Origin of the sequence: Shewanella mangrovi (assembly GCF_000753795.1) — a bacterium.
Lineage (GTDB): Bacteria > Pseudomonadota > Gammaproteobacteria > Enterobacterales > Shewanellaceae > Shewanella > Shewanella mangrovi.
Window position 1 is genome coordinate 230,686 of record NZ_JPEO01000003.1, and the last position, 115,343, is coordinate 346,028.

General features: G+C 48.6%; 107 protein-coding genes, 1 other RNA gene, 2 pseudogenes and 1 riboswitch (2 of these 111 only partly in view). Of the genes and pseudogenes, 27 read left to right on the forward strand and 83 right to left on the reverse strand.

The features are described 5' to 3' along the window. Nucleotides 1-147 carry the start of a thiolase family protein gene (locus tag HR45_RS06165; protein WP_037440844.1) on the reverse strand. 1,041 nt of this gene lie to the left of the window's left edge, so 147 of the gene's 1,188 nt are visible here — the first part of the coding sequence; its start codon is at nucleotides 145-147; its stop codon lies beyond the left edge, outside the window. A 193-nt stretch (nucleotides 148-340) separates the two neighbouring features. Continuing rightward, nucleotides 341-1,282, reverse strand: coding sequence for a homoserine O-acetyltransferase MetA (gene metA / locus HR45_RS06170; protein ID WP_037440845.1), 942 nt, complete (start codon nucleotides 1,280-1,282; stop codon nucleotides 341-343). Between the two features lie 216 nt (nucleotides 1,283-1,498). On the opposite strand from metA, the gene HR45_RS06175 reads away from it, so the two are divergent. After that, the gene (locus HR45_RS06175) at nucleotides 1,499-2,245 is read left to right on the forward strand and encodes an SDR family NAD(P)-dependent oxidoreductase (protein WP_037440846.1); all 747 of its coding nucleotides are present in this window, start codon (nucleotides 1,499-1,501) and stop codon (nucleotides 2,243-2,245) included. Between the two features lie 47 nt (nucleotides 2,246-2,292). Here HR45_RS06175 and ompW read toward each other — a convergent pair whose 3' ends face one another. The 6 genes from ompW to purL all read right to left on the reverse strand — a co-directional run bounded on the left by ompW (nucleotide 2,293) and on the right by purL (nucleotide 11,902). Further along, a complete protein-coding gene (gene ompW / locus HR45_RS06180; protein ID WP_037440847.1) occupies nucleotides 2,293-2,967 on the reverse strand; it encodes an outer membrane protein OmpW in 675 nt (224 codons plus the stop codon). 317 nt (nucleotides 2,968-3,284) lie between these two features. Continuing rightward, nucleotides 3,285-3,884: a nucleotidyltransferase family protein gene (locus tag HR45_RS06185; protein ID WP_162180645.1), complete on the reverse strand. Its 600-nt coding sequence runs from the start codon at nucleotides 3,882-3,884 to the stop codon at nucleotides 3,285-3,287. A gap of 109 nt (nucleotides 3,885-3,993) precedes the next feature. Then, nucleotides 3,994-4,104: a cytochrome bd-I oxidase subunit CydX gene (gene cydX, locus HR45_RS19170; protein WP_037440850.1), complete on the reverse strand. Its 111-nt coding sequence runs from the start codon at nucleotides 4,102-4,104 to the stop codon at nucleotides 3,994-3,996. A 13-nt stretch (nucleotides 4,105-4,117) separates the two neighbouring features. Beyond that, nucleotides 4,118-5,275 carry a cytochrome d ubiquinol oxidase subunit II gene (gene cydB, locus HR45_RS06195; protein ID WP_037440852.1) on the reverse strand — a complete coding sequence of 386 codons (1,158 nt, stop codon included), beginning with the start codon at nucleotides 5,273-5,275 and terminating at the stop codon, nucleotides 4,118-4,120. Between the two features lie 16 nt (nucleotides 5,276-5,291). Continuing rightward, nucleotides 5,292-6,863: a cytochrome ubiquinol oxidase subunit I gene (locus tag HR45_RS06200; RefSeq protein WP_037440854.1), complete on the reverse strand. Its 1,572-nt coding sequence runs from the start codon at nucleotides 6,861-6,863 to the stop codon at nucleotides 5,292-5,294. Nucleotides 6,864-8,020: 1,157 nt separating this feature from the next. Next, nucleotides 8,021-11,902, reverse strand: coding sequence for a phosphoribosylformylglycinamidine synthase (purL, locus tag HR45_RS06205; protein ID WP_037440857.1), 3,882 nt, complete (start codon nucleotides 11,900-11,902; stop codon nucleotides 8,021-8,023). 289 nt (nucleotides 11,903-12,191) lie between these two features. On the opposite strand from purL, the gene mltF reads away from it, so the two are divergent. Beyond that, nucleotides 12,192-13,628, forward strand: coding sequence for a membrane-bound lytic murein transglycosylase MltF (gene mltF, locus HR45_RS06210; protein WP_037440858.1), 1,437 nt, complete (start codon nucleotides 12,192-12,194; stop codon nucleotides 13,626-13,628). Between the two features lie 208 nt (nucleotides 13,629-13,836). Here the strand turns inward: mltF and tadA are convergent, their stop codons facing one another. From tadA to guaB, 4 genes are all read right to left on the reverse strand, one after another. Further along, a complete protein-coding gene (gene tadA / locus HR45_RS06215) occupies nucleotides 13,837-14,397 on the reverse strand; it encodes a tRNA adenosine(34) deaminase TadA (protein ID WP_052074551.1) in 561 nt (186 codons plus the stop codon). 144 nt (nucleotides 14,398-14,541) lie between these two features. Beyond that, complete coding sequence (locus tag HR45_RS06220; RefSeq protein WP_037440865.1) at nucleotides 14,542-15,105, reverse strand: DUF1415 domain-containing protein; 564 nt, start codon at nucleotides 15,103-15,105, stop codon at nucleotides 14,542-14,544. Nucleotides 15,106-15,360: 255 nt separating this feature from the next. Continuing rightward, entirely contained in the window at nucleotides 15,361-16,938 is a 1,578-nt protein-coding gene (guaA, locus tag HR45_RS06225) for a glutamine-hydrolyzing GMP synthase (RefSeq protein ID WP_037440867.1), read from the reverse strand. A gap of 92 nt (nucleotides 16,939-17,030) precedes the next feature. Continuing rightward, the gene (guaB, locus tag HR45_RS06230; protein WP_037440870.1) at nucleotides 17,031-18,497 is read right to left on the reverse strand and encodes an IMP dehydrogenase; all 1,467 of its coding nucleotides are present in this window, start codon (nucleotides 18,495-18,497) and stop codon (nucleotides 17,031-17,033) included. Nucleotides 18,498-18,628: 131 nt separating this feature from the next. On the opposite strand from guaB, the gene xseA reads away from it, so the two are divergent. Next, a complete protein-coding gene (gene xseA, locus HR45_RS06235; RefSeq protein WP_037440872.1) occupies nucleotides 18,629-19,969 on the forward strand; it encodes an exodeoxyribonuclease VII large subunit in 1,341 nt (446 codons plus the stop codon). A gap of 43 nt (nucleotides 19,970-20,012) precedes the next feature. Here the strand turns inward: xseA and der are convergent, their stop codons facing one another. From der to rlmN, 8 genes are all read right to left on the reverse strand, one after another. Next, the gene (der, locus tag HR45_RS06240; RefSeq protein WP_037440874.1) at nucleotides 20,013-21,482 is read right to left on the reverse strand and encodes a ribosome biogenesis GTPase Der; all 1,470 of its coding nucleotides are present in this window, start codon (nucleotides 21,480-21,482) and stop codon (nucleotides 20,013-20,015) included. Between the two features lie 79 nt (nucleotides 21,483-21,561). After that, on the reverse strand, nucleotides 21,562-22,746 hold the full coding sequence (bamB, locus tag HR45_RS06245; RefSeq protein ID WP_037440876.1) for an outer membrane protein assembly factor BamB: 1,185 nt from the start codon (nucleotides 22,744-22,746) through the stop codon (nucleotides 21,562-21,564). A 10-nt stretch (nucleotides 22,747-22,756) separates the two neighbouring features. Beyond that, the gene (locus tag HR45_RS06250) at nucleotides 22,757-23,377 is read right to left on the reverse strand and encodes a YfgM family protein (RefSeq protein ID WP_037440877.1); all 621 of its coding nucleotides are present in this window, start codon (nucleotides 23,375-23,377) and stop codon (nucleotides 22,757-22,759) included. A gap of 18 nt (nucleotides 23,378-23,395) precedes the next feature. After that, nucleotides 23,396-24,676, reverse strand: a complete 1,281-nt coding sequence (hisS, locus tag HR45_RS06255; RefSeq protein WP_037440882.1) for a histidine--tRNA ligase — start codon at nucleotides 24,674-24,676, stop codon at nucleotides 23,396-23,398. Between the two features lie 115 nt (nucleotides 24,677-24,791). After that, entirely contained in the window at nucleotides 24,792-25,904 is a 1,113-nt protein-coding gene (ispG, locus tag HR45_RS06260) for a flavodoxin-dependent (E)-4-hydroxy-3-methylbut-2-enyl-diphosphate synthase (RefSeq protein WP_037440885.1), read from the reverse strand. Between the two features lie 55 nt (nucleotides 25,905-25,959). Then, on the reverse strand, nucleotides 25,960-26,910 hold the full coding sequence (locus HR45_RS06265) for a RodZ domain-containing protein (RefSeq protein WP_037440887.1): 951 nt from the start codon (nucleotides 26,908-26,910) through the stop codon (nucleotides 25,960-25,962). After that, complete coding sequence (pilW, locus tag HR45_RS06270) at nucleotides 26,910-27,695, reverse strand: type IV pilus biogenesis/stability protein PilW (protein ID WP_037440889.1); 786 nt, start codon at nucleotides 27,693-27,695, stop codon at nucleotides 26,910-26,912. Before pilW ends, HR45_RS06265 begins: the two co-directional genes overlap by 1 nt. Before the next feature lie 31 nt (nucleotides 27,696-27,726). Further along, nucleotides 27,727-28,848 (reverse strand): dual-specificity RNA methyltransferase RlmN, encoded by a 1,122-nt coding sequence (gene rlmN, locus HR45_RS06275; RefSeq protein ID WP_037440891.1) that lies wholly within the window; start codon nucleotides 28,846-28,848, stop codon nucleotides 27,727-27,729. A gap of 220 nt (nucleotides 28,849-29,068) precedes the next feature. Between rlmN and HR45_RS06280 the strand changes: the two genes are divergently transcribed. Together HR45_RS06280 and HR45_RS06285 are read left to right on the forward strand one after the other, a co-directional pair. Then, nucleotides 29,069-30,142, forward strand: coding sequence for a CNNM domain-containing protein (locus HR45_RS06280; RefSeq protein WP_037440893.1), 1,074 nt, complete (start codon nucleotides 29,069-29,071; stop codon nucleotides 30,140-30,142). A gap of 83 nt (nucleotides 30,143-30,225) precedes the next feature. Continuing rightward, nucleotides 30,226-31,959, forward strand: coding sequence for a bifunctional metallophosphatase/5'-nucleotidase (locus tag HR45_RS06285; protein WP_037440894.1), 1,734 nt, complete (start codon nucleotides 30,226-30,228; stop codon nucleotides 31,957-31,959). A gap of 93 nt (nucleotides 31,960-32,052) precedes the next feature. On the opposite strand, the gene HR45_RS06290 is transcribed toward HR45_RS06285, so the two are convergent. The 3 genes from HR45_RS06290 to HR45_RS06300 all read right to left on the reverse strand — a co-directional run bounded on the left by HR45_RS06290 (nucleotide 32,053) and on the right by HR45_RS06300 (nucleotide 34,266). Continuing rightward, a complete protein-coding gene (locus tag HR45_RS06290) occupies nucleotides 32,053-32,718 on the reverse strand; it encodes a transglycosylase domain-containing protein (RefSeq protein ID WP_037440896.1) in 666 nt (221 codons plus the stop codon). Continuing rightward, nucleotides 32,697-33,191 carry a hypothetical protein gene (locus tag HR45_RS06295; protein ID WP_037440898.1) on the reverse strand — a complete coding sequence of 165 codons (495 nt, stop codon included), beginning with the start codon at nucleotides 33,189-33,191 and terminating at the stop codon, nucleotides 32,697-32,699. The genes HR45_RS06290 and HR45_RS06295 overlap by 22 nt, the downstream gene beginning before the upstream one ends. Before the next feature lie 175 nt (nucleotides 33,192-33,366). Beyond that, a complete protein-coding gene (locus tag HR45_RS06300; RefSeq protein WP_037441414.1) occupies nucleotides 33,367-34,266 on the reverse strand; it encodes a LysR substrate-binding domain-containing protein in 900 nt (299 codons plus the stop codon). 147 nt (nucleotides 34,267-34,413) lie between these two features. Between HR45_RS06300 and HR45_RS06305 the strand changes: the two genes are divergently transcribed. Both HR45_RS06305 and HR45_RS06310 read left to right on the forward strand, forming a co-directional pair. After that, entirely contained in the window at nucleotides 34,414-34,854 is a 441-nt protein-coding gene (locus tag HR45_RS06305) for a DoxX family protein (protein WP_037440901.1), read from the forward strand. An 11-nt stretch (nucleotides 34,855-34,865) separates the two neighbouring features. Then, nucleotides 34,866-35,555 (forward strand): pirin family protein, encoded by a 690-nt coding sequence (locus HR45_RS06310; RefSeq protein ID WP_037440903.1) that lies wholly within the window; start codon nucleotides 34,866-34,868, stop codon nucleotides 35,553-35,555. A 56-nt stretch (nucleotides 35,556-35,611) separates the two neighbouring features. On the opposite strand, the gene HR45_RS06315 is transcribed toward HR45_RS06310, so the two are convergent. From HR45_RS06315 to HR45_RS06325, 3 genes are all read right to left on the reverse strand, one after another. Continuing rightward, nucleotides 35,612-36,112 carry a GNAT family N-acetyltransferase gene (locus tag HR45_RS06315; protein WP_037440905.1) on the reverse strand — a complete coding sequence of 167 codons (501 nt, stop codon included), beginning with the start codon at nucleotides 36,110-36,112 and terminating at the stop codon, nucleotides 35,612-35,614. A gap of 220 nt (nucleotides 36,113-36,332) precedes the next feature. After that, entirely contained in the window at nucleotides 36,333-36,632 is a 300-nt protein-coding gene (locus HR45_RS06320) for a hypothetical protein (protein ID WP_037440907.1), read from the reverse strand. 72 nt (nucleotides 36,633-36,704) lie between these two features. Further along, nucleotides 36,705-36,929 (reverse strand): DUF3820 family protein, encoded by a 225-nt coding sequence (locus HR45_RS06325; protein ID WP_037440909.1) that lies wholly within the window; start codon nucleotides 36,927-36,929, stop codon nucleotides 36,705-36,707. A gap of 487 nt (nucleotides 36,930-37,416) precedes the next feature. Between HR45_RS06325 and HR45_RS06330 the strand changes: the two genes are divergently transcribed. From HR45_RS06330 to HR45_RS06340, 3 genes are all read left to right on the forward strand, one after another. After that, the gene (locus tag HR45_RS06330) at nucleotides 37,417-38,160 is read left to right on the forward strand and encodes an AAA family ATPase (protein ID WP_037440911.1); all 744 of its coding nucleotides are present in this window, start codon (nucleotides 37,417-37,419) and stop codon (nucleotides 38,158-38,160) included. Beyond that, nucleotides 38,120-38,500, forward strand: coding sequence for a hypothetical protein (locus tag HR45_RS06335; protein ID WP_037440913.1), 381 nt, complete (start codon nucleotides 38,120-38,122; stop codon nucleotides 38,498-38,500). Before HR45_RS06330 ends, HR45_RS06335 begins: the two co-directional genes overlap by 41 nt. A 189-nt stretch (nucleotides 38,501-38,689) precedes the next feature. Further along, nucleotides 38,690-39,208: a nuclear transport factor 2 family protein gene (locus HR45_RS06340; RefSeq protein WP_081933404.1), complete on the forward strand. Its 519-nt coding sequence runs from the start codon at nucleotides 38,690-38,692 to the stop codon at nucleotides 39,206-39,208. On the opposite strand, the gene HR45_RS06345 is transcribed toward HR45_RS06340, so the two are convergent. The 5 genes from HR45_RS06345 to HR45_RS06365 all read right to left on the reverse strand — a co-directional run bounded on the left by HR45_RS06345 (nucleotide 39,188) and on the right by HR45_RS06365 (nucleotide 48,240). Beyond that, nucleotides 39,188-40,657, reverse strand: coding sequence for an HDOD domain-containing protein (locus HR45_RS06345; RefSeq protein ID WP_037440915.1), 1,470 nt, complete (start codon nucleotides 40,655-40,657; stop codon nucleotides 39,188-39,190). The genes HR45_RS06340 and HR45_RS06345 overlap by 21 nt on opposite strands. A 151-nt stretch (nucleotides 40,658-40,808) precedes the next feature. After that, the gene (aceA, locus tag HR45_RS06350; protein WP_037440916.1) at nucleotides 40,809-42,131 is read right to left on the reverse strand and encodes an isocitrate lyase; all 1,323 of its coding nucleotides are present in this window, start codon (nucleotides 42,129-42,131) and stop codon (nucleotides 40,809-40,811) included. Between the two features lie 76 nt (nucleotides 42,132-42,207). Then, a complete protein-coding gene (gene aceB, locus HR45_RS06355) occupies nucleotides 42,208-43,833 on the reverse strand; it encodes a malate synthase A (RefSeq protein ID WP_037440917.1) in 1,626 nt (541 codons plus the stop codon). Nucleotides 43,834-44,472: 639 nt separating this feature from the next. Next, nucleotides 44,473-46,248 carry a monovalent cation:proton antiporter-2 (CPA2) family protein gene (locus HR45_RS06360; RefSeq protein WP_037440919.1) on the reverse strand — a complete coding sequence of 592 codons (1,776 nt, stop codon included), beginning with the start codon at nucleotides 46,246-46,248 and terminating at the stop codon, nucleotides 44,473-44,475. A 204-nt stretch (nucleotides 46,249-46,452) separates the two neighbouring features. Further along, nucleotides 46,453-48,240, reverse strand: coding sequence for a tetratricopeptide repeat-containing diguanylate cyclase (locus HR45_RS06365; protein ID WP_037440922.1), 1,788 nt, complete (start codon nucleotides 48,238-48,240; stop codon nucleotides 46,453-46,455). A 562-nt stretch (nucleotides 48,241-48,802) separates the two neighbouring features. Here HR45_RS06365 and HR45_RS06370 point away from each other — a divergent pair. Then, a complete protein-coding gene (locus tag HR45_RS06370) occupies nucleotides 48,803-49,321 on the forward strand; it encodes an outer membrane protein assembly factor BamE (RefSeq protein WP_052074552.1) in 519 nt (172 codons plus the stop codon). Nucleotides 49,322-49,380: 59 nt separating this feature from the next. Here HR45_RS06370 and HR45_RS06375 read toward each other — a convergent pair whose 3' ends face one another. Together HR45_RS06375 and HR45_RS06380 are read right to left on the reverse strand one after the other, a co-directional pair. After that, the gene (locus HR45_RS06375; RefSeq protein WP_037441420.1) at nucleotides 49,381-49,698 is read right to left on the reverse strand and encodes an RnfH family protein; all 318 of its coding nucleotides are present in this window, start codon (nucleotides 49,696-49,698) and stop codon (nucleotides 49,381-49,383) included. 7 nt (nucleotides 49,699-49,705) lie between these two features. Next, entirely contained in the window at nucleotides 49,706-50,140 is a 435-nt protein-coding gene (locus HR45_RS06380) for an SRPBCC family protein (protein ID WP_037440933.1), read from the reverse strand. A gap of 195 nt (nucleotides 50,141-50,335) precedes the next feature. Here HR45_RS06380 and smpB point away from each other — a divergent pair, with 195 nt between their 5' ends. Then, the gene (smpB, locus tag HR45_RS06385) at nucleotides 50,336-50,824 is read left to right on the forward strand and encodes an SsrA-binding protein SmpB (RefSeq protein WP_037440936.1); all 489 of its coding nucleotides are present in this window, start codon (nucleotides 50,336-50,338) and stop codon (nucleotides 50,822-50,824) included. 97 nt (nucleotides 50,825-50,921) lie between these two features. Beyond that, nucleotides 50,922-51,276, forward strand: a transfer-messenger RNA (tmRNA) gene (gene ssrA, locus HR45_RS19175). A 128-nt stretch (nucleotides 51,277-51,404) separates the two neighbouring features. Here ssrA and HR45_RS06390 read toward each other — a convergent pair. The 3 genes from HR45_RS06390 to HR45_RS06400 form a co-directional block, all read right to left on the reverse strand. Then, entirely contained in the window at nucleotides 51,405-52,529 is a 1,125-nt protein-coding gene (locus HR45_RS06390; RefSeq protein WP_037440939.1) for an HNH endonuclease, read from the reverse strand. A 13-nt stretch (nucleotides 52,530-52,542) separates the two neighbouring features. Then, a complete protein-coding gene (locus HR45_RS06395) occupies nucleotides 52,543-53,166 on the reverse strand; it encodes a class I SAM-dependent methyltransferase (protein WP_037441422.1) in 624 nt (207 codons plus the stop codon). A 75-nt stretch (nucleotides 53,167-53,241) separates the two neighbouring features. After that, complete coding sequence (locus HR45_RS06400; RefSeq protein ID WP_037440943.1) at nucleotides 53,242-54,366, reverse strand: DUF4124 domain-containing protein; 1,125 nt, start codon at nucleotides 54,364-54,366, stop codon at nucleotides 53,242-53,244. A gap of 449 nt (nucleotides 54,367-54,815) precedes the next feature. On the opposite strand from HR45_RS06400, the gene HR45_RS06405 reads away from it, so the two are divergent. The 5 genes from HR45_RS06405 to HR45_RS06425 are packed head-to-tail and all read left to right on the forward strand — an operon-like array spanning nucleotide 54,816 to nucleotide 60,454. Continuing rightward, nucleotides 54,816-57,059, forward strand: a complete 2,244-nt coding sequence (locus HR45_RS06405) for an FUSC family protein (RefSeq protein WP_037440945.1) — start codon at nucleotides 54,816-54,818, stop codon at nucleotides 57,057-57,059. A gap of 20 nt (nucleotides 57,060-57,079) precedes the next feature. Beyond that, complete coding sequence (locus HR45_RS19000; protein ID WP_052074555.1) at nucleotides 57,080-57,727, forward strand: TetR/AcrR family transcriptional regulator; 648 nt, start codon at nucleotides 57,080-57,082, stop codon at nucleotides 57,725-57,727. A 29-nt stretch (nucleotides 57,728-57,756) separates the two neighbouring features. After that, a complete protein-coding gene (locus tag HR45_RS06415; RefSeq protein WP_052074556.1) occupies nucleotides 57,757-59,355 on the forward strand; it encodes an efflux transporter outer membrane subunit in 1,599 nt (532 codons plus the stop codon). 2 nt (nucleotides 59,356-59,357) lie between these two features. Further along, entirely contained in the window at nucleotides 59,358-59,558 is a 201-nt protein-coding gene (locus tag HR45_RS06420; protein ID WP_037440948.1) for a DUF1656 domain-containing protein, read from the forward strand. 8 nt (nucleotides 59,559-59,566) lie between these two features. Further along, nucleotides 59,567-60,454 carry an efflux RND transporter periplasmic adaptor subunit gene (locus tag HR45_RS06425; RefSeq protein WP_052074557.1) on the forward strand — a complete coding sequence of 296 codons (888 nt, stop codon included), beginning with the start codon at nucleotides 59,567-59,569 and terminating at the stop codon, nucleotides 60,452-60,454. A gap of 106 nt (nucleotides 60,455-60,560) precedes the next feature. Here the strand turns inward: HR45_RS06425 and HR45_RS19790 are convergent. From HR45_RS19790 to flgB, 40 genes and pseudogenes are all read right to left on the reverse strand, one after another. Then, nucleotides 60,561-60,710 (reverse strand): annotated as a pseudogene (locus tag HR45_RS19790) (DapH/DapD/GlmU-related protein); the annotation flags it as partial. Nucleotides 60,711-60,785: 75 nt separating this feature from the next. Beyond that, a pseudogene (locus HR45_RS19795) lies at nucleotides 60,786-61,115 on the reverse strand (LbetaH domain-containing protein); the annotation flags it as partial. A 67-nt stretch (nucleotides 61,116-61,182) separates the two neighbouring features. Beyond that, entirely contained in the window at nucleotides 61,183-61,653 is a 471-nt protein-coding gene (locus HR45_RS06435) for a cyclophilin-like fold protein (protein WP_206537884.1), read from the reverse strand. Between the two features lie 124 nt (nucleotides 61,654-61,777). Then, a complete protein-coding gene (locus HR45_RS06440; RefSeq protein WP_037440955.1) occupies nucleotides 61,778-62,200 on the reverse strand; it encodes a flagellar FliJ family protein in 423 nt (140 codons plus the stop codon). Beyond that, nucleotides 62,184-63,515 carry a FliI/YscN family ATPase gene (locus tag HR45_RS06445; protein WP_037440958.1) on the reverse strand — a complete coding sequence of 444 codons (1,332 nt, stop codon included), beginning with the start codon at nucleotides 63,513-63,515 and terminating at the stop codon, nucleotides 62,184-62,186. Before HR45_RS06445 ends, HR45_RS06440 begins: the two co-directional genes overlap by 17 nt. After that, complete coding sequence (locus HR45_RS06450; RefSeq protein WP_037440961.1) at nucleotides 63,505-64,134, reverse strand: FliH/SctL family protein; 630 nt, start codon at nucleotides 64,132-64,134, stop codon at nucleotides 63,505-63,507. The genes HR45_RS06445 and HR45_RS06450 overlap by 11 nt, the downstream gene beginning before the upstream one ends. Nucleotides 64,135-64,136: 2 nt before the next feature. Next, nucleotides 64,137-65,159: a FliG C-terminal domain-containing protein gene (locus tag HR45_RS06455; protein WP_241461067.1), complete on the reverse strand. Its 1,023-nt coding sequence runs from the start codon at nucleotides 65,157-65,159 to the stop codon at nucleotides 64,137-64,139. Next, the gene (fliF, locus tag HR45_RS06460) at nucleotides 65,140-66,933 is read right to left on the reverse strand and encodes a flagellar basal-body MS-ring/collar protein FliF (protein WP_052074558.1); all 1,794 of its coding nucleotides are present in this window, start codon (nucleotides 66,931-66,933) and stop codon (nucleotides 65,140-65,142) included. The genes HR45_RS06455 and fliF overlap by 20 nt, the downstream gene beginning before the upstream one ends. Before the next feature lie 9 nt (nucleotides 66,934-66,942). Further along, the gene (fliE, locus tag HR45_RS06465; protein ID WP_037440963.1) at nucleotides 66,943-67,254 is read right to left on the reverse strand and encodes a flagellar hook-basal body complex protein FliE; all 312 of its coding nucleotides are present in this window, start codon (nucleotides 67,252-67,254) and stop codon (nucleotides 66,943-66,945) included. 13 nt (nucleotides 67,255-67,267) lie between these two features. Next, nucleotides 67,268-68,575, reverse strand: a complete 1,308-nt coding sequence (locus HR45_RS06470) for a sigma-54-dependent transcriptional regulator (protein WP_037440966.1) — start codon at nucleotides 68,573-68,575, stop codon at nucleotides 67,268-67,270. Next, complete coding sequence (locus HR45_RS19005) at nucleotides 68,572-69,450, reverse strand: OmpA family protein (protein WP_052074559.1); 879 nt, start codon at nucleotides 69,448-69,450, stop codon at nucleotides 68,572-68,574. Before HR45_RS19005 ends, HR45_RS06470 begins: the two co-directional genes overlap by 4 nt. Before the next feature lie 106 nt (nucleotides 69,451-69,556). Next, nucleotides 69,557-69,646, reverse strand: a riboswitch (cyclic di-GMP riboswitch). Nucleotides 69,647-69,790: 144 nt separating this feature from the next. After that, the gene (locus HR45_RS06480; RefSeq protein ID WP_037440970.1) at nucleotides 69,791-71,860 is read right to left on the reverse strand and encodes a flagellar biosynthesis protein FlhA; all 2,070 of its coding nucleotides are present in this window, start codon (nucleotides 71,858-71,860) and stop codon (nucleotides 69,791-69,793) included. Between the two features lie 17 nt (nucleotides 71,861-71,877). Beyond that, nucleotides 71,878-73,008 carry a flagellar biosynthesis protein FlhB gene (gene flhB / locus HR45_RS06485; RefSeq protein ID WP_037440973.1) on the reverse strand — a complete coding sequence of 377 codons (1,131 nt, stop codon included), beginning with the start codon at nucleotides 73,006-73,008 and terminating at the stop codon, nucleotides 71,878-71,880. Beyond that, the gene (fliR, locus tag HR45_RS06490) at nucleotides 73,009-73,791 is read right to left on the reverse strand and encodes a flagellar biosynthetic protein FliR (RefSeq protein WP_037440975.1); all 783 of its coding nucleotides are present in this window, start codon (nucleotides 73,789-73,791) and stop codon (nucleotides 73,009-73,011) included. Beyond that, complete coding sequence (locus HR45_RS06495) at nucleotides 73,788-74,057, reverse strand: flagellar biosynthetic protein FliQ (protein WP_037440977.1); 270 nt, start codon at nucleotides 74,055-74,057, stop codon at nucleotides 73,788-73,790. Before HR45_RS06495 ends, fliR begins: the two co-directional genes overlap by 4 nt. Continuing rightward, nucleotides 74,054-74,773: a flagellar type III secretion system pore protein FliP gene (fliP, locus tag HR45_RS06500; RefSeq protein ID WP_037441429.1), complete on the reverse strand. Its 720-nt coding sequence runs from the start codon at nucleotides 74,771-74,773 to the stop codon at nucleotides 74,054-74,056. The genes HR45_RS06495 and fliP overlap by 4 nt, the downstream gene beginning before the upstream one ends. Nucleotides 74,774-74,792: 19 nt before the next feature. Next, a complete protein-coding gene (locus HR45_RS06505; RefSeq protein WP_037440982.1) occupies nucleotides 74,793-75,143 on the reverse strand; it encodes a FliM/FliN family flagellar motor switch protein in 351 nt (116 codons plus the stop codon). A gap of 12 nt (nucleotides 75,144-75,155) precedes the next feature. Further along, nucleotides 75,156-76,022 (reverse strand): FliM/FliN family flagellar motor switch protein, encoded by an 867-nt coding sequence (locus HR45_RS06510; protein WP_037440985.1) that lies wholly within the window; start codon nucleotides 76,020-76,022, stop codon nucleotides 75,156-75,158. Then, nucleotides 76,019-76,444, reverse strand: a complete 426-nt coding sequence (locus tag HR45_RS06515) for a hypothetical protein (protein WP_037440987.1) — start codon at nucleotides 76,442-76,444, stop codon at nucleotides 76,019-76,021. The genes HR45_RS06510 and HR45_RS06515 overlap by 4 nt, the downstream gene beginning before the upstream one ends. Further along, complete coding sequence (locus HR45_RS06520) at nucleotides 76,441-77,445, reverse strand: flagellar motor protein MotB (protein WP_037440989.1); 1,005 nt, start codon at nucleotides 77,443-77,445, stop codon at nucleotides 76,441-76,443. The genes HR45_RS06515 and HR45_RS06520 overlap by 4 nt, the downstream gene beginning before the upstream one ends. Next, nucleotides 77,445-78,302, reverse strand: a complete 858-nt coding sequence (gene motA, locus HR45_RS06525; RefSeq protein ID WP_037440991.1) for a flagellar motor stator protein MotA — start codon at nucleotides 78,300-78,302, stop codon at nucleotides 77,445-77,447. The genes HR45_RS06520 and motA overlap by 1 nt, the downstream gene beginning before the upstream one ends. Before the next feature lie 14 nt (nucleotides 78,303-78,316). Further along, nucleotides 78,317-79,030 carry an RNA polymerase sigma factor FliA gene (gene fliA / locus HR45_RS06530; protein ID WP_037440992.1) on the reverse strand — a complete coding sequence of 238 codons (714 nt, stop codon included), beginning with the start codon at nucleotides 79,028-79,030 and terminating at the stop codon, nucleotides 78,317-78,319. A 12-nt stretch (nucleotides 79,031-79,042) separates the two neighbouring features. Next, nucleotides 79,043-79,492 (reverse strand): flagellar basal body-associated FliL family protein, encoded by a 450-nt coding sequence (locus tag HR45_RS06535; protein ID WP_037440993.1) that lies wholly within the window; start codon nucleotides 79,490-79,492, stop codon nucleotides 79,043-79,045. 22 nt (nucleotides 79,493-79,514) lie between these two features. Continuing rightward, nucleotides 79,515-80,957 carry a flagellar hook-length control protein FliK gene (locus tag HR45_RS06540; protein WP_081933405.1) on the reverse strand — a complete coding sequence of 481 codons (1,443 nt, stop codon included), beginning with the start codon at nucleotides 80,955-80,957 and terminating at the stop codon, nucleotides 79,515-79,517. Beyond that, a complete protein-coding gene (locus HR45_RS06545) occupies nucleotides 80,951-81,277 on the reverse strand; it encodes a hypothetical protein (protein WP_037440995.1) in 327 nt (108 codons plus the stop codon). The genes HR45_RS06540 and HR45_RS06545 overlap by 7 nt, the downstream gene beginning before the upstream one ends. A 274-nt stretch (nucleotides 81,278-81,551) precedes the next feature. After that, nucleotides 81,552-81,935, reverse strand: coding sequence for a flagellar export chaperone FliS (fliS, locus tag HR45_RS06550; protein WP_037440996.1), 384 nt, complete (start codon nucleotides 81,933-81,935; stop codon nucleotides 81,552-81,554). A gap of 27 nt (nucleotides 81,936-81,962) precedes the next feature. Next, nucleotides 81,963-83,270, reverse strand: coding sequence for a flagellar filament capping protein FliD (gene fliD / locus HR45_RS06555; protein ID WP_037441000.1), 1,308 nt, complete (start codon nucleotides 83,268-83,270; stop codon nucleotides 81,963-81,965). Nucleotides 83,271-83,404: 134 nt separating this feature from the next. After that, nucleotides 83,405-84,247, reverse strand: coding sequence for a flagellin N-terminal helical domain-containing protein (locus HR45_RS06560; RefSeq protein WP_037441003.1), 843 nt, complete (start codon nucleotides 84,245-84,247; stop codon nucleotides 83,405-83,407). A gap of 343 nt (nucleotides 84,248-84,590) precedes the next feature. Continuing rightward, the gene (locus HR45_RS06565) at nucleotides 84,591-85,619 is read right to left on the reverse strand and encodes a hypothetical protein (RefSeq protein ID WP_037441006.1); all 1,029 of its coding nucleotides are present in this window, start codon (nucleotides 85,617-85,619) and stop codon (nucleotides 84,591-84,593) included. A 29-nt stretch (nucleotides 85,620-85,648) separates the two neighbouring features. Continuing rightward, nucleotides 85,649-86,548, reverse strand: a complete 900-nt coding sequence (gene flgL, locus HR45_RS06570) for a flagellar hook-associated protein FlgL (RefSeq protein WP_037441009.1) — start codon at nucleotides 86,546-86,548, stop codon at nucleotides 85,649-85,651. A 9-nt stretch (nucleotides 86,549-86,557) separates the two neighbouring features. Further along, the gene (flgK, locus tag HR45_RS06575) at nucleotides 86,558-87,892 is read right to left on the reverse strand and encodes a flagellar hook-associated protein FlgK (RefSeq protein ID WP_241461068.1); all 1,335 of its coding nucleotides are present in this window, start codon (nucleotides 87,890-87,892) and stop codon (nucleotides 86,558-86,560) included. A 2-nt stretch (nucleotides 87,893-87,894) separates the two neighbouring features. After that, nucleotides 87,895-88,329, reverse strand: a complete 435-nt coding sequence (locus HR45_RS06580; protein ID WP_052074560.1) for a rod-binding protein — start codon at nucleotides 88,327-88,329, stop codon at nucleotides 87,895-87,897. A gap of 12 nt (nucleotides 88,330-88,341) precedes the next feature. Beyond that, a complete protein-coding gene (locus HR45_RS06585) occupies nucleotides 88,342-89,451 on the reverse strand; it encodes a flagellar basal body P-ring protein FlgI (protein WP_052074561.1) in 1,110 nt (369 codons plus the stop codon). A 9-nt stretch (nucleotides 89,452-89,460) separates the two neighbouring features. Beyond that, nucleotides 89,461-90,135 (reverse strand): flagellar basal body L-ring protein FlgH, encoded by a 675-nt coding sequence (locus tag HR45_RS06590; RefSeq protein WP_037441012.1) that lies wholly within the window; start codon nucleotides 90,133-90,135, stop codon nucleotides 89,461-89,463. 5 nt (nucleotides 90,136-90,140) lie between these two features. Further along, complete coding sequence (flgG, locus tag HR45_RS06595) at nucleotides 90,141-90,929, reverse strand: flagellar basal-body rod protein FlgG (protein WP_037441015.1); 789 nt, start codon at nucleotides 90,927-90,929, stop codon at nucleotides 90,141-90,143. A 19-nt stretch (nucleotides 90,930-90,948) separates the two neighbouring features. Beyond that, complete coding sequence (locus HR45_RS06600) at nucleotides 90,949-91,680, reverse strand: flagellar basal body rod protein FlgF (RefSeq protein ID WP_037441018.1); 732 nt, start codon at nucleotides 91,678-91,680, stop codon at nucleotides 90,949-90,951. Nucleotides 91,681-91,693: 13 nt separating this feature from the next. Further along, nucleotides 91,694-93,049 carry a flagellar hook protein FlgE gene (locus tag HR45_RS06605; protein ID WP_037441021.1) on the reverse strand — a complete coding sequence of 452 codons (1,356 nt, stop codon included), beginning with the start codon at nucleotides 93,047-93,049 and terminating at the stop codon, nucleotides 91,694-91,696. Between the two features lie 20 nt (nucleotides 93,050-93,069). Beyond that, nucleotides 93,070-93,729, reverse strand: coding sequence for a flagellar hook assembly protein FlgD (locus tag HR45_RS06610; RefSeq protein WP_037441025.1), 660 nt, complete (start codon nucleotides 93,727-93,729; stop codon nucleotides 93,070-93,072). A gap of 10 nt (nucleotides 93,730-93,739) precedes the next feature. Further along, the gene (gene flgC, locus HR45_RS06615) at nucleotides 93,740-94,171 is read right to left on the reverse strand and encodes a flagellar basal body rod protein FlgC (RefSeq protein ID WP_037441028.1); all 432 of its coding nucleotides are present in this window, start codon (nucleotides 94,169-94,171) and stop codon (nucleotides 93,740-93,742) included. Nucleotides 94,172-94,173: 2 nt separating this feature from the next. Beyond that, on the reverse strand, nucleotides 94,174-94,497 hold the full coding sequence (flgB, locus tag HR45_RS06620) for a flagellar basal body rod protein FlgB (RefSeq protein ID WP_052074584.1): 324 nt from the start codon (nucleotides 94,495-94,497) through the stop codon (nucleotides 94,174-94,176). Nucleotides 94,498-94,629: 132 nt separating this feature from the next. On the opposite strand from flgB, the gene flgA reads away from it, so the two are divergent. The 3 genes from flgA (at nucleotide 94,630) to flgN (ending at nucleotide 96,169) form a co-directional block, all read left to right on the forward strand. After that, nucleotides 94,630-95,388 (forward strand): flagellar basal body P-ring formation chaperone FlgA, encoded by a 759-nt coding sequence (gene flgA / locus HR45_RS19010; protein ID WP_052074562.1) that lies wholly within the window; start codon nucleotides 94,630-94,632, stop codon nucleotides 95,386-95,388. Between the two features lie 65 nt (nucleotides 95,389-95,453). Further along, complete coding sequence (locus HR45_RS06630; protein WP_052074563.1) at nucleotides 95,454-95,735, forward strand: flagellar biosynthesis anti-sigma factor FlgM; 282 nt, start codon at nucleotides 95,454-95,456, stop codon at nucleotides 95,733-95,735. Continuing rightward, nucleotides 95,732-96,169, forward strand: a complete 438-nt coding sequence (flgN, locus tag HR45_RS06635; protein WP_037441034.1) for a flagellar export chaperone FlgN — start codon at nucleotides 95,732-95,734, stop codon at nucleotides 96,167-96,169. The genes HR45_RS06630 and flgN overlap by 4 nt, the downstream gene beginning before the upstream one ends. A 13-nt stretch (nucleotides 96,170-96,182) precedes the next feature. Here flgN and HR45_RS06640 read toward each other — a convergent pair whose 3' ends face one another. After that, nucleotides 96,183-99,131, reverse strand: a complete 2,949-nt coding sequence (locus HR45_RS06640; protein WP_156104024.1) for a ligand-binding sensor domain-containing diguanylate cyclase — start codon at nucleotides 99,129-99,131, stop codon at nucleotides 96,183-96,185. A 489-nt stretch (nucleotides 99,132-99,620) separates the two neighbouring features. Here HR45_RS06640 and HR45_RS19015 point away from each other — a divergent pair, with 489 nt between their 5' ends. The 3 genes from HR45_RS19015 to gss all read left to right on the forward strand — a co-directional run bounded on the left by HR45_RS19015 (nucleotide 99,621) and on the right by gss (nucleotide 104,067). Further along, nucleotides 99,621-101,222: a sensor domain-containing diguanylate cyclase gene (locus tag HR45_RS19015; protein WP_052074564.1), complete on the forward strand. Its 1,602-nt coding sequence runs from the start codon at nucleotides 99,621-99,623 to the stop codon at nucleotides 101,220-101,222. Nucleotides 101,223-101,464: 242 nt separating this feature from the next. After that, nucleotides 101,465-102,043 (forward strand): YceI family protein, encoded by a 579-nt coding sequence (locus HR45_RS06650; RefSeq protein WP_037441041.1) that lies wholly within the window; start codon nucleotides 101,465-101,467, stop codon nucleotides 102,041-102,043. A gap of 146 nt (nucleotides 102,044-102,189) precedes the next feature. Continuing rightward, nucleotides 102,190-104,067, forward strand: a complete 1,878-nt coding sequence (gene gss, locus HR45_RS06655; RefSeq protein WP_037441044.1) for a bifunctional glutathionylspermidine amidase/synthase — start codon at nucleotides 102,190-102,192, stop codon at nucleotides 104,065-104,067. 64 nt (nucleotides 104,068-104,131) lie between these two features. On the opposite strand, the gene HR45_RS06660 is transcribed toward gss, so the two are convergent. Together HR45_RS06660 and HR45_RS06665 are read right to left on the reverse strand one after the other, a co-directional pair. Then, the gene (locus HR45_RS06660) at nucleotides 104,132-104,641 is read right to left on the reverse strand and encodes a TIGR00645 family protein (protein WP_052074565.1); all 510 of its coding nucleotides are present in this window, start codon (nucleotides 104,639-104,641) and stop codon (nucleotides 104,132-104,134) included. Between the two features lie 310 nt (nucleotides 104,642-104,951). Continuing rightward, nucleotides 104,952-105,800, reverse strand: a complete 849-nt coding sequence (locus HR45_RS06665; RefSeq protein WP_037441050.1) for an SDR family oxidoreductase — start codon at nucleotides 105,798-105,800, stop codon at nucleotides 104,952-104,954. 117 nt (nucleotides 105,801-105,917) lie between these two features. On the opposite strand from HR45_RS06665, the gene HR45_RS06670 reads away from it, so the two are divergent. The 3 genes from HR45_RS06670 to HR45_RS06680 all read left to right on the forward strand — a co-directional run bounded on the left by HR45_RS06670 (nucleotide 105,918) and on the right by HR45_RS06680 (nucleotide 109,774). After that, nucleotides 105,918-106,346: a winged helix-turn-helix transcriptional regulator gene (locus HR45_RS06670; RefSeq protein ID WP_037441053.1), complete on the forward strand. Its 429-nt coding sequence runs from the start codon at nucleotides 105,918-105,920 to the stop codon at nucleotides 106,344-106,346. Nucleotides 106,347-106,463: 117 nt separating this feature from the next. Continuing rightward, complete coding sequence (locus HR45_RS06675; RefSeq protein ID WP_037441055.1) at nucleotides 106,464-108,848, forward strand: Lon protease family protein; 2,385 nt, start codon at nucleotides 106,464-106,466, stop codon at nucleotides 108,846-108,848. A gap of 47 nt (nucleotides 108,849-108,895) precedes the next feature. Further along, on the forward strand, nucleotides 108,896-109,774 hold the full coding sequence (locus HR45_RS06680) for a substrate-binding periplasmic protein (protein ID WP_052074566.1): 879 nt from the start codon (nucleotides 108,896-108,898) through the stop codon (nucleotides 109,772-109,774). 24 nt (nucleotides 109,775-109,798) lie between these two features. On the opposite strand, the gene HR45_RS06685 is transcribed toward HR45_RS06680, so the two are convergent. From HR45_RS06685 to HR45_RS06700, 4 genes are all read right to left on the reverse strand, one after another. After that, a complete protein-coding gene (locus tag HR45_RS06685; protein ID WP_052074567.1) occupies nucleotides 109,799-111,379 on the reverse strand; it encodes a methyl-accepting chemotaxis protein in 1,581 nt (526 codons plus the stop codon). A gap of 137 nt (nucleotides 111,380-111,516) precedes the next feature. Further along, nucleotides 111,517-111,876: a ribosome hibernation-promoting factor, HPF/YfiA family gene (gene hpf / locus HR45_RS06690; protein WP_037441057.1), complete on the reverse strand. Its 360-nt coding sequence runs from the start codon at nucleotides 111,874-111,876 to the stop codon at nucleotides 111,517-111,519. Between the two features lie 128 nt (nucleotides 111,877-112,004). Continuing rightward, nucleotides 112,005-113,576 carry a methyl-accepting chemotaxis protein gene (locus HR45_RS06695; protein ID WP_052074568.1) on the reverse strand — a complete coding sequence of 524 codons (1,572 nt, stop codon included), beginning with the start codon at nucleotides 113,574-113,576 and terminating at the stop codon, nucleotides 112,005-112,007. Between the two features lie 260 nt (nucleotides 113,577-113,836). Then, on the reverse strand, nucleotides 113,837-115,343 hold the 3' portion of the coding sequence (locus HR45_RS06700; protein WP_037441060.1) for a S8 family serine peptidase. The gene runs 50 nt beyond the window's last position; only the last 1,507 of its 1,557 coding nucleotides appear in the window; its start codon lies beyond the right edge, outside the window; the stop codon is at nucleotides 113,837-113,839.

The following is a 115,343-nucleotide window of genomic DNA, read 5'->3' on the forward strand; positions in this document are numbered from 1 at the left end:
TGCGATAGCACTATCTTCCAATAGTGCTTTGATGGTGGCAGCGGCAAGCGCTGGGGCGGGAACGGAAGCCAGACTACCTAAAAAGCTTCCCATCGCGGTACGACGGGCGGCCACAATGACCACATCGTCAGCCAACTGTTGTTTCATTTGACGCTCCTGTTCACCTTGTATTGCACAAGATGTCACTAATAAACGCACACAGAATTACGTTTACGCTAACGTAAAGCAACTAACCATTGGTCTAATATAGTTCAATCGGCCCCAAGTTGCCCAAAAGGTAAAGTCAAATTCAGCCAATAAAAAAGCCACCCTAAGGTGGCTTTTCTTAACGCGATAGTGCTCAGGCTTTTTCCCAAGGGGTAATAGCACTGAGATCGCTCAAATCATATGGCGTCAACTGGTAGACGTAATAGTTGAGCCAGTTACTGATCAACAAGTTGCCGTGGCCGAACCAGCGCCCTAGCGGCTCTTTCGTCGGATCATTATCACGGAAATAGTTGGCCGGAACTTCTGGATTAATGCCGGCTTCCAAGTCGCGGAAATATTCATCTCGCAAAGTGCCTTTGCGATATTCAGGATGCCCCATCACAAACAGATTACGGTTGTCATTGCTGATAACAATATAAGCACCGGCCGCTTCAGACTCCGCCAACACGGTCAAATTAGGATCTGCTTTCAGTTCATCAACGTCCATCTGCGCATAACGTGAATGCGGTGCATAAAACACATCATCGAACCCACGCAGTAACGGTACGTGCGCTTTAATCCGCTGATGTTCAAACACACCAGAACACTTACGCTCCATGATTTTACGTTTGAGGCCATAGAGATGGAATAGCCCCGCATGCGCCGCCCAGCAGAGGAACAACACCGACACTACGTGCGTCTGCGACCAGTCAATCACCTCTTTGATGTGATCCCAATACGTGACCTCTTCAAAATCGAGTTGGCCGAGTGGCGCTCCCGTAATAATCAGACCGTCATAATTCTTATGTTTGATCTCCTCAAAATCACGATAAAAGGTGTTGAGATGATCCATAGGCGTATGTTTCGAGACTTTGTCGTGAATGCGCAGCAGGTCAATATCTATCTGCAGCGGCGAGTTACTCAACAAGCGCAATAGCTGAGTTTCGGTCTCGATTTTGTTCGGCATCAAGTTGAGGATCAGTACCTTCATCGGTCTGATATCCTGATTAGCGGCACGCGTTTCTGACATCACGAAGATGTTTTCAGATTCGAGAATACTCGCGGCAGGTAAATCATCAGGTATTTTTACGGGCATCTTTCGCCTCTACGACATCGATAAGCGCTATTGCGCTGGAAAACACATATTCCGGTGTGCAGATGACACATCACGACTGCAACAAAGAACCACCAAAACTTTCTAAGCTTAGATCATACATAAAGACTTCTGGATGTCTATACATCCATGTTTATTTCTTGAGGTGAGCTGAGCTAACTTCTATCATGTCACTTTATTCTCTATCGCGTTGAAACCATGACTGAAACTACAGCGATTCTGGTGGGCGCCAGTTCTATGTTAAGCAAGGAAATTGCGAAACGGCTTTCAGCTTCCGGAATGAAGTTAGTATTACTGGCACAGGATACTGCCAGCCTTGACGATGTACTCACACAATTGCCAGAAACAACCCAAGTGTTTCCGCTCAATATTGCCGATGCCGAGCAAACAATCACGCAACTGCAGCAAGTATGGCAGCAAGTCGGCGGCGCACAACTGGTGTTGGTCAACACAGGCTTGAACTCCTACCACCCTGACCTGCCGTGGCAGTTGGAGCAGGAAATCATCGACGTCAATGTCAAAGGCTTTGCTGCTGTGTGCAACACCTTTTTCAGGCTGTTTCGTGAGCAGGGTTATGGTCAACTAGCGGCGATTAATTCAATTGCCGGTCTACGAGGCGGTCCAAGCGTAGCGTTCCACGCTGCAAAAGCCTTCGCTATTAACTATTTAGAAGGTTTGTCGATGCATGCACAGCGCTTAAAGCTACCTATCGACATTACCGATATTCAGCTCGGTTTGCTGGATAAGGCGGCCATGCAACACTCACAATTATGGCTGTCGCCGGTTGAGGAAGTCGCTCGGCAAACGGTTAATGCATTGCTACGTCGTAAGCGCCGCGTAATTGTCACTAAGCGTTGGGTAACCGTCGCTTGGCTTACACGTTGGCTACCAGAGTACATCTACAATACTCGCCACTGGAAGCAGAAGAAAAAACGCAGTAAGTAAAGAAAAAGGCGCCAATTAGCGCCTTTTTTAATATCGCCCCCGCGACATTAGAACACGTAGCCAACGCTCACCATGTAAACCCATGGGTCGATATCTGTGCCGATAGTCACTGCTGCGGTGTTTTCGTTGTTATCACCGTAAGCATAGTCAAAAGACACGTCAGAATCGATTTGCGCATACCAAATAGAGGCATTAACCAGCAGTTTGTCGGTTACCTGGTAGTCGATACCAACTTGGCCCGCTAAACCCCATGAGTTTTCCATCGACAGGTTAGACAGCTTGCCGCCTAAATCGTTGGTAAACTTAGTATCAAAGAAATTGGTGTAGTTAACACCCGCACCAATGTACGGACGCACTTTAGACTGCGCATCACCGAAATAGTATTGAACCACCAAAGTTGGTGGCAGGTGCTTAGTTTCAGCAATTTTACCCACGCCAGCCAATTTCACATCATGGCTAAATGGTGAAGCTGCCAACAATTCAACCCCAATATTGTCGGTCAACATATAGCCAAAGTTCAGGCCAAGTTGCGTGTTGTTGCTAACATCAAACTCACCCAGATCGCCCAAATCTGGGGTAACAACGTGGTCACTGGACTCATTTGGCGCAACCACTGCCGCACCTGCACGTACGATGATATCACCTGCTTCATGTGCAGTTGCTGCTCCAGCAGCAGAAAAAAGTGCAGCAGCAATGATTCCTGAAATGATTTTCTTGTCCATTGTTTCACTCCGTAGCGACTCATGTTCGCATTATTTATCATGTTTTTTGTAACAAACGCCGCTACCCTGCCAGCTATTTTTAGTAACATCGTTGATCTGGATCAATTTTTATATTTGTCAAAAAAAAGCCTATATTACAATGAATAGTTGATCACAAAACCACTAAGATCCATTCTAAATATCGCTTATAAATTAAGCTTTTAGACTATTAAAATGACGTTTTTCATAACGATTCGTTATTTTTAGCAGGGTCAACAGTAAGCAAGTTATGACAGAACTTCTAATACGCTAAGCCAGTGAAAAACACTAATTAAATACTATAAAATCAGTTTTAAATGTTGATAAATTTCAAGCCAACCTCTATCCGCTACACGCTGTTGAAATGCGCCGTCAACCGCATGAGGATTTCTTGTCAGTTGCAACGCCAACAATGAGCGCAGATAACCCGTATGGATAATCTCTACTTGCCCTTGTTTTAATCTGGCGGCAATCGCAGTTTCATGCTCAGGCCAGTAACGCATCGCTTGTAAAACGCCAGTGTAGGGTTGATGCTTATGTTTAAGATGCATACGCGCTTGGTTTTTAACTGACCACGCAATGGGCAACCATTGCTTGAGTTGTTGTTGGTAATGCGCTTCTATCCCGTCACTCACATCATTTGGGTCAAAATAGATAAGATCTATGTCGTTTAACGCGGTGGTAATGCCGTGGAAACGGTCCCAGACGAGATTTCGAATAAATCCTGCAGCTATGTAGCCTTGAGGCAGGTTAAGCCTTGCTGCTACGGCTAACGCCCGCATACGAGATTCGCTTTGCCGGAGCCAGCTAATTAACATCTGTTCCAGAGCGGTATCACTGATGTCACTCAGTTGCTGACGCCATTGTTGAATTTCAACCTCCGTCATTGCCTGTGGCATCAATTGTCTCCTTAGCCAAGCGCGATTAATTTGCGTCAAATAAGCGCTGGTTGAAAAACAATAAAGGCCGCCCATGGGCAGCCTTTATGTATGTTACGATGACACGCGTTTACTCTTCAGAGCTGCGGTCCATGTTCTCAGTATTCTCAAGCCAAAGGGCGTTGATGATACCGAAAGCACATGCTAACAACAGACCCAGTATCCAAGTGAAATACCACATATTGTTTTCCTCCTTAGTACAGTGAAGTGCTGTTAGCTTCAATGTGTTCGCGGCTTACGCGGCCAAACATCTTGAAGTAAGTCCACAGAGTGTAACCCAGTACAATTGGTACGAATACAATCGCCACATAGGTCATTACCGTCAACGTCATTTGGCTTGCAGTCGCATCCCACATGGTCAGGCTGACATTAGGTTCCAGTGATGATGGCATCACAAATGGGAACATAGCTACGCCACAGGTCAGGATCACACCGGCAATCGTCAGAGAGCTGAACAGGAACGCAAAACCAGCACGATTCAAACGACTCGTCAGGAATGTCAGCGCTGCGGCGACAACACCTAGAATTGGGAAAATCCAAGTCAGTGGGTATTTATCGTAGTTCGCCATCCAAGCGCCAGCTTGTACTGTTACTTGCTTAACCGTTGGGTCAGAAACCGCATTGCCATCAATAGCTGATGTCAGTACATAACCGTCCATACCGCTTACCCAGAAACCAGCAACAACGAACAGTACCAATACTAAGATTGACAACAGCTGTGCCATTTTAGAAGCACGTACGCGTACTTCACCTTCTGATTTCATTTGCAACCAGCAAGCACCTTGGGTCATGAACATACCAGCGCTGATCAAGCCTGCCAGCAACCCGAATGGATTGAGCAGATAAATCAGGTTCAGTAACCAGTTGCTGTCGGCGCCACCGTAGTAAGCACGCAGATATTCGTCAAACTGGAACGGTACACCCTGCAGCAAGTTACCAAACGCAACACCGATAACCAATGGTGGTACGAAACCACCTGCAAACAGACACCAGTCCCACGTTTTACGCCACGTTGGGCTTTCGATTTTTGAACGGTAATCGAAGCCCACTGGACGCAACCACAAACATGCCAGTACCAGAATCATCGCCACATAGAAGCCAGAGAAAGATACTGCATACACAGTTGGGAACGCGGCAAACAGTGCACCACCCGCGGTGATCAACCAAACTTGGTTACCATCCCAGTGCGGTGCGACGGTGTTAATCATCACACGGCGCTCGGTATCGTCTTTACCCACGATAGGCAACAACGCACCAACGCCCATATCAAAGCCATCTGTCACGGAGAAACCGATCAGCAGTACGCCGAGCAGAGCCCACCAGACAAAGCGTAAAATTTCATAATCAAACATGGTCTAATCCCTCTGCTCAGGCGTCTAGTTGTTCAAAGTGATAGCGGCCGGTCTTAAGCGAGCTAGGACCTTTACGGGCAAACTTGAACATCAAGAACAACTCGATAACCAACAGCACGGTGTAGATCAATGTCGCCAGAATGATACTGAACCACAGATCACCCACACTCAGGCTGGAAGCCGACATGAAGGTTGGCAGCATCTCAGACACAGTCCAAGGCTGACGACCATACTCAGCAACAAACCAACCACATTCGATCGCAATCCAAGGGAATGGCAAGCTGTACAGTGCCGCTTTAAGCACCCATTTTTTCTCTTCGATTTGATGACGTGTGCTCTGCCAGAATGCAGCAGCAAACACCAGCAACATCACGAAGCCCAACGCTACCATCACGCGGAAAGCGTAGAACAGCGGTGCAACGGCAGGGATTGAGTCTTTCGCCGCTGATTTGATCATCTCTTCAGAAGCATCAACCACTTTGTCGGTATAAGGTTTCAGCAACAAGCCATAACCCAAATCAACTTTCTTCTCTTCAAATGCAGCGACCAGAGCAGCATCTGGTTGTTCACCAGCTTTCTTCGCCGCGCGCAGTTGTTCCAGCAGCGCGTAAGCTTTCATACCGTTACGGATACGTGCTTCGTGCTCAGCCACTAAGTCGTGAATACCGGTCACTTGTTCATCGATAGAACGCGTCGCGATGATACCCATTGCATAAGGGATCTTGATAGCGAAGTTCGTTTCCATCTCTTCTTGGTTAGGGTAACCAAATGCGGTAAACGATGCTGGCGCTGGCTCAGTGTGCCATTCAGCTTCTACAGCGGCCAATTTAACGCGCTGCACTTCACCCATACGGTAACCTGATTCGTCACCCAGAACGATAACAGACAGGATTGACGCCATACCGAAGCTTGCGGCAATTGCGAATGAACGACGGGCAAATGGCAGATCGCGTTTTTTCAAGATGTAGTAAGCAGAGATAGCCAGTACAAACATAGCGCCAGTCACATAACCAGATGCAACGGTGTGTACAAACTTAACTTGCGCAACAGGGTTCAGCACCAACTCAGCAAAGCTGGTCATTTCCATACGCATAGTTTCATAGTTGAAGACGGAACCGACAGGGTTCTGCATCCAGCCGTTAGCTACCAGAATCCACAATGCTGACAGGTTAGTCCCCAAAGCAGTCAACCAGGTTACCGCTAAGTGTTGACGTTTTGAGAAACGATCCCAACCAAAGAAGAACATACCCACAAAGGTAGATTCCAAGAAGAAGGCCATCAAACCTTCAATTGCCAGCGGCGCACCAAAGATGTCGCCTACATAGTGAGAATAGTAAGACCAGTTAGTCCCGAACTCGAACTCCATGGTCAAACCGGTAGCAACGCCCAAGGCGAAGTTGATACCGAATAATTTTCCCCAAAACTTGGTCATGTCTTTATAAATTTGCTTGTTGGTCATTACATAGAGAGACTCCATGATGGCCAACATAAAAGTCATACCCAAAGTCAGAGGTACAAACAAGAAGTGATACATGGCTGTCAACGCGAATTGAAAGCGTGAAAGCTCAACAACCTCTCCAACTATCATTTGTGACTCCTTACATGGTGTACCGTCTATCGTCGTTCATCCCCATCGCAGCGATAGACGGTGAGCAGGATAGCGTTAGTGTGACATTTTGCTTTTTTTAATTTCGAGTCATAACACTCGAAGAAACATCTCAAAATGATTCGTAGGCGTTCGATACGTTAGACCAAAGTCCAAAATCGCAATTCGCCCGCAAAAATTTGCTTAAAATCACATTGAAATAAAATTTTGCGTTATCGGTCACATTAATCACTTGTTCAAAAACAACTTTTTAATTATTTTTCAGCAAGTTAAAACTTAATCAAACCTGAAAACTGCCATCATTTTATACCACCCAGCTTTGACTCAAATCAATCAAAGCCTCGAGTTTTAACGGGTTTTGCGGGCAACGACACAGTCAAAATAAAGTCCTATTGACATAGTGTGCCATCAATGCTAGGAAAGCACGAAAAGCGATGAAAAATAGGTAAAAACAAGCATTACAACCAATTCACACACCAAACCGCCATAAACACCACTTTTAGTGCGAGATAGTGCAAAATAAAACGCCACATTGAAAACCAGAACAAATCACAACCTATTGTAAATAAGAATATTATTTAAAAATTTATGACAAATTATCTGCTGCTATCTAAAAACTAGACCTACTTTCAATTGAGTCTATCTATTAATTTTTTCTTATGTATAAGCGCCACAGAATTTGCTGCTGAGATGGAATTAATTACTGGCCATTTTTAGCGATTGTCGCCAAGTACAAATTATTAACATTATCAATCCTGTGTATTATTCCGTGCAGCCAAAACCAATCGACAACTCCCATAAAAAATAAAAAACAATATTATTCAATAGATTATGATTATTTGACTGCTACAAATAAGTAAATTAACACAGCCAAATACACCATTAACTAATGTATAACCTACTGAATCAGCAGCGCTAAATTTAAGAAACGGAAGTAAATTGGAAAAGACGATAAAACGCGTAAATAAGGCGAACAAAGATATTAATGACGAGATATGCCGAGTTAACACGGTTCCGCAATAAAGCTTTAGATCTAACCTAATAAAAAATATGGAAAAAGATGGATCTGTTGGAGAAATAAAAAAGGCAGATAAAAATTTTATCTGCCTTTTTTGTGACGATATTTAAAATGTTAGCAATTAGCCAAGATTAACTCTGGCGTTGCGGAACATACGCATCCACGGGCTGTCTTCACCCCATGCATCTGGGTGCCAAGAGTTGGCTACAGTGCGGAAAACACGTTCAGGATGCGGCATCATAATCGTTACTTTGCCGTCTACTGAGCTAATACCTGCCAAACCGTTAGGTGAACCGTTCGGGTTTTGTGGGTATTGCGTCGCAATATCACCGTTACCAGTCACATAACGCAATGCCACAGTACCGGTTTGCTCAGCTGTTTGTTGTGCAGCAACTGATGCAAACTCAGCACGGCCTTCGCCGTGACTTACCGCGATTGGCATACGTGAACCCGCCATACCGTTAAAGAACAGCGATGGACCCTGTTGGATTTCCACCAAGCTAAAGCGTGCTTCAAAGCGTTCTGAACGGTTACGCACAAAGTGCGGCCAGTGTTCAGTGCCAGGAATGATCTCTTTCAGGTTAGACAACATCTGGCAGCCGTTACACACACCGAGCGCGAAGCTATCAGCGCGTTCAAAGAAGCGACTGAACTGTTCGCGAGCATGGGCGTTGAACAGAATGGATTTTGCCCAACCTTCACCGGCGCCGAGCACGTCACCGTAAGAGAAGCCGCCACACGCCACTAAGCCGTGGAACTCTTCCAGTGACAGACGACCAGACAGAATGTCTGACATATGTACGTCAACACTGTCGAAACCAGCGCGGTCAAACGCAGCTGCCATTTCAACGTGCGAGTTAACACCCTGCTCACGCAGAATCGCCATTTTCGGTGCAGCGCCTTTGGCAATATAAGGCGCAGCCACATCTTCCGCTGGGTCAAAGCCGAGTTTCACCGTCAAACCTGGATCTTTAGCATCCAGCTTGAGGTCGAACTCTTCTTTGGCACATTCTGGGTTATCACGCAGTGCTTGCATGCGGTAAGTCGTTTCTGACCACAGCTGACGCAGTGCCACGCGGCTAGCTGCATACACTTGGTGCTCACCATCAAGCACGGTGATTTGATCATCATCGCTCAGCTCAGCCACGGTATGACAGGCAACGCCCGCTGCTTGATACGCCGCGATAATCGCAGCAGCATCAGCCTTCGATACTTGCAGTACTGCACCCAGCTCTTCGTTGAACAGACGCGCTAAATCAGAGCCTGCCAGCTCAGCCAGTTGCACTTTTAAACCTGTGTTACCAGCAAAGGCCATTTCGGTCAGCGTGGTAAATAAACCGCCGTCAGAACGGTCGTGGTAAGCGATCAGTTTGCGCTCAGCCACCAGCTGTTGGGTTACGTTGAAGAAACCTTTCAGCGCAGCTGCTGCATTCAGATCCGGAGCTTTATCGCCCAGCGCTTCAAATACTTGCGCTAAGCATGAACCGCCCAAACGGGTTTCACCGTTGGCGACATCAGCCAGCAACAATACGGTGTCACCTTTATCGGTGCGCAGTTCAGGCGTTACTGTGTTACGCACATCGCGCACCGCACCAAAGGCAGTGATCACCAGCGACAGCGGCGCAGTCACAGCTTTATCAGCGCCGTTATCTTGCCATGCGGTCTTCATTGACATTGAGTCTTTACCGACAGGGATGGTCAAATCCAACTCTGGGCACAGCTCTTCACCAATCGCTTTTACGGCTTCATAGAGACCGGCATCTTCACCTGGGTGATTTGCGGCAGACATCCAGTTAGCTGACAGCTTGATGCGTTTCAGCTCGCCAATGTCGGCACCGGCGATGTTCATGATTGATTCGGCTACCGCCATACGAGCAGATGCGCCAAAGTCCAGCAGTGCCAGCGGAGTGCGTTCACCCATCGACATCGCTTCACCTGCGTAAGTGTCGAAAGTCGCCGCAGTCACAGCACAGTCCGCAACAGGCACCTGCCAAGGGCCAACCATTTGGTCACGGTTAACCAGACCGGTCACGGTACGGTCACCAATGGTGATCAAGAAGGTTTTGTCAGCAACGGTTGGCAGCGTCAGAACGCGTTTTACTGCTTCGGCGATATCAATCTTGTCTTCTTCAAGCGCTACGCCAGTTACTTTCTGAGTAGTGGCTTCGCGGCTCATTTTCGGTGCTTTACCGAGCAACACTTCCAGCGGCAGATCGATAGGTTTGTTATCGAAGTGCTCATCAGACAAGCTCAGGTGTTCTTCTGCAGTCGCTTCACCCACTACCGCGAATGGCGCGCGTTCACGCTCACAAATCGCTTTAAAGGTATCGAGGTTTTCGGCCGCAACAGACAGCACATAACGTTCTTGTGATTCGTTACACCAAATTTCCAGCGGGCTCATGCCCGGTTCGTCTGATGGCACGTTACGCAGTTCAAACTTACCGCCACGGCCAGCATCGCTCACCAGCTCAGGGAATGCATTCGACAAACCGCCCGCGCCCACGTCGTGAATAAATTGGATTGGGTTGGCATCGCCCATCTGCCAGCAGCGGTCGATCACTTCCTGACAGCGGCGTTCCATCTCTGGGTTTTCACGCTGTACTGAAGCAAAGTCGAGATCTTCACTTGATTGGCCAGATGCCATAGAAGATGCCGCACCGCCGCCGAGGCCGATGTTCATCGCAGGGCCACCGAGCACGATCAGTTTCGCGCCGATTGATATTTCACCTTTTTGCACGTGATCTTCACGAATGTTCCCCAGACCACCAGCCAACATGATTGGCTTGTGATAACCGCGCACTTCTACACCGTTGTGGCTGCAAACTTCCTGCTCGTAAGTACGGAAGTACCCCACCAGCGCTGGGCGACCAAATTCGTTGTTGAACGCTGCGCCGCCGAGTGGGCCATCAATCATGATGTCAAACGCTGAAGCGATACGCTCTGGCTTGCCGTAGTTACCTTCCCACGGTTGTTCAAACCCTGGAATTTTCAGGTTAGATACGCTGAAACCGGTCAAACCTGCTTTGGGTTTAGAACCGCGGCCGGTGGCGCCTTCGTCACGGATTTCACCGCCAGACCCGGTAGCAGCACCTGGGAATGGGCTGATCGCGGTTGGGTGGTTGTGGGTTTCCACTTTCATCAGAATGTGGACTGGCTCATTGTGATAACGGTAAACGCCGTCAGTATCAGCAAAGAAACGGCCCGCTTCGCAACCTGTCATTACCGCCGCGTTATCTTTATAAGCAGACAACACGTTATCCGGCGTGGTTTCGAAGGTGTTTTTAATCATTTTGAACAGCGATTTTGGCTGCACTTCACCGTCGATTGTCCAATCGGCGTTGAAGATTTTATGACGGCAGTGTTCAGAGTTTGCTTGGGCAAACATCATCAGCTCGATGTCGTTCGGGTTGCGACCCAATTTGACAAAGTTTTCCACCAGATAATCGATTTCATCATCGGCCAGCGCCAAGCCCATATTGCGGTTAGCGACTTCCAACGCGCGGCGGCCTTCGCCGAGAATATTGACGCTGATAAACGGTGCGGGCTCAGTGCGAGCAAACAGCACATCCGCAGCGTCAAAGCTGTCCAGCACGATTTCCATCATGCGATCGTGCAACAAGGCTTTAACTTGCGCAAATTGCGCATCGGTTAATTGTTCAGTGGTGATATAATAAGCAATACCACGTTCGATACGTTTGATTTGGTTCAGACCACAGTTATGGGCAATATCGGTCGCTTTCGAGGACCAAGGAGAGATAGTGCCTGGGCGTGGAGTAACAAAAAGCAACTGCCCTTGAGGTTCATGAGATTCGATGCTTGGGCCATAGGTCAACATCTTGGCCAATTTAGATTTTGCATCGTCATCCAGTTGCGCCGTTAAGTCGGCAAGGTGGATATACTCAGCGTAAATGTCACTGACAGGAAGTTCGGCAGCAGCACACGCTTGCAATAGTTTTTGTACCCTGAAAGCAGAAAGTGCCGGGGCTCCACGGATGATCTCCATCACGTTAAATCACCTTTTTTGAAATATTTACGGGGTCAGAAGTGGCGCTATTATAGGGAAATCGTCCGGCTAAATCACCTGACGAATTGTCGAAACGCGCCTTTACTATGCTATAAACTATACAGCTCAAGGAACAGTGCGTTCATCATGGTAAACAACCAGTCATTGATGAAAAATATTTAGCTGCGTTATTTTTTTAACCATATGAATAATATTGATTTTTAATATAACCCAGCAACTTTTAGCATAAATACGATTGATTAGTACCATAGAGATTTAATTTTTTAATATGAACAAGCTGACCTTTACCTTTGCAGCCCTACTACTGCTCGCCGGATGCCAAAAGCTCAACGACGAAATGTCCGTTGCGCCGGAGACTGATGTCGGCAAAGAACTGCGTGTTGGCACTCTCTATGGCGCTCAAATTTATGTAAATTCCAGCCGTGGCAATAGCGGCTTTGACTACGAGCTGGCGGAACGTTTTGCTGACTTTCTCAACAAGCCACTCAACATTACGCCCTACGGCAGTATTGACGAACTTTATCAAGCGCTGGAGCAGGGCGACATTGACGTGGTGGCCGCTGGTCTTTCTGATACCCAACAACGCCGTAGCGAATTTCGTCTTAGCCCACCTCTTTATTATGTCAATCAAGTGGTAGTTTACCGCGAAGGCGCTCGTGTACCGACAACGCCAGATAGCATAGATGGCCGTATTGCGGTGGTCAGTGGGTCATCCTTTGTCGAAACCCTGAAACACTTACAGCAACAAAACCCTGCAATTGAATGGCAAGAACTCACCGACAAAGACAGTGAAGAAGTATTGGCGATGATTGATGCGGGTAGTTTGGACTATACCATTTCTGACTCAACCACTTTTGAAATCAGCCGCCGCTTTATGCCTGAACTCAGACTTGGCCCCACCTTAGTGGAAGATCAACCGATCGTCTGGTTAATGCGTCATGACAACAGCGACCAGCTCATGAGCCAGCTGCTGCATTTTTGGCACGAAGAAAAGCGCGATGGCACTTTAGATCATTTAGTTGAGAAATACTTTGGCCACGTTAAGCGTTTTGATTATGTAGATACCCGCGCTTTTATGCGCGCGGTTGAAAGTCGTCTTCCTGAATACCGTCACTGGTTTGAGCAATATGCCGGAGAGCTTGACTGGCGTAAGCTGGCCGCCGCCAGTTATCAAGAATCGCACTGGAACCCGCGGGCGCGCTCACCCACTGGCGTGCGTGGCATGATGATGCTGACCATTCCTACGGCTGAGCAATTAGGCGTGACAGACCGTTTAGACCCCGAGCAAAGTATCAAGGGCGGCGCGCAATATCTCAGCAGCATTCTGCAATCACTGCCTGAATCCATTCCAGCAGAAGAGCGCATGTGGTTCGCACTAGCCACTTACAACATTGGCTATGGTCATGTGGAAGATGCACGGGTTATTGCCGAGCGAATGGGCAAAAATCCCAGCGCCTGGAAAGATGTGAAACAGGTATTACCGCTGCTGCAACAGCGCAAATATTATCTCAATACCCGATACGGCTATGCTCGTGGCAGTGAGGCGGTGCGTTACGTTGGCAATATTCGCCGCTATTACGATACCTTGGTGTGGATGGACAACCATAATAGCCAGCAACAACTGGCAGACAGCACTACGGTAACCGAAAGTGATGAAGAAAATGTCGAGGCGAGTGAAGCGGCTAACGCAGGCTCGCCTGAATAATGAACTGACTATCGGTCAGTTTACGTAATTCACAATCTTGGTATTGAGGCTAGTCGATGCGCAATGAAGATGTTACGGTAGAATCCACTGTTCGCTCGTCGGCTGAAGACCTCTACTATGAAGCAGCGTACCATTAACCGCAGTGCCGCCCGTCGTCGTGTTGTAAAGAAAGCCCATCGTAAGCGTCAACACGCTCACCATCGCTTATTTAACTTTTTCCTACACTTTGCTGACTAGCGTCTTGTAGCGACTCGTCTTGGCGCTGCTGTTTAAGCGCCTTTTGCTCTTGGCGGCGTCGCTTAAAAAAGTTGCTCAGTCGCGTCGCGCATTCGTCGGCTAACACCCCTGACGTCACCTGCACTTGGTGGTTGAACTGTGGCTGTTGTAGCAGATCTATCACACTACCGGCAGCCCCCGTTTTGGCGTCAAAGGCACCAAACACTACGCGCTCAATTCGGCTATGCACCATAGCGCCTGCACACATAGCACAGGGTTCTAGCGTGACATACAAGGTGGTGTCCAGTAGCCGATAGTTTTGCAGTGCCCTGCCCGCTTGTTGTAAACAGCGGATCTCCGCATGCGCCGTAGGGTCGTGATCGGTGATTGGCAGGTTCCAGCCTTCAGCAATAATCTGATTATCTTTTACCAACACCGCGCCCACAGGTACTTCACCCGCCGCTTCGGCATTTTCTGCCAGTTGCAACGCATGGCGCATCCAGCGTTCATCATCAGCGAGTTGTTGTGGGTTAAGGTTGGCAGTATCAGTCATCAGGCCGTCTTTCTGAATGGGTGGTTCAATTGCGCTGGAGTATAAACAGAAGGGGCTCAGATTGGTAGTTAACCGCCGACGATGGCGCGCATAGCAAACACGGCTAGCTGCCGCGCCACCTCAACGCAGGTGTTCCCACCCAAATTATTGTTTGAACAGGTGAGGAAACAGCGCTTGGCGTTCAGTATCCGTCAACGCTGACACTCGTGCGATATTGGTATCAGGGATCGCTTCGGGGTTTGGGTAATGCTCCAGCACTTTGCTCATACTGGCTTCGCGGATCAGATGGAAAATCGGATAAGGTGCGCGATTGGTTAAGTTGGCTGGATCATCTGCGTCCGCATTAGCAAAGCAGTAATCTGGGTGGAACGTAGCCACTTGATAAGTACCATCCCACTTTTCTTGCCGCAGCAAAGCATCAATCCAATCGATGAATTGGTTGTAATCGAAGAAGTCTTGCAACATGCCGGGCACCACCACCAAGGTGGTTTCCAACTCGTCAGCGCTGTTGTTATCTAACTCAGTGAAACATTGAAACAGCTCACTCAGCAATTCTTCTTCAGTCGTCGCTTCACTGACATGAATTTGGATCTGCTTATTGCGCTGTGGCTTGGCCGCAAACGGACACAGATTTAAGCCAATAACCACCTGCTCAAGCCAAGTGTTTACTTCGGTCTCAATCGCATCAAGATCAAATGTGTTGCTCATAAATATCATCTATTGCTTTCAATGGACGGAGCATAGCACAGCAATCGAATAGATGACGAAAATCACCGTGGGGATTCAAACAGTAACCGGCTTTGCTCGCTTAACGTATGTGCTAAGGAACAGTTGGTACGCTTGCGCGCCCAATGCAACTTGCTAAATCAGGCGCTTAGTGAACTGTTTTCAAATTAGACAAAAAGCAAAAAAGCCCGCAATGCGGGCTTTTAAAGAGTAAAACGCTAAGGGATTAACGCGGGACTATTCCCACTCGATAGTTGCTGGCGGCTTGCCAGAAATATCGTAAACCACGCGCGAAATACCGTCGATTTCGTTGATGATGCGGTTGGAAACGCGCCCCAAGAAATCGTATGGCAGGTGTGCCCAATGCGCTGTCATAAAGTCGATGGTTTCAACTGCACGCAGTGAAACAACCCAATCGTACTTACGGCCATCGCCCATTACGCCCACTGAACGTACTGGCAGGAACACGGTAAAGGCCTGACTGACTTTATCGTACAGTTCCGCTTTACGCAGTTCTTCGATGAAGATGGCGTCAGCGCGGCGCAGCAAGTCACAGTATTCTTTCTTCACTTCACCGAGTACCCGCACGCCCAAACCTGGGCCTGGGAAAGGATGACGGAACAGCATGTCGTATGGCAGACCGAGTTCTAGACCGATGCGGCGCACTTCGTCTTTAAACAGCTCGCGCAGCGGCTCAACTAAGCCCAATTCCATATCATCTGGCAAACCACCCACATTGTGGTGTGATTTAATCACGTGGGCTTTACCAGTGGCGCTACCCGCAGATTCGATCACGTCTGGATAGATGGTACCTTGTGCTAACCATTTAGCATTAACGCATTTAGTCGCTTCTTCATCGAAGATTTCAACGAATACACGGCCAATGATTTTACGCTTAGCTTCAGGGTCGTTTTCGCCTTTCAGCGCGGCTAAGAAGCGGTCTTCAGCGTCAACATGCACAATGTTCAGCCCAAAGTGGTCACCGAACATTTCCAGTACCTGATCCGCTTCGTTCAAACGCAACAGGCCGTTATCAACGAATACGCAGGTCAGTTTCTTACCAATCGCGCGGTGCAGCAACATCGCTGTCACTGATGAATCCACACCACCTGACAGACCAAGAATCACTTCATCGTCGCCCACTTGCTCTTTGATGCGAGCGACAGCGTCTTCGATAATAGATGCTGGTTGCCACTTGTTGTCACAACCACAGATGTCCAGCGTAAAACGCTCCAGAATACGTTGACCTTGGCGAGTATGAGTCACTTCTGGGTGGAATTGGACACCGAAGAATTTTTTCTCTTCGTTCGACATAATCGCGAACGGACAAGTTTCAGTTTTCGCCACAGTTTGGAAACCAGCTGGAATTGCCGAGACTTTATCGCCATGGCTCATCCATACGTCCAGCAAAGGCTTGCCAGCGTCACTGATTGAATCTTCAATACCAGCAAACAGGGCTGAGGTCGCTTGCACTTCCACTTGCGCGTAACCAAACTCGCCTTCACCAATGCCTTGGATCACTTTACCACCGAGCTGTTCGCTCATGGTTTGCATGCCATAGCAGATACCCAATACTGGCACGCCAGCATTGAACACATATTCTGGTGCACGCGGTGAGTTTTCTGCGGTCACACTTTCTGGACCACCGGCAAGAATAATACCGTTAGGGGCGAACTCACGAATTTGCGCTTCGTTAACGTCCCATGCCCACAACTCACAATAAACGCCGATTTCACGGATTCGACGGGCGATCAACTGGGTATACTGAGAGCCAAAATCGAGGATCAGTATTTTGTGCTCATGAATATTGCTCATTGAAAACCTTTATTTCGATTTAAGTGAAGCCGCGGCCAAGCTGACCACGGCTTAAAATCATCACATGCTGTGAAACGGATTAATCCAGCAGATTAACCACGATTATTATAGTTCGGTGCTTCTTTAGTGATGGTCACATCGTGTACGTGCGATTCGCCCATACCCGCTGCGGTCACTTTCACAAACTGTGCTTTTTCGTTCAAATCTTTGATGGTTGGGCAACCAGTCAAGCCCATGCATGAACGCAAGCCGCCCATGTGTTGGTGAATAAGCTCTTTGATTTTGCCTTTGTAAGGTACACGACCTTCAATGCCTTCAGGCACCAGCTTGTCTGCCGCGTTATCAGATTGGAAGTAACGGTCAGAAGAGCCTTTTGACATTGCGCCCAGTGAACCCATGCCACGGTAAGATTTGTATGCACGACCTTGGTACAGTTCGACTTCACCTGGCGCTTCATCAGTACCCGCAAACATAGAACCCGCCATGATGCATGATGCACCGGCAGCCAGTGCTTTTGCCAAGTCACCAGAGTAACGGATACCGCCGTCAGCGATAACTGGAATGTTCAGGTGTTTAACTGCTTCAACAGCGTCAGATACCGCAGTGATTTGTGGTACACCGACACCCGTTACGATACGGGTAGTACAGATTGAGCCAGGACCGATACCCACCTTAACCGCGTTCACACCAGCTTCAACCAGCGCCAAAGCACCTTCAGCAGTCGCAACGTTACCGCCTACGATTTGCAGGTCTGGATATTTTGCACGTGCTTCACGAATACGTTGCAATACGCCTTCAGAATGACCGTGTGAAGAATCGATAAGCAGTACGTCAACACCGGCTTTTACCAATGCGTCGATACGCTCTTCGTTACCTGCACCAGCACCAACTGCTGCGCCCACACGCAGACGACCAAACTCGTCTTTACAAGCGTTTGGTTTACGTTCTGCTTTTTGGAAGTCTTTAACGGTGATCAGACCTTTCAGCTTGAAGTTGTCATCCACTACCAACACTTTTTCGATACGGTTGGCGTGCATCAGCTTTTGCACTTCATCAAGCTTGGTGCCTTCTTTGACGGTGACCAAACGCGCTTTAGGCGTCATTACCGCTTCAACAGTTTTGCTCCAGTCGGTCACAAAACGTACGTCACGGCCAGTGATAATACCCACCAATTCGTTGGCAGAGTTGACCACAGGGAAACCTGCGAAGCCGCATTTTTCGCTCAGTGCTTTCAGCTCAGTCAGGGTAGTTTCTGGAGTCACAGTCACAGGTTGCTGAACTACGCCCGCTTCATAAATTTTTACTTTGCGAACTTCTTCAGCCTGAGCTTCGATGCTCATATTTTTGTGGATAAAACCAACGCCGCCTTCCTGTGCCATTGCAATGGCCAGTCTGGCTTCTGTTACCGTGTCCATAGCGGCAGAAACCAATGGGATATTCAACTCAATGCTGTTGGTCAGACGAGTTTTCAGGTTAGCAGTATTGGGGAGTACAGTGGAGTGCGCAGGAACCAGTAGAACATCATCAAAGGTCAGCGCTTCTTTAATCAAACGTAGCATTGCAACATCTCCCCTTGGGTAAGGATACAAGTCAAATAGAGGTGAAATATTGCGGCGGCATTATACCTTGCAAGCGAGGTGCCGTAAATGGACAATAGTGAAAATTTTTTACGCACTAGCGCACACTTTTTATGGCTGCCAGCGAACAACAAATCTACAGCGTCTCACGTCTTAATGGCGAAGTACGCCACCTGTTGGAATCTCAACTGGGCCGCATTTGGCTTTCTGGCGAGATATCCAACCTCATTCAGGCCAGTTCAGGTCACTGGTATCTCACCCTCAAAGATAATTATTCGCAAGTGCGCTGCGCCATGTTCCGCGGTAAAAACCAGCAGGTACGTTTTCGCCCGGCGAACGGCCAGCAAGTGTTAGTGCGGGCCAATATCAGCGTGTATGAACCACGTGGCGACTATCAGCTGATAATTGATTCGATGCAACCTGCCGGTGATGGCTTACTAGCGCAGCAGTTTGAAGCATTGAAAATGAAGCTTGCTGCTGAAGGCTTGTTTAGTGTTGAACACAAACAACCGCTGCCTAGTCACATCCGGCGCATTGGCGTTATTACCTCGCCGACAGGGGCGGCTGTGCGCGATGTGCTGCATGTACTGAAGCGCCGCGATGCGTCGCTGGAAGTGGTTATCTATCCCACCCAAGTACAGGGCGATGCCGCCATTGGCCAAATTGCCAATGCCATTCGTTTAGCAAATCAACGCGATGAAGTTGATGTTTTGCTACTCACACGCGGCGGCGGCAGCTTAGAAGATTTATGGTGTTTTAACAGTGAGACGGTGGCACGGGAAATATTTGCCAGTCAACTGCCGATTGTGTCTGCAGTAGGCCATGAGGTTGATACCTCCATCAGTGATTATGTCGCTGATGTAAGAGCACCTACCCCTTCTGCAGGTGCGGAACTGCTTTCCGGCGACAGACAAGACAAACTGGTGCGCCTCAAGCAGCTTAATCTGCGTTTACGCCAAGGTTGGGCGCACTATCAACTCAATACCCAGCAACAGCTGAAAAATCTCGACTACCGCTTACAACGGCAAGATCCACAGCGACAGTTACAGCTCCTTACACAGCGGTTTGATGAACAGCAATTAAAACTCAGCAATGCCATGCAACATCTGCTCAATCGTCGTAGCGTAACGCTGCAACGTCTCGATGGTCGACTGACGGCACAACACCCCAAACATCAACTGAATTACAGCCAGCAGCAGCTACATCATCTTGAGCATAAGCTTAAGCAGTTAATGCAGTCCCAACTGGCACAGGCGGAAAGTCGGGTTAAACAGGCGGCACATTCACTACAGAGTGTCAGTCCTTTAGCTACGCTGAGCCGCGGCTACAGCATCAGTAAAGATGCAGAGGATCATGTGATTAGCGCAGCCTCTCAGCTGCGGGTGGGGGATGAAATGAAAACGCTGCTCAAAGACGGCGTGGTCTATTCCAATATCAGCAAAATCGAACCATAAAAAAACGCTGCCTTAGCCAGCGTTTTTCTCATCGCGCTTGCGATTAGCCGTTATTACGGTTTTTAATCGCACCCAGCATACGTTTCCGCTGACGTTGCTGACTCAGCGTTAGTTTCTCAACTTTGCCTTCAAATGGGTTATCCCCTTCTTGGAAGCGCATCTGAATAGGTGAACCAACCACATTCAATGATTTGCGATAGTAGTTGGTCATATAACGCTTATAAGAATCTGGCAGTCTAGAAACCTGATTACCATGGATCACAATCACTGGCGGGTTATATCCGCCGATGTGAGCATATTTCAGTTTCACGCGGCGACCGTTAATCAGTGGCGGTTGGTGATCGTCCTGCGCCATCTGCATAATCTTGGTCAGCATGGAAGTACTGACGCGACGGGTTGCACTTTCGTAGGCTTCGTTAATCGACTCAAACAGATGACCAACGCCAGTACCATGTAGTGCCGAAATAAAGTGAATACGGGCAAAATCGATAAAGCCAAGACGACGGTCAAGCTCGCTCTTGACGCGATCTTTGATATCGGTGTCGATACCGTCCCACTTGTTTACTGCAATCACCAGCGCACGACCTGCGTTGAGTGCAAAGCCAAGCAGGCCTAAGTCTTGCTCAGCGATACCTTCACGGGCATCAATCACTAGCAGCACCACGTTGGCATCTTCCACCGCTTTTAAGGTTTTCACCACCGAGAATTTCTCGACGGTATCGTGCACTTTGGCACGACGACGCACACCCGCGGTATCGATGATGACGTATTCCTGCTCGTCGCGCTGCATTGGAATATAGATAGAATCACGGGTAGTGCCGGGTTGGTCATATACCACCACCCGCTCTTCACCGAGAATACGGTTGGTCAGCGTTGATTTACCAACGTTAGGCTTACCAATAATCGCAAACTTAATCGGCAGTGCTCGTAAGCGCTCCTGCTCCGATTCCGCTTCTTCCTCGGTATAAAGACGTTCATCAACCGCATCGTCAGTATCGTCGCTATCTTCGTCACTCACAGCTTCTGCAAAAGGCGCTAACACGTGTTCAATCAGTTGGGTAACCCCACGGCCATGAGCAGCTGCCATTTGGTAGACTTCACCCAAACCTAAGCCCCAAAACTCTGCCGATGCAGAATCGCCGTCAATACCATCAACCTTGTTGGCCACCACAAAGGTCACTTTCTCACGCGCGCGCAAATGCTGCGCAATCGCCTGATCGGCCGCCGTTAAACCGGCACGCGCATCCGTGATAAACAACACTACGTCTGCTTCTTCAATCGCCGCTAGCGATTGTTCAGCCATCTTGGTTTCGATACCTTCTTCGGTACCATCAATACCACCGGTATCCACCACGATAAACTCATGCCCAGACAAAAAGGCACGGCCATATTTACGGTCCCTGGTCAGTCCTGGAAAATCGGCCACCAACGCATCCCGCGTACGGGTCAGGCGGTTAAATAAGGTCGATTTACCGACGTTTGGGCGCCCTACCAGGGCAACGACAGGAATCATGGATTTCCTCTTAATCTTTAAAACAACAAAAAGCCTTCGGAATAACTCCCGAAGGCTTCGTAATCGAGCAAGGTGCTCCTTACGGGAGAGTAATCACGGCAATATTGCCGGAACGTCCTTGCACATAAATTTTATCATCAACCACGATTGGCTGGCTAAATAAGCCTGAGCTGTCTACCGAAATGCGGCCAACCAGCTTACCCGTTTCGCGGTCAAAGAAGTGCAGATAACCTTCAAAATCACCTGCCACAATATAGTTGCGATACGCTGCTGGTGAAGTCAGCTCACGGTTCAGTAAGTCTGAATTACTCCACAACTCCTGACCATTACGACGATCCACGGCATAGACACGGCTGTGGTCATCCACCAGATACAGCTGCAGTCCTGAATGCGCTAACTCGTGATAACTTGAGTATTTACGTGACCAAACCACACGGCCACTGCGCATCTCAATACTCGCAAGGTTGCCATTGTAACTGACCGCGTAAATATTCTCACCCAAAAGCAGTGGCGTCATATCAACATCGGCCATTCGCGCAAACTCATTACCACCTTTTGGTGTATAGATTGGCGCTTCCCAAGCGGCTTGACCGTTGGCTTTCACAATCACGACGACTTTGCCATCAGCTGTGCCCACAAATACACCACCTTCAGCATAGGCTGGAGAACTGGTGCCACGCAGGGTCAGGCTTGGCATAGTGGACTCATAGCTCCACTTTTTCTCGCCAGTATCGATATCAAAAGCATCTACCACGCCTTTGCCGCTGTTAACGACAACAACGTCTTCGGCTGCAACCGGAGTAGATAATAACTCACCGCTGGCATGTGCTTTCCAAACAAGCTTGCCATCATCAGCGTTCAGCGCGACAAATAAACCGCTTTCATCGCCGACAAACAGTTTGTTCTGTGCCGCATAAAGACCGCCAGCGATACGTGCGCCTTGGGTTTCTTTCAGTTCGCTATCACCAAATAGATCGTCAAAATCTACTGACCATACTTCATAGCCAGTTTGCTGATCAAATGCGGTAACTTTACCGTCACGTGAGGCAACAAATACTTTGCCGTAACGCACCTCAGGATGCAGACGCGAAAAATAATCACCAACGCCGTCACCGACTGAATCACTCCAGACAACTTGTGGGTCAATCGTCTGCTGGATGTCCGGCAGGTCATTCACCACAATCTCTTCATCGTTTGAAGCACATCCGCTCAATACGCCAACAGCTAAACCACAGGCGATCAGTGTCTTACACCATAACTTCATTGGCGATTCCTTAAGCCTGAGTCAAATTGTCGAGTTTCACTTGCAGGGCTGGACTGTTAACCACCCCACCTTTCTCTACAGCTTCCTGATAAGCGGTTTTAGCATTGGCTAAGTCGCCTTTGCGAACCAGAAAATCGCCTTTTAATTCGGCCTTTTCAGCAGCAAATGCAGCGCTGCTTACTGTGTCTAAGGTGCTTAATGCACTGTCAATTTGCCCTTGTTCAGCCTGCACCCGCGCCAGACGCAAAGCAGCGATAGTTTCTACCGCTTCACCTGGTTTAGCTGCAATTGCTGCCTGCAGAGCTGATTCAGCCTTTGCTAAATCACCAGCTTGTACGGCGGTCTTAGCAACCACCAGTTGCAACAATGCTGAGTAACCTACTTGAGAATGTGTTTTATCAAATTCGGCAGCTGCAGCGGTTAACGCTTTTTCGTCTTGGCTGTTTTGTACGACTTGGTTAAACGCCTGTGACGCGGCTTCCGTCTGTTTAACTTGATGATCTGTGTACCAGTTCCAGCCATACAGCGCACCCAAACCAATCACTGCACCAGCAAGGATTGAAGTTCCATAGTCTTGCCAGAACTTTTTGATCGCTTCAACTTGTTGTTCTTCTGTGCTGTAAATTTCCACGCGCACTTCCTCTAAAAATTATTTTTTAATATGTTCTGCCAAATAAGCGGCCAACGCGGCACGATCAACTGACTGCTGTTCGCTATCATCACGCAATGGTTTTACGACCACCTGATTCGCTGCCAGTTCATTTTCGCCGATAATAAGTGCATAAGCTGCACCGCTTTTGTCAGCACGTTTCATTTGCTTTTTAAAGTTGCCACCACCGCAGTGAGTCATCACACGCAGTGTGGGTAATGCTTGACGCAATTCTTGCGCAATCTTCATTGCTGCTGGCACACACTGCTCGCCCATCGCGGTTACATAGGCATCTACAGTCGATGCTACGTCAGCGTTCAATTCGAGCGTTTCCAGCAACAAAACGATACGTTCTAAGCCCATGGCAAAACCAACGGCCGGCGTATCTTTACCACCTAACTGTCCCACCAAACCATCGTAGCGACCACCGGCTAACACAGTGCCTTGCGCACCTAAGCTGTCAGTGACCCACTCAAATACAGTGCGGTTGTAGTAGTCCAAGCCACGTACCAAGCGTGGATTAACCTTGTATTGGATGCCTACTGCTTCAAGTAGTTCACACAGGCGGGCAAAATGTGCTTTTGAGTCGTCTTCGAGGTAGTCAGCCAATACTGGAGCATCCCCCAACAAGGCTTGTACTTGTGGGTCTTTGCTATCCAATACGCGCAATGGGTTGCTATACATGCGGCGCTGGCTGTCTTCGTCGAGTTTGTCTTTATGCTGTTCTAAAAACGCCACCAATGCATCGCGATACGCCGCACGCTCGTGGTTATCACCCAGCGTATTCAGCTCCAGCGTTACATGATCGGTAAGGCCTAATTTTTCCCATAAAGATGCAGACAGCATTAATACTTCAGCATCGATTTCAGCAGAGGCAATACCGTAGACTTCCACCCCAAATTGATGGAATTGGCGATAGCGGCCTTTTTGTGGACGTTCATGGCGGAACATAGGACCGATATACCACAGGCGCTGTTCTTGGTTATACAGCAAGCCGTGTTCATTACCAGCACGCACAGTCGACGCGGTACCTTCTGGACGCAAGGTCAGACTGTCGCCATTGCGATCAGCAAAGGTATACATCTCTTTTTCAACGATATCGGTCACTTCACCGATAGAACGTTTGAACAGGTCAGTACTTTCTACGATAGGAGTACGGATTTCACTGTATCCGAAGGAAGCCACTGAAGCGCGCAAAACCGCTTCAACTTTCTGCCATACGGGGCTCTGGGTCGGCAGAATATCGTTCATGCCGCGAATCGCTTGGATCTGTTTTGCCACTGTTAAACTCGTATTATTCCGCGCCGGAAAATCAAAAATGCCAGCATTATAGGCGGTTCGCCATTAAACTCAAACCGCCGAACGCTAGGCACTTCACATTCAGCATCATTTGCCGTTACTTGTCTTGTTGCACCTCGATGCGATTTGCAAGTGTCGCCGCTTTCGCGCGGATCTTTGCTTCCAATGCATCAATCAAGTCGTTGTTGTCGAGGCGTTCCTTCTGACGTACACCATCTTCGTAGAGGCCGCTTTTATTATGACCACCGGTCAAACCAAGGTTTGACACCAGCGCTTCACCTGGGCCGTTCACTACACAACCAATAATTGACACATCCATTGGTGTGACGATGTCATCTAAGCGTTGCTCCAGCGCATTTACAGTACCAATCACATCAAACTCTTGGCGAGAACACGAAGGACAGGCAATAAAGTTAATGCCACGAGAGCGAATGCGCAGCGATTTCAGAATATCAAAGCCCACTTTGATCTCTTCAACCGGATCGGCCGCTAATGAAATTCGAATGGTGTCACCAATACCTTCTGCGAGCAGCATTCCAAGGCCTACGGCTGACTTAACAGAACCTGCACGTGCGCCACCAGCTTCGGTGATACCTAAGTGCAACGGTTGTTTAATCTGCTTTGCCAGCAAGCGATATGACTCAACCGCGAGAAACACGTCCGAGGCTTTAACTGACACTTTGAACTGATCGAAGTTAAGTCGGTCGAGAATCTCGACGTGGCGCATGGCAGATTCCACCAAGGCTTCAGGCGTTGGCTCTTTGTATTTATCCATCAAGTCTTTCTCAAGACTGCCGCCGTTTACGCCAATACGGATTGGAATATTGTGGTCACGGGCCGAATCCACTACTTGGCGGATACGCTCTTCGTTGCCGATATTGCCTGGATTGATACGCAAACAATCAGCACCGTATTCAGCCACTTTAAGGGCGATGCGATAATCGAAATGGATATCGGCCACTAACGGGATATGGGTTTGTTGCTTAATCAATTTGAACGCTTCAGCAGCGTCCATGGTCGGTACAGACACGCGCACGATATCAGCACCCACTCGCTCTAACGCATGAATTTGCTTGAGCGTGGCTTCAACATCTGTGGTACGGGTGTTGGTCATCGATTGCACGGCAATCGGCGCGCCGTCACCAATGGGAACATTGCCAACATAGATGCGGCTTGACGGGCGACGTTTGATTGGAGATTCACTGTACATCGTAATTGCTCTTACTCATGTCCGGTATCTTGACCGGCAGAATGGGGTTCAAATATCAGGCTTGCGGTAACGTCAGTCGTGCGACCCGCCCTGCCGGATATTTATCAAGACTCACTTGGGCGCCATTATACGTCATTGTGACTGATTCAGGAGCGCCAAGTACGACTTTGATTGGAGGAATTCCGGCCACCTGAATGTGGCGGCCAGCATTTTTGAGGCCATCAGCTAACACTTGTCCTTGCCCATCAGTAATTTGCAGCCAGCAATCACCCGCCAGCGATAACTCAAGCGCAACGCTGCTGGCATGGCTAGCAGTCTCTGCGGCGCTTGATTCAGTCTCGTTGGTGTCAGAAATTGCTGGGGCGACTGAGGTAGCACCAGCTTGTTCGCTGGCATTGGGCACATCGGCGTCATCAGCGCTCACTTGGCTATTATCAGTATTCGATGGCGGTTCTTCTACTTGCGGCTCAGCGGCTGGCGGTGTTGTTTGAGTATCATTGCTCGCTGGCGTTTGTTCGACAGGTGTTTGCAGTTCTTCAATAGTAGGTTCAGATAGATGTTCATCAACGCTTGCGGGCTTTTGCCACCACCACCACACGGCCAAGGCCAACGAAATCAACACGATTAAGTATGTTAGCCACATCCAACGCGTTTCACGTTTTTTAATACTGGTTTTTCGCGAAAAGCTTTGCATTGATGGCGGGGTAACGGTTGGCACTTGGTGCGCCAAACATTGCTCCACAAGCGCATGGTCAGCTTCTACTAACCGCGCATAATTGCGCACGTAGCCGCGAACGTAGGTTGCAGAGGAGATATTACTAAAATCATCCTGTTCAATCTCTTCAACTACAGCAACGCGCAGGTGCAAACGAGTAGCCACTTCGGCTACCGACAATTTTTTTGTTTCGCGAGCTGCTTTGAGCACCGCGCCGAGCAGTTCCAGTTGCTCTTCAATTCCTTCTGACTTTTGCACTTCCTTGTCAATATTATTATTCGATTCAGTCATCAGTGCATGTTTGTCCGGTATGCTTTTGCTTGGGGTGATTGCGGGAATTTTGCCAGCAACAAAATGCCATTACGTTTGGCTGCGTCAGTGTTGCCGAGTCCCGTTTCTATTTTTACCGCGAGCGCCAAGCTCTCAGCAGACATGGTAGCCACCTTGTCGTAACGCTGCAACATCACCTTGGCAGCGCTGTAATTGCCGATACCCTCTTCTAACGCTGCCATTTCTAATAAAGATACCCGCCGACGCGGCTCATACTTCAGCGCCATCCCAAAATATTGGCGAGCCTTGTCAACACTGCCAGCTTTACGCATGCAGATGCCCAGATTCTCATAACTGGACGCTGTGCGAGTGTATTTAGGATTGTTGATCGCACGCAAAAACATACGTTCGGATTTTTCGTATTTGGCTTCTTTACAGAGGAATACACCGAAGTTATTGGCGGCATCACCAGAGGCATCACGGGTATCAATTGCGCGGTCGTAAGTGTCTTCTGCTTTTTGCATTTCGCCGACACTTTCGTAGTAGTAGGCCATGGCAAGATTAACCTGCTCCAGCTCGGGAGCATATTCCATGGCGCGGTCAAGATTGGCTTTGGCTTGTTCGCTGTCCCTTTTTTTGAGGTAAGCAAGCCCTAGCTGACTGCGCTCAAGCGCGGCAGCTGTGCGGTCAAATTTACGTTCGGTAACAGGTGTATCGGTACCGGCATAAGTGCGCTCGGTGACACAGCCCGCTAATTGGGATGATGCCACCAGCAGCAAAAGTATACCGGGCAATCCATGCTTCATCGGTAAACCTATTAATTTGAGTAACAAAGAGTTAGCTCATTGTGACCGAAATTTGATTCTGTTGCATTTGTTTTTTTGCAAGACGTTTAGTGCGGTCGCGAATATCGCCAGCCAGCTGACCACAAGCCGCATCAATATCGTCGCCGCGGGTCTTACGGACAACCACTGTCAGACCATATTCCATCAGCACTTTAGAGAAACGGTCGATACGTGAGTTGGAAGAACGGCCATAAGGTGAGCCCGGATATGGATTAAACGGAATCAAATTCACCTTACATGGGGTGTCTTTCATCAGCTGAGCCAACTCGTGCGCTTGGTCGGTGCTGTCGTTGATGTGATCGAGCATCACATACTCCAGCGTTACTCGGCCGCGGTTAGCATTGGTTTTAGCGATATAGCGGCGAATGGCACCAAGGAACTCTTGCAAGGGGTACTTTTTGTTGATCGGTACCAGCTCGTTGCGTAGCGCATCATTCGGTGCGTGAATACTGACGGCCAGTGCGATGTCGAGCGATTCACCCAACTTATCTAACGCGGGCACCACACCTGAGGTAGACAAGGTCACACGGCGTTTTGACAGGGCAAAGGCAAAATCATCCAGCATGATTTCGATTGCCGGAATGACGTTGTTCAGGTTCAGTAACGGCTCGCCCATACCCATCATCACCACGTTGGTGATCGGACGGTCACCGGTATCCTTTTGGAAGCCCAAAAATTGCGCTACACGCCAGATCTGGCCGATGATTTCAGACACTTTTAGGTTACGGTTAAAGCCTTGCTGTGCGGTTGAACAGAAAGTGCATTCCAGCGCACACCCCACCTGCGAAGAGACGCACAAGGTCGCGCGATCTTCCTCGGGAATGTAAACGGTTTCCACTTCTTGGCCATCACCCACGTTAATCGCAAACTTGATGGTGCCATCGGTAGATTTTTGATATTGCGAGATTTCTGGCGCGACGATTTCGCAACGTGCCGCTAATTTCTCACGCAGTTTTTTATTGATGTTGGTCATCTGCTCAAAATCGTCAACGCCGAAGTGATAGATCCACTTCATCACTTGATCGGCACGAAACGGTTTTTCGCCCCACTCGGCAAATAACTCACGTAGCGCTTTACGATCTAAATCAAGCAGATTGATTTTTTTGTCGCTCATTACTGTTCCTCAACACCAAAACCCGCAACAGGGCGGCGAATTATACAGATCGGCCGGCAGATGTGCCAGTTATATCCTAGCGCTTAACTAGGTTTTTCACTCCGATATTTTGCCGCTCACGCTATGCGGACGTCTAAAATTAAGTTTTGGCTCATTTCGACCATGATACTCTGCCCTTAGGCCAATGTCGGCCACAATATGAGGTGTAAAGCTTTCCGTTATGTTAACCCTGATTGTGATTATTCTTTTGGCGCTGAGCTTTTCATTTCTCTGTAGCGTATTCGAAGCAGTACTGCTATCGGTAACACCGAGTTATATCGCAAATTTACGCCAGCATCACCCGTCTGCGGCGGCACGCTTGTCGCAGCAAAAAGACAACGTTGAATCCCCCTTGGTGGCGATACTCACCATTAACACCATTGCTCATACCGTCGGAGCGGCAGTAGCTGGCGCGCAGGCAGCCAAAGTATTTGGTGACGAAATGCTGGGCGTATTTTCCGGTGTATTGACCTTTTTGATCCTGTTCTTCTCCGAGATTATTCCCAAAACTATTGGCGCCAATTACTGGCGATCTTTAGCGCCCGCAGTGTCACTCATCTTATTGTGGATGGAACGTTTAACGCGGCCGTTGATTTGGATGTCGAATAAAGTCACCCGACTATTAGGTAAGGGTGAATCGGGGCAGTTTGTCAGACAAGAGATTAGCGCCATGGCGGCAATCGGGTTGGAATCTGGAGAGTTAAATAAACAGGAAAGTAAAATTCTCACGCAAATGTTAAAGGCGCGCGATATCTCAGCTCATACCATTATGACGCCGCGCATTGTGATGTTTTCCTTGCCTGTCGACATGACCGTCAGTGAGTTTGCCCAGCAACATCGAGCGCAACCCTTTACCCGTATTCCGGTGTACCAAGATGAACCCGACAATGTTATCGGCTATGTCACGCGTACCGATGTATTGCTTGACGCCCATCATCACCCGCAACGGCCAATTGGAGAACTGAAGCATAATCTGTTGGTCGTGCCTGAAACCGCTAAGTTGTTGCCGCTCTTTGAACTGATGATTAAACGCAATACGCAAATTGCCATGGTGGCTGATGAGTATGGTAGCGGTTTAGGCCTAGTTACGCTCGAAGACATCATTGAATCTTTGCTGGGACTGGAAATTGTCGACATCAATGATCCCGCCATCGATATGCAACAATTAGCGCGTAACCTTTGGAAAAGACGCATGAAAGACAAAGGCATACGTCTATCTGAGGATAATGACGACGCCGACGCTAGCGCCAAGTAAACGCATTCGCTAACAAGGCAAGTCTACAAGGCTCCCTTGTTCTTCAGTGTTGCAAGTGTACAATCGTGTGCTTAGTGAAGAGGATGTCCATGAATTACCGATTAACACTTGCCCATATCAACGATACTCACTCCCATTTTGATGCCAGTCTCGTCCGGCTTAAAGTTCAACTAGGTCAGCGCCAGTTTAGTTTAGCCAGTCATAGTGGCGGCTATCCGCGCATTGCGGCGCAGGTGCAGCGACTACGAGCCGAAGCTGAGTTGAATAACCAGGAGATGCTGTTTCTTCATGGCGGTGATAGCTTTCATGGCACCCTGTTTTACAGTCATTTTAAAGGCCAAGCCAATGCACGAGTGCTGGACTATCTACGTCCTGATGCAATGGTGATCGGTAATCACGATATCGATGACGGTAACGCCACCCTCGCTAATTTTATTGCCAAGGTGTCATTCCCGGTGATGGCGGCCAATATGGATTTAGCCCGCGAGGATTTGCACAAGCAGCCAAGGCTCACGCCGCTAGCTAACCTGCTTCGCTTTGATAACGCCGCAGGTATTGGGCAGCCCCTGATCAAACCGTTTTATGATAAGCAATTGGCCATTATTGGTATCACGCTCGATCAAATGAAACGCGTTGCGAGACCAGATCCTGACACCGAGTTTTTGCCCGCATTTGATACCGTTGCTAACACCATTAAGCAACTGCAACAGCAAGGCATACGACACATTATTGTACTGAGTCACCTCGGCTACGATATGGACAAATGTATGGCCGATGCTGTTGACGGGATCAGCTTAATTGTCGGCGGTCACACTCACACATTGATGGGTGATTTTGCTGAGTTTGGCTTACCTTGTGTGCCTTATGGTGAATTCATCAACGGCGTTCCGGTATTACAAGCGGGCAAACATGCTGAAGCATTGGGTATTGCCGATATCGCGTTTGATGCTGACGGCAAAGTGACTCAGCTTAACGGCAGCAGTTGCTTAATGTTGGATCGCCACTTTATGCTCAGTGGCGATACGCCAGCGACCGAGCAGGATTATCGTGATGCCACCGAGTTACTACACCAACACTCAGGCATTCTGTGGGATGAACAAGACGAGCAACTCAAAGAGCTGATTGACACCGAGTTCCACCCAGCGCTGCGCTCGATGGAGCAGCAAGTAATCGCCATGGTACCACGAACATTGGCACACACGCGTTTACCAAGTCAGCGCTTACCCCATGGCAGTGAAATTGCGCCGCTAGTGAGCCAAAGCATGTACATGGCAGCCAGAGAGCAACTGCCGAATTTGGATTTTGCGCTGCACAATGCCGGTGGCGTGCGCCAATCTCTGGAGCAAGGTGAAGTAACCTTTGCCGATATTATGGGACGATTGCTGCCGTTTGAGTTGCCGTTGGTATGCTATGAAATTCAAGGCGTTCATTTGAAGCAGGTGCTGGAATCCGCCATTAACGAAGCCACCAACAACAGTGTCATCGGCACTGGCGCCGGCAGTTTTCCTTACACCCACCGACTACGTTACTTTTACGATGGCACGCAAGCATTAGGGCATCGCCTCGTGAAGTTAGAACTGCTACGCGACAACGGTGATTGGTGTGAAGTGATCGAACAGCAAAGCTATATCGGCGTCTCCACCAGTTATACCACCAGCGGTAAAGAGGGTTACGATGCCTTGCTGCAAGCGCAGTGGCAACGTTCACTCACCGATATCACCCTGCCGGGGGCCTTTATTCGCATGCTCAGCCATGATGATATACCGCTAGAGCCCGCCATACCGATGGTAAATTACATCAGTCATCGAAATAGCTAGTTTGGTAATTAAGTAACTAAAAATCCGCCTATTTGAGTTAGAGTTTGAAGTTACCAATTGATTATAAAAAGATATTAGATAATAAACTCTGGGCTAAGATTCAAAAAATACTAAACGTTTTTTTTCATTATTGAGTAACTTATTAGCAGAATTGTATTGTTGCACAATCCATTCTGTTCTTTTGGAATGTTTCTCCAACCAAACCGGAGACACCCTTTCCGGCTGCGGATATTTGAGTCTGGCAACAGCACCTGCGTAAAAACTTAGCTCAAAAGACTCAGGGGATAATTGTTCTATGAGCTCGCTCAAACCACGCATTTGCGAACCAAAAAAGGCAATAGACAGGTAACTTTCAGCAATTTGCTGTTTTTTCAGTCTTAAACAAACCAGATGGGACAGTAACTGTTCAAAAAACTTCCTTGTTAAAGTTCTTTCATAGCGTCCAATAACTGTACGAACAAACTGTTGCTCAATAGTACTAGCGCCCTGTATTCGACCTTTTATAATCGACCAAATTGCTCTTACGATCCCAAAATAATCGACACCAAGATGGCTTTGACCTCGTTTATCTTCCCCCAAATAAAGGCATTGAATAAGTTCTTGAGGGTAGGTTTTATCGTTTTCGCGAACAGTATTAATGCACAGGTTATAATAAAACCGCACATTCCCAATGTTAAAAAAATAACATAAGACGGCCATTACAAGCATTGGAAGCGACAATAATATATACACAAACTTCAAAAAGGCTCTCTTTGCCACCTGGAAACTCCTTCTTGATCTGCTACAAATGAGCAAAAATTGCCTCTTAATCGCCGCTTATTTACTGTCAATGTGAAATAGTTTGTTGACTCACGACCTTTTCCTTGCTCGCTAACATGAATATGGACCCTGTCTTTGCTGAAATAGTTTTTCTCGTACGTGCCTGTCAATTTACCGCGAGAACGATGTTCTCCTATATAGGGACGTTCACCTGTACTAGATTTCTCATAGACTTTTTCAACTGAACCATGAAGCTGATTACCTTCACGCCAAATAACTCCAACGTAATGCAATTCCATATCTTTATAGGGATTGTATACGGTTTTTTGGGTAATCATATTAAAGTGCCATTTGCCTGTTACATCAGCGACTCCAAACCACTTTTCTCGCACCCAAAAGAAAAAAATAGCTAAAACAATACCCCCAAAAATTGTAGAAGCTGACCCAATCCAAAAGCTTTCCCAAATGCCCATGTGTGCTCCATTTTGCTAACTATTTATATGTGCCAATACATGCTTTCAAAATCTGACGACTACTCAGTAAAAATGTATAACCAATTAATAACAAAAAACTTTATTTTATAAATATTTGGAAAGACGCACGTATACAAACTTAATATCTTTGCATGTGCTCAGCATTTTGCTTTACCTATAATCCCAAACTCCAATTCGAATTCCGTAATCGCTCAACAAACCACGCGAGAGCCTTGCCCTGCTCGCCTTTGCGCCACGCCATATAGAGCGGTAGCGCTTCGCGTGGTTGCTCGACTTCACGCGCAATCAAGTTGCCGGTTTGAAGTGCAGTTTGGATCAGGTGTTTTGGCAAAAAACCAACGCCGATGCCTTGCTGCTGCATCGCGATTTTATCCGGCATCGACGAGACACGGATCACCTGCCGGCTGGCAAAGAGCCCACTAGAACGCTGGCTTAGCGCCTGCGAACTGTCAGCCACCACTACCGCGGGGTAATCTAGCAGCGCCTGCATCGGCACAATCCCCTTGCGTTGGGCTAACGGATGATGACTTGCCACCGCAAACACAAACTCCACCGTCGCTATCTGTTCAAGCTCGTACTGACCCCGCGGTAGCTCGCCAGACACGCCAATGGCGATATCAGCGCGCTTTGAATAGAGTGCATCCCAGCCACCACCGAGTGCCTCCTTGGAGACATTAATCGTGACCTGTTTGCCTAATTCAGTAAACTTGGCAATCGCCGTCAACAAAGGACCATCAGCCAGCACAGTATCAAGCGCTAACGAGATACTGGTTTCCCAGCCAGTCTCCAGCTGACGTACGGCGTTTTCCAGCCGCTGCGCCGCCGCCAAAATCTCCCGTCCTTCAGCCAATACCAACTGACCGGCATCGGTCAGGATAGAGCGTGTGCCTTGACGTTCAAATAGTTTGCTGCCGAGGTCTTGCTCAAGTTTTTGCACCGTATAAGTTAACGCTGAAGGAACGCGATAAAGCGACTCTGCTGCAGCCGCAAAACTTCCTTTTTTATCGATTGCATCCAATACCTTAAGTGCATCAAGACTGATAATAGATGACATCAAAACCTCTTGTTCAATTTTTTTGAAGTTAGCATTCAAAATGTTCCGATTTTCAAATCACTGAGTCAAGCCTAAACTTGCTTTCAACGAACGGAATAACGCATTCCAAACAAATTTCGCAATATCAAAATCACTGAGGAAAACATCATGAAAAAGTTCATTAAAACATTAGTCACTAACAACGCCGGTTTCGCACCATTAATGTTACGTGTCCCTGTCGGATTGATTCTGATGGCGCACGGCAGTCAAAAACTGTTTGGTTGGTTTGGAGGTTACGGCATCGCTGGCACTGGCCAATGGATGGAATCTATCGGCATCGCACCCGGGGAACTAATGGCATTTTTGGCAGGTTCCGGCGAATTTTTTGGCGGTCTGTTCTTGTTGTTAGGCTTGTTGATCCGCCCAGCCGCCGCAGTGGTAGCCTTCACCATGTTAGTCGCGCTGTTTACCGTCCATATTCATAACGGCCTGTTTATGGCTAACAATGGCTATGAATATGCGCTGACCTTGGCTGTAGTCGCAGGTTCATTACTGATATCAGGTGCCGGAAAAGTATCGTTAGATAACTGGTTGAGCCGTAAGCTATAAGGAGCACCACCATGATTACTATTCGAGCAGCAGCAGACCGTGGTCGCGCTAACTTTGGCTGGCTACAGAGCAAACACACCTTCTCTTTTGGACGCTACTACGATCCAGCATTTATGGGAGTATCGGCACTGCGCGTCATCAACGATGACACCGTGGCGCCAGCCGCCGGGTTTGATACCCACGGCCATCGCGATATGGAAATTATTAGCTATGTGACTGAAGGTGTCATTCAGCACAAAGACAGCTACGGTCATGAAATGACCTTACCTGCAGGAGAATTTCAATTGATGTCGGCGGGTAGCGGGATTACTCACAGCGAATACAACGGCTCTGACAAGGCGCCATTGAAGTTCCTGCAGATTTGGATTCAACCGAATCAGACAGGCACTACGCCAAGCTACCAACAACGCGAGTTTGCGCAGACTGCGTGGTTAACAGAGGTTGTCACCCCAGATGGGCGTAATGGTACCTTGCAAATTAAACAGGATGCCACAGTGTCGAAACTGGTGTTGGGCGCGGAGCAGCAACAAAGCCTAACGTTAAACGCTGAACGCACTTACTACGTGCATATCATCAGCGGCGAACTGCAGGTCGATGATATTCAGTTAACTGCGGGAGACGGCGCCACGATCAATGCTCAGACAGCGCTGCAATTTAACGCACTGACGAATATTGAAGCTTTGTTTTTTGATTTACCATAACCATGAACAATCAAGCCAACAGCCAAAAGCGCTGATGTTATAACGTCGGCGCTTTTTTAATGGGCGCTCAAATCACAACTCATTTTAAAACCCAGAAGTTGCTGCCCGCGTTTTTCCTGATAGCTTTTATGGCGCCTGACAAAGCCTTGCCGCGCAAATACTGATTGAGATTGTAACGACGCATCTGTGGTCAACCGCAGCCAGCCTGCAGTTCTTGACCAGGCTTGTGCTTGTCGAATTAATGTCGCCGCCACGCCACGCCGTTGATAGGCAGGTGCAACGTACAAACAACTCACATAACCACGATCGTGATAGCGACGCTCTAGCTGAATAAACCCAATACACTGCTGATGATCCAGCGCTAGCCAAGCTTCGGCGTGTTTGAGCCTTAGTTGCCAAAACTTATGAGAACGGGGGGCACTCGACCATGCGGCGCATTGCTGCTGACTATAAAAGCCGCCCGATTGGGCGTGGACAGCCTGATGATAAAGCGTGGCAATTTGCGCTGCGTAATGGCGATGGTGCTGATGAGCATAGTGAACGTAACTGAGCGGCATGACCCTAACCCACAATCAAATCGCAGTAATATTCTGAGTAAACCTGATGAAAATCAAGCAAAAAATCTCATAAAAAAGCAGCCACTGACAAATACGCAGTGGCTGCTTCTATGGTGTTTAATGAATCAATATTGACCCGCTTACTTCATCACAGTTGACCCATGCGTAGGATTTGTATCTGAAGGGCCGCTAAAGGTTTAAATATGACTCTGCAACACGATTATTTCTTGGCGATTTCACCAACAAACATAATTTTGTCGAACGTGCGGTTTAAAGTTTTGCTAGTAAAGTTGCTCATCCACATCTGTTCTGCTAACTGCACTTTATCACCTTTAGTAACAGTCACTTGAGGACCTGCTGCCCAATAAGTAGTGTCACCTTCTTTTACCTGCACATAGGTGTAACCACCGCTGTCCATAGTATCCACGACAACCGCGTCGTGAACTCGGCCTTGCGCCCAAGCAGAAGACATACCAACCATCAGAGCGGCTGCAGCGAGAAGTTTTGCAAGTTTAGCCATTGCTATCGAATCCCTTAGTTAATAAAGACAGAATATTTAACCACGTGATACTTCGTATTTCACTAATACGCGTCACAGTTTAGCTCGGAGTAACGGACGTAACATCGACTCTAAGCCATTTAGTTTTACTTCATAAATCAGCGCCAACTGCTCCCCGAGTTTACCTTCGGGAAAGCCCTGCTTATGAAACCAGACAAGATAAGGCTCTGGAAGTTCCAATAATCGCCGTCCAGCATATTTGCCGAATGGCATCGTCTGGTTAATCGCATCCAATAATGCTTGTTGTTCGAATTCCATCTGAAGTATCTATCACTTACGTTAATTGAAGCTGATGCCATTAGCATACGGTTGTGCTATTAAGGCAAGAAAAGGCAGCGCTGAACATCTCTCTTTTATATCATTTTTGTATTTTAAAATTATTTATATTCCACATGAGAATATAAAAATCACCCGCACATGATTTAGATACAACTTAATTACATTTTCTGTTTTTCGTTACAATTAATCGTCACTGTCAAATTATAATTACCTTTAAAAATCATATTGTTAAATGTAAATAATCAACAATTTCCAGTAGTGTCATTATTCCGCCACCATTTAAGCAAAAGCCAATTTATCGTCACCACAAATTCATTAAAACCCATTAAAAACAAAGTGTTGACCAAACAAAATAGCGAAGTAACATGAATGTTAAACAAGTATCAGTCACTCTGAAATTGGCCTGTCTGCAGTAACTCAACTCATCAGTACAGCGCGCATTATTTCAGCGTCAGGGAGAAGAACCATGATTATTTTGATCGGTGGTGAAAAAGGCGGTAGCGGCAAAAGTTGTCTTGCACAGAATATCGCGGTTTTTTTAGCAAAAGAGTGTCAGGCATCGGTGATGATGGTGGATTGCGACCCGCAACGCACCACATCTGACTGGATCCAAGCCCGCAACCAACATCCTGAACTCCCAGCGATCAACTGTGTACAGCTCTACGGCAAAATTCGTAATGACTTGCTGAGCTTAGAACAACACTATGATGTCGTTATTGTCGACTGCGGTGGTCAGGACAACTTGGCACTGCGCGCCACCATGTCAGTGGCATCATTTGCACTTATGCCATTACGTCCAAAACGCCGTGACTTAAAAACCGTTAGCCATATGGATGACGTTGTCGCGACCTGTATGATGATTAACCCCAAAATGCGCGCTTCATTCGTAATCACTCAATGCCCTAACCTGCCAAGTCAGGCTAACCGTATTGAAGAAGCTAAAGAAGTCTGCCGCACCTACGACATCAATGTGCTCGACTCAGTGACATACAGCCGCAATATCTATGATGATAGTGAAGAATCTGGTCGCAGCGTGATGGAAATCGAACCATCAGGTAAAGCCGCCAATGAAATCCGCACCATCGCCTGTGAAATGTTAGCGCAGCAGAATGCCAAAGCGATTTCACAAATGTTCCAACAGTCTAAACCGATGAGCATGGGAGCAAATTATGGGTCTCGCCGATCTGAAGAAAAACGCTACGCGATCTGAGCGAGCGTATTCGGAGGAGGCATTTTCCCCCTCCATTGACGATTTTATTGATGACGCCATCTTTTACGCGATGGGGCAGCAAAAACTGCCGTCTTCGCAAAGCAAAAATAACGTGGTGACATTTCATCGTGCTGAACAATCATTAACACAGACGCCAGCGCAGCATCCGTTGAAGCGTGGCACCTACACCCTAGGTGATAGCACAGTAACTAAGCTGAGAGCATTGGCGGAAGAAGCGGGTATTTCTCGCTCGCGCATGCTGCGTTTTTTAGTGAATTACTACGAACACTTAAATCCGCAACAGCGGCGCTTACTGTATCGCCAGTTTATGATTGAGTAATGGATTTACCCCTGACGTTATCTTGCCTTCTTGTTTAAACCTCCCGGCTTGCTGACAGCGACTACCAATTTCCCTTTTGCTGTCAGCTTTTTTTCTTTGTTATTACCTGATTTTCCTGCCTGAAGTACTAGAAAAACATGTTTTTTGAGCGACACTTAGAACATCACTTGCACTAACAGACACTACGCCATGCCACGCTTTTACTTACCTATGTTCAGTCACGTTCTGATAATCCTGTTACTCAGTAACACTCCTCTAGCAATCGCAAAAGATGACATTCGCCCGATGGTGGTTGATGAAGCTGATGCAGTGCTAGATACACTGCATCAAAGTGCCGCAGATGCTGATTGGAATCGTTACTTTGCTTTATTTGTGCCACAGGCGAGCTTTTTAGGTACGGATATGACTGAGCACTGGAGTATTCCGGAATTTAAGCAATATGCTCGAGCGACTCAAGGATGGCGTTATACCAGACTAAAACACACCATCACCCAGATGGGCGATGTGGCGGTGTTTGATGAAATATTAGATCACAAAAAATATGGCATTAGTCGCGGGACAGGTACGCTAATCCACACGGCTGATGGTTGGAAAATTCTGCAATATCATCTCAGTTTCCCAATCCCCAACAGTGTGGTGACTCGTATTACCGAGCAAATAAAATTTTTTCGGAAACAACATAAATCGTCAACTGCGGTAAGCGAGTGAGAAGCAAACATTCGTTAACTGCACAAAGTGGCTAAAACTGTCGAATTCAGCCTGATCGATATCGCGACCAGAGCTGGCGCGATCGGCGTAGAACACCCCTATCACTTTATTTTCTACTTTCAGTGGGGCAAACATCCAGCCGTTTTCCGGCAGCTTTTTATCGATACTTTCAGGCAGTTTTTTAATGCCGTGACGATGCCCAAACCAAAAAGGAGTGCCGTGATCCAAGCAAGCTTTCAATTCCAGAAATTGTGGTTCTATTGGCAACAGCAATTCGGCTTTTAATGCGTCATCACCGTCACCCATAGCGATGCGTGGTTGCAGCATTTTGCGGTTAGGCGACAGCAGCAATACCGCGGCGCGATCTAACCCTACCCCATCCAGCATGCCCGTCAACGCGACTGAAACAACTTGGTTAAAATCAGGCTTGTTCATGGTCAGGTTGGTGAGCTCTCGCAGCTTTTCCAACTGAATGGCCATATTGGGTTGTCTTGGTTCCCAATGGGTTTGCTGTTGCAGTGTCTCCAATGCCGTCTTGCTGTCGGGTAAAAATGCCACCAGCTCTTTTGCACCATAATCCTCAGCCAACCGCGCTGTCGCCTCAATATTTTCCATCAACTTTTTCTGGAAGGCATCCGTGGGCATTTTCATCATCTCGGCGGCTTGCTGAATCCGTTTTTGTAACTGCTGCGGATTACTGTCTGAGCTAGCAAAGGCTTCGGACAAGCGATTTCCCAGATAAATGCTGCGAACTTCAGGCGTGCGCTCGTTCGGATTGGTCAACGACTTCATCAATAGTTCACCGAGGCCCCAACTGCGCGCAATACCTTGTGTAAGCTGGCTGAATGAAGCCCCAAGATGTTCTCTAACAATACTCAAGCGTTGAACGTTGTCGTCCACCTTATTGAGCTGTCTGTCTAACTCGTCGGCGACACTGCCTCCCGTGCTCCAGAAGGCACTTTCACCTAAGTGATATAGCAAAGCGGCAATGAAAGCCTCTTCTTGGAACTCTTCGTCATAATCCGCCAACATCATTTTGGTAAACATTGCCGCCTGAAAGGAGCGCGCCATCAACTTGATCAAACGCTGATATACGCTTTCACTGAGATTCTTGTTATTCAGCAAGCTGGTCAGCAATTTTGCGGTGATACACACGTTGCGGATGACATCGAACCCGAGCACCACGGCAGCACGACTGACGGTGGTCACTTGGCTGATGCCTTTGTTGTAGATAGCACTGTTCGCTACACGCAGCACTCTCGACGTCAGCGCATTGTCATACATGATACTGCGCCCAAGTACGCCCATTGACGACACATCGTCTTTGGCGAGCTGCTCTAACGTTCGAATCATCGAACACAGTGCCGGCATCTCCTGCTCACTAATTTTTTTCGTCCAGAAATCAACACCCATATTGTTTTTTGTTAATTCGTGCTTCAACGCGGACATCCCATAGTGAGCGATAGATGGAAGAGTAAATTGTTTGCCTCACAACAATATATTAACAAAAGAATTTTAATCCGCATGATTTTGTTCAGCTTTCCACGTTGTATGCATAAAAAAACGGCACACAAGGTGCCGTTCTAAACGAAACTGACTATTAAAACTGCGCTTCTTCCGTGGAACCCGTCAAGGCCGTTACTGACGAAGTTCCGCCTTGAATCACCGTGGTGACCTTGTCGAAGTAGCCAGTACCCACTTCTTGCTGGTGTGCCACGAAGGTATAACCTCTTTCAGCTGCGGCAAATTCAGGTTGCTGAACTTTCTCAACATAGTGTTTCATGCCTTCACCTTGGGCATAGGCATGTGCCAAATCGAACATGTTGTACCACATGTTATGAATACCAGCTAAGGTGATGAACTGATACTTGTAGCCCATATCTGAAAGCGCTTGTTGGAAGCGGGCAATGGTGTCATCGTCCAAATTCTTCTTCCAGTTAAAGGATGGCGAACAGTTGTACGCCAGCAGTTTACCTGGGAATTTTTCATGGATTGCCTCAGCAAAACGACGGGCTTCTTCTAAATCTGGCTTGGCGGTTTCACACCATACCAAATCAGCATATGGGCAGTATGCCAATCCACGCGCTATTGCTTGATCAAGCCCGGCATTGACGCGGTAAAAACCTTCTGACGTCCGTTCACCAGTAACAAAATCACGGTCGTATGGGTCGCAATCTGAGGTCAACAGATCAGCCGCATTGGCATCTGTTCGTGCAATCACCAATGTTGGCACCCCAGCAACGTCCGCCGCCAATCGTGCAGCCACCAGCTTTTGCACCGCTTCTTGGGTCGGCACTAATACCTTACCGCCCATGTGACCACATTTTTTCACCGAGGCTAACTGATCTTCAAAGTGTACGCCGGCCGCACCAGCATCAATCATAGACTTCATCAGTTCAAAGGCGTTTAACACGCCGCCAAATCCCGCTTCAGCATCGGCAATAATTGGCAGGAAGTAGTCAGTAGCACCTTCATCGTCACGGGATTTTCCGCTGCTCCATTGGATCTGATCGGCACGGCGGAATGAATTGTTAATACGGCTGACCACCGCTGGTACAGAGTTAGCTGGATACAAGGACTGATCCGGGTACATAGTGCCAGCTAAGTTGGCATCTGCTGCTACCTGCCAACCTGACAGGTAGATTGCCTCAATCCCAGCCTTTGCCTGCTGTACCGCCTGACCACCGGTCAGCGCACCCAGCGAGTTCACATATCCCTTTTTGGCTGTGCCATTGACCAGACTCCACAACTTATTGGCCCCCATGGTCGCCAAGGTGTTCTGCGGCGTCATCGAACCACGTAAACCCACCACTTCCTCAGCAGAATATGGACGTACAACGCCTTTCCAACGTGGATTTTCAGCCCAATCTTGCTTCAGGACGTTGATCTGCTGTTCACGGGTCATTTGGTTAATATCTGTCATGATTTACTCTCCTCGGTGCAAATGTGGTTGGTGGTATCGCCCCCAAAGCGCCACCGTTTTTTATCTGAAAATCGTGTTACTCAGTGAGCAGGCGATAGCCCGGTAAGGTTAAAAAGTCGACTAATTCGTCAGAGGTTGTGATCTCCTCTAGTAACGACGCCGCACGAATAAACTGACCAGCACTAAATCGCTCACTGCCCACCTCTTCCTTCACGTTTGATAGCTCCTCGGTGAGCATCTGTCGGAACAACTCCTTCGTCACCAACTTGCCGTTGGATAGACTCTTTTGATGGCGGATCCATTGCCATATTGATGTACGACTGATTTCTGCCGTCGCCGCATCTTCCATTAGGCCGTAGATAGGCACACAACCATTGCCAGAAATCCACGCTTCGATATATTGCAGTGCAATACGAATATTGAGGCGCATGCCCTCTTCTGTGCGTTCGCCTTGGCAGGGTTCAAGTAATTCGCTGGCCAGAATCGGCGCGTCAACATCACGCGTGATATGCAACTGATTAGGCCCGACGCCGATAAAATCGTTAAACACGGACAGTGCGGTTTCAGCCAGTCCCGGATGTGCGATCCAAGTGCCGTCATGGCCGTTACGCGCTTCAAGCTCTTTATCGCGAGTCACTTTTTCCAGCACCTGTTGATTCACTTGCGGATCTTTTGCCGGAATAAATGCCGCCATTCCGCCCATAGCCAAGGCGCCACGCTTATGACAGGTCTTAATCAACAAACGTGAATAAGCACTGAGAAAGGGCTGTTCCATCGACACCTGCTGGCGGTCGGGCAGCACGCGCTCTGGATGATTACGCAAGGTTTTGATGTAGCTGAAGATGTAATCCCAGCGGCCGCAGTTCAGCGCTACAATGTTGGAGCGCAATTCATAAAGAATTTCATCCATCACGAACACCGCTGGTAGCGTCTCAATCAAGCAGGTGCATTTAATCGTGCCGGGCTGTAAGCAAAAACGTTCTTCAGCATAGGCAAACACTTTGGCCCACCAACGCGCTTCAGCGTGGCTTTCAAGCTTGGGAATATAGAAGTAAGGTCCACTGCCTTTGGCTAGCAACTGGCGATAGTTGTGGTAGAAATACATTGCGAAATCAAACAGACAGCCAGGAATCGCATTCCCATGATGCAGAACGTGATTTTCAGGCAGATGGAGTCCCCGCACACGCGTGACCAATACCGCGGGATGATCATTGAGCTGATAATGTTTACCTGACTCTGGCGCTGTGTATTCAATTTCACCGCGCACTGCGTCCTGCAAATTCACATGGCCTTCAATCAGCTTCTGCCAACTTGGTGCTAATGAATCCTCAAAGTCCGCCATAAACACTTTCACACCAGCATTCAGCGCATTGATGACCATCTTACGATCAACCGGCCCGGTGATTTCTACACGGCGATCCTGCAAATCAGCAGGAATGCCACGGATCTGCCAATCGCTAGTGCGGATGGCTGCCGTATCGCTCGCAAAATCCGGTAACTGTCCCGCATCAATTTGTTGCTGGCGCTCACGCCGCTTGGCTAATAACTCTGGCACCTCTGCGGCAAACTCATCACACAGTGCCTGCAGAAAGCCCAAGGCGCCTTCAGTGAGTACACGCTCCTGCCCTGCGATGTCGTGACCGACAACCGTTAAGCTGCCTGAGTTAGGCGTAGTAGGCGTTGTTGTTGCTGTCTGCTGCATAAGGTTTCTCCTTTGAAATTATCGACACACTTTCATATGTGCCTTTTCAACGAAAAACCTAGCGAACTACTTTTGTAAAAACAATCGTGTAAAAAAACGGCAAAAGAAGCCGTCTGGTTAAGTTAAATTGGTTAACCCAAATAGAAATCTAGCGAAAAGATATTGATTAATAACAATTATTTTAAGTTGTGAAATTTTACACAAGTTAACAGGTAAAGTTGTCAGATCTATTGACCAAGCGACATCGCTGTATGTTAATTACGGCACAATATTTCACGTGCAATAAAATTATTACACCATTTTTAAGAGATGGAACTGCGTGGTTAAGCAAAAACTATTTAAGCCTTACCTGAAGGGAAATCTACTAAGTCAATTAAAACGCTAGAGTTTTGTAAAATTTCACAGCTAATTCATTAACCTCAGCCCAAATAAACCTTACGTGCGCGTCAACTTTTACAGTCTTTGTAAAATTTTACAGATAAAAATGTGATAAAAGACACACAAAAACAAAAATTATTTTGGTCAATCACAAAATTTTTTTCATTTTCTGCATTTTTTTACTCAAGCCGCCGCTGAAAAAGCAGAAAAGCCAGTGATCTTGTCAAAATGGCACTCAAGTCACTGGCTTTCGAGCAACACTTACAGCCCTTTATCGTGGTCTTGTTGCATCAAACTTGCGAGTTCAGAACGGCCACGATTAGAGATTCGGATCAACGCTTTTAAATCATCCCGATGCTGCACACTCGCATTCACTTGTGCTTTGTCATGCTCGGCAAAAATCTTCACCCGCTCGGTGGCTTGCAGTTGTGTCATGCCGAGCATGTGTAATACCTGCTCACTGGCACTGAGTGCCGAGCCAAGAGTCTCACGAAAAATTTCAGTCACGCCAAGCGCCATTAACCGGTATGCATGGTTACGGTCACGCGCCCGCGCAATTATGGTGACCTGCGGAAAATGCGCCTGCACTTGACCCACAATCTGCAATGAGTCTTCAACCGAATCCACAGCAATCAGCATCACCCGCGCTTTATCAAGCCCAGCCGATAACAACATATCCAAGCGCTTTGCATCACCAAAGTACACTTCACCACCAAACTGGCGCACCACATCAACGTGTTCGGCATCTTTATCCAGTGCCACAAACGGAATGCCGTTAGCCGCTAAAATACGCCCTGTAATTTGCCCCATGCGACCAAAACCAGCGATCACCACTTCACAGTCAGAACTCACTTTAATGGCATCTGCCGGACGACTCGTATCTTCGCTCTTACGCTTTTCGGCGCGCAGCAATTTGAGTAAAAATGGCGTCAACACCATAGATAATCCAATCACCAACACTAACGCTTGCGCCAACGACTTGGACATTAATCCAGAAAGCTGCGCCTGAGATAAGAGCACAAAGGCGAATTCTCCCCCTTCGGCCAATACAATCCCGAGCGTCATCGCCGCACGCCAACTGTGTTTGCGAAACTTGCCAACCACTAGCAATACCAAGGCTTTAATCAGTAGCATGGAGAACAACACGCCAAGCAACATCAACGGTTCGGTGAGGATGAGACTCAAATCCATCGTCATGCCCACCGCCATAAAAAACAGCCCTAGCAACAATCCTTTAAAAGGCTCAATATCCGTTTCGAGCTGATGCCGATAGCTCGAGTTCGCTAGCATGACGCCAGCCAGAAATGCCCCCATCCCGGCTGATAATCCGAGCCACGCCATCAATGAGGCACTGCCCATGACGAGCAATAGTGACAACGCCGTCACCACTTCTCTTACACCACTTGAGGCGACAAGAAACAGCACCTTGGGCAGCACGTAACGTCCAACGATCACAAAACCACCCAGCGCCAAAAGTGTCCAATACCATGGCACGGCTTGTTTCGATTCATCAGCCATATCCGGTGCTAAATAGGTGGTCAGCAACAACATCGGGATGACGGCGAGGTCCTGCATCAACAACACCCCGAACGCATCACGCCCAACCGGTGTCGCTAATAAGCGCTGTTCTGTCATCAGCTGCACAGAAAATGCTGTGGAGGACAAACTCAACGCCGCACCTATAACCACCGCTGGCGCCAACGCCACACCAAATTGCATGGCAAGTGCACTAATGGCCAACCAAGACACCACAACTTGTGCACTGCCAAGTCCAAGAATTGCACTTCTCAGTTCCCACAACTTACCGGGACTTAACTGCAATCCCATAATAAATAGCATCAACACCACGCCAAATTCGGCAAAGTGCAATACAGCTGTGGGCTCAGAAACGATAGCAATGCCACCGGGACCAAGGAGTACACCAGCGGCGAGATAAGAGAGGATGGGACCAATGCCTACACGTTTTCCTAGTGGCACTAACACCACTGCGGCGAGTAAAAACAATAAAACCGAAACAAATAAGCCATCCTGGTCCATCAGGGTTCCTCATTGCAAAATCTATCCGTCACCAAACAGGCACACGCGTGCCGCCAACATTGTGCGGATAAAGTAGAAAGTTGTGAAAGTTGAACAGCCGACACGGTGAAACGCGTCCGAAGGCAGTAGGGACTTTAGTATAAGCTTGCGCCAGAAGGGATTAAACGGTGAAATTGAAAAATCTGCGACTTATTTTTATCTGCGTTAGGTCATCATTGCCACGGTCAGCGGCTTTGTCAGGCCGGTCTCAATGGCCACTGCGTTACGTCCGCTTGCCTTCGCTCGATATAGCGCCAGATCCGCACGATTAATCAATGGATCTAAGCTCAGATCAGTGTTTATACAACCACTGACACCAAAGCTGGCACTAACATTGAACTGATGACCGGACTTACTGGTATTGATGGCGGCTAACAGCAGCCGGTATTGCTCGGCCAATGCTGCTGCCGTTTCCAGCTCGGTATTTGGCATAATGATGGCAAACTCCTCGCCGCCGAAGCGCGCAAAGATATGTGTATTGCGGACCTCAGCCTTAAGTACCTCAGTAACCTTACGCAACACCCAGTCACCCGTCGCATGGCCAAAGTTGTCGTTAATACATTTAAACTTATCAAGATCAAACAACACCAGCGCATAAGGTTGAGCACAACTCAGTGCCTTAATAAAACGTTCTTCCCCGAGACGTTGTCCTGTTTCGCGATTATAAATTCCCGTCATACCATCAAAGCGCGATAGTCGCATATAACGTCGCTTCTGCTGCAACCCTATCATCAACATTATCGCTAATAGCAAAACGCTGACCGCTAACACACTAATAAACAACAGCATATTGTGATGTGCCTTTTCCTGCAGCGCAGCATTCGCCAGATAAAACTCTCGCTCTCGACTCAGTTGCTGCAACTGCTCTTGCTGCTGTTGCGCCTGAAACTTAGCCGCTTGATAAGCTGTGGCTTTAAGTTGCCTCTCATCATAAAGCAGCCCACTGAGTTGTGCATACGCCTGCAGATAGTGAACCGCCTGCTCGTAGTCTTGTTGTTGCTCTGCGATTTTTGCGAGCACCTCAAACGCGTCTTTACGCGGTTGATACACCATTGGCGAACTTTCAGCATCAACGACCATTTTTGCCATTTCCGCAGCATCTTTGACACGGAACGCCGCCAAATAGACCTGCGCCAATAACGCTTGCGTACTGGTAATTTCAACTGCAAAAGCAAAGTGTTGATATTGCGCTAAGGCTTGCTGCAAATACTGCTCAGCGCTGGCTAAATCATCTTGCTTAAGTAATAGTCTGCCCAACAACTTATTGCTCATCGCAACCATGAGCGGAAAACCTTGTTGCTGACAATAGGCTTTCACCGACTGAACCTGTTCAACTAAGACAGGTAAAGCTTGTGATGACTGGTGAAATTCAGCATTGACCAAGGTAAATTGCGCATAGCAACGATCGCGGATGTCGGAATCACTGGTGAGCGCCAACATACGCCGCGCATAGCGTTCCATCTCCTCAAAAGCATCTAACTTTTCATAGATATCCGCAATACGCAGATAGGCATCCCGCTTCACTGCATCATCTAACTTAGGTAACAAGTTAAGTGTTTGCTGCACGGTTTGCAGGGCATCTTGAAATCGTCGTAGCGCCATGAACGTAGTGGCACGAAAGTTAAAAATCTGAGCTAATTGCCCACGATCTGTGGTACGCGCTTCTGCACGTTTTAGCAGTGTAAGCGCTTCGTCAAACCTCGCCGCGTACAAACGACTCACAGCCATTAATATCAATAACTTGCTCTGCTGAGAGGGTGTCAATTGCTCAAACTGCGGCAACAACTGGCTGATCCTTTCGCCCGACTGTGCCACATCGGTTTTAAACTGCAATTCTATGGCGTGCAGTTCTGCGTCGGCAGAGTTTGTCAGTGCTGGCTCTGGTGTACTGGCACTCGATGCTGAAGCACAATATCCGGTTAGCAACAGCAAGAACAAGAAGCGCACTAACATTACTGAGTCATCTCAAAAGGCAGAACGAGACGGAGAATTGCACCATAAATGAGGAGGTTTGTTTGATTTGAACAGAAAAGATAGATATTTGGTTGTTTTATAGGGAATAAACCACCTAAAAAGCAATAATTTAGTAAATATCCTTGGCCTAACATCGGCATCCCTCCAACAGATAGAATTGCGGTGTTTGGGTGTTTTACTAGGCCATAAGCCTTATTTCATCAATATCAGTTAGCACTCACTAAGATGTGCCCAACAACAATCTTCATCAGACTTATGACATAAATTAGCATCTAAGGCGAAAAATCTGCTAACCGGCTTATTTTTTATAGTTTGACAAGCACTATTCTGAGAGATGCTCACTCTTATTGCAACATACTGATTACATTTTATCCATTTATTTGCCGCGATAATCTGTTCTCTCACAACGCAAAATTTTTGAGAGATATCGAACTAGTTAACAATCTGTCTGTCGAAGCTTCAGCACCAAGTCTATTGTCCTTGTCACCATCAAGGGGCTTGGTTATCATGGCCGACAATTTTTCTGGAAGTAGTGCTGTCAATGTTGATTAAAAAGCAAAGTCTTACCCTGTTGGGCGCAGTAGCGCTCAGTTTATCCTTGAGTGCGTGTAGTGTGATGGACTGGCTGATCTATAAGCCTGATATTCCACAAGGTAACTACATGGAAAAACAACAGGTTGAGAAGCTGCGTGTCGACATGACCAAAGAACAGGTTGAGTTTATTCTTGGCCGTCCGGTACTGCGTGATAGCTTTGCCGATGACACTTGGTATTACGTTTACCATTACAAAAGCGGCCGCGATGCATCCATCATCCACAAAGAATTGGTAGCACATTTTGATGGTGATAAGTTGGCTTCAGTCACTGGCGACTACGAACTCAGCGCGGACTTTAAAACGCCATTGGATCAAAGCGCATTGCTGGCGCCCATCAATGCACCGCAAACAGACGATAACGCAGCAGCACCGCAAATCCCAGAACGTCGTCCAGATGCCAAACCATTGGTAGAAGAAAATAGCCCGATTGAGAACAACAATACTCAACCGGACGATAAACAATAAGTTTATCGCAACTAAAAAAAGCGCCTTATTAGGCGCTTTTTTATTGTCGGCAACTGTGGTTATGAGATTTTTGCACCTGTGGTTTTATTGATGCGCCCTTCTTCTTTCGCCTTATCTGCTCGGCGACGACGCACCTCTTTCGGATCGGCAATTAATGGCCGATAAATCTCTATCCGCTGCCCAGGCTTTACTTCATCTGTTGGCTTTACCTGATTACTAAACGAACCAAGCTTAAGATTATCCAGCTCAATCTCAGGGAAAAACGCCACAATACCGCTATGTTCAACCGCTTCTTTAAAAGTGGTCCCCTGGGTTACTGTCACCGTAATCACCTTTTGCTGATTCGGTTTCGCGTAAATCACATCCACCGGAAACATCTGCTCATCAGCCACCGTAAACCTCCTTGGCACGCGCCGTAAATGCCGACACCATTGAGTTAACTAGCTCTCTAAACACGCGACCAAACGCCATGCCAACCAAGCCGTTAGAAAATTCAAAATCCAACTCAAACTCAACCTTACAAGCATCTTCGGTTAATTCAGTAAACTTCCAACTACCATTGAGGTGGTGAAACGGGCCATTCTCTAGCTTTAACTCAATGCTCTTACCATCTACCACTTGGTTACGCGTGGTAAAGGTTTTGCTGATACCGGCCTTACTGATATCAACCGACGCCACCATTGTGCGGCCATCAAACTCGAGGACCTTACCACCCACACATCCCGGTAAAAACTCTTTGTACGACTCAACATCATTAACCAAATCGTACATCTGCTGTGCACTATAGCGCACCAGAATATTACGGGAGATATGCGGCATTCCGTCCAACAACCTTTGATGAAAATAAACGAGTGCGCGATTGTAACACGCAAACAGAAAAACGCACCTTTCGGCCCGACACTGCAATCAAAATGCGCAAAAAGCCAGCAGCCGAACAATCACTAATCGTGTTAACAACAAAAACTTAGCGAGCACAATTCCAAAAAGTTTATCGCTGCGTATAATAGCGGGCCTATGGCTAAGAAGAATGCAAACAAAAAAGGCACAACACCTGCGTCTATCGCGCGGAACAAACGTGCCACCTTTGAATACCGGTTCGATGAAAAAATCGAAGCTGGCCTTTCGCTTATGGGTTGGGAAGTAAAGTCAATTCGCGCAGGCAAAGTAAACCTGTCGGATACTTTCGTCCAAATCAAAAACGGCGAAGCCTACATGCACAACTGTACGATTGTGCCGCTGAATACAGCCTCTACCCATGTTATCTGTGATCCTACCCGCCCACGCAAGCTGCTGCTTAAACGCCGTGAACTAGACCGTTTAGCTGGTCTAGTTGAGCGCCAAGGTTATGCACTGGTGGCGATTTCGATGTACTGGCGTAAAGGCGCTTGGGTCAAAGTAGAAATCGGCCTAGGTAAAGGTAAGAAAGCACACGATAAACGTGACGACATTAAAGAGCGCGAATGGGCAATTGAGAAAGCCCGCGCGATGAAAAACAAAGGCTAGTTGACCGTAATTGCGCGGATAACCAGCAAACAGTTGTAACCTTCACTTGAAAAAATGGTCTAAACCCATATAACAGGTTACAATTGAGAACAATTTCGGGGGCGATTCTGGATTCGACGGGATTCGCGAAACTCCGGGAGCATGCCGAGGGGCGGTTGGCCTCGTAAAAAGCCGCACAGTTATAGTTGCAAACGACGATAACTACGCTCTAGCAGCTTAATGCCGCTAGCCATCTACCACACGTCTCGCACATGGGCAGTGGATCAGATGGTCACCCTACATCGTGCTAGCGAGGGAACCTTGTTCGGGGGTGAACCGCGAAGCAGTACCGGACTCACCGTTTGAAATCCTGTCTTTCGGAGTTCAACCGGTTAAACAAAAGAGAGACTAAGCATGTAGCGCCTTGAGCGTAGGTTTTTCGGACGCGGGTTCAAGTCCCGCCGCCTCCACCACACACCTAAAGGACTGATTTCGTTAAGATTTCAGTCCTTTTTCTTTATAGGGAACTGACACTTTTGTGCTACAGCAGTGTGCTACATGACTTTGCACGCAATTATCAAAATACGGAATGGTTCTGGCCTTACCCCAAAAACACATCATCGCGATGGTACGCCATAAACTCAGTGTTAAAACCGAGGTGTCTCAACTTCATCTGTGGGGTAATGCCCAAAACTTCGGGTTGTTCTAATTGCGAAGACACAATAATGTGGCCGCTATTTTCAAACGTAATAAGTCCTTTATCAAAAGCCTTGTCCAAGTTAGCCACCAGAAGTAAACCATTGCGCGGATCAAGTCTTTCACTGTTATTCGCTCTATTCCAAGGCTTGATGTGGCTGGCAATCAATAGGGCTGGCATTTGGTAATTAGTAACAGCGCAACCATGCCAGTGACTTATCAATTGCTGCCGAAACTTGCCCTGCCCCATACGCGCACTTACAAGTGTTGAACGTTCCGTTGGATTCAACGAATCATCTTGCAGTATTTCCTCAACATCGTGAGTCACTTCTATCTGGCTCAAATCAGCTAAAAACTCGGCAAAAGATTTCAATGCGCAGCTGTACATAGCATTGCCTCGTTTATCCTTTTCTTTAAACTCTGAGAGTTCTAGCAGTGGTGTTACAACACGCTGATATTGATAGAGTGATGGAATTTCATTTAATGGCTGTACGGTTAATCCAGCTTCTTGCGCCATCGTGGTAAGAGTACCTTTGACGGCCCCGAGGTAACTTTTTATTGTCCGTTCACTTTTGCCGAGTGATTTATACCAGCGAATATATAACTCATTTAATTGAGTCAGGTTTTGCGACAAGGCTAGTCGAAGATCAACACGCTGGAATGGCGATTTAAAAGCACAAAATAACGCCTCATCAAGTGATACATGGGAAATTTTTTCTCGGCTGTAACGGTTAATACTCGACAGTTCATAGCCTTTGTTGGGGTGAAGATGCCAAAAGCCTTCCGAACCAAGGTGAAAGAATGGGTTTTCAGGGGTATCTTTATCGCTAACGGCTTTGAGTCTTTGAAAATAATCACTAAAGCGACTCTTGAGCAATGCATTGAGTTCAATTTTGTTTTCAGTGATCAGTCCATCTTCAACTAGCGACATAACCGCCAGCAACATACAGACTTTATGCGGCTTGTTATGACCGTTAGCCCGCATTGTGTTGAGTTGCTGAAATTTATCGAGATAGCGCTCAAATGACATTAACCAGAAGTCCCTAATCCTTGGTAAGCACTATAGTCTGCCAACGCACATCATTTCGTCCAAGTTGATCTGTAACTAATTGTGATTGGAGAAGAAGTTTTAAATTGAGTGCTGCTGACAGCGTGAGTAAGGCATCGACATCTACCGGATAACTCACACGCCCATCGGTAAACACGCCATGGCGTAAAGTCATAACCAGTAATCCGCCGGGGATTAGCAGCTCGCTCAAATTCGTTAAAGACTGATATTGTTCAATGGGTGAAAGATGCATCAACACAGCAGAAAGTAACACCAAGTCATAGCGTTGGTTGAGCGCCTTTACGGAGGCTAATGCGGGTAAAGAATCTGCATACCAACTAATAGGATGATAAGACGCGGTAGAGTCGACCTGAGATATTGTTGCAGATTCGCATGCTAACTGACGCAAATTATCTGAAGGCTCCACAGCAATAACCTGCCAACCTTTTTCAGCCAAAAATTTTGCATCTCGTCCAGAGCCAGCCCCCACATCTAAAGCGACACCGCGATCGCGCTTATTTAGCTCCGCTAACCAAAATGCATGCACCTGCTCGGACGTAACGGATTCGTATTGTTCAAAAAAGACAGATGCGCGTTGCTGGTAAATATCTGTACTCATTTCATTCCCTTCTTTGCCATGCATCCACTCTATCGTATAAACAATGTCGCTATATATATCATTAAATACAGTCAGTTAACTTATCACAATCGCTTTAGTGTTAAACTTCAACCAGAGACGCCAATCCTGCTCAAGTCTGTGAATGCCACCGGGATAACTGGAGTTCAAGGTCTGAACAACATCTATTGGCTGACAGCGGAAATGCACAATCGTCGCCAACAGATCTTTAAGCGCGGTATTTGCAGTCGGTTGTGACATCAGGAAATAGATTAACGCATGGCTATGTTGATAGAACATCGCTTGATTCTGGCTCCATTCAAGGTCGCTAGCGTCGAACAACCTCTTAAGTGACATTGGTGCTCTACGAACCAAAGCCCAATCAACAGGATGAATGCTCACGTTAAATCCATCCATGTCGATGTTTTCGAAATATTCCGCCAATCCTTCATTAAACCAACGTGGTGTGGTACCAAACTGAGCCGCATTCATCACATGGACAGATTCATGTATTGCAGTTGAAAAGCCCTGCTCCACTGAGCGGTACCACACAAATGCCAAGTTATCTCGATGACTATAAAAACCTTGCGACGGAGACGTTATCGCATGGTAGCGGCGATAGAAGCCATCGTAGGAAGTTTTACTTGTCGTTAAACTGACATTTACTCTCACTGGCAGCAGAGCTTCAGCAGGCAACAAGCTACGATAAACCTCATCGATTTGCCGCAATGATGCTGCAAGTCGATCTTTAAAAAAGGGTTGGATGCCACTCGATAACGCTTTGATGCTTAAATCAAAATTGTAATGCGGCGACTGATACTGCGTTATTTTCGCAGATGAGCTCTGGGGTTTATCAGCAAAATGAACGGTACCGTTCTCATCAATCCACTGATAGATACGCGCAGAAGTTTGCGGCCTTACAGCATTCGCTTTGCTGGAGCAAAGGCCAGTGTGATATTCGATTTGTTGATTGTTAGCGCTTTGGGGCAATGGCTGTATGTCTACCTGAGTAGCGCGTTTGACCGTCGTTGAGCAAGTCGTCCATTGGTTTTGATAGCACAAGTAGTTAAGCCTAACATTCAATTGCGCTAGGTATTGCGTTATTGGACTTTGAATCCAACGGCTATCGATTTTCCACGCCACAAAACTTAATCCAATACAGCATACGAAAAACAGTAACCACCGCCATAAACGACGTTCCATGTTATCAATCCTTCAATCATCCTAGATAAATGCTACGGCAATGCTGTTCATCGATATCAGCATCTGCACGGTCAAGCTAACTGCTTCGCCAATATTACCGCCTGATTATTATTTGAACCATATTGCTTGGCACAATCGTTTTATCCAGTCACCTTTGCTTGGGCGACTCTCCAACGTGGTATTTAGTTAACGTTGGCAACGATGAAGCTATCAATATTCCTAAGCAACTGCTCAAAGGGTTGCCATATTCCAAAATAATAAATTAGCAATTTTACTTGATCTTCAACCCCAAAAGGATTTAAATCATCACCCGTTGACTTAAATTGGCGATATTACTCGCCAGCTCGTTACCAACATCCCTTAGCTCAAATTTAAACCACATGAAATATTCTTTTCTCACAGCTGTTAGCAGTTGTGGGTGAACTATTTTTTGATTTTAAAGAAGTGATATGTCCACCTTTTCAGAAAGTTACTTAAGCGCTCAGCCACACAAGCAAGCCATCAAAGCCTGGCTGGCAACCCAAGGCGCAAGCTGGATATATGTCGCAAAAGTGGTACTCGCCATCACTATTTCTTATTGGTTAGCAATGTTTCTGCAGCTGCCAAGCACTCGTTCTGCGGCGCTCACCGCACTGATTGTCATGCAGCCGCAAACGGGCCAAGTGCTGACCAAAAGTGTGGCGCGGATTATCGGCACCATCTTTGGCCTCGCGGTCAGCCTGATATTGGTAGCGCTGTTCCATCAGCATCCGGTCATGTTTGTGCTGGGAACCGTTGTCTGGTGCATGTTCTGTATCGCGGGTGCGGTGCGTTATCGCGATATGCGCAGCTATGCATTTTTGTTGGCGGGATACACTGTCGGCATGATTGGCATTCCCGCCGCGATGGACCCACATATCGCAGTTTCGGTATCGATTGGCCGCGCGCTGTCGGTGATTTTGGGAATTTTATGCGGCGGTATCATTACCGCGTTGGTGGTGCCGAACACCACCGAGGCAGCTTATAAATCCCTATTAGCGCAGAGGCTCAGTAACTTTTGTCAGCACTCTCTGGATTTATTCAGACATAGCACGACTGCGCAGGCCTACCAAGTCGCACGGTTGAAATTTGCCTCACAAGCTGTGATGACTGAGTCGGTGAGACAGGCGGCGTGTATTGAAGATCCGCACATGCATGCGATGCGCAATCAGTTGATCCGTTTGACTCACACCTTTATGGCGCTAGGCACTCGCTTGCATGCATTGTCGCGAGTGTTCTTTTCACTGCCAGCAAAACCCGAGCACTATCGTTTAGTTAGCCAAGCACTGGAAAAGATTAATCTGCCGTTAGTCGAACTGCTTGATGAGTTGGTGGCTGACAGCATGTCGAGTGCCCGCGCCGCACGTTATCTTCGCCGTATGGACATTATCTGTATGTCCGCCAAGTTATCGATTCGCGAGCAACGAACCCAGTTGGTTGAGCATGCCGAATATCAAGCGTTAGCAGCGGCTGAGCAGCAACAGCTATTTGAATTTTATGAAACCAGTGTTGAGTTGCTATTTAGGTTTACCGACCGCTTAAGCATCTATCTTGCGGAATATGCCGCCCTGACGGATAACGATAATGTCGACCTGCGCGACGTTGCTGCGCCTAAATGGTCGTGGCAATCATCGGTCAATTCACTGCATGCGATTTCCTGTGGGGTGCGCGCAGGTATCGTAATTTTTATTGCTTATGGCATGTGGTATCTCAGTGGCTGGCAGAGCGGCACCATGTTTTTTCAAACTGCTATTATCGGTCTGATGCTTAGCGCTACCTCGCCGGCGCCACATAAAATGATGGTGGGCCTCGCCCAAGGTGCCGGCTTAGGCTATGTGATTGGTTTTGTTATCACCTTTTTGTTGTTGCCAAAAGTGGATGGTTTTCCGCTGATGATGGCCTGTGTTTCGCCGATTTTTATCATCGGCACCTGGCTAACGTTAAATCCCAAATATGCCGGTGTGGGCATGGGCGCAATGATTAACTTCTGCTTTGTGGCCTCACCTGCAAATCCGGCAGACTTCACGCCCGAGCCCTTCGTCAATATGGCCCTATCCGGCTTTATGGGAATGGCAATTGCGGCGGTAATTCTAAGCCTGCTATTTCCGCCTTCCGGCCGTTGGTTATCGCGAGCACTCATCCATGACTTACGCATGCTAGTGCCACTTGCCAGTCATGACAAACTGCGCGATCTCAGCGCCAAGGTGGATAGTCGCTGTCGCGATCTGTTGCATCAAACCTATGGTTTCACCATGGGGCAATCCGCCGTACAGGGCCACTTACTTGAGTGGTACACCAGTGTCTCTTCTGTCAGTCATGCGCTGATCGAGCTACGACAACTGTTGGCGCATCTCGACACGGTTGCACCTCACCCCGATGCTGCCGAGCGCCGCTGGCGTAAGTCTTTACTTACGTTGAAAAAGGCATTGGAGCAGCTCTATCTAACCCCCGATGCACGCCGTTATCTGCATGCTCTCAATATTGCTGAGCATGTAATACAGATGACCCGCCGCCAATTGGAGCCTGAGAGTGCACTGTTTGAAGAATCGCCAAAACGACAAATGATGAGTTATTTACACTTTATTCATGCTGCATTAGTTGACCGCTTAGGCCCGTTTAATGCCTACAATAGTGAATTAATTACCACAACCAAGCCGCAGCTTGCGGCGGCATGATGTAAGACAGAGAGCCAATAATGACAACTACAACCACGCCAGCACGTCGCCGCGGCCGTCGTCAACGTAACGAAATTTCTGGCCGCGAGGCACTGCTTAGCTCCGCGATAACGGAATTCGCCAAGCATGGCTACGAAGCTGCCAGTTTACGTGCCATCGCCAGTGGCGCTGACGTTGATGTCGCGCTGTGTGCCCGTTTGTTTGGCAACAAGGCCAAACTTTGGCAAGCGGTGCTAGATACCGTCGCCGATGAATTTGAACAGCAACATCGCGCTACTTTTGAGGCAATTGATAACTTAGCCGATAACCAGCCTTATCAAGCCATGTACCGTTTTATTGAATTTCACACTCGCTTTACCGCTGAAAATCCCGAGTTATCTGCCTTTTTATTGCAGGAAGCGACCATGTCGGCTGAACGCACCAAGATCATTCAACAGCAGATCATTCAGCCGATGCAGCAACCAATGCTGAAGGTGGTTGCTAAGGCAAAAGCGGCAGGCGTGATTGATTATCACGAGCCAGAACTGTTTCTGCGCATGCTCGTCGCCGCCATTGTATTTCCACTGATGGTGCCAGAAGTCTCGCCAAGCAAGCGACCTGAAAGCCTTCAACAAAGAGTTATTACCGAAGTCAGCCGCATCTATTTAAATGCGCCACAACCAGAATAGATTTTTCACTTCATCACTTAGAGGAGCATATGAGTCATTATTTATTGGGCGTAACCACAAGGCGCAAGCGCTATGGCGGAGTTGTCGCCAGTATGCTGTTACCCTTGTTATGTAGTTGCGCTTCCTCTGATGGCATTGCGCCAACGGCGCACATGGCCAGCATTCCAACAATGAGCAAGACGGCCGATAACACCACCATCAATCCCCCGATGATTACTGAGCAGTGGTGGACCGCATTTCATGATGCGCAATTAAATCAGCTCATTAATCAAATGACTCAGCTCAGTCCAACGCTGCAACAGGCGCTGGACCGTATTCATATTGCTCAAGCCAGTGTTGGAGCGGTCGCCAGTGAAGGCCAAGCGCATCTCAATGCCAAAGGTGGTTTAAGCGTCGAACACTGGCCTAAAGATACTCACTACGGGGCGGGCTTAAATGGTGATACCACTTGGAACAACACCGCCGGCATAGCCTTTGACTACGATATCGATCTGTTTAACAAACAAGACGACCGCGATCAGCGAGCCTTAGCGCAACTGTCGTTAAGTGGCATTTCTGCGCAAGCAGCACAACTGCAACTGACCGCCAATATTGTCCGCAGCTATATCAATTTAGCGCTGGCATACGACCAACGCGACGTACAACGCCAACGCTTAGCGCAGCAGCAAGAGATCATTGAGCTGACTCAACAACAGTTTGATTACGGTTTAGGTTCGCGCTACGACTTGCAGCAGGCACAAGCACAACTACCAGTCATAAAAAGTGTTATTCGTGGCATTGATGAGCAAATTGCACTCGCCAAAAACCAACTGTTGACCTTAGTTGGCTTACCGCTGCAAGCCGCGGGAGAGCTCAAACGGCCGACACTGACACTGGCAACCACGCTGGAGCTGCCCACCGAACTGCCCTTGTCTCTGGTAGGCAACCGCCCGGATATCAACGCCAGTCGCTGGCAGATTGTCGCGGCCGCACGCGGCATCGATTTAGCCAAAGCGGATTTTTATCCCAACATCAACTTGCTGGCAGGTTTCAGTCAAGTGATGACCGTAGGCGGTTTGGCGGAAATTTTTAACGCGCAAAATCGCAGCTACTCTGCTGGTCCTGCGATTTCATTGCCCATTTTTGATGGTGGCGCGCGCCGTGCGCAACTCGGTATTGCCAGCGCCAGTTACGACGAGTTAGTGCATCAATACAACGCCACCCTGCAACAAGCACTACGCGAAGTATCTGACGTGCTGATCCAACAACGCGCAGCCAAAGACCAAGCAGGCTTTGCAGATGAAGCAGTTGCGCGCGCAACCCAAGTCTACCAAACGGCTGAAACCGCGTTTAAACAGGGCTTTAGAGATTATTTACACGTTCTGGATGCACAAACTCGCTTGCTAGAACAACAACTGGTGAAAGCCAGTGTGCACGCTCGGTTGCTGATAGTGGAAGCCGACTTAGCCATTGCCCTTGGCGGCGGAGTAGCGTTTCACGCACCACATGCTGAGCAATTGCTACCAAGCCGCGTTGAGCTAAAAGCTGAACCAGAGGCTAACGCCGTGCCACTAAGCTCTGCTGTCGCCAGTACACTATCGACGACCAATGCCGGTACTGGATACCATCAAACACATGAGAGGAACTAAGCATGCTCCGCGAAATCGCCTTTCATAGTTTTTACCTGCCCACCATCACAGTGATGTTTGCGCTGGGCTATTTTCTCACGCTCGCGCTTAACCACATTCTGATGGTCACCGGTGCTTACCGTCACATCTGGCACCCTACCCTGTTTCGAATTGCTCTCTACATCGCGATTAGCTGCGCGTTGTCGCTAACTATTTATCATTGAGGCTAAACATGACATTGAAGAAGTTTTACAGCATTTTCTTTACCTTGCTGATTGTGGTCATAGCCCTGTGCTTTGTACGCGCGCTGTGGTTGCACTATATGAATGACCCATGGACACGTGACGCCCGTGTGCGCGCCAACGTGATTAACATCGCGCCCGATGTCGCTGGCCTCGTTGATAAGGTGCTGGTGCAAGACAACCAACTGGTGAAAAAAGGCCAAGTGTTGTTTGAAGTCGACACCGCGCGCTATCAGTTAGCGATGCAACGTGCCGTGAATAACGTGATTGCCCGTAAAACCGATGTCGACTTGCGTAACGAAGAAGCGGACCGCCGTCGTAGCGCCAACGACTTAGTGGTATCCCGCGAAAACCGCAACCAAGCCAATAGCGCAGCGAAAGTAGCCGAGGCCGAATACCAACGCGCGCTCAGTGAATTAGCGGCTGCAAAATTGGATCTGCAACGCACCAAAATCCGCGCGACCGCCGATGGTTACATCACCAACCTGAACCTGCATAAAGGTGACTACATCCAAGTCGGTCAACCAGCAATGGCATTGATTGATAAAGATTCTTTCTGGGTTTATGGCTACTTTGAAGAAACCAAATTGCCGCTGGTGAAAGAAGGCGAAAAAGCGGAAATCACCCTGATGAGCGGTGAGCGGATGCAAGGCCATGTGAGCAGCATTGCCCGCGGGATTTACGACAGCGATAACCCAGATTCACAAGACTTAATCGCCAACGTGCGACCAACCTTTGACTGGGTGCGCTTGGCGCGGCGTATTCCAGTGCATATCAGCTTAGACAGCATGCCAGCCAATCAGATTCTGGCAATGGGTACCACCTGCACTGTGGTGCTGCAGACCGAGCATCCACGTCAATGGTGGAATATTTTCTAGCGGCCACTTACGGTGAATATGAAAAAGGCCAGTGAGCATCAGCGCTACTGGCCTTTTTTATGGTGATATTCTGTAAACCAGCTCGCTAGTCTTCGAGCTCAATGGTCTTAATAAACTTGGCTGGTACGCCACCAACGATGGTATTAGGTGCCACATCTTTGGTGACCACAGCGCCAGCCGCGACCACCGCACCGTCACCAATGGTCACGCCCGCCAACACAGTAGCATTGGAACCAATCCACACATTATTGCCAATGGTGATAGTCGCTGGAATGGTTGAGCCACGTTTACGGGGATCGATATCGTGGTTTAACGTCGCCAGCACCACGTTGTGACCAATTAGCGCGCCATCGCCAATATCGATGCCACCTTGATCCTGAAAGCTGCAGCCGCTGTTGATGAACACGCCTTTGCCCACGGTGATATTTTGGCCGCAATCAGAGTAAAACGGCGGAAACATGGCAAATGACTCATCCACCGGTTTATTGATGAGCTTGGCAAATAACGCCCGAACCTCTTCGGCAGTGTGATAGCTGTTGTTCAGCTCGGCGGTAATTTGCAGCGCCCGCTGCGACAGCTCATACATTTTTTGGTGCAGCTGAGAGCCACCTTCAACGCGGCCACCGCTGCGCATGTAATCTAAGTAAGTTTGGGTATCCATACGGTTCCTTACCGCTTAATTTGATTCTGGTGCAATTATGGTTGCGCTTTGTGTTGAGAGAGCAAGATTATTCGGCTAACGACAAAGTCACCGACAGTTGCTGGCCCGTCAAAATTCGCTTCATCTCCGCGGCAGATACATTGTTCACCCGTGCCAAGCGAGTCAAACTCCAACTGTTGTGGTCGTAATAAATCACAAAGGCTTTGCCGAGATACAGAATGATATCGCCCGCTTCGGTGTCCATCTGCTCATCGTTACGTGGCAGAGTAAAACCTAAATCACCCACCTTTTCCATACCGCCGTAATCACGCATATCGATTGTCACTGGCCCTTGTTGCAACTTTTGTTGCAGCGCCGCCGCAGAAGAGTTGTCGGCAAAATCGGCGGTAAGTGTATGCTCACCTACTTGAATAACTAACATGGAAGATGTCCTTGTTTTGACTACAGACGACTGCGCCGCCAGCAAAGAAAAACTGCAACAGCAGAGGATAACCAGCCATTGTCCCCAGCGCAGACGATTGAAGATATTCGACCACATGTGCCACGATTCCTTGTGTTGAAGTCTTTGAACGATAAGGGCGCTAGTGTACCGCAGCCAGCTGGCACCAAGTCAATACGAATGGGGCGTAGAAGTATTTAAGGTAGGAAGCAAAATTGAGTTGCTAAAGCTGATCAACCGAGTGGCGAAAGCGCAACGTGACCAATTCATCGAGCTGACGTTGTTCTTTTTTAGCGCGCAACTTTTGCTCAGCGAGTTGGCGTTGGCGCAGTAACTTTTCCAGTCCGAGATTAAAGCCAGCTTGTTTGTTACAGGCGAGCTGTTGCCGTCTGGCATCAACGGAGACTTCGGTGATCCTTTGTTGCTGCTGTTGATAAAGTCCCTGCATCTGATGCTTCATTTGCGCCATATTTTGCAGTAAAAGAGCACTGCTGCCAGTGTCGACTGCTAACGAATCGATATGGTCGGTGAGTTGTGCCAGACGTGTTTGCTCAAGTTGCTGCTGCTGTTGCAATTGCCGCCGCTGCTGTTGCATCTGCTCCAGCTTACGCTGCTGTAACTCCATATACTTAGCGAGCGACTTCATTGATGAGCTCCATTAATTGCTGTTGACTCTGCTGATAGCTCACCTGTTCATAAAGTCCCTGACACAGGAAGGCTTCCATTTTGGGATAGAGTTTCACTGCCAAGTCGAGTTCAGGATCTTCCCCCTCCTGATAAGCGCCCAGCGGGATCAGCTCCTGTACTTCGAGATAACGGCTGTAGAGTTTTTTCAGCCGATAACAGGCTTGCAGCTGTTTATCATCCACAATCTGCGGCATGACCCGGCTAATGGATGCACCAATATCGATAGCGGGATAGTGACCTTTTTCAGCCAACGCACGCACTAACACTATATGACCATCGAGAATGGCACGGGCGCTATCCACAATCGGATCCTGAGCGTCATCACCTTCCGCGAGTACGGTGTAAATCGCCGTCATAGTGCCGCGACTATGCGCGCTGTTACCTGAGCTTTCCACCAAGGAGGTTAACTTAGTAAATACCGACGGCGGATAACCTTTGGTCGCGGGCGGTTCCCCCAGAGACAGGCCAATTTCCCGTTGTGCTTGGGCGTAACGCGTCAGGCTATCCATCAGCAACAATACGTTCTTACCTTGATCGCGAAAATAGCTGGCGAGCTGGTGACTCAGCTCTGCAGAACGCATCCGCAGTAGCGGTGAATGATCAGCCGGTGCGGCGACCACAATCGCCTTTTTCAGCCCCTGTTCGCCAAGTGCATTCTCAATAAAATCGCGCACTTCCCAGCCACGTTCGCCAACCAACCCAACAATCACCACATCGGCGGCGGTGTAGCGTGTCAGCATGCCAAGCAGTTTACTTTTGCCGACACCAGAGCCAGCAAACAATCCCAACCTCTGCCCTTTACCGACGGTAAACAGGCCATTGAGCGCGCGAATGCCGACATCGAGCGGCTGCTCAACACCACGGCGTTGCATGGGACCAAGATGGGCTTGCTGTAAAATTTGGGTTGGCGCTTGCAGCGGCCCTAGATCATCAAGTGGCCGCATCAAACCATCAACCACCCGTCCCATCAGACACTCACCCACAGGCACCGCCGCGGAGTTATCAATTTGGCGCACGCGCGCACCGGCATAGAGCCCAGAGACTGCAGCCAACGGCATGAGAAAGGCTTTGTCTTCATCAAAGCCGATCACCTCGGCATCAAACCATTGCCCGCGGCCTTCGACCTGACAACGCTGCCCTAGCGACAAACGGCCACCACTCACGGTCAGCGTTAAGCCATTAATGCGTAACAAGCGGCCGTAGCTTTGATAAGCCTGCGGCACTTTGAGCTGGGCACTGACGGCGGCCAGTCGTTGCATCAAATCAGTTTGCATTGGCACTCAGCACAGGTTTAATTTGCGCTAATACTTCGTCTAAACGCTGTCGAAATGACAGCTGATGCAGCTGATGAGCGCCATCAAATTGCACCTGACCTTTTGGCAGGCTGTCATCCACGCGCACGGCCACACCATCTATTTGACTAATGTTCTGCGTTTGTAACCACTCACCATCAGCGACCGATACCTGAATGGCACTAATAAGGTCTCGTCCTTTCAAGCTTTCCAATACCTGCTGAATCGCGGCCAAATAGCGCTCAGGTTGCAGCTGCAATTCCGTATCAATCACCAACTGCGCGACGCCTTCTAACGAGCAAAACAGCTGCTCTGATAACGCCTGTTGCTGCAAAGATAACTGCTGCCTTAACCCCTGCACCAGTTGGTCAAGCTGCTGCTGATATTGCTGCGCCAATTCAGCCACCCGTAATGCGGTTTGCTGCTGGCATTGCGCTTCCATCTCGGCAGTTAACTGTTGCCTCGCGGCTTGTTGTCCCAGCTTCTCACCTTCAGCACGGCCTTTTGCCTGACCACGTTCAAACGCAAGCTGTAAGCGTTGCTCAGTTGTCAGTTGCAGTTCTTGACGATCGAGTGTCGGAAACGGTGATTGGCTGCTCATGATTAGCCCATCACTTCTTCAGCATAGAGACGGTAATCAATCGCGCCGTCGGCCATCATGCGTCGGATTAGCTGCATAATCTCAAAGCGCGCGGCTTCGACTTTGCGCACGGGTTGTGGTGCCAGGTTGTTCAGTTGTTGCTGATATACCTGTGCCAAACGTTTCGGTAATGACGACAACATGGCACTGATAAACTCTGGCTTAGCGCCTTTGAGCGCCACAATCCACAGTTCATCAGAGATCTCATTCATCAGTTCAGCACGAACTTCTTCCGTTTGATGCTGCAGCGTATCGAAGTCGAACATTCGCTCTTCGATGGCGTTGGCCGTCTCGGTATCATGTTGTTTCAACATGGTGATAATTTCGGCTTTGTTACCGTTGTAGCGGTTAACGATCTCCGCCACTTTCTCGACGCCGTTTAGGCGCGCACCAGATTGATTGCCGACAAATTCAATACAGCGCTCCAGCGTAAAGCGCAGATCATCAATGACGTGCTCACTGACTTCACGTAAACCCGCAATACGAAACAGCAGGTCTTCATGGCGTTCTTTGGGTAATAAGCTGATAACAGCCGAGCTTTGCTCCGGCGGTAAAAATGCCAGCATCAACGCTTGCATCTGCGAATGTTCCTGCTCGAGGAAGCGAGCGATCAGCTCGGCGGGGATCCATTCCAAACGGCGAATTTCATCCACCAGAGAGTTGCCATAGATATCATCCAGCATGCCGCGCGCCAGTTTGCGGCCAACCGCCTTATCGAGCGCCTTTTCCAGATAACGACGCGAAGCACCGCTCACGCCACTTTCAATGCGATAGCTATCAAAAAAATGGCTCAGCGTTTGTGTCATATCCTCTTGCGAGACATGGGCAATTTTCGCCATACGTTCCGACAATGCTTGCACTTCAGTGCGCCCTAAACGGCGGATCACATTCGCGGCATTATCTTCCCCCATGCTCAGCAACAAGATGGCGGCTTGATCCAGTTCAGACATCTGCTGTCTGTTGAGTTCAGGACTTTCTGGTTTCAATTTCGATTCCCCGTTCTACCCAAGTTTTGATAACAGCCGTCACACGTTCAGATTCTTTGTTGGCCAAGTACTGCATATGCGCGACTTGTTCTTCAAACAGCGCGCCCGCTTCAGGTAACGCCATGGTTTGCAGTTGCTCATCACGCGTCAATTCACCGCTTTTCGCGGTTTGATTATCAGGGGTTAACTGAGACTCAGCGCCGCCAGTTGACGTAGCCGAAGGCGCCGCGGTAACTGTGCGCTCATTGCTGGTGTCCGCAAGTTGCATCTCATGGCTGGCACGTCGTCCTTTTACCAAATGGTTAACCAAGGGGCGCACGCCGAAGAAAATCAATGCCAGCGCGATTAAGGTGCCAAACAGGTAGCGAGCATATTCACCGATCATCGGCAATTGCCACCAAGGCGTGACTTCGGCAACGGCGTTAATGTCCTGCTGCACAAACGGGAAGGTAGAGATATTGAATTTGTCGCCACGCGCTTCATCAAAACCAGTGGCGGTTTTCACCACATTGCCCAGAGACGCCAGTTGCACTTCTGTCCATCCTGAACTTTGGTTTTGCCCATCGGCACTCACAGTTTTAACGGCATCATTCACCAGCACTGAGACACTGATGGATTTCAGGCGTCCGACTTCATATTGGGTGTGAGTAACAGAGCGGCCACTATCGAACTTACGTTGCGATTCTTGGCGCTGATTGGTGCGCCCGGCATCATTCGTGGCTTGGCCATTCTGATTTTGTGGCTGTTGTGGATTGGCGGCTGCTGGCGGTTGGTTTGCCAAAGAACCGGGGATCCCCATTGCCAGTTGATCTTCGCTGGTGCCCGATTTGGTATTTTCCGACAGCACCACAGTGTTAGGGTCTAAGGTTTGTTTGGTTTCTTCTACGACGTTGAAATCGACGTCAGCGGAGACCTGAATACGGTAATTGCCCTCACCCACGATTGGCAACAGCATGATGGCGGCGCGCTGTTCAATATTGCGCTCCAGCTTGTCGATAAACTGCAACTTCTTACTGGATTCCTTACCGACGGGCGAGGTATCAAACAGTTCCGCCGTCAGCAGTTCGCCTTTTTGGTCGACAACGGAGACCGAGCGCGGATCTAGACCAGGCACGCTGCCAACCACCAAACTGACAATCGCTTCGACTTGCTGCTGTTTCAGTTCATAACCAGGCGCAAGATCCACCATCACAGAGGCTGAGGCTTGTTCCTCTTTGCGACCAATAAACAAACTACGTTTAGGAATGGCCAGATGCACCCGCGCATTTTGAATACCGGACATATTCATAATGGTGCGGGCTAGTTCGCCTTCCAACGCATGCTGGTACTGTTTAGTTTCCATAAACTGGCTAGCGCCCATTTTGACCTTATCAGACAAGCTGTTGAGGCCATCAGGTAAGGCAGCTTTGATCCCGCGCGCGGCTAAGGTAATACGGGCATCCGCGAGTTTCTCTTGTGGTACCATGATATTGCCGGTGTCGGTATCAATGCGGAATGGGAATTTTTCGTTATCGAGGATCTCAAGAATGCTGGCCTTATCGTAATGCTCCTGATTGCCATAGAGCGGCACGTAATTTTTGGCGGAGGTCCATAAAATAATCACAATGGCGGCGGCAACTAATGTCGCCAGTAAGGCAATCGAAGCCAGACTACGATCACCGTTTTGCGGCCAACCAAAACGTCCGGAGAGATTGACAACTTTCTCGCGCAAGCCGGTGTTATTGCGGCTAGCGCCAAAGTTTGCTGCGTCTTTCGTCGCGACTACGTCTTTCATCTACTCTTCCTACAGCGACATATGCATAACGTCGTCGAGACCATCAAGCACTTTGTTGCGAACTTCCATCAGCATGTTAAAGCTCAAGCTGGCCTTTTGACTGGTGATCATGGTGCCGACCACATCCTGTGACTCACCCGTGTCCACCGCGCGCATCATATCGGCAGCTAAGTTTTGCTGAGCATTGATATCGTGGATCACTGTCATAAAATCTTGTTTAAAACCACCATTCTGGGCTGGCGCAATCTCATCGCCTTTGGCGATCTGTTCCATGCTATTCATGCGGCTCAGCAATAAGCTCTGAGTTTCAATTGAATTCATTTTTTGTCCCTAATTAAGATGCGATGGCATCAATATCAATGCCCACTTCACGCATGGCGGCGAGCTTATAACGCAACGCCCGTGTACTCATCCCCAGCGCTTCCGCTGTGCGACTACGGTGACCATTAAAGCGTTGTAATAAATCGTAAATGTAATCAAACTCAGCTTGCTTTTTGGTATGACGTAAACGTGTACGCCCAGCATCAGGCTGCGGTACAACGGCAATCGGCAGCCCTAAATCTTCCGCCTGTAATTCCATACCACGCGCCATAACCAAGGCGCGCTGCATAACGTTTTCCAACTCGCGGACGTTCCCCGGCCAGTTGTAGGCCAGCAGAGTGTCGCGAGCGCCACTGCTTAACAGGTATTTATCCTGGCCATACTTTTTAATGAAGTGTTGCGCCAACGGCAGTACATCTTCCATGCGCTCCCGTAATGCAGGCCAACGCAGCGGCAGCACATCGAGGCGATAAAAGAGGTCTTCACGGAAAAGCCCCTGCGCCACGAGCTCACGCAGATCTTTGTTACAGCAGGCGATAATGCGCAGATTCAGCCGGATTTTTTGATGGCTACCAACACGTTCGACTTCACGCTCCTGCAGCACGCGCAGCAATTTGCTCTGCAAACCCAGAGGCAATTCGGAAATTTCATCCAGTAGTAAGGTGCCGCCGTTAGCCAGTTCGAACTTACCCGCCACCGCATTCACCGCTCCGGTAAAGGCGCCTTTAGCATGGCCAAACAACATGGCTTCCAGCATGTTCTCAGGAATAGCCGCGCAGTTAACCGCCACAAATGGCTTATCGCTACGCGGGGATGTTTGATGAATAAACTGGGCAAGCTTTTCTTTACCGGTGCCAGACTCACCCTGAATACAGATGGTAGTGCCGTTAGTTTGTGCCGCGCGGTTGGCCAAACGCAGCACCTGTTGGCTCACCTGCGATACCGCGACCATGTCACCGATGTTTTGCCGCATAAAATGGGCATCACGGATAGAGGTAAATAACTGAGATTCAGTAAATGGATAGAGCAAATAATCAATTGCGCCACAAGCCAACGCTTTAGATGCCAGCGCACTTTGACCAGATTCGACAATCACAATCATCGGTGTCGAAGGAAACTTAGCACGAACCGCGGTGACCCAAGTTTCAACATGCTCCGCTGAATTAACAAAATCGATAAAAATAATATCGGGTGTTTTTGAAACATCGTCTAATTGATCATGCTTTGCATAAATAAGCGATAAAGACTCTCGACTAAAACACTCCAGCATGCCTGCCTTTGGGCGTTTATTCGCTAGCCATAACACATATTGACTATTCATTTTTTCACCACATTATTTTTGCGAATAAGCCTTACTGTTACCCTTCGATTTAGATTTTTATTAACATCTTGATTATTTACGATGGGGTAACGGCTTCCATGCGCTCTTACTTCTAATAATGAGGAATCCATTCCATACTCCACTAATCGAGCCGCTACATCATCAGCACGTTGCTGAGATAACACTCGGTTAGCAGTATTATTTCCGACGCTATCTGTATAGCCATCAATTAACACTTTTGTTACATTTTCATCCAATGAAATATAACGAACAATATGCTGCAACATTTGCAGATCTTTATTTTTATCAATACTGCTTTTGCCAGTATCAAAATAAAAAACACTTTCTCTTGCGCTATTCCAAGAAATAGGAGCCATCTGCGCTAAGCATTGGCGAAAACTAACGACAGCATCGGCCCCATGAGTGTTAGTAAACACAATGTTTTTGGGTTGCTGTTGCTGTAAATATGAAAATGACAGCCAATCGCCAGCGGCAATCCCCTCTAACACATCACTGCTAACACCATAAAATTTAGCTTTTGAATCAGCAAATTGGCTTGTTGAAAGGATAGGCATTGGAACATCAGCATTGGCTTTCCAGTCAGCATGCTGAATGCTGACCGATGGCGATGTGACCTTAGCATCGGGATGATCAAGCTGTAACACGACAGCGGTTTCATCCTCGGGTTCACGAATAACGGAAACTGTCGCCACGCCTGCTATTTTTTGAATAATACGGCATTCGAAACTGTTGGTTTCAATGTCCCACGCGCCGCGCTCATATGCCTGTTTCCACTGTTCTACCGCATGAACATTGGGAATAAAAAGACAAACGAGAGCAAGCACGCCAACACATTTAGAATTGGCTGCAAACATCAATTTTCCATTGCATTTATTTTGAGCCTACCTGGCTCAATTTTTATTTTTAATACAGCAGAAGGGGAAAAAAGGAGAGACTCCAGATGACCACTTGCCGCTAAGTTAATGTAACCCCGCTATCGTATCTATCATTGAAAGACTTAGACCGGAGGTTTTGCGTCCCAAGCTTTCGCTTGGTTTGCTAGTTAATTTTCTTAGCAACCATCTTTGGCAGAAGGTTACAGACTGACAAATATTTGGCTAAATTATTATATTCGTCAGTTACGTTCAAGATTGTTACATCAAATTTTTACATTTTTAATTCAGATGTTTATTTTGTAAACCATTTATGTGATATCTATCCCAAATTCCCCAAAATATCGACGCGAATATTGTCGGGCACCTCGTTATAGGATAAGACCGCCAAATTATTTTGGGTAAAGGTACGGGCGTATCTTGCTAATAATGGTCGTAGCTGCGGTACAACGACTAATACTGGGTTAACCCCTTGCTGCTGCATTTGCTGCTGAATCACGGGCATCATACGCTGAAACTGCTGCAATAAATTGGGCGCCACCGGAAAACTATCCAATGCAACCTTGCCAGCCTGCATCGCTTGGCTTAACGCACTCTGTAAAGTTTGCTCCAATTTGCTATCCAAACTGAATGCCGCCAGCTCCTCACGTTCACCCATAAGTTGTCGGGTAATTGCGCGCTGTAGTGCACAACGCACATCGGCCGCCAGTAAAATCGGATCTTTGGTGACATCAGCACTGTCCACCAGCGTATTGGCGACCGTTACTGCATCTTTTATCGACACCAATTCCCGCAACAGATAACGAAAGACCTTGAGTTGAATGTTTTCGTTGAGCGCTTTTTCGAGTGCGCCAGCGAGATCCGGCGCAATCTCTTTCACACGTTGATTGAAGTGCTTAACATCTTCATAGGAGAACAACTCATCTAGCGCTCCTTTAATCACCTTTCCGGCATGGGTCGCAATGACAGTGGGTAAATCCACCACTGAGTACCCCATATTTAAGGCACGGGATTTCGCTTCCTCTTTAATCCATACCGCATTTAAGCCATACGCCGGATCTTTGGTGACTTCACCATCAATCTTGCTATAAACCTCACCGGTATCAAGCGCCAACATCTGATGCGGCTTAAGCACGCCGCTGGCAATCGGAATACCGGACAACAGAATGCGATATTCCTGCGGATTGAGTTTGAGGTTGTCTTTAATACGCACTTCCGGCAATAAAAAGCCAAGCTGCTCACACAGATTTTTGCGGATACCGCGCAGCGTCGTTACCAACTCTTCGCCTTTTTCTTTCTCAGCCATGTACACCAACATAAAGCCGAGCTCGATAGAAATGCGGTCAACGTGGGGAATATCGGTCCAACGCAGTGACTGATTTTCACTTAGAGATTCGGTGAGTTTTTCCACCTCGTCCAAGGCATCGTCGGGGCGAGCTCGATGGAGTCGCCACGCAACATAAAACAAAATGACGGCAAAGGTGAGAAATGCCAGTGTTGGCATCCCTGGCACTATGCCCAACGCCACCATAATAAAGCCAGCGGTGGCCACTGTACGCGGTGAAGCCAATAGCTGCGCCCCGACCGCTTCCGACATATCTTCATCGTCGTTCATGCGAGTGACGATGATGGCAGAAGCGACAGCCAGCAACAGCGATGGGATCTGCGCCACAAGGCCGTCACCAATGGTCAGCAAGGCAAAGCGCTGAAAAGCTTCGCCCATACTTAAATCATGCTGGAATACGCCGATGCTGACACCACCGAGCAGGTTAATCACCAGAATGATTAAGCCGGCAATGGCGTCGCCACGCACATACTTAGACGCACCATCCATCGAGCCGTAAAAATCGGCTTCGCGTGAAACCTCTGCACGGCGGGCCTTGGCTTGCTCAGGACCAATCAGGCCAGAGTTTAAGTCGGCATCAATCGCCATCTGCTTGCCGGGCATCGCATCCAGCGTAAAGCGCGCGGCCACCTCAGAGATACGCTCGCCACCTTTGGTGATAACCACAAAGTTCATCACCATCAGAATAGCGAACACCACAATACCGACGACATAGTTACCGCCGATCACCACCTCACCAAAGGCTTGGATAACTTTACCGGCAACGTCAGCCCCCTCGTGACCGTGCAGCAGCACCACACGAGTCGAGGCGACGTTAAGCGTTAGCCGCATTAACGTGGCGACCAGCAAGATAGTTGGGAAAACAGAAAAATCCAGAGGCTTACGGCTGGACACCGCCACCAACAACACCATGATGGATAACACGATGTTGAAGGTAAATAAGGTATCAAGCGCCCATGCTGGCAGCGGCAAAATGACCATGGCCAAAATGGCCAGCAGCAGCACTGGAATCGCTGTATAAGGTTTGGTGAGGTTACGCCAATTCAATGAAGATCTCCCACATACTAATTTTTAATGAATTTCTTCGGGATCTGTAATTCAGGAAGCGGCGCTGGCTTTCCGCCCCGCCCCGCTTTATACGCTTGTAACTGCACCACATAGGTCAGCACATAGGCGACTGCGGCATAGAGTCCGGCAGGCACCTCTTGATCAACCCGCGTAGACCAGTAAATGGCACGCGCGAGCATCGGAATTTCTAACACTTCTTTGTTATGTTGCTTGCCAATGGCACGGATCCGTAATGCCATTTCGTCCATGCCTTTGGCTAACACATACGGTGCTTTCGCCTGCGACTCTGAGTAACGCAGTGCCACGGCAAAGTGAGTCGGGTTGGTGATGATCACGTCAGCCTTGGGCACGCGCTCTTCAATACGGCGTTTAGAAAACTGGTATTGGATCTGACGAATACGGTTTTTAATCTGAGGGTTACCATCAGTCGACTTACGTTCTTCTTTGACTTCCTGCCGCGTCATCTTGATCTTGTCTAATACCGACTTCATCTGAAATGGCACATCAATCGCGGCAACCAACAGCAGTAGGCTCGACATAATCATCAACGTCAGAAACAGCAGCTGCATGCCTTCTGATAAAGAAATCTGCAGCTCTTGACGTTGTAAGTCGATTAAGCGGCCGGTGAGTTGCTGTAAAAACAGCAATAAGCAGCCAAGTAACAGCACAATTTTGACTATCGATTTCAGTAGCTCCATCAGACTATTTTTGCTGAGAATCTTGGCGAGTCCCGTTAACGGATTAAGTCGCTTGCCCTTAAAGGACACTAAGTCTCCGGAAAAGATAGCGCCGCCGGGCAAGGACCCCGCTACCCACATCGCCACAAACAGCACTGTTAGCATCGGCAGTAGTGTCAGCATCATGTCGTGAATTGCATCGCTCAGCGCAATAGTCATCATGCTTTTATCAAAAACGACAGTGTGATTGAGCTGCAGGCTACGCTGCAGCACAGTGGTAAATAAGGTGCTAAACAGATCGGCAAACCACAGCATGGATGCCACACCAATGATAATCAGCACTGCGGTGTTTAATTCTCTGGAACGCGCGACCTGCCCCTCTTTGCGGGATTCTCGCAGGCGTCGTTCGGTGGGTTTTTCGGTTCTTTCTTGAGCTGAGTTCTCGGCCATTTACACCACCATAAACCGACGCATAGTATCTAGCGCTTCAAACAGCAATTGCGAGAATACACTCCCCGCCTGTGCAAAGGTCAGATACACCACCACAAACCCCAACATCAAGGTCACCGGAAAACCAAAGGAAAACAGATTTAAGGACGGTGCTGAGCGGCTGGCAATACCAAAGGTCATATTCACCAACAACATGGCGATAACCGCGGGTAATGCCACCAATAATGCTGAGGCAAAAATCCAGCCAAACATGGTTAACACGGCATCAAAATTGAGCGCATACAGACTGTGCCCAACCGGCCACAACTGAAAGCTGTCGACCAACATCTGCAACCCCAGCAAATGGCCGTTTAATGCGAAAAACAGCAGTACCATCATCAGCCACAGCAAGTTGCCCAGAATAGACACCTGATCGCCTGAGGCCGGATCCATCACCATCGCCATCGACAGGCCCATCTGCATCGACAAAATTAGCCCAGCTTGATTGAACACCTCAAACAACATGCGAAACACGAGGCCCATACACAACCCAAACACCACTTGCTCAAGGGTGAACGCCACCATGGTGAGCGAAAACGGGTCGACCTCAGGCACCTCAGGTAGCTGCTTGGACAGCGCAAACGCGAGAAAGAACGCCAACAGAATACGACCGCGTACCGGCACGGCGGGATTATCCATTACTGGCAGTGCCCACAGAAACGTCGACAAGCGCACAAATGGCCACCAAACGGCGCCTATTAGATGCATAAGATCGGTTCCGAGTAGCGGGACTAATGCGCTCATCCAAACACTCCGGGGATCATCTGTCCGAGCCGAGTGAACCAATCCACCAGCGTCTCAATAATCCAGTGACCGGCGAAAATCAGCATCAACAGCGTCATCAACATACGCGGCAGAAAGGTTAATGTTTGCTCTTGTACCGAAGTTGCAGTCTGGATAATGGCCACAATCAAACCGACGACTAAACTCGGCGCAATCATCACCAACAGAATTTTGATAATGGTCAGCACCGCATCGCTGATTAACTGTACGGCTAATTCGGGACTCACCAGGAGCCTCCAAAGGTCGCCGCAAGCGTGCCCGCCACCATTGACCAACCATCAGCCAGCACAAACACCATCAACTTAAATGGCAGACTGATGATCAAGGGTGACAACATCATCATCCCCATCGACATCAGCACACTGGCGACAACTAAATCAATGATCAAAAAGGGAATAAACAGCATAAAGCCGATTTGAAACGCCGTGGTTAGCTCACTCAGCACAAATGCTGGCACCAACACATCCAGCGGAATGTCATCCGGCTTCATCGTTGGCGCTTCATTGGCAATTCGCAGCACTTGCTGCAGTTCGTTCTCCCGAGTTTGCGCCAGCATAAACTTACGCAATGGCACTTCCGCACGTTCAAGCGCCTGCTCAGTGGTAATTTGCTCGGCCTGCAACGGCTGGTAGGCATTGTCGTAAATATCGTGCCAAACCGGACGCATAATCAATAAGGTCAGCATCAAGGCGATACCCACCAAGACGCGATTGGGAGGGCTCTGTTGTAACCCCATCGCCTGCCGCAAAATCGCCAACACAATCACGATACGGGTAAACGACGTTGCGACCATTAAAATGCCTGGCAGCAAGGTCAGTACCGTCATCATTAGCAGGATCTGCAACTTAATGTTGTAGTCCTGTCCGTCGGTGGTGTTATGGGCGGAGAACAGCGTTACTTCCTGCGCATTGGCCCATAGCGGCAAGAAAAATGCCGCCAGCATCAGCGCAAAGCGCCAGCCTTTATTCTGCAGCACTGCTATTGTCCGATCCGTCTTTGGCTAAGAAACGAATGCCATAGTGACCATCAACCATGACCACTTCAGCTTTAGCAAAAGCAACACCATTAACCATCACGTCCAACGGCTCTCCCGCCAGTTTATCAAGCGGTAAGACATCGCCTTCAACCACTTTGCTGAGTTCACCTAAGGTCAACTCTGTACTGGCAACTTCTAGGGTCACCGTCAACGGCACATCATTAAAAAACGCCATATCGGGCACGTTAGCTTTCGTCGCTACGACCGCCTCTTCGGCAATATCATCAAACTCCATGGCATCCAATTCTGCCAATGCTGCATCCAAATTATCTGTCATATTGATGTGCTCTTATTTTTGGGTAACCTGAAATACTAATTTGCCGTCTTCTTGGGCGACTTTGCCGCTGAACATTGCGCGCTTGCCAATGCGAAAATGCGCGTCGTCCTGTAATGACAACGGCATAAATTGCCCAGCCAACAGCTGTTGTAGCTGTTTGACATTAATCTGTTTTTCTAACAAAACTGCGCGGCCTTTGATGGGATAGGCCAACCAATCGTCCTCATCCATCACGGGCGTTGGCTCACCGTAAGGTAGGGATGAGAAACTCGGTGGAATGACCATTGCCACGGGTAACCAGATAAACCAACTGATCACGTCACCATCAAGTAACATGCGTACCTTATAGATGATGGCGCTGTGGCTGGCGGGAAGCGTTACCTGTTTCATCACTTCGGCGACGCCACCTGAACGGCTGCCCTGGAACAGATATTCCAAACCTCGCACTACACGCTGAAATACGCGCAAGGCGATGCGGGTTTCGGTCACCGTCAACTCACTGATGTCGACATTTTTTGTCGCGCGCATACGGCCGCCTAGACACAGGTCAGCGAGCTGATGAATTGCGAGATGATCCATCGCCATATAAGCGTCACGTTCCACTTCGGCGAGGTCCATACGCATCATCAGTGGCGAACACTCATTCAACCAAGTGTCCATCGCACTGCCTTGACAGCGGACAATATCCATCTCAAAGCTGAGGCCATTGATGAGTTGCTGCAGCTCGACCATCAGCATCTCTTTAATTTCTGAGCGTAATCTGTCTGCCTCATGCAACGCCTTTTGCTGATCGCGCTGTTCATGTGTCAGGGGAAACGGCAAGGCACTGGCAGCGTGTTCGCCACTTAGTAACCGGTGATACTGCTTTCTCTTACTCAAGGTAAGGACTCCTCTTGTGCGGCTTGATTACGCTTTTTTCTTCGAGACTTGAGCTGCGGATGCAGCATGGCAACCTGTTTCAACATGCGACGCCGCTTGCTGTCAGGCTCTCGGCGCCAATCGATACCAAGAAAAAACAATTTTTCGCTGATCTGGCGACGGTGCACCACTTTGCCCTTGAGCCGCACGGTCTCATCCACTTCAATGATGATGTGGCTTGGTACCTTCTTTTCTAACGGCACTAATAAACCTGAACCGCCAAGGCCCACGTCTTTCATAATGGCATTACAACCAAACCATTCCAGAATGGCTGGCCAGTAGAGCTTGACGGCGATACCGTCATGTTGTTGTTCTTCGGGGGTTAATTCCCGGCTCAAAGGATGGCGTTTATACAGGCGCAGATTCTGTTGCCGCGAACTCATTGCTGCATCTCACTCAAACGGGTTACAGGTTGATTGGCCTGGGCATCTTTTGCCGCTTGTTGTACCGCTGGTGCGGTTTCTTCAACGGTTTTGGTGGCAAACAGTGCGTTCAACTGTTGCTCGGCCTTAGGCGTCAAAATCAGTAACTCAACGCGGCGGTTCTCACTGCTGGCCTGATCTTGCTGATTGAGTAATCGAGTGGAGCCAAAGCCATTGACCTGCTCAACTCGGTTGGCAGGCATGCCGCCAGCGACCAGCATCTGCCGCGCCTTCAAGGCCCGTGAAGCGGAGAGTTCCCAGTTGCTGTAATTACTGTTGTTGTAGCCAGTGACATCGGTGTGGCCGGAAATAATCACCGAGTTTTTAATCTGCTTAAACACTTCTCCGAGACAGAACAGTAAGTCTTCGAAAAATGGCGTCATCTCCTCTTGTCCACGAGGAAACATCTGGTGATTTTTGTCATCCTTGATAATGACTCGTAGCCCTGAAGGTACCGCCTCAACCAGCACATTACCTTCGGCGAGCTGCTGCTTCGCAATCTGTTGAAAGTTCTGCAGTAGTGCGGACAGTTCCGCTGGCGTGGCAGCCGTACCTTCAATCAGTGAATTGAGTTTATCGCCCCGACCTAACGCCGAATCTTTCTTGCCCTGCGGCACACTCAGATACTCACTCATGCCCGGTAACGGATTATCTGGCGGCAAACGGTTGGCGGCTTCATGGTCGATAATCGATGGCGTACCACCTAAATCAATTGGATAGGGACTGTTTTCAGGATCAAAAAACGATGGACTGCCGTCAAAAATCGAGTGGGTTCGCATATAATGAGCGGTTTGCACCCGTTCATCTTTGCTGGATACCTGCATCAGCCACATCACCATAAAAAATGACATCATTGCCAAGGTAAAGTCAGCAAAGGCCACCTTCCAAGCACCGGTATGTTTCGGTGCTTCATTGCGCCGATTTTGCCGCCGCACAATTACGCTGTCGTTATTGATACTCATCAAGCGGCCCTGTTGTTAATCCATTCTTCCATCATGTTGAAGCTAGGTTTCAGCTCCTCACGGATCAGTTTACGGCCGGCATCCGTCGCCACAATTGCCACATGGCCTTTAGCATGAGCCACTAACATGGCGCGGACACATTCAAACACCGCCACATTCTTTTTCACGTATTGCTCCATCGATGAAGCAAACGGTGCCATCAGACAGTAGCAACCAAAAATACCGATAAAGGTGCCCACCAGCGCCGCCGCCACGTGCATACCGATACCGCTCAACGGGCCATCGAGATGCTGCATAGTAATAATGATGCCGCCGACGGCCGCCAAAATACCGAAGCCGGGCATCGCTTCAGCAACTGACGCTAATGAGCGCGACGGCTTGAGTTTTTCATCTTCGATGCAATAGATTTCCTGCTCTAACATCACGTCAAAATCGTGGGCGGAGATTTTGCCCATACTGAACAAACGCAAGTTGTCGCAGATAAAGGTAACCAGTTGTGGGAACTCGGCCACGGAAGGATATGCAAGGAAAATTGAGCTGGTTTCCGGGTTTTCTACGTGCTCGTCCAGATCTTTGAGACCACGCGTGCGCGCCAGATCGAGCAAGGCATACATCAGCAACAGTAAATCCTGATAGAGCTGATCTTGCTTATTCACTGTTTTGAATTGGTATTTGAGCTGGGTCAGCATCTCGCGCAGCACATAAGGCGAATTCCCCACCACCAAGGCACCGATGGCCGCACCGAAAATAATGATCATTTCCGCGGGTTGCCACAGCGCGGCCACGTTACCGCCAGCATAGACAAAGCCGCCTACCACTGCGGCTAACACAATGATCAATCCAACAAATTTTTGCATGGCGTTTCCTGCCCCTAGCCTTTTAATTTTTCAGTTAATAACTGCAATGATTGCTTATGCAGCTGGCATACCCGCGACTCCGTTAACCCGAGTGTTAAGGCGATCTCTTTCATGTTTAATTCATGGGTGTAATACAACTGCAGCAGAATGCGGTGCCGCTCCGGCAACAGCGCCAATGTTTGCGTCATCAGTTGCCGCACTTCTAACTGCTCAATATCTTCATTGCTGTCGACAAAATGTGTCTGTTGCTCCAGCAACATCTCGAAACTCTCAACCACTTCGGCTTGTTCGAGATAGCGCATGTTGAGCAGCTGTCGTTCACTGATCTTCAGTGCCACACAGATCTCGGCATCTCTGGGCTCACGTCCCAGCTCGCGACGTAACTCGCGTACCGCATCGCGAAAATCATGCGCCTCTTTTCGTGACTGCCGTGAACGCCAATCAAGCCGACGGAACTCATCTAACATGGCACCACGAATCGACTTAAACGCATAAGATTCAAACTGTTCGTCCAACGAACGACCATAGCGACGAATCGATTTCAGCAGCGCCATCATGCCGATCTGCTGCAAATCATCGCGATCTGCCACTACCCCAACCTGCGAGCGCATATGGGCCACGACCCGGCGCACTAAATGCGCGTATTGGTTGAGCGCAGCCTGCTCACCGGCGACGGGCTGGTTTTCCAGCTGTTCACCAGCGGCTTTCCATTCGCTATGCGCCAGCATGGTTATTCAGCCCTATTGCAAATACACATTGGTAACCAGCACTTGCTCCAGCTTGCTGTCGATCTGCTGCTGCTCAAGCGCCTCATTAAATTTATGCAGTAACTGCTGTTGCACTTCAGACACGTTTTCAAAGGCCGTTTTAGCTTGTTCGCGACTGGTATTAGCGAAGTACTTCACCAACACGTTACGCAGCACTGGCGCTTGTTGTTGCAGTAACTCCAAAAAGCCACGGCTTTTGGTCGCCAATGACAATTCCAACACTAAATAACGTGAGTAGTTGTCATCACTGACGCTCACCACAAATCGCTCCATCGGGTAGAACAAGATGGCTGACTTGGCGATTTCAGCCTGCTCAGCTTGCTCTCTGTTCGCCTGTTTTTGCCCATTGGCGTAATAAATACCTCCGGCAACGCCAGCTCCGGCAAGCGCTAAAGCGAAAATAATGGCGATAACAACTTTCATGTAATGCTCCTAAAACGCTCCATTAAGCGAGTCGATTAATCCAGCCACGCTGCGTTTGTGTTGGTGGCACAGACGGGTCTTCGCCGATGGCAAGAAGGTTAGAATCAATTTGTTCTGCTGATTGAGGTGCTTGGTGCTGCTGCGACTGTCCGCCGCTATCAGCGTTGGTAAATACCGTAACGTCACTGCCGAGCTTGCCCGCCAGTGCGGTGCGTAATTGTTCGGTGGTATTGGCAATGGCATCGCGGATCGCCGCATGACTGGCATTGAGATGTACTACAGTGCGATCGCCTTCAATGCTGATACGTACATCAATGCTGCCAAGCCGCGGTGGATCAAGCCGAATTTGCGCCGTTTGCTGCCCATGTTCCAGTTGCAGCTGTACTCGGTCTTTCAACAGATTGGTAATTTGCTGGCCGATGCCAGCATCCAGTTGTAGCTGCTGACGATTTATCGTGCCTGCCGCACTGGTGGCGTTATCACTGAATGGCCCCAGATGCGCTGTCATCGGCGTTAAACTCGTCTCAACACGGGCGCTATTGCCGTCAGTTGTATGTTGCCCATTTAGTTGCGGTTGTACCGCTAAGGACGCGGTCAGCTGCTGAGCCAAACCACCAACGCGATTGCTGGTTGTCGTGCTGCCCACATCCACCGCGTTTGCTCCTTGGTTAACCGTACTGGCGCTGTTATTCCACCATTGTGTCAAGTTGCGATTGCTGTTTGGCGCGGAGCTTGGGGCACTAATCTGCGCGCTGATATCTGCGTTATCGGCGGCGGTCTGGGCGATGTCATTCGGCGTTGCCAACGGCACTGCGGTATTGCTCTGCACAGAATTTGCAACGTTCGATAACGCGACCTGCACGGCAGGCTGCGACAATGAGACAACGGCTTCAGCAGCCGCGGCCTGAATCGGTGAACCAGCGTTAAACGGCGCTGTTGCGTTAGCTGGCGCTAACCTTGTGGTTGTCGCTAGTGCATGGGCAACAATAATGTCATCAACGGTTGGCGATACAGCGCTGCCGGACAGCGAGGTTTCAGTTGCTGCCGCCGCCACCTTGGCTCCACTGGTGAAGGTTACTGCTAACGCATTTGCATCAGTATCTGTGCTTGCAGGAACAGGCGTGAACTCAGCTGATGGCACAGCTTCAGCCTTCATCTGTAATTGCGGTGGCAGTATAAATAACGATGCCCCCAAACTTGCTGGCAGCGTTGCTGGTGTCTGTTCAGCTGTGGCTTGCTGGCGTTCGGCATGGTTATCGGGTGCACTCTGGGTAGCTGCCGCGGTTAACGGCGCTAATATCTCAGCGTGTTCGTCATCTTGTGCGTTTGAGTCCGCGAGCGCTTGTGACGCAAACGGCGTAACAGCAGCAGCGTCTTCTGATAACACATCATGGCTGCGGCTGATTTTGCTATTGCCGCCGCTGGTTCCTGTGCTCGCTGCAACATTAAGTACATTCATTACCATGACTGGCCATCCATAGACGTTTGATACGCCTTAATCCCTTCCTGATCGCGCAGGTGTTGCTCCATCTTTTGTTTCACCTGGTTTTGTTCCGATTCCAGTTGCTGCAATATGCTGCGATAGTGGTGCTGCAACACAGGCTTAAGCCGCTGCGCTAAAGCAGAAAACTCGGGCGACGCCAATTGTTGTGAGAGTGCAGTGAGTTCACCATCCAGCATCCGTAGTTGATGCCACTGACGCTTGGTTACTGCGAGCTTCATCGCACTGAGCAGAGCCTGTACTTGCTGCGCCAACAACAGCTGCTTCCCTTCTTCTGTACTCATCGTTTTGCTTGTTCTTCATCCGTATCGCCGCTTTTGTCTGGGGCAATATGTGCTTGGTATGGTGACGGGCCATAGCGCAATATCTACAATTATTCCTGACATTTACAATATTCATGCCACAAAATAAACTCATGTTTTTATTTGATTTTATTTTTAAAAAGGCGGGAGTGCGGAAGTAGTTATTCCGCTTTATAGAGGAAGTGGAAAAGCGTGATTCCGCTAGTAATGCAAAAGCCACCCAGAGGTGGCTTTTAACATAAAAACGGCAACTTGATTAACCTTGGGAACCGATGCCTTTCCAACCCTGTTGTAGGTTGGTCATGACCTGACGCACGTTGTCCAATGGCTCGACCTGATTGCGCAAGCTGGCTTGCAGCACCATTTGACCACAGTGGTCATAAAGGCGCGCCATATTGTTTGCCAGCTCACCGCCTTTATCCAGATCTAACGAGGCTTCTAAACCGCCTAAAATACGCAGCATTTTTTCTACGCTATGGGCTTTGCGGTCAAAGCGGCGACCATTGATATGGCCGATGGCACGTTCCAACTCTTCTAAAAAACCATCAAATAGCATCAACACTAACTGATGCACGTCAGCCCCTGCGGCTCTGCCTTCGACCGCGGTGTTTTTGTAAGCGGAATACCCTGTATCAAACATTTAATTACTCCTAGGGTAGATACAATCTTAATTCTCAGAGAATGATGACATGCTTGATTGCAGTTGCGAAATCGTAATCTGCATCTGTGTAAACTGGTTCAAATAACGCTGATAAACATTCTGCATTTTGCTATCGAAGTCTTCTTGTTTCTTTTGCACTTTCGATAGTTGATTGGTCAGAGTATCAACTTTCGTTTTCAGAAATCCAAAACGGTCACTGTATGGCGACAGCGAGTTTGAAAGTTTGGCAAATACGCCAGTATCGCCCGACAGCATGGCAGAGACTTGGGTAGAATTAGTATCGAGTGCCTTTTGCAGTTTATCGGTATCAAGCTCCATTTTGCCATCGCGACTGAATTCAATGCCGATGGAGTACAGCGTGCTGCCTTCAAATAATCCCTGAAAACTGCTACGCATTAGGCTCTTAATATTGCGCGCCATACTGTCACGGCCAATATCATCGCCGCCTAAGTCATCCATCAGGCTGTTATATTGGTCGACGATATCTTGTAAGGCATCTGATGTCTTATCGAGATCTTCCCCCACAGTAATTCGAATTGCGCTATCACCACTGGCCTGTGCCTGATTAAGATCAATGGTTACGCCGTCAATCACGTTTTCTAATGAGTTAGTGGTCGAGGTTAGGGTGATGGAAGAACTAGACCCTAAACGAATTTGTGCATCTTGTGCGGCAGTCAGCTCTTGCTGATTGGTAATGCTATTAGCAAAAGCATCCCCTTCGGCAGTGCCATCGCTGCTATAACTGAGAGCAACCGTATTGGCGGCACCTGTTTCATTGCTGGTAAACACTAAGTAGTCACCACCGCCGCTGCGCATCACACTGGCGCTGACACCAGTATTATCGGCGCTATTGTTAATCAACTGCGCCACATCTGACAGAGTTGCACCTGCGCCTAAGGTAGATAGGTCCACAACAAATTCATTACCGGCGACACTGATACCAAGATCGCCGCTGGTTGGCATCGTCGCACCAGTACCAAAACTCAGCGCAATTTGATGTGCCTGTGCTAACTGGTCGACATAAAGCTCGTAAGTACCCGCCGCAGCGCTACTATCCGCAGTAACAGAGGCAATATCTTCATTAGAGACTGTCGCAGAGTTCACCAATACGCCACTATCACCCAGAATGTCCGACAGCGAGTCAGCAAAATCGGTCAGACTGGACTTTAACGCAGTGAAGGCTTTCAGCTCGGCATTCACTTCACTGTATTGGCTACTCAGTAGCTGATCTTTACTCGCTCTGTCCAGTTGGGTGTATTGCTCAGCTAAGTAAGCCGGATCCATGCTGGTGACGGATGAAGTGCTGGTCGCCATGACGATACTCCTGATGTTACAGCAAGTCCTAGTAAAGGACTTTCGATAGTGGCAAGACTATAAACATGAAAGGGTGGCGCTATGCCACCCTTGCTTTGAGCCTCTGCTAGCGAGACTCAAATAGGGCTAACGACTTAGCCTTGCAGCAAAGATGCAATCATCTGGTTAGTGCTGTTTGATACGCTCAGCACAGATACGCCTGAGTTCATCAGCAACTGCTGCTTAGTCATGTTAGAAGTTTCTACAGCATAGTCAGCATCCATCAAGTTAGACGCTGCAGCATCAGTAGATTCTTTCATGTTACTAACGTTATTGATGGTGTGGTCAAGGCGGTTCATGCTTGCACCGAGAGATGAACGAGCTGTACCGATATTGTTAATAAAGGTATCTACAGCAGCCATCGTTGTCTTAGCGGTTGCTTGGTCAGCTACGTTAGCTGCGCCGAAACCAGTAATGCCAGTGCCGATACTGGTGATATTGGCGCTGATATCAACTTGTAAAACTTCTGCTGCTGATGCACCAACTTGGAAGTCAACAGCTGCGGCAAACTTACCACCTGTCAGCAAAGTAGTACCAGCACCATAAGAAGTGTTGGACATGATGCTTGAGAGCTCTGATGTCAACGCAGTAAATTCACTGTTCATGGCAGTGTATTCGTCAGCGCTGTTGGTACCGTTGGCAGCTTGCGTTGCCAGCTCTTTCATACGGTCAGCAATGTTAGTCATTTCATCAAACGCGCTGTCAGCCGTTTGCATCATAGTCATGGCGCTATTGGAGTTATACAGCGCAGCTTTCTGACCAACAGACTGTGCAGTCAGACGGTTTGCAATCTGCAGACCAGCGGCGTCGTCTTTAGCTGAGTTGATGCGCAGACCACTGCCCAGACGTTCCAGTGCGGTACCCAATGAACTGTTAGTACGGTTCAATTGGTTCTGGATAGACAGCGATGAAGAGTTGTTCATGATAGATAAAGACATCTGTTATCTCCTGTGAATTCGATGTTCTTAATCAATAAGCGACGCTTGTTTTTAAAAACTGAAATATATTTTTTGAAAAAACTAAATTAATTTTCAAAGTTGACATAACCTACTGTTTAATAACTCTTAAATTCTTTATCGCCCATCAGAAAATTCAGATTGATTCACGATAGGTGTCCTAACTAAAGTGCAGCGTTTTACAGCTGAGGCTCATCATCGCGAATGCGGTGTCGCCGTTTGCGAGAAAACATTCGCCGCACTCAAATCAATGCTGCACTTAATTACCGGTGTGACTACATCAGCAACAAGCAGCTGATTCTCAACCAGGCGCAGACGAAAAGGATTAAGAGCCGAGACTGAAGGACACCAGATTGCGGGTGATATTGGCTTTGGAGATCAGCATTGGCACCGCATTTTGCTGCGGACGCTGCAACAGTTGCTGTACTTCACCATTGATTTCAGACAGATGCTCTTCACTCATTGGTGGACGTTGCACCTGCTGTAATCGCAGCATGATCTGTTGCCGACGGCTTTCTATGCCTTGCAGTGCTGATTGGATATTACGCTGCAATTTAGCAATTTCTTGAGAATACGCCTGATAGCGAGCGTCATTCTGCTGCGAAAGTTGCTGTAACTCGTCCAGCGCATGGGGTTCTTCACTCAGTGATACGGCGACAGGATTCCCGGCGGCGACTCGCACACCAGTGCCCATCATTAACCAGGGTTCTTTTAGCGCGGCACGGTTATCACCACTGGCGTGAAACAGTAATGCGTTGCGCTCGGTGACACCGACTTCAATATTGTGTCCCGCGAATGCCTCACTCACGGTTTGCAAATTCTCATTGCGACTTGCACTTGCGGGTAACACTAATGACACCGCTTTACCGCTGCGGCCCATGACAATACTGACAGTTTCATCCATCGGCTTAGGCGAGAGTAAATCCACTTTAGGGGTCAAGGCTTTGGTTAGTCGGCCAGACGTCGCCCCATCATTGCCTTGCAGGCGATTATCGACGCCACCTTGTTGCAACTGGCGCTTCATTGCGGTCACCAGCTGATTCACTTTTTTGCCAACATCTGGGCTTTGCTGTGTTTGCTGGATCTGAATATCGAGCGACTTCAGCTGACGCGACAGCTGTTGTAGCGTGCGCGCTGAATGTTCACTTTGGCCCATCGATTTTGCGATGGCGGCGAGCGATACCCAACGCGATAAAGCGGCATGCTGCGCCGAGTTGGATGGTTTGTTGAGCTTACTACTTGGACGAGCAGTTGCTGCATTCACCTGTGGAGTGGCCGATGTTGCCGCAGTACTCACGCGACTTTCGCTGGCAAGCTGTGATTCGGTAACCGCTGGTGAAGTATCAATCTGCATGATGTCGCGTTATTCCAAGTTATGGCGGATTAAATCAGTGAGAACAATGAGATCTCGCTGACACGATTGTAAACCTTAAGCGTTGATTCGTAAGAGGTGACAGTTTCATTCAACTTGACGTAGGTCTCGGCATAATCCACTTGACTGATATCGTCCTTTAACCCCTGGGTATAAACGCCGATATCCTGATTGCCGTTCTGGATCTGCTCCAAAGACGCCCGTGTTGCCCCAATCTGCGTGATTTGATTGGTCACCGATTGCAGAAAGCCATTAAGACCGTCAATCATGGCGCGAGACTGGTCGCCAACCGTCGCATCCCCCGGCGTAGTCGTCAGCAACTGCAGATAGCTGGTCATCTGATTGAGAAAATTGCCATTCGGGTCAATGGTATCGCCAGTGACGTTGCTGGTGACTTTGGAGTCTTCCGATACGGCCACTGAGCGGATGTTACTATCGCCCATATATTGGTAATTACCAGCCGCATCTTGTTGAAACGGCATAGTGTCAGTCTGACTGCCGGAAAAGTAATAGCGCCCGTCACCGTCTTTGGCATTGAGCAGATCCACCACAGCCGGGAATAACACATTCATCTGCTGTGCCAGCGCGGAGATTTCACTCTCACCCATGGAGGCATCCGCGGCGGTGGTGGTTAGATCAATCAAGTTGTACAACATATTGATGGTACTCGACAGCTGGGTTTCCTGCTGTCCGAGAGTGTATTCCACCTGATCCATATTGGATTGGTATTGATCTAGCGTACTCAACTGATTGTTTAACGTCAGCAACATCACTGAGCCTAACGGGTCATCAGAAGGCTTGGCAATACGCTGGTTAGTCGAGAGTTGCACCGAATATTTATTGTATGCCTCAGTACCGTTGTTGATATTGCGGATAATATTTTGGTGATATAGATGGGAACTGACTCTCATGGTCACTCCTTAAAACATATTCAACAACGTTTGAAAGGTTTGGTCGGCGATGGAAATCACCTTAGCGTTGGCCTGATACATCTGCTGGTAGTAGAGGATGTTCGACGCTTCTTCATCAAGGTTGACGCCGGAAAGATTATCGCGAGCCGTAATCGCATTATCATTCAAGGCTTGCGCGGTATCGACGCTGCTCTGGTTTTCAGCGCTTTGCGATGCCAACGCGCCGACTAACAACGAATAATTGTTGGATTGCGCGCTTAAGGTATCAATGACCGCTTGAATGTTACTGTTATCACCAACGCCACCAGCAGCCACTAAGCTGCCGCCAGCATCAACATTACTGCCAATAAAGGCGAGCTGAACAGTGGTGATATCTGAGTTAACAGCAAAGGTGCCAAGCGGGTCGTTGGCATCATAACTAAATAATGCGATACCTGCGTTGCCGTTCAGGTCAAAGCCTTGTGCCAACGCGTTGTTAACGTCGTCGGCAAGTTGGCTGAGAATATTGCCAAGCGAATCCACGGTGGGCGTTAGCACCTCAGTATCGGCGCTAATTAAACCGCCCAATGAGCCCCCCACATTGGTTGCTAAGCCAAAGATCTGCCGCCCAAACGTAATCGAAACATCAGTGCGATCAACGCTCATGCTTGCTGCTTGAGTACCCACTAATAACGGTGAGCCATTATTGGTCGAGATGTCGATGGTGCCGTCACGTTGTTCCGTAACAGCAATCCCCACATAGGATGAAAGTGTGGTCACCAATTGCTCGCGACTGTCTTTTAAGGTGGCGGTGGCATCACCTTTAGCGGTCGCAATCGCAATTTTATTGTTGTAATCGGCCAACTTCTGCAGCGTACTTTCGACGCTGCTGGCAGTTTCATTCATCTGCAAACTCAGTTGCTGACGTTGATCGCTAATAGCGCCATTAATTTGCGCCATTTTATTCACTAAGGATGCGGCAGAAGACAGTACTTCCTGACGATAAGCGGTCGATTCAGGAGCGGTTAACGCGGAACTTAACGCATCAGCAATACTGCTGACGGCGTCGTTAAAATTGAGCGAATCGGTTCCGAGTAACTCCTCGGCGTACCCCAGATAGCTCTGTTTACTGTCGTAATAGGACAGATCAGACTGAGTACGCCAAATATCTTGGTTGAAGTAGCCATTAACAATGCGGTCGACGTTATTCACCAGTACGCCGTTTAAATTACCTGCGGTACCAAATTGCGCGGCTTGGCGGCTGTAACCCACTGTGGCTGAGTTAGCAACATTGTTACCACTCACAGTCAGCGCGACATTCGCTGCATTCAAGCCCGACAGCGCATTAGACAACATACCCGGCATAGCTACCTCTCTTCAGGGAAATCAACACCATTGGTGTGCAATGGTTGGGAAAAAGCCGTTCCTTCTAAAGGTAAGGCGACCGTTTTTTCCGGTTCCTTAAATTTATTTTCAAGGTGTTGCAAGTGTCCGCTTAACTGCTGGTACATCTGCTCGGCTAAACCGACTTGACCCGACGCCGCCATGTATTGCGAAATCTGACTATTATAAATCCCTTGATACATGCGCTGTTCACGACTGCCGAACATGCCATCGTCACCACTTACCGCTTCGGTGGCACTGTTCATGTTTTTCAGCACCAGCTGTAAAAACATCGCTTCAAACTGTTCTGATGCCTGCTTTAAACCATCAGCTTCACTTAAGTTGCCATAGATTTGCTCGACCTGTTTCGGGTCGATCGCCAGCATATTAGTGAGTGCGGGCGACACTTGGGTAGTCATTGCAGTGGTTCCTTAAATCACGATCAGATCAGCTTCTAACGAGCCAGCTTTATCGAGAGCAATCAAAATTGACATTAATTCAGATGGGGTAGCGCCGAGGCTGTTAATCGCCTGCACTATGGTTTCCAGTGAAGTGCCATCAGGAAACACCATCATGTTGTGTTTTTGCTGCTCAATGCTGACATCACTGCTGTTCACGGGCACGGTTGTGCCGTTAGAGAACGGTGCGGGTTGAATGGCGCCCTGGCGCTCCGTCACTGTGATCGTTAAGCTGCCATGAGTGACAGCGGCCTTATGCACTCGCACTACTTCGTTGATAACCACGGTTCCGGAGCGGCTGTTAAAGATAACTTTCGGGCGCTGACTGCCCTGCTCAACCTGAACATCCTGAAGCATCGACATGAAGGTGTTGAAATCGTTAGGATCTTTCGGCGCGCTTACTACCAACTTGCCCCAGTTTTCTGCGTTAGCAACACCTGCCCCAAATAGTTTATTGATGGCATTGACGATATTACGCGCCGTTTTATAGTTAGGCGTTTTAAGGTTAAGCACCACCTCACCAACACGGCTGCTACGCGACAAAATCTCACGCTCTACAGTGGCACCGTTGGGAATAATACCGGCGGTTGGTACGTTAACTGTGATCGATGAGCCAGTGCTGCCAGATGCATTTACGCCACCGACCACTAAGTTACCCTGCGCCAATGCGTACACCTTGCCATCAACGCCACGTAGCGGTGTTAACACTAAACTGCCGCCCAACAGACTCTTAGCGTCGCCGAGCGAACTGATGGTGACATCTATGGTTTGTCCGGGGCTGGCGTTAGGCGGCAAGGTGGCCTGCACGCTAACCGCTGCGATATTCTTGGTGCGCGGTAAATCACCTTCATCCATTTTGACGCCAAACTGCTTCAGCATATTGTTAAGCGATTGACCGGCAAAATGGATCTGCGACTTGTCGCCAGTTCCCGCGAGGCCGACAACGAGTCCGTAACCGACAAGCTGGTTTTCACGTGTGCCTTGTACATCCACCAAGTCCAACAACGCGCGACTGCTGGCCTGCGTCAAAGGTGAAATAAGCGTGAGTAACAATGCGAAAAACGCCAAAAATCTTGAACACATACGCCAACCTTAAAAGGGGTTAAGATAACGAGTAAACAGCTTGGTTAGCCAACCTGGTTCTTGCGCATCGGCCATATCACCACTGCCTTCGTAGCTAATGCTGGCGTCGGCAATGCGCTGTGATGAGATCTGGTTAGTTACGTCAATATCTTCAGGGCGTACGATGCCCTCCAACTCTAAATACTCATCACCTTGGTTAAGACGGATCTGCTTGCGTCCTTTGACTCGCAGCGCGCCGTTAGGCAATACCTCAACAACACGCACCGAGATATAACCGCTCAGAGAGTTTTGCTGGTTGGCAGAACTTTGCCCGTTAAAGGCGGTGGCGGAGTTGGCTTGCAACGCCATATCGTTAGTGTTCAGAGTGCCCACTAACGGCACCCCCACATCCCAACTACTGTCTTTGCCCATGCTGGCGTCGGCGCTTTTACTGGACAGAGTGCGCTCAGCCAAAATGACCGTCAGAATATCGCCAACCGTGTAAGCACGTTTATCGGCAAACAGGGTGAACATATAGTTATCACTATAAAGTCCCCCCTCTTGACGACTCATCACCGCATTGCTGCTAGCGTAGTCGTCATCGGCTATATTCGTCTGCGCTGATTCTGTCGGCAGAGATTCACTGCTGCTACAACCAGCCAGCAATGTCAGCAGCAATATTCCAGTAAACTTACGAGGCAGCATTTTTATCACATATTCTGGTTAACGAAACGCAGCATCTCATCCGCTGCAGATACCACTTTGGCATTCATTTCATAAGCGCGTTGGACGGCAATCATATCGACCATTTCATCAACGACGCTGACGTTTGAGCCTTCCACAGTAAACTGCTGCAGTTCCCCGAGCGCATCCTGTCCAGGCACGCCTTCAATCGGCGCACCGGATGCAGCTGTTTCGCGGTACAAGTTTCCACCCAATGCTTCCAAACCCGTTGGATTGACAAAGTTTACCGTCTGGATCTGACCAATATTTTGCGGGTTAGCATTGCCCGCCACCACGGCGGTTACCGTGCCATCCTTACCTATGGTGACCTTGGTGGTGTTATCAGGAATGGCAATATTTTGCGCTAATGGCAAACCGTCGCTGTTGACCAGCAAGGATTCTGAATTGAGCTGAAACTGACCGTTACGGGTATACAAGATTTCGCCATCAGGGCTTTCAATCTGGAAAAAACCTTGGCCAGCAATGGCAACATCCAGCTGATTATCTGTGGTCTCAAATGAGCCTTCAGTGAACTGTTTTTGCGTACCATTGATGCGCACACCAGTCCCTAATTGAATACCGGAAGGCACTTGATTGAGTTCATCCGCTTGGGTACCTGGCTGACGTTGCACCTGATAAAACAGATCTTGGAACATAGCGCGGTCTTTTTTAAAGCCGACAGTACTGACGTTCGCCAAGTTGTTGGAGATGGTGGTCATCCGCAGGTCTTGTGCTTCCAACCCCGTTTTACTGACCCATAATGCTGAACTGCTCATCTGTTGCTATTTCCTTATCTTATGACTGACCACGGATCAGGCGATCGCCTGAACTGGCCAGTTCATCGGCCATCTTCATCATCTTGATGTTCATTTCAAACTGACGGCTGATATTCATGGTTTTCACCATTTCCGCCACCGCGTTCACGTTAGAACCTTCCAATTTGCCAGTGGCAACACTGACAGTGGGGTCAGCGGCAAGCTGCTGACCGTTGATATCGCGCAACAATCCATCCTGGCCTTTCACCAGATTGTTGTTGGCACTGACCAACTTCAGCTGTGCATCTTGTGCTATTAAACCTCCACCGACGGGGGTTAAATTGATTGTGCCATCAGCGCTGATATCGATATCGCCGTACTGCTGCAGTTGGATGGGACCTTGGTTACCAATCACTTGCAGGCCATTAACGGTCAAACGTCCTTGCCCATCGACCATCAAGTTACCAGCACGGGTGTAGGCTTCCTGGCCGTTACTGTCTTCCACAGCGAGATAGCCGTTTTCGCTCAGCGCCACGTCAAGCTTACGCCCCGTCTCCATCATTGGACCTGACGCCAAACTCGTGGCCACTGGCGTCAACTGCGCCTGATAGCGGGTACGAAAGCCGTCCCCGGCAACCATCATTGATTGGGCTTGTTCCAGATCCGCACGAAAACCATTGGTATTGACGTTGGCGAGATTATTCGCCACGACTTGCAGGGCTTTGTTATTGAGTTCAGCCCCAGATACCGCGGTGTAGATTAGTCTTTCCATAACCGCTTAACCCTTACACCGCGTTAAACAGCACTTGCATCATATCGTCGGCAGTGCTGATGGTTTTAGCGTTGGCTTGGTAATTCTGTTGGAATGAAATCAGGTCAACGAGCTGCTCACTGATATCCACGTTAGAGTTCATGTATTGGCCAGAAAGCAGTTGCCCGACATTCTCTGACGCGGCGGTGGCGTACAACGGCGTGCCCGAATCGGCGCTGCTGTGCCACATAGTGTCATTCACCTGTTCTAGGCCATTAACGTTAGCAAAGGTCGCCATCACCAATTGCCCCTGCAGCTTGCTTTCACCATTCGAGAAAGTGGCAAACAAGTTGCCGTTGTCATCTACCGTGACACCAGTGTATTCGCCGGAGGTGTATCCATCAGCGTCATTGTTATACATGGCAAAGCCGGAGCCATACTGAGTACTCTTACTCATATCTAAGGTCAGGGTGACATCACCTGCACCACTCGGATTGCCCTCGCTGTCGAGCGGAGCAAAGGTCAGATCCAATTTACGTTGATCATATGGGTCAGTGACATTGTCATCAGGTACACCGTTAGCTGGAATAGCCAATGTGCCCATAGGCTGTAGCTGACCATCAGTATCGAAGCTTATGGTGACGACCGCCGCAGCGTAATCAGTACCGTCAACATTTACCGTCTGGCTGCCAACGGTCGCGCCCGCAGGCGCCGTAATGCCCGTGGTCATCGGCGCACCATCGACAAAGTACATGACTTGCCATTGATTGCTGCCTGAATGGTTAAAATACTGCGTCAGCACATGGCTGTTACCCAATGAGTCAAACACTTCACTGGATTGAGAAAAGTTATAAGCAGTGCCATCGGTAGGCTCGAATGCATCTGGTGCGGTCGGATATTGAATGACATCGCTTGCTGAGCTGAAGTTGGCTGAAAATGCAATATTCTCAGTGGCCTGAGCCGCAATGTTTTGTCCTTCAATCTGCAGATTGGTCAGTACCCCTGGTACGATATTGCCATTGGCATCAACACCGTAACCTTGCAAATTGGCACCGCTGGCATTGACGATATTTAACTCATTATCTAAGCCAAACTGACCCGCTTGGGTGTAAGCTTCCTGACCGTCATTATTCATCACGAAGAAGCCATTGCCGACAATCGCCAAATCCAAATCGTTATCGGTCTGCACCAGATCACCAGAGGTAGCGAAGTCCTCTTTGATATCAGCCACTTTGACGCCGCCACGTTGACCGCCGTTGTACACCGCAGCAAATTCGGTACTACTTGATTTATAACCAGAAGTCGCAGAGTTAGCGATGTTGTTACTGGTCACTTCCAGTGCCGACTGAGTGCTTTGCAAGCCGCTCAAGCCAATTTGAAAAATAGACATACTCTTGATTCCCTATACTGTTATGACTTAGTAACCAACTGATTAATATCGGAAAGGTTGTAGTTACCCAATCCATTTACCTGCAGCAGAATATCTTCCGCACTATCACCAACCGACACACGTTCAACGGTGCCGTTTAACCAAGGCGTTAACTCAGCCGACAATCCGCTTTGTTGCTGGGCGCTGACTTTTACGCTGTACTGGCCAGCAGCTTGCTCAGAAAAATGAAAGTTCAGGGTTCCCACACCGCTGTATGACAGCTGTTGCTCTGCAACCAAGTCACCGTCAGCGTTGTACAGCTGCGCCGTCACAGCACTGGCTGGCGAGGTTAAATTCACTGCGCCGGAAACCTCACCATCTTGCTCAAGCACAACATTGGCGGCTGGCACACTCACTTCGCGCCCGACCAGCTGGGTGGTTTCCAACACTTTCATCGCATCCAGTGAGCTTTGATTGGCGGCAGTGTTTTCTTTAATCCCTTGCAGCGATTCCAGACTGCTGAACTGCGCCAGTTGGGTGACATACTCAGTACCGTCTGACGGATCGAGTGGGTTTTGATGGCTAATTTGTGCCACCAGCAGCTCCATAAACATGTTGGAGAGATCTTGACCATTGCTGGCGATATTGTTTGCCGCTGCAAAATTAGTCGCCGTGCTACCTTGAGAGATGCTATCGACCATGACCTACTCCTTAAGATTGTCCCAAACGCAGAATGCTCTGCTGCATGCTGTTCACTCGGCCGAGGACTTCTACCGATGTCTGATAGCTTCGCGACGCTGACATCATGTCCGCCATCTCTTCTAACGAGTTCACATTGGAATAAAATACGTAGCCATCGCCATTGGCGAGCGGATTGTTCGGCTCGTAGCGTTGTTCCACCGCGCGGTCAGACTCGACAATGCCCAGCATTTTGACACTGGCGGATACGCCATTGCTGTCGTCCGTCGCATCATTCGATTGCTGGTACATCGCCGCAAATACGGGTTTCAGCGCATGGTAAGCTTCAGCTTCGCTGCTGGCCGCAGTGTCAGCATTGGCAAGGTTTGACGCGATTGTGTCCAAGCGCATGACTTGGGCGTTCATGGCGCTGCCGCTAATGTCATAGATATTGTTGAAAGACATAGTTACTTACCTTTAATCGCCGAATAGAGGCCGTTAATTTTCATGTTCAGAAAGGTCAGACTGGTTTGAAAATCCATGTTGTTTTGTGCGAACTTGGCTTGTTCAACGTTTAATTCAACGCTGTTACCATCGGCAGAAGGTTGGTAGGGTACGCGATAGAGCAAAGGATGCTCGGCCGTGACGGACGTTTCGGCAGCATTTGTCATGCTGGACTGCACATCCTGCATAATGCTTTGGTAGTCTACGTCTCGCGCTTTGAACCCTGGAGTATCGACATTCGCCAAGTTGCTAGCGATAATTTCAGCGCGATCCAATCTCAATGCCATGGAGTAGGGATGAACGCCAAACGCTTTATCAAATGGTCCCACTGTCTGTGCCCTTTTGAATCTCAGGTATGAATATTGAACAGGGTTAAACAATTTTTATGCCAACAAATAAAATCTATAAATATCAATACAATGAAATCATTTGATGTAATTTTAGGCAAAATCAGGGAAGCATTTCTTCCGCTACGGAAGCACAACTACTGGCTACTTCCGCTGGCGATATTTTCCTGTCAGCTGCATGCCACCAATTCGCTGGAGCAAGCGCTCAACGCTCACGTGCAGCAGGAACTGAAGCAGTACCAGCAGCAACATAGCTTTACCGCGCACAAACAGCGTATTAGCTTTCGCATCGCCGATGCCGCGACACAAAGGCCATGTAACCATTGGCAATTTTCACGACCGAACGCCAATCAAGCACCATTAGGACGGGTCGGCTATCGCATCGAATGCGTAGACAATGAACGCTGGACCAGCCGAGCCATTGCCGAAGTTCACCTATGGGCGGATGTATTGGTCGCGACTAAAGCACTAGAGCGCGATACCCAAATTGCCTTGGCAGACATAAAACTCTCTTCAGTCGACCTCGCCAAAGTCAACGCGGAACCGCTGTTTGCACCGCTGGCTGCGGCCAATAAGTTGGTCAGACGCCGTATTCATGCTGGGCAAGTTATTTCTGCCTATCTGCTTGAAAATCCAATGATTGTAAAACGCGGTGATATAGTGACTATGGTGGTAGATATTGATGGTTTTAGCGCCTCAACGCGTGGCACCGCCATGGAGGATGCTAAGTTGGGTGAACGGGTCAAAGTGAAAAATAACAGCTCAGGCAAGGTAGTCGAAGGCAAAGTGCTTAAAGGCGGACAAGTGGCGGTAGATTTTATTGGCAATTGATTTAAGTTTTTCCTGAAAGCGGTCGCCTATAGTGATTAGTAAGGTTTAGTTCGAGAGTATTGAGCATGAAAATTCGCAACCAAGGTGTTGTTCCCATTGAACAACTGAAAGCGGACACCAAGAAAGCAACGGCTGAAATGGCAAAACCTGCCGTTAAACAAGCCGCGGCTGGCGCGAATATTAGTAGTACGAGTCTGGCCGCTGGCGCGTCATTAGATCACCTCAGCGCTCAAGACGAAGTCGATATGGACAAAGTGATGGCGATGCGCAGTGCTATTGAAAACGGTGAACTGGCGTTGGATGCCGATGCACTGATCAGTGCCGTGCTGGAGTTACACCGTCGATGAGCAAACAGATTAACGATCTCAAAAGCTTTTTCGGCAGTATGCGTCACGACGTCAGTCGCTTAGACGAACTGATCAAACAGTTTGAGCAGCAATATGAGCTATTAAGTAGCCGCGACAACCTGCATCTGCCCGACCTCAATAGTGATATGTTGGCGTTACTCAACAACTTGCGCGAGTCTAATGTTGAACGTGAACAGTATCTTAAGCAATTGGGATTACCGGGAAATAAAGACGGATTGCAGGCATTACAAGCAAAGCTACCCTCCCCTATGCGCGAAAAGATAGGGGAGTTGATAAGTGAGCTCAGTCTTAAAGTACAAACCTGCAATATGATGAACGAAAGATCTGGCAAACTGCTATCAGTTCAACGCAAAGTCATGACCCAATTCGGTGCGCTAAAAGACCAGCAAGCCTACCCAGATTTTCGCGCCTAGATTATCGCCCACTTTAACGCTCGACACGGTTACGGCCATTTTGTTTAGCGCGATAGAGGGCGCGATCGGCTTTGTTCAACAACTCGTCCATATCAACCGCATCATCACTACAGGCGACGCCGATACTGACGGTTATCTCAAGCTGTGGTGCTATATCGTTACAATCCATCGATGCAATGCGATAACGCAGCCGCTCACTCACTGCCAATGCCTGCTCTAAGGTAGTGGACGGCAACAACATTACAAACTCTTCTCCGCCCCAACGGGCACACACATCAAATTCGCGGCAGTGTTGTTTGAGCTGCTGACCGAGTAGTTCAAGGGCAAGGTCCCCCGCCTCATGGCTGAAGTTATCGTTAATGCTTTTGAAATGATCGATATCCAAAAATGCTAACGCTAATGGCTGCTGACTACGCTTAGCTCGGCTAAATTCGCGTTCAAAGGTTTCATCAAAGGCACGCCGATTTGGTAAGCCGGTGAGTTCGTCCTGCATGGCTTGCTTTTCTAACGCAATCGCCTGACGACTCAGCTGTTCTAATAACGCCGATTTTTCACTGTTGAGCTGCGCCAGATGATCCGTATGCCGCTGTAGCTCTTCTGTTTTTAATTCAACTTGTTGCAGCAGATTGGCACGGCTACGACGCAGTGAATAGGTACGCCACCATACAATAAGTACCACCCACAGAATCAACCCCAAAATAGCCAAATAAAGTGCCAACGAGGTTTGCCACCAAAATGGCAACTTGGTGATATTTAAGATTGCTGGCTTACTCCAGTCACCACTGGGGTTTTGTGCTTGGATCTGTAACTGGTATTCACCCGGCGCCAAGTTGGTAAATTCAATCTGATGCTGATTAGCGTTATCGCGCCACTGTTGATCAAATCCCTGCAAGCGGGTGCGGTAATGGATGCGTGAAGGCATGATGTAACTTAAGCCAGCATAACGCACCACCATCCGTTGTACGCCTGGCGCCATGGTAATCTTGTCATCCAGCAGTTGTTGCCTTTGCCCATCTAAAGTCAGACTTTCAATTTCCACATTTGGCGTATATTGGCTAAACAGATACAAACGGCTGGGGTCGACACGAGCAACGCCACGCGCAGTGGCCATCCATAAGCTACCATCGGTAGATTTGGCAATGGTAGGTGATGAGCCCCCATTTGCCTGAGCACTGACCATACCATCACTTTCACCGTAGAGAACCAGCGGCAACTTGGCGAGTTTCCCCTCCAGTACGGCATTGGCATCCGCTTCACTGAAACGCAAAATGCCACGGTTACTGCTCATCCAGATATCGTCATGATCATCGATAAATACTTGGAAATACTTATCGAATGGCAGCCCCTTACTGCGCCCAATAATCCCGGTTTCACCGGTGGCAAGATTACGGCGCATCAAGCCCCTATCCGTTGCCGCCCAGAGTAACTGCTGTTTATCTTGATAGAAAAAGCCAAACGCATACTCGGCATTATCAAACTGCTGAATCGGGACATTTTCGAAATGATCACCTTCCCAAATGCTGATGCCAGTACCGGTACCCACCCAAATCTGCTTGCCGACCTGCGCTAATGCCACAATAAAGTTGCCCGGTAAGCCACTATCTGTGGTGATACTGCGTAGCTGGCCATTTTGCAAAATGGTCAGCCCCTGTGAAGTGCCCATCCATAAGGCGCCATCATCGGCTCGCAGAATAGCGCGCACTTCATTGGAGATGAGGCCGCGCTCGCGATCAAGCAGCAGCTCAACCTCGCCATTTTTGTAAACGAACACCCCCGCGGTGTAGGTGCCGATATAGAGCGTGCCATCACTTTGTTGCTCAAGACTCAGAATCGATTGCTTAGGAATAAGGTTTTGTACCACCTTGCCTGCCGCAATATCGTAGCGGCTCAGACCATTAGACGTACCAATCCAGATACTCTTGCCATCTTTATCAGCCAACACAGTGCGTACATAATTACCAGCAAGCCCTTGCTCTTCGGTGAGCGTTGAAAACGGCACGTCACGCAGTCTTAGTAAGCCACCATTGGTGCCAATCCAGATACTGTGTTCTTGATCTTCCAGCAGACTCAATACTCGGTTACGCGGCAGATCGCGGCCGGTTTCCAAGTGTTCCAACCCATAGGATTTGCTGTAACGATAAACACCGCGCTCAATCGTGCCAATCCACAAGCTACCTTGATGATCAAACATCAACTTGGAGACCGCGATGTTGGTCAGTTCAGGCATAAATTGCTGACATTGCGCCTCAACACAGCGCAGTAAACCAAATTCAGTAGCAAACAACACACCCTGTTTTGTGGGTAATACATCAAATACAGGTGCCGCCGGAATATCTTTATTTACCCGCAGTTGTTGCTGTTCAAAGACGACCACGCCTTTTGAGGTTCCGACCCACAACTGACCATCAGGATCTTTGACTAAGGCGTAAATAGAATTACTTGGTAATCCAGTTTCCACGGTCCAATGTTCGCTGTGACCGTCGGCATATTCGCGAAACAGTCCATCGCCTTCGGTCGCCACCCATATGCTGCCGTCAGCTTCGGCCGCCATCGCGTTCACCAGACCGCCAACAGGCCGCAACGGCTGCCAATGATGATCTTTAACAGAGGTTAAACCGCCTCGTGAGCCCCCAATAATGAGTCGCCCATTGGCATCAACGTAGGAACTGCGCATCCCGGCATCGGGCAAACCTGTCGTATCATCGCGGCCGTAGACTTTAAATTCATTGCCATTAAACCGCGCAATACCTTCCCAGGTGGTGAGCCAGATGTACCCCTCTGGGGTCTGTGACAGACTATTTACTGTGTTGTGCGGTAAGCCATCGCGAGTGGTCCAGCTTTCTTGAAAGTAGCGATTAACCGGTTCAACCGCTTGCTTTACCTGATGCGCGGAGGCTGTGAAGCAGTGCAATATCACCATTGCACTGGCGAGGAAGGTTATGACCCTGTTTTGGGTTCTCAACGTAGTAACACCCTCAATTGGTGTTGATAACACGCATCTCAGTCACGAGGCGAGCGGACAGCGTTATCAAAGCACGTGCTAGCATTGTTCTCATTTGCGGACATATTGATGTAATTCGCGGCGACCGTGTTGCTGTCAATAAGCGTCCTTGTTAGCCGTCGCGGCGAATGTCCCTATTGGCGAACATTACACAATTTCCTAACAAGTTCAAAGTAGTAAAAAGATTGAAATGAAAAATAAACGTGTTAAAAAACAATTGCTGCAGTGCGACTCACTTTACCATTGACCGCAGAAAGCCTGCTGCTGAAACAGTTATATTCAGCGTTGTTGCGAGTCGCAAACAATTGTGTTCATCCCCCAGAGGATCGCGCTCCGTGGCCTCATGAACTAAGCGCAGCTTATTTAAACGGCAAGCGTTATTTCAGCTTCTATACTTAGCAGTGAGTCAGCGAAGGGATTCCAGACGTATTTCACCATTGGGGGAGACAGATGCTACTTCAGTCAAAACTACGTAAACGATTATTGCTTGCGGTAGCGGCGGCTTTTATTTGCATCTTTTCATTGCAAGCCATCATTCGTTACGTCTGGACACTTCCGCAACTTGATCAACTGGCGCATTACAACGATAAACTGGATGTACAACGCGTTAATAGCCATATCAACCAATTGATTATGCTCAATAAAAACTTTGCCTACGACAACGCTGTTTGGGATGAATCCTACTTGATGGCGAACACCAATAATGCACAATGGTTTCAGGATAACTATTTCACCAAGCAGACGTTTTCACATCAAATTGTCAACGGCATCTATTTTTATAACGCTAAGGGTGAGCTCATCACAGGTATGAGCGCCAGCCACCATTTTGAGAAAATGGTAACCCCGGAGTTTACCGAACCTAAACTGTATAATTCACTACTGATTAAACCGCAGGACGTCGAGCAAAATAACTTTATGCCACTGGTCAAAGTACGTTTTGTCGATGTCCTTGGCAGACCTGCCGTAGTCACCAGTCAGAGCATTGCGCCAACCAACGAATATGGTCCCAGTGCCGGCACTATGTTGTTATGGCGCTACGCAGATGAACAATTTACTGAATTGCTTGCCCCTTATGACAAGGATGATATCGAGATCCACAAAGGGCTTGAGTTAGCTAATATTTTTAAGCATCTATCGAGTGAACTTGGCAGCGACAGCAACGACCCAATTGTATATAAAGGCCGCTTGTTTATCGGCGTTCGCGATGTCTATGGTAATCCTTTGCTGGCTTTTTCTATTGTGCAAAGTCCGCGGCTGTACAACCAAGAGATGTTTGATGTGTCGATGTTAGCCGGTTTATTGATGGCCATGTCGATACTACTGCTGTTCTATTGGTTTATCAGCGTGCGCATGATCCAACCAGTAATAAAAATGCTGAAAACGGTAAGCTATGTATCACTCACCAATGATTATTCGCTACGCACCAAACTCTCAGGCAGCAGTGAACTGCATCGCCTCGGGCACCTTATCGACCAGTTACTCAGTGTGGTCGAACATCAACAACAAACATTGCACCAACAGAATGAACGCTTAGAACAACTGAGCAATACCGATCCACTGACCGGTCTGGCAAATCGGCGCTATCTGGACAGCTATCTTGATACCCTGTCATCCCATAAAGCCAACCAGCAACTGCCACTATCGTTACTGGTCATCGATATCGATTTCTTTAAATCATTTAACGATACCTTTGGCCATAGCCAGGGCGACCGAGTATTAAAACAGGTGGCCACAGCACTGGTACAACTGACCCATGGTGCCACCGATTTAGTCTGTCGCTTTGGTGGAGAAGAGTTTGTCGTGGTGTTGGAAAATACCGATAAAGATAACGCAGCTCACGTGGCTGATAATCTTTGCCGCGGGATTGCCGATTTGAAAATAGCGCACGGCGGTAAGAACGCCGCAGACTATGTAACTATTTCAATTGGGGTCGCAACGAAAGAAGCTACCGCAGCTATTGATACACAGAAATTATTCGAACTGGCCGATGAGGCGCTCTATCAAGCTAAACATCAAGGGCGCAACCGCTTCATTACGGCGAAAGTTGCCTAAAGTTCAACCGGTGCACTACCCTATTTCTGGGGCGCAACCCACGTATCCCCCACAGATATAGTTCTAAAAATTAGAAAGATATCTCCGATATTTAGCTGTTGTGGAAAACATAATCGAAACTAATATAGTTAGCGAACGACGGCGGTGTTCATTGCGCCTACTCTCGAGCATCGTCGTCACCCGAATGACTTTTATTGGCCAGTCAACGCACGCTAGGCCACAAGGATAAGCGAGGCTTTAATATGAAATCTTGGAAAAACATGACTCTGGGTTTGGCTCTGGTTGGCGTCTCAAGCTTGAGCAGTGTAGCGATGGCGGCAACTTACAACATCGATCCTACTCACACCAGCGTAGTAGCATCTTGGAACCACTTTGGTTTTTCAAACCCAACTGCTGATTTCAGCGGTGTTACTGGTACTTTGGTATTTGATGAAAAGTCACCTGCCAAATCATCAGTATCAGTCACTATCCCAGTGAAAACTGTAGATACTCATGTTAAAGCGCTGACTGATGAATTCATGGGCAAAGATTACTTTGACGTTGCAGCACATCCAGAAGCGACTTTCGTCAGTGACAAAGTAACTAAGACTGGCGATAAAACTTACGACGTCAGCGGTAAAATGACCATCAAAGGCATCACTAAAGAAGCTCTGTTGAAAGTGACCCTTAACGGCCAGGGTGAACACCCAATGAAGAAAGTGCCAGCTGTAGGTTTTGACGCAGTTACCACTATCAAACGTTCTGACTATGATATGGCGAAATACGTGCCATACGTGAGCGACGAAGTGACACTCCGCATCACCACTGAAGCAACTGAATAAGCATTAGCATCACGCTAATCCAATCAACGCCCGCTGCATGCGGGCGTTGTTATTTATGACAAAAAATAATATCTGTAGCCACTTCTGTTACCCCAGCAACGGCGCTATGCTGCCGCACATCACGCCAAGTTGCCCGGAGAGTAGCTTTGCATAAATTACAGTTTCCCCCAGAACCTTTTGGCACCTTATTAGGGTATGCTCCCGGCGGTGTCGCCATCTATTCCAGCGATTACGACTCCGTAAAACAACAGCAAGTCGACAAACCCAGCGATTATCGCAGCTATATTGGCAATGAATATATGGGTTACAAATGGCAGTGTGTTGAGTTTGCTCGTCGCTGGCTTTATCTCAACCGTGGCTTAGTGTTTACCGATGTACCAATGGCATATGATATTTTTGCCATTCGCCATTTGCGCCGTGTCGAAGACGATGCCTTACTACCATTGCAAGCCTTTGCCAACGGCGGCAAACGGCCACCTGAGGCCGGCGCTATCCTAATCTGGGCCGAAGGTGGCGAGTTTGAAGTCACCGGCCATGTGGCGATTATTACCGAAGTGCTTAACGATTGTGTGCGTATTGCCGAGCAAAACCTCGAACATTGCAAACTGCCCTTGGGACAACAGTGGTGCCGAGAGCTCAAGCTTGAAATCAGTCCCGAGCAAAACTACCGCATCATCGAAGGCTATCCTGATACCCGCATTTTAGGCTGGATGATTCAAACTGAAGATGCCACCAATGCCGAGCCTGCACATTGGGTGAACCCTGCGCTATTTGATATCAACTCTCGAATGATGCCTGCGCCGATAGCAACCGCAGAATGGCTTAATCCACAACAGCCATTACAGGCGGCATTTATCCGGGCGATGAATGGCCATTTCCTCACGGAGAATATTGCCGAGCAAACACGCTACTTCAGGATGTCAGCGACCGCCGAGCGCGAACTTATCCGCGCCACCAATGAATTGCATTTAATGTATCTGCACGCAACAGAGCAAGTGCTGCGCGATGATAACCTGCTGGCTCACTTCAACATTCCCAAAGTGTTGTGGCCACGGCTCAAACGCTCATGGCAAAGTCGGCGCCATCAGATGATCAGTGGCCGTTTTGACTTTTGCATGACGGCCAAGGGGCTCAAAGTGTATGAATATAATGCCGATTCCGCTTCTTGCCATACCGAAGCCGGCTTAATTCAAGGCTTATGGGGTAAGGCGATTCATTGTGAAGATGGAGAGGATGCCGGCGCTGATCTGTTGTCGGCGATGACGGAAGCCTGGCGTCATAGCGGCGTCACTGGCTTAGTGCATATTTTACAGGATAAAGATAAAGAGGAAGATTACCACGCCCAGTTTATGCAACAAGCGATGGCAAATGCCGGTATCGAAAGTCGTATTATTCGCGGTCTTGACTCACTGCGTTGGAATGCCAGTGGTGAAGTCGTTGATGCGCAGGGAAATGTGATCACATGTGTGTGGAAAACATGGGCGTGGGAAACCGCACTCGATCAAATTCGCCACGAATGCGAAGACGACCTCAACGCGCCACCAATCCGCACAGGCGCGCCAGAGCAAGCAGTACGCCTAATCGACGTATTATTGCGGCCAGAAATGCAAGTTTATGAACCACTGTGGACCTTAATCCCCAGCAACAAGGCAATTACCCCAGTATTGTGGCAATTGTTCCCAAATCATCGTTATCTGCTCAATGCGAGTTTTGAACTGACAGATGATCTTATCGCGCACGGTTATGTGCGTAAGCCGATTGCGGGTCGGTGCGGTGACAACGTTAGTCTAATCGATAAACATGACAGTATCCTCGGTGAAACCGATGGGCGTTTTGGTGAACAAGACTGTATCTATCAGGCATTATGGCGCCTGCCGCAGATAGATAAATATCGCGTACAGATCTGTACCTTTGCGCTTGGTGGCAGCTATGGCGGCAGTTGCATCAGAGTCGACGATTCGTTGATTATCACCACCGACAGCGACTTACTACCGTTAAGAATTGTTGATGATAACGAACTGTAGCTCTGTAGCCTAAAACGCAAAAAGTCCTGCAAATGCAGGACTTTTTTTTCGGTCAATTCGCTCGCTAGTGCTTACCACCGCGGTCGGCAATCGCATCTGTCAGCGCGAACAGCACGCCAGACACCACAAATGTCAGGTGAATACCCACCTTCCATCCCAGCGCGGCATTACTTAACGAATCAGACTCGATAAATGACTTCAACAACTCAACGGCAGAGATTGCCACAATGGCACCAATCAGCTTGAGCTTGAGGTCAGAAAAGCTGACTTTGCCCATCCAACCGGGACGGTCTTCATGATCACCGATCGCCATTTTCGAGACAAAGTTTTCATAGCCACTGAATGCAATAATCAGCAACAAACTCGCCAACAAAGCACTGTCCACCAGCGTCAAAATACTGATGATAGGGTTTTCCAACGAGCCGGTAATAACCCCAGCCATCAGGTTATACAACTCTTTGCAAAACTTAATCAGTAGCGCTACCACCGCAATCATCAAACCGAAGAAAAATGGCGCCAACATCCAACGCGCACGAAATAACAGATGTTCTAGTGTGGTTTCCAACTTCGACATATTCACAACACCTTTAGCAAAAGACTTATGTAAACAACCAGCTCATCATCTCTGATCTGGCATTTTTCAGCAAGCAGGCCAATGAAATAATGCGTTAATAACGACAGAGAACTGTATGATTTAAAATCGAAATGTGTAATTCGTGTGTTTTTACCGCAACGATACGATAAAGAATAGAAAGGCTGTGTAAAAAAGAGCTGTGGCGACCTTCAGCCACTAAAGAAAGGCAATGGTAGGCGATAAACAGATGGGCGTTGGCGCGACGGCATCCGCACCGGAGTGAATAGGGGATGCCGCGCAGACCAACAAGTTATAATACCGCTTTAATACTGTCGGTAATGGCAGTTGTTGGGCGGCCAATCAAGGCTGATAACTGATGACTGTCATCAAACAGGCCACCTTTGGCAGCACCTGTTTCTGAGTTACCCAGCACCGCAGCAAATGGACCAGGAACACCAACTTGCTCAAGTAGCGCCACATAGTCAGCTTCACTCAAATTACGATATTCCACGGTTTTACCGCTAGCATCGCTAATCGCTTGGGCAAATTCGCTCAGTGTAAAAGCATTATCGCCAGCAAGTTCGTATACTTTGCCCGCCTGATTTTCGCTGGTCAGTACTTTAGCCGCAGCTTCTGCATAATCTTGGCGAGTTGCGGTCGCCAAACGTGCATCACCCGCACAACCAAAGACCGCACCATGTTCGATAGCACCGGCAACGCCCATAGTGTAGTTTTCGCTATACCAGCCATTGCGTAACAACACCGCAGGAATACCACTCTCAGCAATATAAGCTTCTGTGGTTACATGCTCTTCAGCCAACACCAAAGGCGACACATCTGCATGCAGTAAGCTGGTATAAGCCAACAGACTGACACCTTCCGCTTTCGCCGCATCAATAACCGCTTTATGTTGTGGCGCACGTTGACCCACTTGATCTGATGAGATCAACAGCAACTTATCCACGCCCGCAAACGCCGCCTTTAAGGTCTCAGGCTGGGTATAATCCGCATGACGAACTTGTACGCCTTTCGCTTTTAAATCAGCGGCTTTGGCTTCATTTCTCACAGCGGCCACAATCTGCTCGGCAGGAACAGTTTTCAATAACGCTTCAACAACCAAATGGCCCAATTGTCCTGATGCACCAGTAACAGCAATCATAATCTTCTCCTAACTCACAATATTTGAAAGTGCGTTTTTTGTGGTAAAACGCCGTTGAGAGATATAATATGCCCAACACAAACTTTTAGTAAGTACATACAAAAAGGTAAGTATAAAATGAGTCAATCCTTAAATTCCCCCGGACTCGCTTCGCTAATGCAACGTGGCAACCTGTTCTCAGATAAATGCCCGTCTCGCGATGTGCTCAAGCACGTCACCAGCCGTTGGGGCGTGTTGGTATTGTTAGCCCTAATGGATGGCGAACAACATAGATTTAGCGCTCTTAAGCGCAAAATCCTCGGGGTTAGTGAGAAAATGCTGGCGCAAACGCTGCAACAATTGGAAGGCGATGGCTTTGTTAAACGTACCGTGTTTCCGGTTGTCCCACCCCACGTGGAATACTCACTCACCGAACTCGGCCATAAAATTGCCACACAAGTGGTTGGCTTAGCCGATTGGATTGAAGAAAACCTGCTACAAATTATGGATGCGCAACAGCAATACCAGCAACAGCAGACTTCAAACCTGCAGCACTGGCAGTCATAATGGTTTTAGTCTGGGGTAACGCACAAAACTCAACGGCACGGTAAAACAGGGTTTGCTTTGCTGCGCGCAGCCATTTATTGTCTTTGAACTTCACCGATTTATAACAAGGACGCTTTCATGGCCATCACTGCGCTTGATGCCAGCCAACTCTATCGTCAGGCAGAACTGCAACAACTGCCCTCCTCAGTAAAATCGACTAAAGATCTCGAACCGCTCGACGAAATTATCGGCCAAGAGCGGGCTCAGAAAGCCGTTGAATTTGCCATGTCGATCCGTGACAAGGGTTACAACATCTATGCTGTCGGCAAAAATGGCTTAGGCAAGCGCACCATGATGCTGCGTTATCTCAAGCGGCACGAATTCCAAGATCAGCCACTGTTTGACTGGTGTTATGTGGCCAATTTTGATGAACCACGTACGCCACAAGTATTAAAGTTACCCGCTGGCAACGGTGCACAATTTAAGAAAGATGTAGAAAAAGTGGTGCAGCGTCTGGTCAAAGCACTTCCTCTAGCATTTGATAACGAAGTCTATTATCGCCGCGCCGATAAACTGAAAGCGCAATTATCACAACGCCAAGAAGCGACACTATCAGAACTTGCTGCCGAAGCGCGTGAAATGCACATTCGCCTAGTTGTCAGTCCCGATGGTGACTATCAACTCATCGCACTCAACGGCGAAGAACCGCACACCGATGATTCTTATGCGGCATTATCGGAAACCGAGCGCAATCAGTTTGACGACAATATTCGCCATTTGGAAATCCGTCTGCGCGGCATCGTACGCCAACTCACCGAATGGGAAGAAGAGTTCAGTAATAAACAGCAGCATCACGATGAGCAGGTAGCGCGTGAAGTCCTAACCCACTTCTTCAAACCGCTGAAAGACGATTATCGCCATATCAGTGAAGTCCGCAGTTTTCTCTCCGCCATGCAGAAAGATATGCTCAGTAATCTGGATATCTTTTTGGAACAAAGCGAGGATCAACTTGGGCTGGCCTACGCCTCGCTTGAGAAGAAAATGCCACGCCGTTACCAAGTTAACTTGCTGGTTAGTCAGGAGTGTGAGCGCTTTCCAGTGGTAGTTGAGGAAAACCCTACTTATCACGGCTTGTTTGGCTATGTTGAAAGTGCAACTTATCGCGGCACTGTGTTTACCGACTTTTCCTTAATCCGCCCGGGCAGTCTACACCGCGCGAATGGCGGCGTACTGCTGATGGATGCCATCAAAGTATTAGAACGTCCCTATGTGTGGGATGGCCTCAAGCGGGCGCTACGCTCACGCACACTCGATCTGAATTCATTAGAGCGCGAAGTGAGTCTGTCAGGCACAGTATCACTCGCTCCAGAGCCGGTGTCGCTTGATGTCAAAATCGTGTTGTTCGGCGACTACGAAACCTACCAACTGCTGCAGCAGTACGATCCTGATTTTAGTGAGCTGTTTCGTGTTACCGCCGATTTTGAAGATGTGATGCCGCGGGATGATAAATCTGAAGCCTTTTACGTACGCTTTATCACCTCGATAGTGCACGACAATCAGCTACTGCAGTGTGATCGTTCTGCGCTGGCGCGCATTATTGAATACAGTAGCCGTCAGGCGGACGACCAAACCATGCTGTCGCTGCATTCAGCCGATATCGCCAACTTGCTGCGTGAAACCCATTTCTGCGCGAAATCGGCCAATGCGCGACGGATTCGTGAGACGCATGTGGAACAAGCGCTACAGCAGCAAGAGCAGCGAGTGAGTCGACTGCGCGATCAAATGATGCTGGGATTCGTGCAAGGAACCAACCTCATCGAAGTACAAGGTAAGGTTGTTGGTCAAATCAATGCGCTATCGGTACTGGCAACGACGGATCATCAGTTTGGCATGCCCAACCGCATTACTGCCACCACAGCTTATGGTCGTGGCGAAGTGCTGGATATTGAACACAAGGTACGTTTAGGTGGCCGTATTCACAGCAAAGGCGTGTGGATTTTAAGTGCTTATATTAACGGGCTACTCGGTAAGGATGCAGCAGTGCCGTTAACGACGTCGCTTACCTTTGAGCAATCCTATTCGGGTGTCGATGGTGATAGTGCGTCCATGGCGGAATGCTGCGCAATTCTATCGGCCATCAGCGGTAAAGCGCTACGACAAGATATCGCTATCACAGGCTCAATGAACCAGTTTGGCGAATCGCAGCCTATCGGCGGCGTCAATGAGAAGATTGAGGGCTTTTTTGATGTGTGTGTCATCAAAGGACGTAAGAACACCCAAGGGGTGATTATTCCTAAGCGCAACGCCCACAATTTGATGTTGAAAAAAGAGATTATCGAGGCAGTGAATAAAGGCCGCTTCCACATTTGGACAGTAGATCACGTCACCGAAGCGATGGCGATTCTGACCGATACCGAAGTTGCCAAAGCGAACCGTTACGGTCGCTTCCAGCCGGATTCACTGATTGGTATTGCCCAACTCAATATTGAAAAACTGCGCGAGCAGGCCAAAGGTAAGTTATAACTTTAATAATGTCGCTGCGTTTCTGTCTCTAACCTTGTCGGAGTCGTATGAAAAGGTTGCTGCTTGTCATCCTGAATATACTGCTACTGAATTTGGGCTGGCCAAATTCAGTACACGCTGATGATACGCGCTCCGACAAGGTTAGCTTCGCCAATGATCTTTGGGCACCTTATGTTGATGAAAATAAGGATGGCGGCATCGTCATCGAAATTATGCGTGCCGCTCTCGCATTGCATCACAAAACGCTGGCGGTCGAAATAACCCCTTGGGCACGCGCCTTTCATGATGTCAGAAACTGCCGTCGAGACTTGGTACTGGTCTGGTACGTGCCCGCCCGAGAAAAGTACGTCACTTACTCACATCCTTTCCTAAAAAATCGCCTTAGATTTATCAAACGCAGTGGTGATAGCTATGAGTATTCGGACAAAGACAGTCTCAAAGGCAAAACCATCGGCATCATTCGCGGATATAACTACGAGGATATTTTAGCCAACGATAGCCGCTACGGGCTGCAAGCCAACAGCAATTTTGAGTCCAATTTAAAGATGCTAGCGGCCGGCCGACTCGACTTAGTACTAGAAGATGAAATTGTGGCAGCCTCGACCATTTTTGAGCTGAATATGACCAGCAAATTCAGTTTTACCGGCCCCGCGTTAAATGAACGCGAACTCTTTGTGGCCACAGGCAAGTGCAATCCTGCTGGTGATAATTTAATTGCCGCCTTTAATGACGGTTTAACTCAGATTAAACACAACGGCGAATATGCGCGGATTCTGGCGAAATACGGAGCGCTACTACAAAGCCGCAACGCCCCCGCCATTATTCCCTCGTTAAGTCCACTCAGCCAAAATCCTCGCCCATTTGAGCTACCGCAACTGAGCTATCGACATCCAAATCTGCCGCCACTGCTAGCCGCGCCAGAGTAATGCCGCGTTCATGTAATGGCAGCATTACGCCTTAAAACCGATTCTGAAGCCGCCCCAATGTTTGCCATTTACATAAATTGGCACCGACAAATCATGCATCACCTCGCCGGTATCGCGCTTATAGGTTTGCAATAACATGCTATCGGTATGTTGTCCGCAGCGGATGCCTGTGGGGTCGTTAAACAGCCGTTTGGTACGATTGTTAGCAATATCCTGTTGTTTATTGCCGGTAAGCGGCTGGCTAAAACGCTTATTGTGGGTGGGGAAATAGCCTTTTCGGTCCACAGCGCCGGCATATATCACTTCGCGCAAGCGCGCGAGAATCGGCTCTTGTATTGCCGGAAACTGCTGATCGGTAAAGCGGTCAAATGCTGTTGAATACTTCGCAGGTTCAGTGGTGCCTACACGCTGATACTCTGGGCTAAACAACTGATGCTCGGTAAAAGTGCCCGTATGCAACCCTTGCGATAACAACTTGCCACAGGCCGCAGCAGCAGCTTGCGCTTCCTGCAGCACTTGCTGCTCAAAGGTATCGGTTTTCCAAGCCGTTAACGCACTAAAAATCCCCTCCGTTTGCTGCGAAAACTTAAATGCTTGCTGGGAAATCTGCTCCGAACGACTACCTGTGTCTTGCAATGATTGGCTGATCTGACGGATGGCATCGGCGATATCGGCGGTAGTGTCACGATAATCTCGCAGCGAGCTATCAATCTGCGCCAATGCATCCGCCGAACTTTCTACCCCTTGGGTGATGGTATCAAATCTTTGTTCCAAGGCTGACATCGCTTGCACCGTATCGGCCGTGCGTTCTACGACACGATTCATCAAGGCTGAGGTACTGTCGGTTTGCTGCCGAATATCCGTCAGCATCTTCGCAATATGTTGGGTTGATTCAGCAGTTTTAGCCGCGAGTGACCGAACTTCATCGGCAACGACCGCAAAACCGCGGCCAGCATCGCCTGCCCGCGCCGCCTCAATTGCGGCATTCAGCGCCAGTAGATTGGTCTGTGCCGCAAGGCTGTCGATCACTTCGGTGATCTTTTCGATGGCATCGGCCTTCGATTTTAAGTCGGTAACATGGCCAGCGGCAGCATTTACATCTTGGCTCAGAGTATGGATAGCGTTAAAGCCACTCACAGCAAAATCACGCCCTTCGAGCGAGAGTTGTTTGGACTGCTGCGCTTGTTGTAACACGGTCTGCGCATGATCGCTCAACGCGACGGTTGATTCAGATAAGGAAGATGCCGAGTGGTTAATACTCACAGCGGTTTCGCCACTGAGTTCTATGGTCTTTTTGAGTTCATCAACAAAGTGGGAAACTTCAGCACCACCTATCGCAATGCCACTGGTATCTTGCGCAATTTTACGGGCGGCGGCCCGCTGCGCCTTTTCTCCCGTATCTTGTGGGGATGCATCGGTAATCTCACGGGGCTGCGACCATAGCCGCCACAGCAACCACAGCGTAGGCAGTACCCACACAATCGCCCACAAGTAATCAGTTAGCTGCTGCGCCGACATCCACCAACGAATCGCCTGCATTAATGCCAAACCACACGTTACGCACACCAAGCTCCACTGCCAAGATTGCCGCTCGTTGAACGCCATTTGGGCTCCTCTACATGGGTTATTTCACTCGTGTCTAAAGAATAAACTATGCCGGCTAAGTTTGCCGTGGCTGGATTATTTTTGCTTCAAAAACAACAAAGGGACCTTAAGGTCCCTTCGCGATGCATGAGTGAAAATTACTTAGAAAGATCCATTTCCTGAATGATTTCATGGGCAATCGGCGGCGTAGTGCACACTGGCTTTTCGTGGAGATCCGCTTTTAGCTGGCCTTTGCGATGTTTAAGCGCAGAATCGAGTCTTTTAACTGCGGTCGCAATAGCAGGATACATAACGGCATCAGCGCCTGTAGCGGCAACGGCAACACCTTCATAATTGGTGCGCAAATCGGTCTGATATTCACCATGCTCTTTAGCAATGATGACATCAAATCCAATAAGTCCTGGGAAATGTTTGACGATCTTGGCGAGCTTTTCTTCTACGTGAGTGCGAACTGAATCAGTAACTTCAACGTGATGACCTGAAATCTGAATTTTCATAGGCTTTCCCTTTTTTTGTTGACTCATATATAGAGCTTGGGACTTTTCCTGCAAAACACAAGAGCCCGTAATGGAATAAATGCATTACGGGCTCATTTTGTGTGATGAATGGAGAAAATTTCAGCAAACTACACGTTGCGGCAAACACTCTGTAACCAAAACTGCTCAGATAAGTGCTGACTTTTAACAGAAAGGCGACTCACTTGCTCACTGCGTTCCTCGGCCGCGCGAATATTCAATGCACTTTCTGACGCCAAATCGCTGATCGTAATAATGGCCCGATTAATCTCTTCAGCCACCGTTGCTTGCTGCTGCACCGCGGCAACATTTGCCTCACTCATTTCATCTAAGCGATTGATAGAATGGCGCAGTGCCTCAAAGGCTTGACTGGCTTCCTCGGCTAATTCTACCGAGCGTTGAGCATCACTTTCACCGGCCTGCATCTTCTTACTGGCATCCAAGGTTGTTTGCTGAAATTTATGAATAATCTGTTCGATGCGGGTGGTCGATTCACTGGTACGGCTCGACAGATGACGTACTTCATCAGCAACGACGGCAAACCCGCGACCGGCCTCACCAGCACGAGCTGCTTCAATAGCAGCGTTCAATGCCAGCAAGTTGGTTTGATCAGCAATAGCGCGAATCACCTCAAGCACCTCAGTAATCGCTTCACTGTCTTGTTGAATCGCACCGACTACAGTGCCAAATTCGCCCACTCGCGTATTTAAGGCGCCGATGGCACCGACCACTTTTTTCAGGCTTTCATCGCCCATCGTAGTAGCCGTCAGGCTTGATTTCATTTCATCGGCGGAGAGCTGCAGATTCGTGCCAACCTCGTTAAAGCTGGCGGTCATTTCCGACATTGCCGCCCCCGCTTGCGTCGTTTGTTGGCTTTGACTATCGGCTCGCTCGGCATTGGCTTTAAGGGTTTCAAGCAAGTTACTGCTTTCATCACTGATCGATGTTGCAGAATCCGCCATGCGGCCAATCACACCACCCGTTTCGGCCGAAAGATAACTGAGGGCCAGACTCAACTGACCAATCTCATCCTGACGACCGCTATACACAGCGCGCGCGAGTGGATCATCCACAATCTCTTTAGAATGCGCCACCATCGCCATAAACGGCGTTAACCAGCGCTGACTGACCAGCAACCAACTCAGTAATGGGAGCAATGTCCACCAAGGCGAGATAAAGGCCAAAGCAAATGCCGACAGCAACATCAATGCTGCAAATACTTGGAGGCCGCGACCAAAACCGAGCATCGGCTTGCGCAACTCCTTGGGGGTTTTACCATCGTTAATCTGTTGATAGATGCGGGAGGCGGCATCAACCTGTTCGCGGGTTGCCGCATGACGAACCGACTGAAACTCATGCAACTTGCCGTTTTCCATCACTGGCGCGGCGTAGGCATTCACCCAATAGTGATCGCCCGATTTGCAACGGTTCTTCACGATTCCCATCCAAGCTTTGCCCGACGTCAAATTCCCCCACAAGGTATTAAACGCCGCAGAAGGCATATCAGGATGTCGGACAATATTGTGCGGTTGCTGGTGAAGTTCTTCTTCGGTAAAACCACTCACCTCAACAAATGCCTTGTTGACGTATTTGATTTTGCCTTTTAGATCGGTGGTGGAAAGCAAAATATCGCTATCGGAGAGACGTTGCTCTCTTTGAGTCACAGGTTGATTATTGCGCATCGACGGTGGGCCTCTTATTGCCTATGATCGCTCCATGTCCAACCTAAGGCAGTAATGTTAGCGGTAAGTTAATTACATTAGGCTAACAAAGTACGATGTAAATCACATGACAGCAAGTGCCTGATAGCCAGTTCGTCGACTCGATCAGATTTTGTCATTCCGCAGTTTTCAGCACTTGCTTTTTGACGCGAAAAAACGTTAGACGCATAAAAAAGCGCCATCACAGATAGCGCTATTTTTTCAACAAAAAATCGTTTTTCTTAGCGGCACTTTTTGCCTCGGCACGTCGTTCCGCCACTATCACCGCCGCCCCCTGTGGCGCTGGAATCACCTGCGCAACCAAAGCTCGTAAGGTAATCGACCGCAGCTTTCGCCTGAATCAGCCCGAACCCGGTCTCATTGTCGCGACCACTAGTCCCGAGGTCTTCAGCTGTTGCCTGCAATGCACTACGAATTTGACTATTACTGCATTGCGGGAAGTGACTCCATACTAACGCGGCAACGCCTGCAACATGCGGGGTTGCCATGGACGTACCATCAAAAAAGGCATAGCTGCCTACTGCTGTTGTCAGCGACGCATTGGCAGGTAATGACGCCAACAATGCAGCACCATCGCTGGCGGAGATACTCACCGACGGAATCCCCGTGACAACACCAGCTAAGGTGCCGGAAAAGTTGCCCGGCGCATTGTTGTAAATAATGGCACCGCTGCCGCCACTGGTTTGGCAGTTCAATACCTTGGCGGAAAAGTTGATGTTGCCACGTTCAATCAGACACAGCTTTCCACTTGCATCACAGAAGGACTCGCCAGTACCACAATCCACCATGGCCCCTGCGCTACTCAAGGTAGGAGAACCATCCATTGGGATAGCCTCATAAGCTTGACCGCTCGCTATCAAATCGGCCACTTCGCCCGTGTTCATCGGGACTGAAGATTGCACCAACACACCAGGCGCGGCCAACTCCACTTGGCTGTTGTACTGGGAGAAACTGGCACGTTGTTTATTGCTGTCTATCGCCGCAACAGAAACCACTGACGCATAAGATGCGGGATAGGAGCTACGACTATTGCCGTCATTGCCTGCTGCGGCCACGCTCAAAATCCCGGCTTTATCAGCATTACTAAAAGCACGTTCTTCAGCGCGGCTTTTAAAACTGCCGCCTAAGCTCATGTTAATCACATTTGCGCCAGCGATTTGGCATGTGTCTAAGGCATGAATAAGCGATGAAGAGTACGCCCAGCCATCAGCATCAAACACTTTCACGATAAAGAGATTTAGCTGACCACTGGGGTTAACACCAACCACACCGACGCTATTGTTAAGCGCGGCGATGGTGCCCGCCACATGCGTACCATGATGATTTTGGTCCTCAAACCAATTGCCGGTGCCATCAGGGTCATTGGCGCCGGAAACGTTATTCGCGGCGAGGTCTTCGTGTTCGATATCGTACCCTGAATCGATGATACAAACGGTCATATTGCCCGCTTCAGCATCACTGACCTGATCTGCCTGTACCATACCAATACCGTAGGGCTGGGTTTGCATCAGCGGATAACGCTTAACGTCTTGCTCGATAAACTCAATATTGGGGTTGTGCTGCAGACCTTTGAGTGCGTTAGCTGACATGGTAACAGCCGCTGCGTTATGTTTAGCCAAATCTAACTTCAATGTAGCGCCATTCGCCTTCAATAATGCTTTAACGGAGGGGCCAGCCCCCGTTTTATAAGAAACAATGTACCGTTCACTTTCTGCGGCAGATAACGAC

Bases quoted from the DNA above. Each gene is read 5' to 3' on its own strand.
- metA (WP_037440845.1), bottom strand. From the start codon at position 1,282: ATGCCCGTAAAAATACCTGATGATTTACCTGCCGCGAGTATTCTCGAA.
- HR45_RS06175 (WP_037440846.1), top strand. From the start codon at position 1,499: ATGACTGAAACTACAGCGATTCTGGTGGGCGCCAGTTCTATGTTAAGC.
- ompW (WP_037440847.1), bottom strand. From the start codon at position 2,967: ATGGACAAGAAAATCATTTCAGGAATCATTGCTGCTGCACTTTTTTCT.
- HR45_RS06185 (WP_162180645.1), bottom strand. From the start codon at position 3,884: ATGCCACAGGCAATGACGGAGGTTGAAATTCAACAATGGCGTCAGCAA.
- cydX (WP_037440850.1), bottom strand. From the start codon at position 4,104: ATGTGGTATTTCACTTGGATACTGGGTCTGTTGTTAGCATGTGCTTTC.
- cydB (WP_037440852.1), bottom strand. From the start codon at position 5,275: ATGTTTGATTATGAAATTTTACGCTTTGTCTGGTGGGCTCTGCTCGGC.
- HR45_RS06200 (WP_037440854.1), bottom strand. From the start codon at position 6,863: ATGATAGTTGGAGAGGTTGTTGAGCTTTCACGCTTTCAATTCGCGTTG.
- purL (WP_037440857.1), bottom strand. From the start codon at position 11,902: ATGGAGATCATCCGTGGAGCCCCGGCACTTTCTGCTTTCAGGGTACAA.
- mltF (WP_037440858.1), top strand. From the start codon at position 12,192: ATGAACAAGCTGACCTTTACCTTTGCAGCCCTACTACTGCTCGCCGGA.
- tadA (WP_052074551.1), bottom strand. From the start codon at position 14,397: ATGACTGATACTGCCAACCTTAACCCACAACAACTCGCTGATGATGAA.
- HR45_RS06220 (WP_037440865.1), bottom strand. From the start codon at position 15,105: ATGAGCAACACATTTGATCTTGATGCGATTGAGACCGAAGTAAACACT.
- guaA (WP_037440867.1), bottom strand. From the start codon at position 16,938: ATGAGCAATATTCATGAGCACAAAATACTGATCCTCGATTTTGGCTCT.
- guaB (WP_037440870.1), bottom strand. From the start codon at position 18,497: ATGCTACGTTTGATTAAAGAAGCGCTGACCTTTGATGATGTTCTACTG.
- xseA (WP_037440872.1), top strand. From the start codon at position 18,629: ATGGCTGCCAGCGAACAACAAATCTACAGCGTCTCACGTCTTAATGGC.
- der (WP_037440874.1), bottom strand. From the start codon at position 21,482: ATGATTCCTGTCGTTGCCCTGGTAGGGCGCCCAAACGTCGGTAAATCG.
- bamB (WP_037440876.1), bottom strand. From the start codon at position 22,746: ATGAAGTTATGGTGTAAGACACTGATCGCCTGTGGTTTAGCTGTTGGC.
- ispG (WP_037440885.1), bottom strand. From the start codon at position 25,904: ATGTACAGTGAATCTCCAATCAAACGTCGCCCGTCAAGCCGCATCTAT.
- HR45_RS06265 (WP_037440887.1), bottom strand. From the start codon at position 26,910: ATGACTGAATCGAATAATAATATTGACAAGGAAGTGCAAAAGTCAGAA.
- pilW (WP_037440889.1), bottom strand. From the start codon at position 27,695: ATGAAGCATGGATTGCCCGGTATACTTTTGCTGCTGGTGGCATCATCC.
- rlmN (WP_037440891.1), bottom strand. From the start codon at position 28,848: ATGAGCGACAAAAAAATCAATCTGCTTGATTTAGATCGTAAAGCGCTA.
- HR45_RS06280 (WP_037440893.1), top strand. From the start codon at position 29,069: ATGTTAACCCTGATTGTGATTATTCTTTTGGCGCTGAGCTTTTCATTT.
- HR45_RS06285 (WP_037440894.1), top strand. From the start codon at position 30,226: ATGTCCATGAATTACCGATTAACACTTGCCCATATCAACGATACTCAC.
- HR45_RS06295 (WP_037440898.1), bottom strand. From the start codon at position 33,191: ATGGGCATTTGGGAAAGCTTTTGGATTGGGTCAGCTTCTACAATTTTT.
- HR45_RS06300 (WP_037441414.1), bottom strand. From the start codon at position 34,266: ATGTCATCTATTATCAGTCTTGATGCACTTAAGGTATTGGATGCAATC.
- HR45_RS06305 (WP_037440901.1), top strand. From the start codon at position 34,414: ATGAAAAAGTTCATTAAAACATTAGTCACTAACAACGCCGGTTTCGCA.
- HR45_RS06310 (WP_037440903.1), top strand. From the start codon at position 34,866: ATGATTACTATTCGAGCAGCAGCAGACCGTGGTCGCGCTAACTTTGGC.
- HR45_RS06315 (WP_037440905.1), bottom strand. From the start codon at position 36,112: ATGCCGCTCAGTTACGTTCACTATGCTCATCAGCACCATCGCCATTAC.
- HR45_RS06320 (WP_037440907.1), bottom strand. From the start codon at position 36,632: ATGGCTAAACTTGCAAAACTTCTCGCTGCAGCCGCTCTGATGGTTGGT.
- HR45_RS06325 (WP_037440909.1), bottom strand. From the start codon at position 36,929: ATGGAATTCGAACAACAAGCATTATTGGATGCGATTAACCAGACGATG.
- HR45_RS06330 (WP_037440911.1), top strand. From the start codon at position 37,417: ATGATTATTTTGATCGGTGGTGAAAAAGGCGGTAGCGGCAAAAGTTGT.
- HR45_RS06335 (WP_037440913.1), top strand. From the start codon at position 38,120: ATGGGTCTCGCCGATCTGAAGAAAAACGCTACGCGATCTGAGCGAGCG.
- HR45_RS06340 (WP_081933404.1), top strand. From the start codon at position 38,690: ATGCCACGCTTTTACTTACCTATGTTCAGTCACGTTCTGATAATCCTG.
- HR45_RS06345 (WP_037440915.1), bottom strand. From the start codon at position 40,657: ATGTCCGCGTTGAAGCACGAATTAACAAAAAACAATATGGGTGTTGAT.
- aceA (WP_037440916.1), bottom strand. From the start codon at position 42,131: ATGACAGATATTAACCAAATGACCCGTGAACAGCAGATCAACGTCCTG.
- aceB (WP_037440917.1), bottom strand. From the start codon at position 43,833: ATGCAGCAGACAGCAACAACAACGCCTACTACGCCTAACTCAGGCAGC.
- HR45_RS06360 (WP_037440919.1), bottom strand. From the start codon at position 46,248: ATGGACCAGGATGGCTTATTTGTTTCGGTTTTATTGTTTTTACTCGCC.
- HR45_RS06365 (WP_037440922.1), bottom strand. From the start codon at position 48,240: ATGTTAGTGCGCTTCTTGTTCTTGCTGTTGCTAACCGGATATTGTGCT.
- HR45_RS06370 (WP_052074552.1), top strand. From the start codon at position 48,803: ATGTTGATTAAAAAGCAAAGTCTTACCCTGTTGGGCGCAGTAGCGCTC.
- HR45_RS06375 (WP_037441420.1), bottom strand. From the start codon at position 49,698: ATGTTTCCGGTGGATGTGATTTACGCGAAACCGAATCAGCAAAAGGTG.
- HR45_RS06380 (WP_037440933.1), bottom strand. From the start codon at position 50,140: ATGCCGCATATCTCCCGTAATATTCTGGTGCGCTATAGTGCACAGCAG.
- smpB (WP_037440936.1), top strand. From the start codon at position 50,336: ATGGCTAAGAAGAATGCAAACAAAAAAGGCACAACACCTGCGTCTATC.
- HR45_RS06390 (WP_037440939.1), bottom strand. From the start codon at position 52,529: ATGTCATTTGAGCGCTATCTCGATAAATTTCAGCAACTCAACACAATG.
- HR45_RS06395 (WP_037441422.1), bottom strand. From the start codon at position 53,166: ATGAGTACAGATATTTACCAGCAACGCGCATCTGTCTTTTTTGAACAA.
- HR45_RS06400 (WP_037440943.1), bottom strand. From the start codon at position 54,366: ATGGAACGTCGTTTATGGCGGTGGTTACTGTTTTTCGTATGCTGTATT.
- HR45_RS06405 (WP_037440945.1), top strand. From the start codon at position 54,816: ATGTCCACCTTTTCAGAAAGTTACTTAAGCGCTCAGCCACACAAGCAA.
- HR45_RS19000 (WP_052074555.1), top strand. From the start codon at position 57,080: ATGACAACTACAACCACGCCAGCACGTCGCCGCGGCCGTCGTCAACGT.
- HR45_RS06415 (WP_052074556.1), top strand. From the start codon at position 57,757: ATGAGTCATTATTTATTGGGCGTAACCACAAGGCGCAAGCGCTATGGC.
- HR45_RS06420 (WP_037440948.1), top strand. From the start codon at position 59,358: ATGCTCCGCGAAATCGCCTTTCATAGTTTTTACCTGCCCACCATCACA.
- HR45_RS06425 (WP_052074557.1), top strand. From the start codon at position 59,567: ATGACATTGAAGAAGTTTTACAGCATTTTCTTTACCTTGCTGATTGTG.
- HR45_RS06435 (WP_206537884.1), bottom strand. From the start codon at position 61,653: ATGTGGTCGAATATCTTCAATCGTCTGCGCTGGGGACAATGGCTGGTT.
- HR45_RS06440 (WP_037440955.1), bottom strand. From the start codon at position 62,200: ATGAAGTCGCTCGCTAAGTATATGGAGTTACAGCAGCGTAAGCTGGAG.
- HR45_RS06445 (WP_037440958.1), bottom strand. From the start codon at position 63,515: ATGCAAACTGATTTGATGCAACGACTGGCCGCCGTCAGTGCCCAGCTC.
- HR45_RS06450 (WP_037440961.1), bottom strand. From the start codon at position 64,134: ATGAGCAGCCAATCACCGTTTCCGACACTCGATCGTCAAGAACTGCAA.
- fliF (WP_052074558.1), bottom strand. From the start codon at position 66,933: ATGAAAGACGTAGTCGCGACGAAAGACGCAGCAAACTTTGGCGCTAGC.
- fliE (WP_037440963.1), bottom strand. From the start codon at position 67,254: ATGAATTCAATTGAAACTCAGAGCTTATTGCTGAGCCGCATGAATAGC.
- HR45_RS06470 (WP_037440966.1), bottom strand. From the start codon at position 68,575: ATGAATAGTCAATATGTGTTATGGCTAGCGAATAAACGCCCAAAGGCA.
- HR45_RS19005 (WP_052074559.1), bottom strand. From the start codon at position 69,450: ATGTTTGCAGCCAATTCTAAATGTGTTGGCGTGCTTGCTCTCGTTTGT.
- flhB (WP_037440973.1), bottom strand. From the start codon at position 73,008: ATGGCCGAGAACTCAGCTCAAGAAAGAACCGAAAAACCCACCGAACGA.
- fliR (WP_037440975.1), bottom strand. From the start codon at position 73,791: ATGAGCGCATTAGTCCCGCTACTCGGAACCGATCTTATGCATCTAATA.
- fliP (WP_037441429.1), bottom strand. From the start codon at position 74,773: ATGCTGGCGGCATTTTTCTTGCCGCTATGGGCCAATGCGCAGGAAGTA.
- HR45_RS06505 (WP_037440982.1), bottom strand. From the start codon at position 75,143: ATGACAGATAATTTGGATGCAGCATTGGCAGAATTGGATGCCATGGAG.
- HR45_RS06515 (WP_037440987.1), bottom strand. From the start codon at position 76,444: ATGAGTTCGCGGCAACAGAATCTGCGCCTGTATAAACGCCATCCTTTG.
- HR45_RS06520 (WP_037440989.1), bottom strand. From the start codon at position 77,445: ATGAGTATCAATAACGACAGCGTAATTGTGCGGCGGCAAAATCGGCGC.
- motA (WP_037440991.1), bottom strand. From the start codon at position 78,302: ATGCAAAAATTTGTTGGATTGATCATTGTGTTAGCCGCAGTGGTAGGC.
- fliA (WP_037440992.1), bottom strand. From the start codon at position 79,030: ATGCTGGCGCATAGCGAATGGAAAGCCGCTGGTGAACAGCTGGAAAAC.
- HR45_RS06535 (WP_037440993.1), bottom strand. From the start codon at position 79,492: ATGAAAGTTGTTATCGCCATTATTTTCGCTTTAGCGCTTGCCGGAGCT.
- HR45_RS06540 (WP_081933405.1), bottom strand. From the start codon at position 80,957: ATGGTAATGAATGTACTTAATGTTGCAGCGAGCACAGGAACCAGCGGC.
- HR45_RS06545 (WP_037440995.1), bottom strand. From the start codon at position 81,277: ATGAGTACAGAAGAAGGGAAGCAGCTGTTGTTGGCGCAGCAAGTACAG.
- fliS (WP_037440996.1), bottom strand. From the start codon at position 81,935: ATGTTTGATACAGGGTATTCCGCTTACAAAAACACCGCGGTCGAAGGC.
- fliD (WP_037441000.1), bottom strand. From the start codon at position 83,270: ATGGCGACCAGCACTTCATCCGTCACCAGCATGGATCCGGCTTACTTA.
- HR45_RS06560 (WP_037441003.1), bottom strand. From the start codon at position 84,247: ATGTCTTTATCTATCATGAACAACTCTTCATCGCTGTCTATCCAGAAC.
- HR45_RS06565 (WP_037441006.1), bottom strand. From the start codon at position 85,619: ATGCAGATTGATACTTCACCAGCGGTTACCGAATCACAGCTTGCCAGC.
- flgL (WP_037441009.1), bottom strand. From the start codon at position 86,548: ATGAGAGTCAGTTCCCATCTATATCACCAAAATATTATCCGCAATATC.
- flgK (WP_241461068.1), bottom strand. From the start codon at position 87,892: ATGCCGGGTATGTTGTCTAATGCGCTGTCGGGCTTGAATGCAGCGAAT.
- HR45_RS06580 (WP_052074560.1), bottom strand. From the start codon at position 88,329: ATGACTACCCAAGTGTCGCCCGCACTCACTAATATGCTGGCGATCGAC.
- HR45_RS06585 (WP_052074561.1), bottom strand. From the start codon at position 89,451: ATGTGTTCAAGATTTTTGGCGTTTTTCGCATTGTTACTCACGCTTATT.
- HR45_RS06590 (WP_037441012.1), bottom strand. From the start codon at position 90,135: ATGCTGCCTCGTAAGTTTACTGGAATATTGCTGCTGACATTGCTGGCT.
- flgG (WP_037441015.1), bottom strand. From the start codon at position 90,929: ATGAGCAGTTCAGCATTATGGGTCAGTAAAACGGGGTTGGAAGCACAA.
- HR45_RS06600 (WP_037441018.1), bottom strand. From the start codon at position 91,680: ATGGAAAGACTAATCTACACCGCGGTATCTGGGGCTGAACTCAATAAC.
- HR45_RS06605 (WP_037441021.1), bottom strand. From the start codon at position 93,049: ATGTCTATTTTTCAAATTGGCTTGAGCGGCTTGCAAAGCACTCAGTCG.
- HR45_RS06610 (WP_037441025.1), bottom strand. From the start codon at position 93,729: ATGGTCGATAGCATCTCTCAAGGTAGCACGGCGACTAATTTTGCAGCG.
- flgC (WP_037441028.1), bottom strand. From the start codon at position 94,171: ATGTCTTTCAACAATATCTATGACATTAGCGGCAGCGCCATGAACGCC.
- flgB (WP_052074584.1), bottom strand. From the start codon at position 94,497: ATGGCATTGAGATTGGATCGCGCTGAAATTATCGCTAGCAACTTGGCG.
- flgA (WP_052074562.1), top strand. From the start codon at position 94,630: ATGAAATCATTTGATGTAATTTTAGGCAAAATCAGGGAAGCATTTCTT.
- HR45_RS06630 (WP_052074563.1), top strand. From the start codon at position 95,454: ATGAAAATTCGCAACCAAGGTGTTGTTCCCATTGAACAACTGAAAGCG.
- flgN (WP_037441034.1), top strand. From the start codon at position 95,732: ATGAGCAAACAGATTAACGATCTCAAAAGCTTTTTCGGCAGTATGCGT.
- HR45_RS19015 (WP_052074564.1), top strand. From the start codon at position 99,621: ATGCTACTTCAGTCAAAACTACGTAAACGATTATTGCTTGCGGTAGCG.
- HR45_RS06650 (WP_037441041.1), top strand. From the start codon at position 101,465: ATGAAATCTTGGAAAAACATGACTCTGGGTTTGGCTCTGGTTGGCGTC.
- HR45_RS06660 (WP_052074565.1), bottom strand. From the start codon at position 104,641: ATGTCGAAGTTGGAAACCACACTAGAACATCTGTTATTTCGTGCGCGT.
- HR45_RS06665 (WP_037441050.1), bottom strand. From the start codon at position 105,800: ATGATTGCTGTTACTGGTGCATCAGGACAATTGGGCCATTTGGTTGTT.
- HR45_RS06670 (WP_037441053.1), top strand. From the start codon at position 105,918: ATGAGTCAATCCTTAAATTCCCCCGGACTCGCTTCGCTAATGCAACGT.
- HR45_RS06675 (WP_037441055.1), top strand. From the start codon at position 106,464: ATGGCCATCACTGCGCTTGATGCCAGCCAACTCTATCGTCAGGCAGAA.
- HR45_RS06680 (WP_052074566.1), top strand. From the start codon at position 108,896: ATGAAAAGGTTGCTGCTTGTCATCCTGAATATACTGCTACTGAATTTG.
- HR45_RS06685 (WP_052074567.1), bottom strand. From the start codon at position 111,379: ATGGCGTTCAACGAGCGGCAATCTTGGCAGTGGAGCTTGGTGTGCGTA.
- hpf (WP_037441057.1), bottom strand. From the start codon at position 111,876: ATGAAAATTCAGATTTCAGGTCATCACGTTGAAGTTACTGATTCAGTT.
- HR45_RS06695 (WP_052074568.1), bottom strand. From the start codon at position 113,576: ATGCGCAATAATCAACCTGTGACTCAAAGAGAGCAACGTCTCTCCGAT.